Below are 115,343 nucleotides of genomic sequence, written 5' to 3' on the forward strand. Positions count from 1 at the left end.
GTAAAGAATATTGAAGATGATAACTGGACGAAGAATTATAGTTATTACGATACCAAAGGAAGAGTAATAGGAACCCATTCCATCAATCATTTGGGAGGGTATACCAAAACAGAATCCAAGTTGGATTTTGCAGGAGTACCACAATCGGTCTATACTTACCATGTAAGAAAATCAGGAGAGACTGGAGTTTCTATAAAAGAACGATTTGTTTATGATTATGGAAACAGACTCAAGGAACACTATCATCAGGTAGATAGCAACCCTGAACAATTATTATCCAAAAACAGCTATAATGAGTTATCACAACTGGTTAATAAAGAAGTTGGAAATAACTTGCAGAGTATTGATTATGCCTACAATATCCGTGGCTGGATGACAGGTATTAACCCCGCTCAAATGCCATTGTCAGATCTGGGCGGAAAACTATTCGCATACAAAATCAAATACAACCAGAAAGAAGGAATTGAAAACCCTGATCCGACTCAGTTTGCAGGAAAAAATGTAAAAGCCAGATACAATGGAAATATAGCAGAAGTAGATTGGAGAGCCGTAACAAGCATAGGAGAAAATCCTTCAGTTACTCCCAAAAGATATGGATATGCATATGATAGTCTGAACAGGCTTACAGCAGCTTATTATCAAAATCCTACCAATGCTTACAGTAAAGAAAATATAGAATCTTTGACCTATGATTTAAACGGAAATATTATCAATCTTTACAGAACTTCTTTATTTAATACTGGAACCAATACAGCCACTGTTATTGATAATCTTACCTATGCCTACTCTGGAAATCAGGTGACTTCTATAAATGATACTTCTAATAATTCTACAGGATATGAAGGTGGAGGAAGAGCAATCAGCTATGATGTAAATGGGAATATGAAAGATATGAAGGATAAACGTATTCAAAGTACCCATTATAATTATTTAAATTTACCCAACAGCTTTACCTTTGGCCCTGAATTTAATACCAGCAGTCTTTACCGTGCAGATGGGGTGAAATTACGCAAAAGAAATGTAGAAATAACAGATGGTATTAATGGAACAGTAACCAATACAACAAATGTAGATTATTTAGATGGATTTCAGTACAGCCATACGGATATTCAGGGCGGAGGCGATCCTGGAGGAGGAGGTCCCATTGATTTTTCCATGTCTCCTATGAGAAAAGCGATGGAAATAGAGGCCTATTCTATAGAAGAAAGAAGAACTTTAGCTAAAACATTAGAATTAAAGTTTTTCCCAACAGCAGAAGGTTTTTATGATTATGAAAAAGATCAGTATATTTACCAATACAAGGATCACCTTGGAAATGCAAGAATAAGTTTCGGAAGAAACGGAATAGGCGCTATTGAGATAACAGATGCTAATGATTATTATCCATTTGGGATGAATCATTTGAAGACAGGTAATGCATTTTTTGGTAAGGGTAGTTATAAGAACTATAAGTACAACGGGAAGGAATTGCAAGAGACAGGAATGTATGATTATGGGGCGAGGTTTTATATGCCGGATCTGGGTAGATGGGGTGTGGTGGATCCGTTGGCGGAAACTTCGAGAAGATGGAGCACTTACACCTACGCCTACAATAACCCGATTAGATTTATTGACCCAGATGGAATGCAAAATAAAGATATAACATTTGGAAAAAATATTTCTATTGAGACTCAAAATAAAATTGTAAGTGATTTAGAGAAAGAAACGGGGCTTAAATTATCAGTTGGTGATAATGGAAAATTAAGTTATACAGAATCCTCTGATGCAGGTGGAAGTAAAACAGCTCGTGACATGATAAAAGGTGCAATTGATAATCATAGGACTGATTATCAAATTAATTCAGATAATACAAGAGGGTCATCTATACAAGAAATTCAAGGTAGAGGAGAAACAATTGATGGAAAGGCTGGCTATACACAAGTTTTCGACTTAAATATAAATACTAATCAAATAGATGGTTTTATAAATGGTGCTAGTCAGTCTTTAAATCCCTTGACTATGGGATATGGAATGACCACTTTGCATGAAGTAAGTCATAAATATAATAATTTAATAGATGGATTTGTTGGAGATGACGGAAAAGAATATTCTGCAACATCTATATATGGCATGCAAGGTGATAACGAAAAAAAAGTCATTAATGTAATTAGAACTGAATTAGATAATTCGAAAGGATTTAAACTGCCATTCGGTCAACGAAAATCTTATTCTCCAATGGATTCAGGTGGTACTAATTTTAGTGCATTTAGTAGTGAGGCGTATTCTAAAGGGCCATTGAATGTTGATCCTAAGAAAGATTTATATATTAAAACTCCTAGAAAATAACAAACTTAATAAAAGATATAAAATGAAAACTTATCAAGTACTTGTATATTGTATAACTCTTGTTGCTTTTATCAGCTGTAGTTCCCAATCAAAAACAATGTATAGTGAAGCGTATGTGTTTGTAAGTAAGGATTTTATCAGTAAAGATGTTTCAATGAAAGAATTTGGAAAAGATGTTTCAGGGTTATATATTTATGATTTAATCTATCCCTATCCTTTAGATAAAAATGATCCTAACAATTTTTATAAGAACATTTTATCAGAGAAAGATGAAATAAAACCTTTAAGAAAGGATAAAGATCTTAAAGAGTTATCTAGTAAAAATAAGAATAGTAACTGGGAATTAAATACACAATTTAAAACTGTATTTAAAACTGTCGTACAATATCAAGGAATTCCAAATGGGCCATTAAATACTGCCATATTTTCTGAAATCCAAGATAATCAATTAAGAATTGATGTTGTTCCTTTTTTTCAAGGAAATCCCAAATATTGTGGATCAATTACCAAGTACTACTTTAAGTTTGATAAAACTAAAATTATAGAAAATAAAAAATGGACTGATCACTATGAATGTTGGTAATACAAAAGCTACCGATTGGTAGCTTTAATTATAAGTACAACGGCAAGGAGCTGCAAGAGACTGGTATGTACGATTATGGGGCGAGATTTTATATGCCGGATATTGGAAGATGGGGAGTGGTGGATCCGCTGGCGGAAATGTATCGTCGTCATACTACATATGCGTATGCTGTAAATAATCCTATTTATTTTATTGATCCAGATGGAATGCAAATTGATCCAGCAAGTCAAAAAGAATGGGATAGATTAAAAGGATCTGTTACTAAAACACGGGATGCATTACAAAATGATGTAGATAAAATAAATCAAAAAGCTAAAGATAAGGGATGGGATGCTAAAACTTTGACATCTAAGATGGGTGATAAATTAGATAGGCTTAATAATGTTAATCAATCCTTGTCTAGTATGTCTACATTAGAATCCAGTGACCAGATGTATAGCCTTAATAAAATGGAAGGAAATGACGGAGTTACTACGTATGACAAAAATACTGATGCTGTTGTGATAGGTTATGTGAATGATGCCAATTTTGTTCACGAAATGACACATGGTTATCAGTTTGAAACAGGAGATATTGCTTTTGATGTTGCAAGTGGAAATTCTTTAGCACAGGATTTAGATGATGAAGCTACAGCGTATAGAGCACAGGCTGCATTTGACCCCTCATCTTTTGGTGGAATTTCGGTAAATAAAGTCAATAATAATTTTCTTACAACTTTGTCAGATCAAAATGGTAATAAAGTATATGGAGTAGGAGGGACAGCTAAATCAGGCTTATTTGGAGTTACAATTAATTCTACTGTAGGGCAATTAAGATTAGCATACCCTCAAGCAAAAGAAGCTTTAAAGAATTTAGATCAAAGCATAAAATTGAGAGATTTTCAAGGTGTAAAATTTAAAGGAAAATAAAATGTTTAAAATACTATTATTACTATCTATGATGCTATTGTTTTCTTGTCATGCACAGACAAAAAAATATATATTAAGTGAAAATTATTCGTCTTTAGAGGAACCATCCGAATATAATCTTCAATTAAAATCTGATTCTACATTTGTGTATAAGATTGGATTTAAAGGAAGCTTAGTGGCAAAATGTAAAGGAAAGTGGACATACATAAAAAAAGCAGATTCTATTAGATTATATTGTGAAACAGAATCAGCTCTAGAAAGCTTAACAAATACTTACATGTCTGAACGAATAAATTCCTTTAAGATTATGAAGAAAGGTAAGGTTTTACGAAATAAAAAAATAATTCTAAAATCTAAATAAGATAGAAACTCTGCTCATTGAGCAGAGTTTCTATAATTATAAGTACAACGGCAAGGAGCTGCAAGAGACTGGTATGTACGATTATGGGGCGAGATTTTATATGCCTGATTTGGGAAGATGGGGAGTTGTAGATCCAAAGGGAGCTGAGTTTCCAGGTTGGTCACCATATAGTTATAGTCTTAATAATCCTATTCGATTTATTGATCCTGATGGAATGGCGCCAAATGATATTGTATTTATTAATAATCGAGGTGTAGAAGTCCATCGTATTAAAAGTGACACTCAATTTAAAACATATATACAAGAATCTACAAATGCAAGTAATAACGCTGCTCAAAGTACTGCAGGCTGGAAGTCAGTTCCTATGCCTAATATAATTCAACATAGACCACAGTCTAATGAAGATGTATCTGGTGCAGCTTATCAGGAAAACGACTATCAAATTGCAGCAAGAACAGGCTATTTTAATCAGGCTAAAAATTCTGGACAATTAAATTTAGTAACTGAAGGAGGGAATTCTATTCCGACTGAAGCTACAAAGGGAATTCCTGACTTAGACCCTACTTTAGTTAAAGCTGTTACAGTTCAAGAATCGAATGCGGGTACAACAGGTATTACAGATATTATGCAGGCTAATGTTCCTGGAGATTGGTCTAAGATGAAAAGCAGTTACCAATTAACTAAAGGTGAAAAAACAAGCGAAACAAACTCTTTGTATGCGGGAACCAGAGTATTAGCTACAAAAGGATTTAAAGGGGGAGTTTCAGTTGATTCAAAAACAGGAAAAGCTACCTATAAATTTCAAGGATGGGCAAAAGCTGTAGAAGCATATAATGGTGGTGGAACAGCAGGTTATCAAAAAAGTGTCTTACAAATGCAACAAGAATCTAAAAAACCTAAACCCTCAGATTATTAAAATATGAAAAGATTTTTTTTGAGTTTAATTGTAATTTTATTTACGAGTTGTAATAAGTCAGATTTACAGCAGAATAGTAAAAATAAAGTTATTGAAACCAAGTTGGACTATTATGAACGTTGTAGAATATTAGTGTTAGAACAAAATACTCTTAATCAAGATTTTGGATTTACAAAAAAAGGAAAAGAAATTGATGAACAAGTAGTCACATATTTGGGGAATATCATCACCTCTAAAAAAGATACTCTAAAAATTTTAAACTCTGTTCATTACACAGGTGTTTATGATGACTCGAAGAGAGGAAGTGGACAAGTGTATATTTATACTGTACATAATAAGCTTTTAGGCTTTTATAATTTAGGTTCTGCAGATGCAGTACCTAGCAATATTGAGAATAAAGAGTTGATTTTTAAATACAACAATGAGAGTTGTAATCAAACTACCAAAATAAGTTTGAAAGATAGTATTCCAAGACAAATATTTATACAATGTACAAAAGAAGGCGGAGATATATATAATTTAGAAACTGCTTATAACTAAACTAAAGCCAACTCAAATTGAGTTGGCTTTGTTGTTTTATAAAATGCTTTGCAATTTAGTTTGCTTAAGGAACGCATCCAGAAGAGCGAAGACATGTTGTCTATCGTTCTCTTTTAGTTTTTGTATATCTAAAATTTTAGCGACAATATTTTTATCTAGTAGAATATCCGTAGACCCTACGAGATAATCCAGAGACACTTCCAAGGCTTCTGCCAGCTGCGTGGCCATCTCAATAGATGGTTTTACTTCCTCACGTTCATATCTACCCGCTCAAATGCCATTGTCAGATCTGGGTGGAAAACTATTCGCATACAAAATCAAATACAACCAGAAAGAAGGAATTGAAAACCCTGATCCGACTCAGTTTGCAGGAAAAAATGTAAAAGCCAGATACAATGGAAATATAGCAGAAGTAGATTGGAGAGCCGTGGAATCTCTTGGAGCCATTCCATTACCAACTCCCAAAAGATATGGATATGCATATGATAGTTTGAACCGATTGACCGCAGGATACTATCAGAATCCTACTAATGCGTGGAGTAAGGAAAATACAGAGTCTATAGACTATGACCTTAATGGAAATATTTTGAAGATGTACAGAACAGGCATCCTTGAAAATAATAATATTGCAACAGTTATAGATAAACTTGATTACATGTATGAAGGTAATAAGCTTACAAATGTTCATGATGGTTATAATAATCCTTCAGGGTATGAAGGGGGAGGGAACACCATAAGCTATGACCCAAATGGAAATATGACAAATATGCAGGATAAAGGAATTACTTCTATAGCTTATAACTTTCTCAATCTTCCTGATAAAATTAATATGTTACAATCCGGAGTAGGTATTTCTTATTTATATAGTTCTAATGGTACAAAACTTCAGAAGGTAAAATCAACTTTTGAATGCGGTATTATAGATTGTTACGGTATTAATGCCATTTCAGATTATTTAGACGGATTTCAGTATACAAGTACTACTACAAGCCGGGATAATGGTGGTGGTATTGAGCTATTATCAAAAAGTAGAGAAATGTCTAAAGCGATGGAAATTCAGGCTTATACCCTTACTGATATAATATCTCCTATTGATCCCGGAATTCACCCGCCTATTGATGGCGGAGTAATAATAGAAGGATTGAAAGATGCCAACTTATCTTTTTTCCCAACAGCAGAAGGATATTACGATTATAAAAAAGATCAGTATATTTACCAATACAGGGATCACCTTGGAAATGTAAGACTAAGTTTCGGAAGAAACAGCGCAGGCACTCTTGAAATCACAGATGCCAATGATTATTATCCATTTGGGATGAATCATTTGAAATCGGGTAATGCATTTTTTGGTAAGGGTAGTTATAAAAACTATAAGTACAACGGCAAGGAGCTTCAGGAGACTGGGATGTATGATTATGGTGCGAGATTCTATATGCCAGATTTGGGAAGATGGGGAGTTGTCGACCCGCTGGCAGAACAATATAGAAGATGGTCACCATACAACTATGCTGTTAATAACCCAATAAGATTTATTGATCCTGACGGTCGCGGTGTCAATGATATTATAATAGTTGGTTCAAATGGTAAATCTAAAGAAGCAATTAAAACATTAAGACAAACTGCTGCTGGAAGAGCTATTTGGGATAAATACAGTAAATCTAAAACCGTAGATATTTATATAACCGTAGGTTCAATACCTACAAAAGATGCGGCAGCGGCAGAAACTTTATATGGTATCCAAAATACTACAATGATTACAGGAGGAAAAATTAAGGCTAATGAAAAATCTGAAAGTTCTGAATTTAAAGCATTTAATGGAGTGGATATTTCAAAAAGTAAAGGGAAGGATGTTGCCTTAATTTTATTAAATTCTAATCCAGATAATGGTGCATTTGGCACAACAGAGAAAGCAGCTGCCGCCAAAGCAGCTAGAGCAGGAGGAGAAGATAAAGTAGTATATGATAATGCTGAATCAATTTATCATGAAATAAAATCTCATGTTGACTTAAACAAAAGCAAAGATCAACATGGTGATTACGGTTCAGATCATGCAGGAGTACTGAGAGAAGATTTTAATCCAAAAAAAGGATCTCCAGCTGAAAAAATACAAACACAATTAAAGGAATTATATGAAAAAAATAAATCAACTGATATTAAATAAATTATTAGTACTGTTTTTCTTTTTTTTATTTGTTTTTTCTTTTTCTCAACAGAAAAAGATTAATTATATAATAATTAAAGACTCAAATGAACAACCATTAAAAAAAGATACTATTGTTTATTATTTTTCAATAAACAAGGCAAAGCATATCTTTATTAAGAAAACGAAACTTTATCAATTTACTTTTTCTAATGATAGCACCGAAGTTAATGGTTACTTGAATATTAAAAAGGATAAAATAATTTTTTCAGAAAATAAGAAGACAATTAAATCGATAGAATTCTTTAAAAACTTAAATCAATGTAATATACAATACTTCGGAAAATTCGGAGATGATATTTGTTTGATATTTAAAGGAGAAGGAAAATTTGAAGTAATTCAAAAAGGATTAATACCTAGCCATAAACTTTATGTATCAAAAATCTATTGGAAGATGGGTCATGAATATCCTGATAAGATTTACTTCAAAGAAAAAGGTTCTTCAAAAGAATTTATTGCACTTGCGGAACCAAATTAAACAAAGTACGATACAAAACATTTATCATTATAAGTACAACGGCAAGGAGCTGCAAGAGACTGGTATGTACGATTATGGGGAGAGATTTTATATGCCGGATATTGGAAGATGGGGAGTAGTGGACCCGCTGGCGGAGAAAATGACAAGACATAGCCCGTATAATTATGTATTCAATAATCCTGTAATGCATATTGATCCAGATGGCAAGGAACCAGATGTTCCTGGAGGACCTAAGCCAAGATTTTTAGCTGTATTCTATCATGGAGGGCCTACTGGTGACGGTAAAATAAGAAGTAATACCAAAGATGCCGGAGGAGCTGGTACTAGATATAATGCTACGGCTTCTTATGCTAGATCATTGGGTATGGATTTTAAAGGAGCTATGATATCACCTGCATTAACACAAGGTGTAGGGGTTGAAACGGGAAAAGAATTTTTAGAAAAAAATTACCAAAAGGGAGATGTAGTTCTAGTATATGGTTATAGCTATGGTGGAGATAATGCCGTAAGTTTGGCTGAGGAAGTATCTAATGTTCCAATTGATACTATGATAATTGTTGATAGCTCGGATGGACCATTGAGAGGCTCAACTGTAAATACTTCTATTTCAGATAATGTGAATTCAGCATATGTTTTTTATCAAGAAAATAACTCTGGCGCATCAAGTTCATCAAGGGCTTCGGGCTCTTCTTCTGGTTCATCTAGCAATAGTAGTAATAGGAGTGATAGTGGGAGTAGTAATTCTCCAGGTTCAAGAGGATACAGACATACTTCTGAAGGAAAAGCAAAAGTTACAAATATAAAACTTAGTGGGACAAATTTAACACATGGGAATATCCAAACAAAAGCAGGTACTCATATTCAAACAGCAATAAATAAAAGATTAGATGAAGCAAACAATAGGTAAATTATTAATAATAGCCCTTGTTATAGTAAGTTTAGCAAGTGTATATTTTTTCATTTATTACTATAGTAGTCAAGATGTAAATGATGTAAAGGTTGAAGGCTACGTTTTAGATTCTAGTAATTCTCGACCTTTGAGAGATGTTAAAGTGACAGTCGTAAATGATAGATATGAAAGTAATAATGGACATAAAAATTATGATGAATATTTAGGCCAAGATAAAATACAATTAAAGACTGATGATAAGGGATATTATTCTACTATTTTGAAAAAGAGTGCTTATGTATATATATATATAGAAAAAGATGGGTATAAATCTATTGAAGAAAAAGGACAACATGCACAAAAATTAATTGTTTTTAAAACTAATATGGATAGATTAAAGTAGGTTTGATGTTGAGAGTATTGGCATATAATAATTGTCTAATGTTCTCTGCTCACCTCGGTAATAAACAAATCTTTTCATATGACAGTATTTAAAAAAATAGTTATATCTACTAATACAGGTATTACCTTGGAAATGCAAGAATAAGTTTCGGAAGAAATAGCGCAGGTGCTCTTGAAATTACGGATGCCAATTATTATTATCCATTTGGGATGAATCATTTGAAATCGGGTAATGCATTTTTTGGTAAGGATAGTTATAAAAACTACAAGTACAACGGCAAGGAGCTTCAAGAGACGGGAATGTATGATTATGGGGCGAGAATGTATATGCCTGACTTAGGAAGATGGGGAGTGGTGGATCCATTGGCAGAGAAACATCCTAATATGTCTCCATTTAGATACAGTTTTAATAATCCAATAAATGCAATAGATCCAACAGGAATGTTAGAAGGCTGGGTTGAAGAAGAATTAAATGGTCAGAAATCTTATACATATGATGCTAATGTAAATACTGTATCAGAAGCAAAAGCAGCTGGCTACAATAATGCTTCTGCAGTTTATGAAAATGCTACTGTTTCAAGAGGTTCAACTTTAGGAATGGGTGGGTACAGTTATTCCTTAAATACTGATGGTTCGGTAACTAACAATTCCGATGGTTCAGGTATAAACAATACTTTTGTTACAGGTGCAGGAACAACAATTAATGCTCCATCTGGTACATTTATGAGTGAACAAAAATTAGATTTAACTGAAAAATGGGCTAATTCAAGTAATTTCTTTGCAAAATTTTCATACGGAATTGCTAATAATGCTTACGTTACCGCACAAATGTTTGATGGAGGACTTATGGAAAGATCTGAATGGTCAAACCCTTTAGGAGGAAATTATGGAAATTTGGATGGTACACCTAATTACCAACAAGCGGATGCTTTAGTGAATACAGTAGCTACAGCCGCTCCTTATGCAAGAGGAGCTAAAGCTGTAAATTCTCTTATGCCTGAAGGAATGAGTGTTCTGAGCAGATTTGGTTCTGCGACCGGTACAAGAGGCGTGATAAATAATACTTTAAATAAGGGTGTGGATTATGTGAATGGTACAGTCGGAAAAGGGATGATAACACGACCAGTTGTTACAGGTGCTGTAAATGCTGCAAAACCAGATAGTCCTATTCGGAATTGGTTGCATAAAAATGTAGGCTATAGACCTCAATTTAATTAATAAGTAGTATTATGATTTTATTAGAAATAATTTTTGGAAGTATAATTACTCAATTTTTAGGATTGAATACGAGATATTATTTTTTTAAAATTTTTAATAAGAATTTGAAAAAAGAAGATTTTGAGAATAACCAGGAAGATATAGGTGCTAGTTTTTCTCAAGGATTTTACAATTTTTTTATCGGACTTATAGTTTTTTTCTTTTATCTTTTGGAATAGTGTATTTATTAGATGTATTTCATCTTTTATAAATTGATTTGCCCCGCTGGTGCGAGCGTCTCGCTCGTGCCAACAAATAAAAAAAACCACTGCTATTTTAGCAGTGGTTTTTGTATTGTTCTGTTTTGTATTAGAAAACAGAACAATATTTTAATAATATATTCTCCCAATACAAAAATCATCTTGGAAATGTAAAGGTAAGCTCGGTTTGCGCTGTTTTTTTAGAGTTTAGATCTGAGCGATCGCCTCTTTCTTCACAATAAAGCCTGACATCAGTCAGGCTTATCTTTTAAATGCATTTTTCATCATTATAAATTCTGCAAGGTCCATTTTCGCGGTATTGGCAAGTTCCGCTTGGACAGCTTTGTCCCGGTTGTGGAACCCATCCGCCGGAGATTGTTTTTAAATCAGTCTTTGTTAGTTTTTTTAGATTTTTCATACGTTTAATTTGTTTTTGGTTACTCTACTCTGTAAGCTTTTCGAGGTCCGCTTGTAACGAATTTATTAAAAAAGTTTAAATAAAATCACTATCTGTAGAAAAAAGATAGTGATTTAAAAAAAATGATGATACGGGAGAAGTAAAATCTCAAAGACAGATTTCGATAAGGTTTTGGATGTAATTTTTGCTGTTGAATGTGTGCATAAAAGGTAATTCTTCGCATCAATACCTAATAAAAAGGAAAGGGTGAAAATCATAAAACCAGAATTTTCATCTCTCACTGAAAAACCGTATTTTTGTACATCTAAAAAGTAAAAGAACGAATGAATTCCTACAAAAATCCATTGGAAGAGCGCTATTCCAGTGAAGAAATGTTGTTTAATTTCTCACATAATAACAAATTCCGTACCTGGAGAAAACTTTGGATCGCTTTAGCAGAGATCGAAAAAGACTTAGGGCTAGAAATTACAGACGAGCAAATCGCTGAATTAAAAGCTAATGCTGAAAATATCGATTTCGATAAAGCAGCAGAATACGAAAAGAAATTCCGTCATGATGTAATGGCTCACGTTCACACCTATGGAGATGTGGCGCCTTCAGCAAAAGGAATTATTCACTTGGGAGCAACTTCAGCTTTTGTAGGAGATAATACAGACTTAATTCAGATCCGTGACGGACTTTTAATCCTGAAGAAGAAGTTGGTAAATGTAATGAAGAACTTAGCCGATTTTGCGATTCAGTACAAAGACCTTCCAACATTAGGATTTACACACTTCCAACCTGCACAGTTAACTACCGTAGGAAAAAGAGCAACCCTTTGGTTACAGAGTTTAGTTCTTGATATTGAAGAATTAGATTTCTTCCTTGAAACCCTTCGTTTCAGAGGAGTAAAAGGAACTACAGGAACTGCTGCAAGTTTCCTTGAACTGTTCAACGGAGATTATTCTAAAGTAAAACACTTAGATAAAGAACTTTCAAAAAGATTCGGATTCGAAAAAGTATTCGGAGTTTCAGGACAGACTTACGACAGAAAAATTGATGCTAAAGTAGTAGCATTATTAGGAAATATCGCTCAATCTGCTCACAAATTCACCAACGATTTACGTTTACTTCAAAACCTTAAGGAAATTGAAGAACCATTCGAGAAAAACCAGATCGGTTCATCCGCAATGGCTTACAAGCGTAACCCAATGAGAAGTGAAAGAATCGGAGCATTGGCAAAATATGTAATGTCTTTAACGACGAGTTCTGCAATGGTAGCATCTACACAATGGTTCGAAAGAACATTAGATGACTCTGCCAACAAGAGATTAACTATTCCTCAGGCGTTCTTAGCAGTAGATGCAATTCTATTGATCTGGAACAATATCATGAATGGAATCGTGGTATATCCAAACAGAATCAACAAGCATATTGAAGAAGAACTTCCTTTCATGGCAACAGAATACATTATCATGGAAGAAGTGAAAGCAGGTGGTGACCGTCAGGAAATTCACGAAGTAATCAGAGTTCATTCTATGGAAGCTTCCAAGAAAGTGAAGGAAGAAGGAAAAGAAAATGACCTGATCGAAAGGATCTTAAATGATGATTCTTTAAAGTTAGATAAATCGAAATTAAAAGAAGTTTTAGATCCGAAGAACTTTATTGGGTTCGCACCGATTCAGACAGAAGAATTTGTCAAGAACGAAGTGCAGCCGATTATAGACCAGAATAAAGATTTGATAGGATTAGAAGCTGATCTTAAAGTATAAAACAATATGCAGCCTTTTGGGCTGCATTTTTTATTTTAAACCCAACCATGAACAAAGTCCTTTTACTCATTGCAATGATTCCCATACTTGCTTTTTCCCAGGAGAAAGAAGTTTTAAGATATTTTACTTCCAAAGACAATTTAGTGGGGGTGAAGAATCAAAAGGGAGAAATCATTATTCCTGCACAATTTAAAATTTACTCAGATCTTAAAGACGGAGAAGTCGTAGATGGAGAAACCGTTCTTTTTGATGGGGAGAAAAAAGGCGAGAAACCTAAGAAAAATACCTGGGGATATGTTTATGACAGAAAAGGAAACTTTCTTTACACTCCGTTTCTGTATGACAACGGCCCTGATTATTTTGTAGAAGGATTGAGACGTTTTGTGAAAAACGGAAAGATAGGTTTTGTTGATAGGAACGGAAAAGTAGTGATTGAACCCCAACATGACTTTGTTGACCATTTTACGTATGGATACGCTTCATTTTGTGATGGATGTAAAAGGAATGAGGATGACGGGTATATAAAAGTACCCGGTGAGAAATGGGGAATGATGAATGTTAAAGGAGAAATAGTTCAACCAATTACCAAATATTCTGATAAGGATGTGAAAATCGTTGGAAAATACTATCCATATCCTTTTCAATATAGCGAAAAAGAGAAAAATATTCTTCAGTTTTTTGATCAACAAAATAAGCTGCTGTCAGATCTTTATTATGTAAATCAATACAATAAAATTCCTGAAAAAGAAAAGAGATTGTATTTTGAAATGGTAGAAAGGCCAAAAGAAAATTTCCCTTATTATCAAGTAAATACTTATGATTATACAAAGCATGATTTGGGAATGCTCTATCGCTTTAAATTTCTGGTTTCAGAAGATGCTAAGACAGTTTATACAATAAAATCATATAACGAACAACAAGTTCCTTTTGAAGATTGGCTGAAAAATGAAATAAAAGAAGCAAAACAATATCAAAAAGAACATCCTGATAACCCGAATAAATTCAAAGATAACCAGAATTAAACCTCATGAGAAAAAATCTACTCCTATGTATTTTTGCCTTGGCATTTGTGAAAAACCATGCACAAAGTGATAAAACAGTATACTCAATCATAGATGCAGCAGCTCAGAAAGTGGCTAAAGACTCCAAAGCATATTCTGTGTCTGTTGGCCTTATCAAAGACGGGAAAGTTTATACTAAGCATTTTGGTGAAATAGACAAAGGAAAAGGAAATAAAGCAGATAATAATACTTATTTTGCGATTGCTTCCGTTACCAAGCTTTTTACAGGGCAACTATTGGCTCAGGCTGTGTTGGAGGGGAAGATAAGTCTAGATGATGATGTACGTAAATATCTGAAAGAATCTTATCCAAACTTAGAATATAATGGAGTTCCGATAAAAGTCAGGAATCTGATTTCTTATGAAACAGCGTTGCCTAGAAATCTTCCCAACGATGATGAATTAAGAAAAAATATGACAGATGAGACCCCTTTTCTTTACGAAAAGCTCAACGAAGGATATACAAAAGAAGATTTTAAAAAAGATCTGGGCACTGTGAAATTAAGCATGGAGCCGGGAAAAGAATATAAATACAGTAATTTAAGTCTGGAGTTGGCCGGGCTTATACTCGAAAATATTTACGGAAAAAGCTATGAAACCCTTTTGAAGGAAAATATCTTTTCAAAAAATGGGATGAATCATACCAAACTGGAACTCGGAAAAGATGAAGCTCAGGCCAATGGATATCATGACAATTTTCGTCTGATGCCCGTTTCAAAAAGTCTTTTATGGGGATCCGGAGGTTCAAAAACCGAATCTACAATGGGGGATATGGTAAAATTTTTAAAAGAAGAACTTGATCCAAAAAATAAAATAGTACAGGAATCTCAAAGAAACATTAGCAATAGCAAAGAAGATTGGTATGGATATTTTTGGGATAAATATTGGATTACTGAACATGGTAAAAGAGGATTTAAACATGGTGGGTCCTATGGAATAAACAGCTTGTTTACCGTATTTCCGGAGCTGAATATCGGAATCTGTATAATCGTGAACATCAATGGACCTGAAACATTTACCGCACTTTATAATGGGACGAGCAGTTTAGTAACCGATCTTATTCCAACTTCAGATAAAAAGCAGGTGTATGGGTATTCCGTAAAGGGAGATAAAATCGTTTTTTCTTACACCCATCCGAAAAACCTGAACGGAAACCTTATCAATACCGTTGCTGTAGCAGGAAGTTTCAATAATTGGGAACCTGAAAATAAAGAATATCAGATGGTAAAAAAGGATAAAAACCTTTATGAATTGGAGGTTCCTGTCTCTCAATTTGAAAAAGGAAAGCCCTATTCTTTTAAATTTGTATTGAATAAAGAAGAATGGATTGGAGCTTCTAAAAATGCATCCAATAATGATGGGACCAAAGATAATAATCTGGCATTCGTATTATAAGAAAAAGATTGAGCTTAAAGAAAGTAAAAAGAGTAAATTTGTACTCAATAAAATAGGATGTATCATAACATCTAAAAGAGCAGCCAATGGAGAGGAAACAAAGGATAACAATAAGGGAGTGCTACTCTGAACTCAGAAAAGTAAAAAGAAAAATAAATCTAATATTAAAATCTGACATCTAATGTCTAATAACAAAAGAATTTTCGTAGAAAAAAGAGGAATTTTCGATGTTGAAAGTCCAAAAATTTTTGATGAAGTAAAAGCAGTTGTTCCGGCAATTCAAAGTGTGAAAGTCTACAATGTGTATGATATTTTCAATTTGAATAACGGGGAATTCGAAAAAGTAGTAAACAATACTTTCGTAGATCCTGTTACTGATATTTTACATACAGAAAACCCTGCAAAAAGCATCCATTTCGGGATGGAGTTCCTGCCTGGTCAGTATGATCAGAGAGCAGATTCTGCACAACAGTGTATCGCTTTATTAACAGAGAATGAAAAGTCAAAAGTAAGAAGTGGAAAGTTAATCGAATTTGTAGGAGTATCAGAAGCTGATTTGGTGAAAATCAAAGACCTTTTGATTAATAAAGTAGAATCTCAGGAAAAAGACTTATCTGTATTGGATATTCCTGCTGATGAAACACCTTCAAAAGTAATCATCCACGAAAACTTCATCAATTTCAATGATGCTGAACTTGAAAATTTCTATAATAATCACGGCTTTGCATTAGGATTAGATGACTTGAAATTTATTCAGGAGTACTTTAAAACTGAAGAAAGAAACCCTACAGAAACAGAACTGAAAGTATTAGATACGTACTGGAGCGATCACTGTCGTCACACGACTTTCGAAACAGAATTGTCAGACATTCAGTTTGAAGGAAAATTCAAACAGACATTGGATACTATTTTCAATGACTATATCGAAAAAAGAAAATTCTTAGGCCGTGAATTAAAGCCTATTTCCTTAATGGATTTAGCTACAGTTTGTGGTAAATATTTCCATAAAACAGGAAATCTGGACAACCTTGTGATTTCTGATGAGATCAATGCATGTACCATCCAGATTGAAGCAGAATACGATGGGAAGAAAGAACCTTGGTATTTATTATTCAAAAACGAAACACACAACCACCCAACAGAAATTGAACCTTTCGGAGGTGCTTCTACTTGTTTAGGTGGAGCTATCAGAGATCCTTTATCCGGAAGATCGTTTGTGTTTCAAGCGATGAGATTAACTGGTGCTGCAGACGTTTTAGAATCTGTAGATAAAACATTACCAGGGAAATTACCTCAAAAAACAATCACTAAACAGGCTGCAAACGGATATTCATCTTACGGTAACCAGATTGGTCTTGCTACCACTATGGTTTCTGAAATCTATGACGAAGGTTACAAAGCCAAAAGAATGGAAGTAGGTTTCGTTACAGGAGCCGTTCCTGTAGATTGGGTAAGACGTGAAAAACCGGCTAATGGTGATTCTATCATTATTTTAGGAGGAGCAACAGGCCGTGATGGAGTTGGAGGAGCAAGCGGAAGTTCAAAAGAACAGGACGAAACTTCTATCCACACCATGAGTTCTGAAGTTCAGAAAGGAAATGCGGTAGAAGAACGTAAGATCCAAAGACTATTCAGAAACCCTGAACTGACAAGATTAATCAAAAAGTCTAATGACTTTGGAGCAGGAGGTGTTTCTGTAGCGATTGGTGAAATTGCAGACTCTCTGGAAGTAAACCTTGATGTATTACCATTAAAATACGAAGGATTAAACGGAACAGAACTGGCTATCTCCGAATCTCAGGAAAGAATGGCGGTTGTGGTAGATCCGAAAGACAAAGAAAAGTTCATCAAGTTCTGTGAAGCTGAAAATATTGTAGCGGTAGAAGTCGCAAAAGTAACAGATTCAGGAAGAATGCAGATGTTCTGGAAAGGAGATAAAATTGTTGACCTTTCAAGAGCATTCCTTGATACGAATGGATGTTCAAAATCTCAGGAGGTAAAAATCAACCACCTTGAAGATGTAAAAGTAGAAAATAAAGCATTCAACGAAGAAAACTTCGTGAATACCTTAAAAGATAAAAATGTAGCTTCCCAAAAAGGACTATTGGAAATGTTTGACTCTTCTGTAGGAGGAACAACCGTTGCCATGCCTTTAGGTGGAAAATACCAACAAACCCTAATGGAAGGAAGTGTGCAGACACTACCGATCTTAGGAGCAAAAGATATCAAAACCGTTTCCTTGGCAAGCTGGGGATTCGATGCTGAAATCTCAAAACAAAACTCATTATTGGGAGCATCTTATGCCGTAGTAGAAAGTGTGGCGAAGATTGTTGCAATGGGAGGTGATTATAAAAATATCAGATTAAGCTTCCAGGAATATTTCGAAAAGCTTGGCCAGTCTCCTGAAAAATGGGGTAAGCCATTAGCTTCTCTTTTAGGAGCTTATGATGCACAGATCAACCTTGGATTAGCAGCTATCGGTGGTAAAGATTCCATGAGTGGAACATATCAGGATCTGAATGTTCCGCCAACCTTGATTTCTTTTGCATGTGCAAACGGAGACAAACAAAATATCATTTCTCCAGAGTTTAAAGCGGCTGGAAACAAAGTATATTTCTTCAATCACATCGCTCAGGAAAACGGTCTTCCAAACTATGATGCTTTAAAAGGAATTTATGAGTTCATCTTTGAAAACATCAAGTCAGGAAAAATCGTTTCTGTAAAAACAGTAAAAGACGGTGGGGTAGCAGTAGCATTAGCAAAAATGAGTTTCGGAAACAGATTGGGAGCTGAAATTAACGCTGATGAAAATACTTTATTAGCTAAAAATATCGGTAGCTTAATCATCGAAGCTAAAGAAGAGCTAAACAATGTGTCTTTACAGTTAATCGGAGAAGTAAAAGATTCAGACGTTTTAAAGGTTAACAATCTCGAAACCCGTATCACGGATCTCGAAGCAGCTTATACTGGAACATTCGAAAACCTTTTCCCAACAGTAGAAAAAGAAAAAATGACGGTTGAAATTGATGAAAAATCAAACTCAATCAATCCAAGAAATATCATGATCAAAAAACACGGAATTGCACAGCCTAAAGTATTTGCTCCGGTATTCCCAGGAACCAACTGTGAGTATGATACCTTAAATGCATTCCAGAAAGAAGGAGCTGTAGTAAGCAGTCTGCCTTTAATCAATATCAGTCACCAATTATTGGATGAAAGTATTGATGCATGGGTAGAAGAGATCAGAACTTCTCAGATCTTAGCCTTCTCAGGAGGTTTCTCCGCAGGTGATGAGCCGGATGGTTCTGCAAAATTCATTGTCAACGTTTTAAAGAACGAAAAAATGAGAAATGCAGTTCACGAATTATTAGACAGAGATGGTATGATTATCGGGATCTGTAACGGATTCCAGGCTCTAGTGAAATCAGGACTATTACCTTACGGAAGAATCAAGGATTTGGATGAAAACTCTCCTACATTAGCTCACAACGCCATCAGAAGACATATCTCTCAGATGGTTACTGTAAAAGTAGTGAATGATGAAAGTCCATGGTTAAAAGGAATGAAAGGCCAGACTTTCACTATTCCAATTTCACACGGAGAAGGTCGTTTCATGGCTTCAGAAGAAGAAATCAAGAAGTTATATGAAAATGGACAGATTGCAACGCAGTACATCGATTTTGATGGAAATATTGCTCACGGAATGCCATTCAATCCTAACAACTCATTATTCGGAATTGAAGGTGTTACCAGCCCATGTGGAAAAATCTACGGAAGAATGGGACACCCCGAAAGATTTACGGACGGTCTCATGAGAAATATACCAACCGCGAATTATCACAATATATTCAAAAACGGTGTTGAATACTTCAAATAACAATACAAGAAAAATGATCGTCATCCATGGCGGTCATTTTTCGTCTTTAGACGGTTTCTATGAAGAAGTTTCTAAAGTTTTAATGAGAGACACAGATTGGAAAGTAGGAACCTTAGATGGCTTTGATGACATTCTTTACGGCGGCTTCGGAGTCTTTGAAAACAAAGAGGAAATTGAAATCATTTGGAAAGAATCACAAAAATCACAGGAAGATTTAGGGCTTAAAGCAACCCAGGAATTCTACGAAAACAAAATCAAACAAGGGAAGCCTTTCAATAGAGAACTCATCCAACAAAAGCTAAATGATTTAACAGAAGGAAAAGGACAAACATTGTTTGAAATTCTGGTAGAAATTATAGAATCACACACCAATATTACCCTGACCTTGAGTTGATGGATAATAAGTAATGGGTAATGAGTGGAAAATTTACACTAGTAATACTTATCTTTTTTCAAAGCTTTCCAGCCAGCTTCATCCAATCAACTTGTTGATTTCACCTTTGCTTCCTAAAATCTACGGAATCATAATAAAAACTTTGCGTCAACAAAAAATTATAAAAAAATTAGGTTCATCAAAAATGAGTTTAGGGTATTGCTTGTGTAAAAATTACTTCGGTTATTCCCTTAACTCTTCTTAATCACTTAAAACCTTAATGGTTCAAAACTCTTTTCAATCCAATTTTACATTAAAAAATCTCTCGCAGATTAACCAGATTCAGCAGATTTTATTTTACTTTGAAAAATATTTTTATTCAGGTATTAAAGGATTAAAATCAAACAACAAAAGAATTAATTGAATGAAGAAAATAGTGTATGGGCTGTTCTTTGGGGACAGTATAACATATGGAGAATATGACGGTGTTTTTGGAGGCTGGGTAGATATTTTAAAAAGATATGCCCTGCAAAGATTCCATGAAGGAAATGGTGATGAACTGATTTTATTCAATTTAGGAATCGGAGGCGAAACAACAGAAGGTTTATTGAAGCGAATGCCTGTAGAATTAAATGCAAGAAATTCAGCAGATGGAAATTTGGTTTTCATAAGCTACGGAGCCAACGATCTTGCCATTAAAGAAGGAGTACAGGTAGTGAATCCTGAACAATTTAAAGATAATATCATCAAGGCAGTTCAGAATGCGAAAGAGTTCTCTAACGATATTTACCTGGTAAGTATTCTTCCTATTGCACAAAATATAGATGGAGTAGTGGTAGGCTCAGGAAAGCTAAGGTCAAATGAAGAGGTGATTGCTTATAATGAAATTCTTAAGAGTATTGCAGCAGATTACTCTTTGGGGTATATCGATTTTCACTCAGCATTGGTAGACGATAAAGAAGTTCTGCTTTCCGCAGACGGAGTTCACCCCAACGAGAAAGGCTATGGAATGATGGCCGAAATTGCAATTCCAATCATTGAAAAATATTTATAATGCCTTATTTATTTTCTTACGGAACCTTACAGAAAGAACAGGTTCAACTCGAAACATTCGGACGGATCTTACAGGGTGGAAAAGATAGTCTATTAGGATACAAACTGAATATGCTTGAGATTACCGATCCGGAAGTTCTAAGAAAAAGCGGCCAGAAATATCATCCCGTTTTGGAGTTCTCCGGAAATCCTGATGATGAAATAGAAGGGATGTTGTTTGAAGTAACAGATTCGGAAATCCTTCAGGCAGACGAATATGAAGTAGATGATTATAAAAGAATAGAAACTGTTTTTAAATCCGGAAATAAAGGATTTATTTATATAGGAAAATAAACCTGTTAAATTTATCTATACTGAGTGAATTTTATTTAGTAGTTTTAAAACGCAAAAAAATAAAATTACTATGAAAAATTTAAAAAAAATTAAAAGACAAGAGTTAAAAACTGTAAAAGGAGGAGGAGTAAACCCACCTAGGATTATTTATCCAACAGACGAAAATGGAAACTGCAGTACTTCACCCTATTATTACTATTGCCCAAAATATGATGGGTGTATGACAGGAGAAGCATGGGATGCCTATTGCCCATTATAAGATGACAATAACCTAAAGAACAAAACGTTTCTGAAAATCAAATATTTTTCAGAAACGTTTTTTGTTTAAAATCCAATATCATCAATAGAAACAGGCTTTAGCCCGTTTTATATTTTAGCCCTATTCCATTGGCTTTAGCCAAAACATAAAAATCAATTAGTAATGTATACCCTCAATTATCATCTATCAATCATCATTTATTTAAAATCCCTCTCCTGACAAACAGTTGTCACAACTCCTCTTTATCTTTGGTCTACAATAAAAAAATCAAGAAATGAATAATGTGAAAATTGAACCTTTTAAAGTAATCGGAATTGCAGTAAGAACAACCAATGAGAATGAACAGGCAGCAAAAGATATTCCGGTATTATGGGAGAATTTTATGAAAGAAAATGTACATGAAAACATCCCTGACAAAATAGACAATACCGTTTATTCTATCTATACAGATTATGAAAAAGACCATACAAAGCCTTATACTACACTGTTAGGATGCAAAGTAGAAAGTCTTGATAATATTCCGGAGGGAATGATTGGGAAATCTTTTGATGGCGGAGATTACGTGAAATTTACAACAAAGGGAAACCTTGCAGAAGGTTTGGTAATCAACGAATGGTTTAAAATCTGGAACATGGATTTAGGAAGAACTTTCACCGCTGATTTTGAAATGTATGGAGAAAAAGCACAAAACCCTTCTGATGCAGAAGTAGATATTTTGATTGCTGTAAATTAAAAGCTTAAAAAAGCAAAAACCACCTAATCTAACAAAATATTCAGTTGAAGATGTGATATTCCCCTCCGCTGGAGGGGTGTCAAATCAAAGATTTGACGGGGTGGTTAAAAAATATACTTCCAATACACAAGAACTCCAATAATAGCAGAAACCCCAGCAATAAGCACAACAGCTCCGGCTGCAATATCCTTAATAAAGCCAATTCTTTTATCAAAATTAGGCTGAACGATATCACATATCTTTTCGATAGCTGTATTGAAAATTTCAGCACTCAAAACAGCTACAGAAGCCATAAGAATAAGAGCTGCATCAATAGAGGTCAGCTTTAAATAAAAAATAAGGAATAGGTTAATGAAGAAGGCCAAAAGCTCAATCTGAAAATTTCTTTCTGTTTTTACCATAACAAAAACACCCCGGAAAGCATTCAGAAAACTTTTATGGAGAGGAGGTTTTTGCATGTTTATTCTACTTTTTTTAACAAAGATAGCCTTTGTATTTTGATTGTTGCCGTTATTCTGCTATATTTGAAATAAGAAGATTAAAATATATTCAGTAGCCAATATTTTGATACAAAAATATACTGCTATGGAAACCAGAACGTAATATCGGGTCTGAAACCCCATTGACGATATTTGTTAAAAACTCGTCAGGAATATTCTTTTCTTTGTTGTATGTATTTATTATATTTGTAGAAACTTATTTTATAAATCTATGAAATTTATTATTTCAAGTGGTGAACTGCAGAAGGCGTTGCAAACTGTAAGTGGCGTAATATCAAGCTCTCAATCGAGACCGATTTTAGAAAACTATCTTTTTGAATTAGACGGAAATAATGTTACCATTACAGCATCTGACGGCGAGACAACTCTTGTAACTTCTCTGGAAGTAAAGTCTGATGACTCAGGTAAATTTGCTGTTCCTGCTAAAATTTTTCAAGATTTTATCAAGACATATGGAGAACAGCCTTTAACATTTGTTGTAAAGGACAATGCAGAAGGAACTGGAAGCCAGCTTGAGATTTTAGATGAAAAAGATAATTTCGCAGTAGCATTAGATAATGCTGATGACTATCCTGAATTGCCAGAATTCGATGCTTCTCAAAGCGTAGTAATGCCGGCAGGTGTATTGTCTGAAGCTTTAACCAATACATTATTTGCCACCAGTAACGATTCACTTCGTCCGGTAATGACTGGAGTATTATTCCAGTTTGGAGAAAATGAAACCAATTTCGTTTCTACAGACTCTCACAGGCTTGTTGTTTACAAAAGAGCAGATCTGATGAATGCTGAACCAATGGAGTTTATCATGCCTAAAAAACCTTTGAATATCTTCAAAAATATTCTGGCAAGTTCAAATGAAGACGTGAAAATCGACTTCAATGAGAATATGGCTAAATTTACTTTCGGGAAGCATGTATGGATCTGTAGACTGATTGACGGTAAATATCCAAACTATACAGCGGTAATTCCTAAAGAAAACCCGAATGTATTAACCATCAACAGAAACCTTTTGTTAGGAGCAATCAAAAGAGCATCTATCATGTCTAATAAATCTACCAACCAGGTAAGATTTAAGCTTTCAGGAAATATTCTTCACCTTCATGCAGAAGATACAGAATATGCAAACAAAGCTGATATGCAGATCCCTTGTGACTACAACGGAGAAGATATCAATATCGGATTCAGCTCTAAATTCTTAACTGAGATGTTAACAATCTTAGGCTCTGATGATATCACAATGAAAATGTCTCAGCCAAACAGACCGGGAATTATTGAACCGCTTGATGGCCTTGAAGAAAACGAAAATATCTTAATGTTATCAATGCCGGTAATCGGATTGTAATATTAAAATAAAAATATTTACATAAAATATAAGAGGTTTTGTTTTTCAAAACCTCTTTTTTATATCATAAAACGAACCGTGAAAAAAATGCTTCTACTGGCAGTAGTATTGCAATCTGCTATTTTATTTTCCCAAAAAAACATCAAAGTATATCATGAAAAAAAAGGAGATACGCTAAGCCTTTATATCGATAATAAGGAAGTTTATCCCATGTCTTTAGTGTTTTCAGGATTTCCGGAGGTCGAAAATATGAGAACTCCAGAAACCTTTAAAGCGACACAGGTAATACCCGCCCAATCATCAAAGAATAAAATTACCTATTTCGTTATTGATGATAGAACAAAAGGATGGCGCGTCAAAAAGGTACCTGACTATATGATGTACATTGGAGATGTTACCCTAAAAAATTATGATAAAGAATATAAGTATGATCTGCCTTTTAAAAAAGGGAAATCTTTTAGTATCTATCAGGGGTACAATGGCAATTTTTCGCATCAAAATGAAAATTCTTTGGATTTTACCATGCCGGAAGGAACTGAGGTAGTTGCCGCAAGAGAAGGAATTGTAACAGATTTTATCAATACAAATAGTAAAGGATGTGCAACCAGAAATTGTATAGATCAAGCAAATTATATCACTATTTTGCATCCGGATGGAACATTTGCTCAATACTATCATTTAAAGCAAAATGGAGTTAAAGTGAATATTGGAGATCAGGTAAGAAAAGGAGATGTTATTGGACTTAGCGGAAATACAGGGTGGAGCAAAGGCCCACATTTACATTTTGTATGTTATCTTCCCAGAGTAGAAAAGGATAAGTACAGAGAGACTGTAAGAACCCTTTTCAAAACGGGGAATGGATCTAAAACTGAATATCTGGCAGAGAAAAAGACATATTCAAAAGAGTATTAAACATAGAGGAAAAGTTTTCAGAAAAATAATAACGTTCTTTGTATGATTCTACAACTCTCATTATGGAAGTGAAAATACAATCTTATCAGCCATCAGATTTTATTTCAGAATTTATTACTGAAAACTATATTGTGATGATATGGAAGGGGGTAGGAGTATTTTCCGTGGATGGAATCAACTATTCTTATAGTGGTTATAATATTCTGTTTCTTTCCCCTTATCAAAAACTGAAATTATCATCTGATTCAGAAGAAGATATGAATGTCCTTCTTTTTCACGGAGATTATTATTGCATTGAATACCATAAAGATGAAGTAGCCTGTAATGGACTTCTGTTCAATAATATTTATCTGAATCCCGGTATAGAACTTTCAAAAGAGAACTATGAGTACATCCTGGAACTTTTTAATCATATAAAAAGAGAAGAAAAAGAGAATCATCAGTTTTCACAATCTATTATTAAAACTTACATTCAGCTGATTCTTGCCCTCTGTAGCAAGCAGAAAAGCGGGCTTGAAAATAACTATGTCATCAATGAAAAACTGCCCAATAAAAATGCGGTGGAATTTCAAAAATTGCTGGAAGGCAACTTTAAAAAAGAAAAAGAGCTTTCATTTTATAGTGACAAACTCAATATAACGAATAATACTTTAAGCAAACTGGTCAAAAAAGAATTTGGTAAAACACCTAGTCAGTTAATGAATGAGAGAATCATTCTGGAGTCTAAAAAATTGCTTCATTTAACGTATCGTTCCATCAAAGAAATCGCTTCAGAATTAGGATTTGATGACGAATTCTATTTCAGCAGGTATTTCAAAAAATCAGTAGGCTGTTCTCCGAAACAATACCGGGACAAAGTAGGGATTTCTGTAGTGGCAAAAATGTCCATGTAATGTCCTGAAATATCTATGTTAGGGCTGTAGGCATGTGAATACCTTTGTTAAAAAGTAAATCATATGCAAAACAGTAATTTATACAGTCGGTTATTAAGATTAGATGGCTACTTCTTCAATTTTATGAGAATATCAATATTTGTGGTCATGGCCTGGATTGGTGGACTTAAAGCCTTTCAATACGAAGCTGAAGGAATTGTTCCATTTGTTGCCAATAGTCCCTTCATGAGTTTTTTCTATAAAAATGCAGGAAATAAAGTGTTCAATGAAGACCATAAGCTGGTTTCGGAATATACACGCTATAAAAACCCTGAAGGAAAGGTCATCAAGAAAAATATCGGGTGGCACACGGAAAACGGAACCTATATATTCTCTTATGGATTGGGGACCATGATTATCGGAATTGGAATCTTAGTATTGTTAGGAATTTGGTTTCCTAAAGTCGGAGCATTAGGTGGAGCGTTAACGTTTCTCATGTCATTAGTTACCTTATCTTTTATGGTGACCACTCCTGAAGTATATGTTCCTAACCTTGGCGGTGATTATCCAACACCTCAATACGGATTTCCTTATCTTTCAGGAGCGGGGCGTCTTGTGTTGAAAGATATTATGATGATGGCTGGCGGACTTGTTTTATTTTCCGATAGTCTGAAGAAAGTTTTACAGCCATCTGTATAACTATTTTAGATTGGTTACCAAAGCTTTAGGAAGCAGCAGAGTATAGATGTATTTACTCCGTCTTCAAAAGAGAAAAGAATGAAAATTAATTCTCTTAAAATCGCTCTGAAATTTCTGTATTTCTCAAAAAAACACGACATTTGTACTGCGAAAAACCGACTCATTAACTGAACGGAATTTCAAATAAAAGTTTCAAAAATAGTGCAGATGAGACCTTACGTTTCGTTTGACGAATTAAACAAGTAGATAGATAAGCAAATGAAAATATCAAACAACTGGCTGAAAGACTTTGTAAAAACGGAATTGAAAACTGAAAGAATCGGTGAGTTCCTAACAGACATTGGTCTTGAAGTTGAAGGGATAGATAAATTCGAAAGTGTAAAAGGTAGTCTGGAAGGAATTGTTGTAGGTAAAGTGTTAACCTGCGAAAAACATCCGAATGCTGATAAACTGAAGAAAACAACAGTAGACGTTGGAAACGGGAAAGTACTGAATATCGTTTGTGGTGCTCCCAATGTAGAAGCAGGACAAACTGTACCTGTAGCAGTTGTCGGAACAAAAATCTATGATAAAACCGGAAACTTTTTTGAAATTAAAGAAGCAAAAATAAGAGGTGAGGTTTCTCAGGGAATGATCTGTGCAGAAGACGAATTAGGTCTTAGCGAAGATCATGGCGGAATTATGGTTTTAGACGAAACCAAATATGAAGTAGGGAAAAATTTTGCAGACTATTTTGAATTAACGAATGACGAGGTTATTGAAATTGGTTTAACACCCAACAGAACAGATGCAATGTCTCACTACGGTGTGGCAAGAGATCTGCATGCTTTTCTTTCTACCAACCAACAGAAGTCTCAATTTAATAAAGTAGCTTCTGAATCTTTAAATAATGAAGGTTCTCACGATTTCAAGCTTGAAATTGAAGATGCAGAGCTTTGCCCAAGATATATTGGAGCGGTGATTGAAGATGTAAAAGTTGCAGAATCTCCAAGCTGGTTAAAAGACAGATTAAAAGCAATCGGATTAAGCCCAATTAACAATATTGTAGACATTACTAACTATATTCTTCATGGATACGGGCAGCCGCTTCACGCATTTGATGCAGATAAAATTGCAGACAAAAAAGTGAAAGTAGGGGTTGTAAAACCGGGAACAAAATTCACTACTTTGGATGGAGTAGAGAGAACGCTGAACGGTACTGAGATCATGATTAAAGATGGTAAGGATACTCCAATGTGTATTGCCGGAGTTTTCGGTGGTGAAAATTCAGGAGTGTCTGAAACTACAAAAACAATATTCCTTGAAAGTGCTTACTTCAATCCGGTAGCGGTAAGAAAAGGAGCAAAAGTTCACAGTTTAAATACGGATGCTTCTTTCAGATTTGAAAGAGGGGTAGATCCGAACCTTACCAGAACAGCGATTACTCACGCTATTAAAATGATTCAGGAAATTGCTGAAGGAAAATTGGTAGGGGAGCTTTTAGAAGAATATCCTAAGAAAATAGAAGATAACTATGTGATTTTAAGATTCTCTAAGATTGAACAGATTTTAGGAACAAAAATTCACAGAGAAAAAGTAAAAGAGATTCTGAAGGCATTGGAAATTCAGGTTTTAAATGAAATCCCTAACGGTTTTGAGATCTCAGTTCCTGCTTACAGAGCAGACGTAACAAGAGAAATTGACGTTATTGAAGAGATTTTAAGAATCTACGGATACAATAAGATTGATGCTCCACAAAAGATTTCGTTTACACCAGTTAAACTAAGTGCAAACGATCAGGATGAATTGGAGAACAACTGGGCGCGAGCGTTGCAGAACCTTGGTTTCCATGAAGTAATGAACAACTCATTAACTTCTGTAAAAGATGAAACAGATGCTGTAAAACTATTGAACCCTTTAAGTGGTGATCTTGCATTCATGAGAAAGTCTTTATTGGAAGGACTTCTTCAGAATACTGTTTACAATATCAACAGAAAGAATGAAGACATCAAATTCTTCGAATTAGGAAAAATCTACCACAAAAGAGATAAATACGAAGAAAGAAAACAGCTGGCTATTATCGTTTCAGGAAGAGATGTTGCTGAAAACTGGTTACAGCCTAAATCTGCAGTAAGCTTCTACAACCTTAAGGCTTATGTAAAAGTTTTATTGGAAAGATTAGCAGTAAACTATAAAGAAGTAGCTTTAACTGACGAAAGATTCTCTGATGCATTAGCGTATGAAGCAGATGGTAAAGTCTTGGTAAGAATCGGGAAAGTGGCTCCGGCATTATTGAAGGATTTTGATATCGATCAGGATTGTTTCTATGCTGAAATCGAAATTGAATTAGCTCAGGAATTACGTTCTAAAAACGAATTGAAGTTTAAAGATATTCCGAAATTCAACAAGATCAGAAGAGACTTAGCTCTATTAATTGATAAGAATATTAACTATCAGGAGTTATATCAAACGGCAAAGAAAAACAAATCTCCGTTCATTAAGAGCATCAACCTATTCGATGTATATGAAGGGAAAAACCTTCCGGAAGGTAAGAAGTCTTATGCAATGAGCTTCGAGCTGTTAAACGAAGAAAAAACACTGGAAGAAAAGGAAATCACAGAAGTAATGGATTCCTTAATTAAATCTTTCCAGAAAGAATTCAACGCAGAGTTAAGATCTTAATTTAAAAGATTATAGAAATATATAAAAACGGGCTTTAAAAAGCCCGTTTTTTGTTTATAATAGGGATTCAATGATTGGGATGAAGCATAAACATGACTACAAATTTATCACTTCGTAGGATCTCAACATACTTGATAGATACAATTGGAATTTAGATTCCTACGGAATGACAAGGACACTGTAGATCTTACTGTAATTTTAAGAAATCTGCTTCATCTGCAAAATCCACGAGATATTTTTTTAGATTAGAAAACCGCGAAGATGCATAGTTTTTTTAGAGTTATGTATTATTTATTCGTGCATTCGTGGCAATTATAAAAGCATATTTTAGCAGTATACAATTTTATCGGAGATAAAATCTTTGCGCCTTAAAAACAGCAGTGTTATGAACTACTTGGCGCCTTTACGATTTCCAACTTTTAACCTATTACGTGGCATTTCAAAAGTGAGATTGCTTCATTTCGCTCGCAATGACAGTTGTGGTATTTGTGAAATTATTTGTGATCTTTGTGTTTAAAATAAAGTCAAAATATCAACTGTTAAAGAATAATAAAATTTACCGCAGTCCGTTTAAATAATATAAAATCCGTAAATTTGGGTTAATTCAAATAGTAAAAAATGAAAAATCTTTTTTTAAGTATATGTACAGCAGCAGTATTGGTATCATGTGGAACCATGACAAGCCCGTCTGCTTCTAAAGTAGGAAAAGCTCAGCCGGCTCTTGCCAATACAAAGTGGATATTGGCTGATAACGTAAAAGGCAAAATCCCAACATTAAATATTGAAGGAGAAAAAATTAATGGAAATGCAGGGTGCAACAACTATTTTGGAACGGCTACCGTAGATCCTTCTACCGGAGGTTTTTCTGCAGGACAAATGGGTTCTACAAAGATGATGTGTAATAATATCGGAGTAGAGCAGAACTTTATGGATATGATGGGGAAAGCTAATAAATATGTAATTTCAGGAACTACCCTGGAGCTTTATAAAGACAATCTTTTATTATTGAAATTCAATAAATCAGAATAAAAATAAAAGGAACTCAATTTGAGTTCCTTTTTTATGATTTAGATTGTTATTAATCTTCCTCTTCTTCGTCGTACTTAGCCAACTCTTCATCGCACCATTTGAAAGCTGCTTCCACTACTTTTGTAGCTTCATCTGCCATAGTTTCTTCATCATCTCCTTCAAGATCATCTAACCACTCAACTTCCTCTTCCTCAACGTTTAGGATAAATCTTGGATATTCTGTATGAACTACGAATAGATCTTCTGGAAATTCCGAATTATCTGCTAATAAAAACTTTGGTAATTTCATTTTTTTAATGTTTTAACTTTGAATCAAAGATAATAAAATTATTGATATTTATTCTTGTCGATCTTAACTTTTTGTAAAACTTTATAGCGTGTTAATGTTGTTTTTTGTAAAGTATCCTGAGGCTTGATGGTGATGGTTACCTGAGGATTTACAGTACTAATTAGCTCAGCTACTTGCACTTTTTCCAAATCCTTTTCCTCAATAATAAAAAACTTTAGCGGTACTGTATCTAAATTTTCCGATTTTAAAAATGTTGTGATTGTTTTTCTATTTTCAAGATAGTTTCCTTTTGAAAGCCATGTAAACAGCATTCCGGACATCAGGCTTAAAACACCGATGATATAAACTTTAGTATTGAATATTTCAAATAGTTTTTTAAAATAAACCAACCATAAAGGAAAACTGAATGCAGCTATTAATCTATAATCTATAGGCGTTAGAGAATAGAAATACTGTATAAAATAAGAACAGATAATTCCTGACACTCCTATGAAAACATAAAAGAATTCAGCATCTGAAAGCTTTTGTTTAACAAAAAGAAAAATCATGAAAAGAATATTCAAAAGACCAATTCCGTAAATTCCATAATTGATAATTCCCCCTGCAGGATTCGCCATGTGAATAAAGGGATTAAATGCAGTACACAATCCCTGGAATAATTCCACCAATAATTCCGGAGTAGTATGAAGACCCATTTCTAAAAAGTCTTTTACATAGTCTTTATTAAAATAATCGATGAATAAAAACTTATACAATACAACGAAAGCCATTGCTATAGTGGCTGAAATAATAAATGCAGGTCCGTATTTTCTCCTCCAGAAGATAAGTCCGTACAGTCCTGTACCTCCAATGATGAAAAGCGCACTATATCTTATATTATACAGGATAATTAAAGATAAAGAAAGGTAAAAAACAGCTTTCAGACCTTCTAATTTTCTGTCAATAATAAGAGCTGAGGTATATAGAAAAAGAAATACAAAAGGTAAAATAAGCACCTCACTCATGGTAAAGGCAAAAATGGAAATAATACTGAATAAGCTGCATACCACAATAGATTCTCTGAAATAGAATTTCTTTTTCCAGGCGAATACAATAATAAACAGACAGCCAAGAATGCCTATTAGTTTACTGCTCCAGAATTCATCAAAACCAAAGTAAGTAAAGAATTTTATGGCGGCAGGATAGCCTAAAGGAGTGGTTGTATTATCAATAACAGGCAATCCATGGGCGAATCTCATAAAGCGGATAGAGTCCGGATTTACCCTTCCTTTTTCATTCAGTAAAAAACGAAAAATGGTCATCACTAAAGTAATGATGACCAATATTATTTGAATGTTTTTTTCTTTAATTTTCATCAAAGCTGTAGTTATTTAGTATAATAGGGGTTTAGATCCCAAATTTATAACTTATAACCCACAACTCATAATCTGAGAAATTATTTTAAAAACATTTTTGAAACTTTTTCAGCTTTTTTGCTTTCAGAGTAATCATAGAAACCTTCTCCTGATTTTACCCCTAGTTTTCCAGCCATTACCATGTTTACAAGCAATGGATTTGGTGCGTATTTAGGGTTTTTAAATCCATCATACATAACGTTCAGGATGGCAAGGCATACATCAAGACCAATGAAATCTGCCAATTGGAGAGGTCCCATTGGATGAGCCATTCCCAATTTCATTACCGTATCAATTTCCTCTACACCGGCAACACCATTATAAAGAGTTTCGATAGATTCATTAATCATTGGCATTAAGATTCTGTTAGCTACGAAACCTGGATAATCGTTCACTTCTACCGGAACTTTTCCTAAGGTCTTACTCATTTCATAAATAGCACTGAAAGTCTCTTTAGAAGTAGAATATCCTTTGATGATCTCTACCAGTTTCATAATAGGAACCGGGTTCATAAAATGCATTCCGATCACTTTGTCTGCTCTTTTGGTAGCCGCAGCAATTTTCGTAATAGAAATAGAAGAAGTATTGGTTGCAAGGATACAGTCTGCAGGAGCTAATTCATCCATCTGACCAAAGATCTTTAATTTAAGATCAAGATTTTCAGTAGCTGCTTCTACGATAAGATCAGCTGCTCCTACTGCCTCATTAAGTGCTGTAAAAGTAGTGATGTTTCCTAAAGTTTCAGCTTTTTGCTCTTCTGTAAGGTTTCCCTTTGCAATGATTCTGTCAAGGTTAGTAGTAATGGTTTTCAATCCTCTGTCTAAAGCATCCTGAGATACATCTACAAGATTTACTTTAAAACCGCTTTGTGCGAAAGTATGTGCAATACCATTTCCCATGGTTCCTGCGCCGATAACTACAATGTTTTTGATCATTTTTCCTTTATTTTTTATAGATAGTTAAATTTTTTGCATTCATAAGATCCTCCTGATGAGCGATATCCGCTGGATCAAAATTTATATTTCCGATGTTTTGCGACTTTTTGCTATTATTCTGATTGGAAACTGAAGCCGTAAGTCCGCGTACAAGGCGTTTTCTTTGATTGACTGTTAGAAAATCAGTCCCTATGTATAATTCAAATTCACCCTCTCTGCCCATTCCTTTTTGCATAAGGATTTCCATACTTCTTATCTGATTTTTTCTTTTGAATTCTTTCAGATAGCTGATGGAAGGTTTTTCAGAAGCCGGACCACAACATACACTGGTATAGCTAATCTTTAAATAGTTTTGATTCTTCTGTGAAAAGAAGAATGCGGAGCAAAATAAAGCAGCTGCTAATAGTATCTTTTTCATAATGACGAATTCAGAGAATCTATCAGATTCTCCGCGCTAAAATTAAGCTTAATATTTTATTTATTAAAATTATCCCAGACCGCTTTGGAAATATTTGAAATTATTTTGCAGTTTTCAGCTTCTGATTCCTTAGAATTACTTACATAAACAGCAATAGCGTAATGCTTTCCATTAGGAAGAGTGATGATTCCCATATCGTTTTCGGCAATCGTAAGAATGTTGTCTTTTATACCGGAAGATCCTGTTTTATGGGCTGCAGGAGTTCCTTTAGGTAATTGTTCAATAATTTTATTGGTTCCGGTTTTAGTTCCCAGCATAGTCTTCATCAAATAATCTGTAGATTTTTTTGAAAGTAGTTTGCCGTCATAAAACTGTTTCAAGAGCTGTACAGTAGAATGGGTCGTGGTATAATTTTCATACAGAGAATCCCATCCGCTAAGGGCCATTCCACGTTCACTATGTTTAATCTGAAAGTCTTTTATACCTTTAGAATTCATAAACTTCTGCACAGCCTGGGTTCCTCCCACAAGTTCTATCAGGATATCACAAAGGTTATTATCGCTTAATGCGACTGTATAATCTATGACCTCACTTAAAGGGATCTCGATATTTCCTTCAGGATATTTTTTCTTGAAGGGAGACCAGGTATTATAAAGTTCAGATTTTTTAATAAAAACTTTTTGATCTAATGAAAGTTTTCCTTTATCTACAAGATCCAGCGCAGCGCAGGCAATATGAAATTTAAAAACACTCATCATGGCCAGTTTTTTATCTCCGTTTTGGCTGTATTTAAAATTATTTTCAAAGCCCAGAACAGAAACTCCTACTGTAGCTTGTTTCCCTTTCGTAATGGAATTTATTTTTTGTTCCAATGATGATTTTTGTGCTGATGCAAATGCCGATATTAAAAGGAAAATTGTGGTTATTTTTTTCATAAAGACAGATTAAAAAGAAATCCCTTTTAAAGAATAAAAGGGATCTGCAATGTAAGGTAATTCTTGCTATTTTATTTCAAAATAATTCAGATTTACACCCTCATTTTCAAAGATGACTCTGATTTTATTTTCTCCTTTCTTTAGCGGGATATCTTTCGTAGAAACAGTTGCCCAGTTTTCATTTTTACCAGTAGCCTGCAACGAAATATTGGCTAATAGTTTCCCTGAAGAATCTTCAGTAAGACCACTTATTTTGCGGGGAGTCCATTATACGTATGTAAAACGAAGTTTTTCAATTGTTTATTGAATTGTTATTCAAATATATTGTTTTTTTGTTTTGAAACTGACTTTTTATTGATAAATCGGTCTATTTTATAGTTGAAATTATACTTGTAATCAATAAAAAATGCTATCTCATAACCATTTTGTGGTTATTGAGATAGCATTATTGCTATTGCCGTTCATAAAAACAGCGTATTTTTATTTTTGGCTGATAAGCTTCATAATTTCCAGAGCAACTTTCAACGCTTCGGTCCCATCTTCAAGAGAAACTTCTACATTTTTATCGCCTGTAATGGCATCAGCAAAAGAGTTTAATTCATCAAGAATTGCATTGTTAGGCTGAATATTTGGATATTCAAACAAGATCTGGTTTTTCTCTCCTTCAGCATTTTCAATAATCATATCGAATGGAGTAGGGCTTTCAGGAGCATCTTTCATTCTGATAACTTCTGCTTTTTTCTCAAGGAAATCCACGGAAATATAAGCGTCTTTCTGGAAGAACCTGCTCTTTCTCATGGCTTTCATAGAAATTCTCGAAGTCGTAAGATTAGCCACACATCCGTTTTCAAATTCTATTCTGGCATTGGCAATATCCGGAGTTTTGCTTACTACACAAACACCACTTGCATGAATGTTCTTCACTTTAGATTTAGCGATGCTTAATAAAATATCAAGATCATGAATCATAAGATCTAATACCACAGAAACATCGGTACCACGTGGGTTGAATTCTGCCAGCCTATGGATTTCGATGAACATGGGAGTGCTGATGTATTCCTTAGTGGCAATAAAAGCTGGGTTGTATCTCTCAACGTGTCCTACCTGTGCTTTGATTCCTTTTTCCTGGCATAAACGAAGGATTTCTTCTGCCTGTTCCAGAGTTTGGGTAACCGGTTTTTCAATAAAGAAATGAAGTCCTTTTGCGATAGCTTTTAATGCATAATCATAATGATAGACTGTCGGAGTGACAATGTCCAGCATATCAATCTGCTCAAGCAATTCATCGAAATTTTCAAAATATTTATATCCGAATTCGGCTTCTAATTTTTTTCCGTTTTCAACATCTTTATCGTGAAATCCTACAAACTCATATCTATCTGACTGATTAAGAAGTTTTAAGTGGATCTTTCCCAAGTGTCCGGCACCTACCAAACCTGCTTTTAACATAGCTGTATTAAATTTCTGTAAATATAGTGAATGTATGGTATAAAAATACATGACTTTTCACTTGATATTTTTGCTTGACAAGCATTGATGGATATAGCTTTTATCAATTAAAAGAATTGTATTAAATTCGCAATCTATAAAATTATCAACTATGAAAAAAATATATTTCACCTTATCTATAGTAGGGTTATTGGCTACAGGATGCTCAGGCTCTGGAGATAATATTGCTACTGAAGTACACAATAATCCACCCCCACAACCTAAGTGTGAGACTCCTACAAGTTTAAGTTTTAAACCGTTATATAATATTTTCTCATGGAGCAGTAATAGCGGCCAGGGAACAGGCTTTTTTGAAGTACAGTATGGAGAACAGGGCTTTACTTTAGGAAGTGGTACTGTAGCTGAAGTAAACAATACCTCATACAGTCTTCCATTATTTACAGGGAAGAAATATGATTTATATGTAAGAAAAAACTGTGGAACAGCAGATGGAAAAAGTAACTGGGCAGGCCCTATTACCATTCTTTCTGAAAATACTACCGCTTGTGTAAAACCAGAATATGTACATTATACCACATCCACTTCTTCTGTTTATGATCCTACTTTTTCAGCGACAGTTTCCTGGGATAGTGATGGACTTTCCGTATATGAAGTATATCTAGGTACGAGTGGTACACCACCAGCACCAGGGAATGGTGATCCAATTAATCAAGGTCAGATGGCTGTATTCCCAAACTTAAATAAGACAATTTCATATATGTTCTATGTCAGAAAAAGATGCGCAAATAATACCTATACCGATGTCACTTCACAGGTTGTAAAATGGAATTAATATCTAAAATAGAAGCTGTCAGTTTTTTGACAGCTTTATTTTTTGTGGATAAATCTTTAGTCTGATGTCTGAAATCTAAAATCTAATTTCTTACTTTTGTCATATGCAGGATTCGTTTGTACATAAAGGAAAAAGAAAGAATTTAGTAGAATATCTCAGATACAGAATCGGGATTTCGGATGAAAATGTACTTTCGGCAATGAATGATATTCCGAGACACCTTTTCATTGAAAGTATTTTTGAAGACTTTGCCTACGAAGACAGGGCTTTCCCTATCCTGGCACATCAAACCATTTCACACCCTTCCACTGTAGCGGAACAGTCTGAGCTGTTACAGGTGAAAGCAGGTGAAAAAGTACTGGAGATCGGGACCGGATGCGGATATCAGACTGCCGTTCTAATAGCGATGAAAGCTCATGTTTATACGGTAGAAAGACAGAAGGACTTATTTGATTTTTCTAAAAATAAGCTGAGAGAACTTCATTTATATCCGAAATTTCAAAGTTTTGGAGATGGGTTTGCCGGATTGCCCACTTTTGCTCCTTTCGATAAAATTATTGTAACCTGTGGAGCAGGAACCTTACCTATAGAATTACTAAAGCAGTTGAGAGTAGGCGGAATCATGGTAATCCCATTAGGACCCACAGACGAACAGTTTCTATATAGATTTACAAAAGTAGGTCCTACAGAATTTGAAAAGGAAGAATTTGGAGCATATAAATTTGTTCCGATGTTGGGAAATACAAACCAATAATCCAGATTTTTGTAAATTTAGGAATAAAGAAAAAAATAATCAAACCACGGAATTGGTAGACGAGCTGGTCTCAAACACCAGTTCCTAGTTTAGCCACGAATGCACTAATAAAAAATTCGTGCATTCGTGGCTAAATTATTTAATCCCCCCAAAATAATAATGAAAGTCTTTATCAATAAAAGAATTCCAGAGATAGGAATCAATAGGTTACTGGAAGCAGGATTACAGATTGTTTTTCCTGAAAATGAAAGTCTTACATATGAAGAATGGTTGGAGTATTGTCAAAATGCAGATATTATTTTAAATGTTGGTGGTGATTTTAAATATGATAAAGTATTTTTCGATGCTTGTCCTAATATAAAGGCCATTGCGCTGTACTCTGTAGGTTTTGATCATGTAGATATTAAAGAAGCCACCCGGAGGAATATCCCAATTGGGAACACACCGGATGTATTGAGCAGAGCAACTTCTGATGTTGCCTTTTTACTGATGCAATCAGTAGCAAGGAGAGCAAGTTATAACTTTCAGAAGGTAATAGATGATAATTGGGGAGCTTTTGATCCCTTGCATGCTCTGGGGCAGGAACTTTATGGCAAAACATTAGGTGTCTTTGGACTGGGAAGAATTGGATTCCAGATGGCTGAAAAGTGTAAAAAAGCTTTTGATATGGAGATCATTTACCACAATCGTCATCAAAATGAAGAAGCTGAAAGAGAATTGGGGGGCACTTATGTTTCCTTTGATGAACTGGTTAGAAATTCAGATGTATTGAGTGTTCATGCCAATTTTACCCCTGAACATAAAGATCTTTTCAATGAATCTGTATTTGAAAAAATGAAGCCTAATTCGATTTTTATCAATACGGCAAGAGGTGGCTTCCATCAGGAAGAGGATTTGTACAATGCATTAACTGAAGGTAAGATCTGGGGCGCAGGTCTGGATGTAACCAATCCGGAGCCTATGTCTGCAGATAACCCTCTCTTAAAGTTATCAAATGTTTGTGTATTGCCGCATATTGGCTCCGCTACCATTGAAGCCAGAAATGGAATGGCAAGATTGGCTGCCGGAAATATTATAGCTTTTTCAAAAGGAGAAAAGATGCCCAATTGTGCAAATCCTGAAGTATATTCTGCCCAATCACCATAAGTTGGAATTATTTTTGTTCTTAATAGAGTAACCCTTAAAATCTAAATATCATGGCACCGGAAAACAATATTAATGAGCAGAACAGAAGGTTGGAACGTATGGACTATGATCCCAACGAAGATATATTCAAAAGAGAAAAACATATTTCGCTTGATGGAGACGGAAACCCAATATTTGATGAAGATATAGATGACGACAAAATAGACAAAGGTCTGGATATTCCCGGTGCTGAAGATGATGATGAGATGGAAAAAATAGGGGAAGAAGATGAAGAGAATAACTATTGGAGCCTCAGTGATAATGAGGATGACCATGAAGAGGAAAATGATGATGTTTTAACGTAGATTCTACCTATATAAAATAATTGCCTTGCTGATTTTCAGTGAGGTTTTTTATTTTTGAAATGATAACCGGATCTTGTAAGAAGAAATTCCCCTCCTCTGGAGGGGTGGATTCAAAAATTATTCAATTTTTGAAGACGGGGTGGTTCCATAATGCTGAATAATAAAATCTTCCAATTCTTTCATTACTATCCCAAGATTATTCTTTACATCAAAATCAGCGATCTTAAAAACCAATAATCCTAACGATTCCAAATATTCCTGTCTTATATCATCGTAAATTTGTTTTTCATCATGGCTTGAACCATCAATTTCAACTATGAGGCCTAACGTTTTCACATAAAAATCAACAATATAATTTCCAATAATTCTTTGTCTGTCAAAATCAATTTTATGAAATTTTTTTGCCCGGACTTTTTTCCAAAAGATTACTTCTCCTAGTATTCGGGCCTTTCGTTTTTCTTTCAGCAATATTTTTAATAGAGGGTTGTAGGGTAGATTTTCTACAAAGTTCCTGTAAATGGGAATCCCATTAATGTTTGTGATTATTTCTTTCATTTATGTGTTTTTATTTTAACCACCCCGTCTTCCAAAATTCCTTGAATTTTGAAATCCACCCCTCCAGCGGAGGGGAATGTGAGTGTGTCTATTCAAATATAGTATTTAAAATAGGCTGTTGTTTAAATTTTCACAGGATTGATAATCAGCTTTTTCACCTATTCATTCTTTTACTCTTTGCTTTTCCTTTCTTTTGTTGCCTATATTTCATAATTTGAATATCTTTAAAACTTCAAACATTGTTTCAACATAGAACTTTAAATAGCAATATGACATTTCAAGAACAGATACAGCAGGGGATTCCTAATCAGCTGCCACAACCAAAACCATACGAGACGAATATCAACCATGCTCCAAAGCGTAAAGAAATTTTAGGTGAAGAAGAGAAAAAACTGGCGTTAAAGAATGCTTTGCGTTATTTTGATCCTCAGTTTCATGCCGAATTGATTCCTGAATTTAAGCAGGAACTGGAAGATTACGGAAGAATTTATATGTATCGTTTCCGTCCGGATTATGAGATGAAAGCGAGATCTATTGAAGATTATCCGGGAAAATCTGAGCAGGCAAAAGCCATTATGCTGATGATTCAAAATAATTTGGATTATGCCGTAGCTCAACACCCTCATGAATTGATTACTTATGGTGGAAATGGGGCCGTTTTTTCCAACTGGGCACAGTATCTGTTGACCATGAAATATCTGTCTGAAATGACCAATGAGCAGACTTTGGTGATGTATTCAGGACATCCGATGGGATTGTTCCCGTCTCATAAAGATGCACCAAGAGTAGTGGTAACCAACGGGATGATGATTCCCAACTATTCGAAGCCGGATGATTGGGAGAAATTCAATGCTCTTGGAGTAACGCAGTACGGACAAATGACTGCGGGAAGTTATATGTACATCGGCCCACAGGGAATTGTTCACGGAACTACGATTACTGCTTTAAACGCTTTCAGAAAAATTAATAAAGAGCCTCAAGGAGGTTTGTTTGTAACTTCCGGATTAGGAGGAATGAGTGGAGCACAACCAAAAGCTGGAAATATTGCCGGTTGTGTTACGGTATGTGCAGAAGTAAATCCAAAAATTACCAAAATCCGCCACGATCAGAAATGGGTGAATGAAATTTATGAAGATCTGGATGCATTGGTAAAAAGAGTAAGAGAAGCACAACAGAATAAAGAAACTGTTTCTTTAGCTTACCTTGGAAATATTGTGGATGTTTGGGAAAAATTTGACCAGGAAGATTTAAGAATTGATATCGGTTCAGATCAGACTTCTCTTCACAATCCTTGGGCAGGTGGATATTATCCGGTAGGACAGAGCTTTGAAGAATCCAATACAATGATGGCTGAAAACCCTGAATTATTCAAGGAAAAAGTTCAGGAGACTTTGAGAAGACATGCTGCAGCTATCAATAAACATACAGAAAAAGGAACGTATTTCTTCGATTATGGAAATGCTTTCTTACTAGAAGCATCAAGAGCTGGAGCCGATGTAATGGCAGATAATCCAACATTAGGAAGAGAATTCAAATATCCAAGCTATGTTCAGGATATTATGGGACCTATGTGTTTTGATTACGGTTTCGGACCATTCCGTTGGGTATGTGCAAGCGGAAAACCGGAAGATTTACAGAAAACCGATGATATTGCATGTGTCGTTTTAGAGGAAATGATTAAAAACTCTCCTGAAGAAATCCAACAGCAAATGAAGGATAATATTCAGTGGATCAAAGGAGCACGTGAAAATAAACTTGTGGTAGGTTCACAGGCAAGAATCCTGTATGCGGATGCGGAAGGAAGAATGAAAATTGCTGAAGCCTTCAATAAAGCGATTAAAAATGGTGAGATCGGACCTGTAGTATTGGGTAGAGATCATCATGATGTTTCAGGAACAGATTCTCCTTACAGAGAAACTTCCAATATCTATGACGGTTCAAGATTTACAGCAGATATGGCCATTCACAACGTGATTGGTGACAGTTTCCGTGGAGCAACCTGGGTTTCCATTCACAATGGTGGTGGAGTAGGCTGGGGAGAAGTAATCAACGGAGGTTTCGGAATGCTGCTGGATGGTAGTGAAGATGCCGACAGAAGATTAAAGTCTATGCTTTTCTGGGACGTTAACAACGGAATATCAAGAAGAAGCTGGGCAAGAAATGAAGGCGCTATTTTCGCCATTAAAAGAGCAATGGAAGTTGAGCCAAATTTAAAGGTTACCCTTCCCAACCTTGTAGATGAAAATTTACTGTAAATTATAAAGAATTCAGCATCGGCAATTATGAACAAAAAACTGTTTTCACACCTCAATGTAGAGGATAGTGATCCTGTTTGGGAAAAATTTGCTAAGGTTGAGTTTTCAAAGAAAAACATATTCTCGGACCATAAAGCCTATCTTCTTGAAGATGGGCTTGTCCGTAAATATTATATCAACAACACTTCAGACATCGATACTGAGGTCTGTGCAGAATTCTATTTTCCCGGTGATATTTTTACCGTTGGAAATAAGGGCTCTGAAGGTATTTATGAATCCATCAGCAGTGGTCTAGCCTGGGAAATTACTTTAGATGAAGTTAAGGAAATGTTCGCTGTAAACCCCGAGTGTCGTTTTGTACAAAACTACTACCTGAGCAGAAAACTGAATGCCGCTATGAAACGGGAAATGCTTCTGCTTAAAAACACGCCACAGGATCTTTACGAATATCTATTAGCTAGCAAGCCACATTATATTCAGAATATTCCTTTAAAATACCTGGCCTCCTATATTGGGATTACTCCTATTTCCTTAAGCAGAATCAGAAAGAGGATTACGTAGAGATTGGAAGCCCGAAGATGAAAATTATTAAGGTTATCATATGCTATATCAGACTTTTGATAGGAATTGGTATACTGTTTTTATAAACGCAAAGTTTCAATTTTAGATACGTATTATTTTTAGTGAGCAAAGAGTGAATCGATTTTTAATCGATTTGATGAAGCGTATTGTAGCCATCAGCTTAGTCAACGGCTTTGCCTTAATCTTAGCCTCCTTAGATTCTACAGTTTAATACATGAAATCTTTGCGTTAAAAAAAGATATGCACTGTTCATCAATGCAAAAAAAACTGTTAGAAATTACGGGATGACAATAAGCTTCCCTATTGATTCTCGCATCTTAATGAGAGTTATTATTCTGTTTTTTATAAACGCAAAGTTTTAATTTTAAATACGTATTATTTTTAGTGAGCAAAGAGTTTATCGATTTTCAATCGATTTGATGAAGCGTCCTGTAGCCATCAGCTTAGTCAGCGGGTTTGCCGTCATCTTTGCCTCCTTAGATTCTACAGTTTAATACATGAAATCTTTGCGTTAAAAAAAGATATGCACTGTTCATCAATGCAAAAAAAACTGTTAGAAATTACGGGATGACAATAAGCTTCCCTATTGATTCTCTGATCTTAATGAGAGTTATTATTCTATTTTTTATAAACGCAAAGTTTTAATTTTAAATACATATTATTTTTAGTGAGCAAAGAGTGAATCGATTTTTAATCGATTTGATGAAGCGTACTGTAGCCATCAGCTTAGTCAACGGCTTTGCCGTCATCTTTGCCTCCTTAGATTCTACAGTTTAATACATGAAATCTTTGCGTCAAAAAAAGATACGCACTGTTCATCAATGCAAAAAAACTGTTAAAATTTACGGGATGACAATAAGCTTCTCTATTGATTCTCGCATCTTAATAAGAGTTATTATTCTGTTTTTTATAAACGCAAAGTTTTAATTTTAAATACGTATTATTTTTAGTAAGCAAAGAGTGAATCGATTTTTAATCGATTTGATGAAGCGTACTGTAGCCATCAGCTTAGTCAACGGCTTTGCCGTCATCTTTGCCTCCTTAGATTCTACAGTTTAATACATGAAATCTTTGCGTCAAAAAAAGATATGCACTGTTCATCAATGCAAAAAAACTGTTAAAATTTACGGGATGACAATAAGCTTCTCTATTGATTCTCGCATCTTAATGAGAGTTATTATTCTGTTTTTTATAAACGCAAAGTTTTAATTTTAAATACGTATTATTTTTAGTGAGCAAAGAGTTTATCGATTTTCAATCGATTTGATGAAGCGTCCTGTAGCCATTAGCTTAGTCAGCGGCTTTGCCGTCATCTTTGCCTCCTTAGAATTTGCGGCTTAATAAATAAATCTTTGCGTTGAAAAATAATATACATTATTCATCAATTCAAAAGACTACCAGAAATTGCAGGACGATAATGAACTTCCATCTTCGCTCTTCCATCTCCCAGCTCTCATTAATTAACTTTTGTTTATTGCCTTGCTCTCTGTAAGTCTTTTCCTTTGTGAAAAAAGAAATTATGGAAATACAAAAATTAAACTGGGCTGGAATAAAGCTGATTTCCAACGGAAAAACTATTTTGATAGATGCAGCAGAGGACTTTTCCTATTACAAACCCGTTCTGGGCGATGCTGTAGAGCAAGTGATGAAGTTTTCAGATCAGGTACAGGCAGATTATATCCTGTTTACGCATTTACATTTAGATCATTTTGATAAAGGTGTTATCAAAAAATGTCTGAAAAGGGATGGAAAAGTGATTGTGTATTCAGAACTGGAACCCTTGGTGAGAAAGCATGTGGAAGATGTTGAAATGATAGTATTAAATCTGGATGAAACCTTCACTGAAAATGAGATTACTTTTAAACCTGTATTTGCAATGGATGGAGTGGGAGAAATTCAGTCTTCATGGATTGTGGATGATGCTACCACAAAGATCTTCCATGGTGGAGATACTATCTGGCATAACCAATTCTGGAAGCTTGGGAAAGAAAATAAAGACATAGATTATGCCTTTTTACCCGTGAATGGAGTCGTCGTAAACTTTGAAATTATTGGCTTGGAATACAGTCCGGTTCCGGCTTCTCTTAATTTGAAAGAAGCTTTTGCAGCTGCACATCTTTTACATGCTAAAAAGCTGGTTCCGATACATTATGGATTGTTTGCTCATGAGAAATGCTATATTCCTCAATTGTTTGATGAGAATGATTTGAAAAGAGTTTCTGATGAGGTGGGGCAGAAGTATGTGATTCTTGAAGATGGGAAAATGTTGATGGAATCTTAGATTTTATTGGAATCGAAGAGGTGTAAATTTTTCTCGCAGATCTTTTCCTCAAACATCTGTATAATTTGCATAATCTGTGAGAGATAGAATATGGAGTGTTTTAATGTATTTGTATTTTGTTGGAAATCGCAAGGACGCAAAGGTTTTGATTCTTATAATATTTTTAAGATGTAAGAATACTTCGACTCTGTTCCTGATAAGATTTTCAGCAGGTAATACGTTATTATTTCCCCGCAGATTTCACAGATTTTTTAATATTAATCTGCTTAATCTGCCCCCATCTGCGAGAGAACATTGAGATTGCTTCACTTTCGGTTCGCAATAACAGTGGTAGTGTTGAAATTTTATCGGAGATAAAATCTTTGCGCCTTAAAAAGTATATTTTAAATATTATTTTGCGCCTTAGCGTTTATCCCAACTACGATACAAAAAACTCAGCAAATCGCTGAGTTTTTTTTACCTGTTAAGATAAAGTTTATTATTTTTGAAGCTCATACCCATTACAAAAGCACATTATTTATGATGAATAAACTTTTTTTCATTTTCACTATTCTATCTATAATACAGGTTCGTTATACCTGTGGTGTTAAAGACCCTCCTCCTCCAAGCAGCAAAGATTTAGCTTATGTGGACAATACAGGTGAAGTTCCGTATGGCCATCAATTCTTCAACAAAGAGCAATTGGAAAGGTATGCAGGTGAACAAAGATATGGGTATTATGACACAAAAGATTTAGACTTTCTCTCAAATAGAGGGTATATCCTGATCGTTTTAGAAAGATACGACGAAGCGATAGAACTGTTTAAAGAAATAGATTCTATACAGCCCGGCAGATATTCTACCTATTCCAATATGGGAACAGCCTTTGAAATGGCAGGAAATAATACGGAAGCTCTTCAGTGGATTAAGAAAGCTTTAAAGGCAGACCCAAAAGGACGCCAATCTTCTGAATGGATTCATATTAATATTCTGAAAGCCCGTATAAAAGGAGATCGTAATGTCTCTTCTATGCAGCTTATTGGGCAAGATTTTGGAAATGAAGAATCTCCAAAGTCAGACCTTACGCCAAACGAACTGAAGACTCTCAGAACACAGATTTATAATCAATTGAATGAAAGAATGTCTTTGATAAAACCTAAAGACAAAGTAGTAGCGCAGCTTCTGTTTGATCTGGGAAATGTTACTTTTTTAGAGGGAAAGAAAAAAGATGCAATGGAAGAGTATCAGCTGTCAAAAGAATATGGCTTTGATGATCCTATTTTGAATAAAAGACTACATTTATACCCTTCGGATCTATCTAAAGTGGATGGGAAAGAAGCAATTCACGCAGCAGATACCAAAGAATTCCGCTGGATGGTAATTGGTCTTTCTTTAGCTGCACTTTTGATGTCCGTACTGATCATTTTTATTTTCAGGAAGAAAGTTGCTTTATTGCTAAAATAAAGTTTTTAATTTGCTTGTCTTTTTTGTTGGAAAAACGCCAAGGCGCAAGGCTTTTTTAGCGTTATGTATATTTAAGGCGCAAGAAAATCTAAGATTTTTACAGGTATTACATTGAGATTGTAAGCCACTAATACACAAGTACAGTCATTCGTGCATTAGTGGCTAATCTAAAAGCAGTGTTCAATTGTATCGGAGATAAAATCCTTGCGCCTTCCAACCTTTTTTATCAATAAAGCATCTTTATAGTAAAAGACCTTATGAAAATTACTATTCCAAAACCCTGTCATGAAAACTGGGACAACATGTCTCATGATGAAAAAGGAAAATTCTGCTCCGTTTGCTCAAAAACAGTTCATGATTTTACCAGCTTGTCAGATGAAGAACTTATCAATAGTTTTAATGTAAATAATGATATTTGTGGAAGATTTCGGGAAGATCAGCTAGGTGTTAATCTGAACTTTTCATTAACGAATAAACTGGCATTAGGACTATTGGTCGTGGGTGGTTTTACTGCTACTGTAAATGCTCAGGAAATAAAACCGGGAGATGCAAAGATTTCGGAGAAGGTAAGAGGAGTGAACATGAGTGTCATATCCACTGATCCTTTCAACAGAAATCCATCTGTAAGAATTGGAGCACCTGCTTCAATGCCAGCAGAAAAACCTTTGGTTTTACTGGATGGTAAAAAGGTTTCTATAGAAGAATTACGTACAATAAAGCCGGAGATTATTGAAACTGTCAATAGTTTTTCTGCGAAAGAAGCTGTAGAAAAGTATGGTGGAAAAGGTAAAAATGGTGTAATAGTGATTACCACAAAAAAGAAGCATTGAAAAAATATAAAGCGAAATACCATCAGCAACAATTTGTTATGGTTGATGAAAAACATGCTGAGGTAGGCAGAATCGTAGAAGTAAGAAGGTTATTTTTCTTAAGGCACTACATTATTCTGAATTCCAGAAGTTATGATATCAAAAATGTAGGTTTTTTAAAAAATGATGTGGAACTTTTTAACGGTAAAGATGTAGTCTATTTTACAGACCTTGCTAAAGAAAGGATTATTAAGTCCGGCCAAAACCTAGGAATATATTATTTTAAATTGAAGAGTATACATCAATTATTTGAAGAAGGAAAACTGTTGATAGAACTTAAGAAAGAGAAAGTAAAATCAAAAGAACCTGTTTTCCATATTGAAGCTGATGATACTGCAGACGATTTATTAATCCTGTTGTTTTTACATTATTCTACCAAAGAATTTAACGGTATAGGAGGTGATGATTGATATAAAAAAATAAACCTCTGGTAACTTTCCAGAGGTTTATTTATAATGATAAAAATTAGTTTAGTTTTTCACAGCCTGAATAGCCGCTGCATAATTAGGCTCTTGAGAAATATCCGGTACCTGCTCTTCATAAACAATCGTTCCTGAAGGGTCGATTACCACAACAGCTCTGCTGAGAAGCCCTTTCATGGAAGATTCTACCATTTCTACCCCATAATTCCATCCGAAATCTGAACGGAAGTCCGAAAGCATCACAACATTGTTGATTCCTTCAGCGCCACAAAATCTTTTTTGAGCAAAAGGTAGATCTTTGGAAATACAAAGGACTACTGTATTAGGAAGGTTTCCTGCCTCCTCATTGAAATGATGAACAGACGCTGAACAAACTCCCGTATCTACACTTGGAAAGATATTAAGGATCACATATCGTCCTTTATAAGCATCCAGGCTCTGATCATTCATATTAACATCCGTAAGAGTAAATTTAGGTGCCGGCTTGTTTACCTCCGGTAATTTGGAATAAGTACGTACAGGTGTTCCTTTTAACAAAACAGTATTGGTAGCTTTGGATTTTTGAGCAAACCCCATTGCTGAGAAAAAGAATAACGCACTGAAAACTATTTTTGAAAACATTGAAAATTTATTTTTAAACAAAAATATTGTTTTTTTCAGTTGGCTGGATTAATTTTCATTCAAATAGCTCTTAAATAGAGCAAATCTATTGAATCATTATTCTGAAAATCATTTTTTACGTCTACCTTTATTCTTCAAAACTTCAGATTCAAATTATTAAATACTAACAATATGAGTTCAGCAAACAATGCATCATTTCACGATATTTTTAAAAACGAAAACGAAATCCCCGAAGAATATAAAGTACCCATCATTCATCAGAAAGTCTATCTTCTGAATGGTGAACTGGTAGAATGGAAAGGAGAAACTCAGAATATTTATTCTCCCGTTTGTATCCCTACAGAAAATGGTTTAGAAAGAAAGTTGTTGGGCAGTATCCCGAATATCGGACCCGAAGAAGCCATGGAGGTTCTTGAAGCCTGTGTAAAAGCTTATGATAATGGTCTTGGTGAATGGCCAACAATGTCCGTAGAAGGAAGAATTAAATGCATGCAGAAGTTTGTGTATTTGATGATCCAGCAGCGCGATTTGATTATAAAGCTGCTGATGTGGGAAATCGGGAAAACGCTGGCAGATTCTACTAAGGAATTTGACCGTACCGTAGATTATATTAACCAAACTATTGATGCTTTAAAAGATCTTGACAGAGAATCTTCCCGTTTCCAACAAGCGGAAGGAACCATTGCACAGATCAGAAGAGCTCCATTGGGCGTAGTTTTAAGCATGGGTCCATTCAATTATCCTTTGAATGAGATCTTTACGACACTGATTCCTGCTTTAATTATGGGAAATACGATTTTATTTAAGCTGCCTAAACATGGAGTATTAGCTCATTATCCTTTACTGAATGCCTTTAAAGAAGCTTTTCCAAAAGGAACAGTGAACACTTTATATGGTAAAGGCTCAGAAATTATCACCCCAATTATGGAAAGTGGAAAAGTGAATGTATTGGCGTTTATCGGTTCCAGTAAAGTAGCCAATGGATTGAAGAAATTACATCCTAAAGTGAACCGTTTAAGAGCAATTCTGAGTTTGGATGCTAAAAACGCTGCTATCGTTACTAAAAATGCCAATCTTGATGTGGCTGTAAGCGAATGTATTCTGGGAGCACTTTCATTTAACGGACAACGTTGTACTGCTTTAAAACTGATTTTTGTTCAGAAAGAAATTGCAGCTGAGTTTACAGCGAAGTTAAGTGAAGCCGTTTCTGCTCTCAAAGCTGGTTTGCCATGGGAAAAAGACGTGAAAGTAACTCCGCTTCCGGAAGTAAATAAACCGCCTTATCTGAAAGAATGTATTGATGATGCCATACAGAAAGGTGCTGTTGTTTTAAATAAAGACGGTGGCTATACAGAAGAATCTTTTGTTTTTCCAGCAGTAGTTTATCCTGTAAACAGTGATATGAAACTGTATCATGAAGAACAGTTTGGCCCAGTAATTCCTGTAGTTCCGTTTGAAGATATTGAAGAACCTATCGAATATCAGGTGAATGCTTCCCATGGAATGCAGGTAAGTATTTTCAGTGAAGATCCACAGGAAGTATCAAAGCTGATTGATCCTTTTGTAAACCTGGTAAGCCGCGTCAATATCAATTGTCAGGCACAGCGTGGTCCGGATGTATTTCCTTTTACAGGAAGAAAAGACAGTGCAGAAGGTACACTTTCTGTTTTTGATGCTCTGCGTTCATTCTCCATAAGATCTCTGGTAGCTGCAAAACTTACAGATTCTAATAAAGAATTACTCAATACCATTGTAAGGGAACATGATTCCAACTTTTTAAGCACAGACTATATTTTTTAGTGCTAATCCCTTACTGTATTTAACATAAAATAAAAATCCTTAATAAACGCCTTTGTTTTTTAAGGATTTTTTAACTTAATGGCTGGAATTAGAATATTTTGTGTTATAACAGGGTGCCATTTTTTATAAAGTGTTGCCTCAAGGATTAGTGTATAAATCATGTCTTCATCGGAACAAGAATTTTTAGAAAAAATTGAAAAGCACAAAGGGGTAATTTTCAAGATTTCTAAAATGTACATGGATAATAAGGACGATCAAAATGACCTCTATCAGGAGATCATTTATCAGGCGTGGAAATCTTACGGAGATTTTCAACGACGGAGTGATTTCTCAACATGGCTTTACAGAACTGCACTTAACACAGCGATTGTTTTCCTGCGAAGTGAAAAAAAACGTAGTTTTATACAAAACCAGAACATTGACGGATTAAGTGCTCAGCAGGAACCCTATAACGATACCGATGACCAGAATATGAAGTTGATGTATGAAGCAATTCATCAACTGAGTCCTATTGATAAAGCATTAATATTTTTCTTTTTGGAAGATTATCCGGGTAGGGAAATTGCCCATCAATTAGGCATTACAGAAGTTAATGCAAGGGTAAAGCTCAAAAGAGCGAAGACCAAATTAAAGGAGATCGTTGCCAAACAGAAAACAGGTTCAATTTAAAAGATAAAAGAATGGAGTTAGAAAACTTTAAAGAACTTTGGAATAAAGATACAGGGCAGGAACCACCTGAAATTTCCCTGGAAAAACAACGTGAGATTCACTCTCCGCTCCAGATGCTGAAAATTAATATGAAAACTGAATTTTGGCTGATGGTTGTTACTTTACCATTGCTTTTAACCAGTTTTCCCTTTGCTTCCACAGATTCCAATATCAGAACCATATCAACATTTGTCACCATTCTGACGATTGCTTTTATGACTTATTTTTATTCCCGTTTTCTTAAACTGTATACACTGCTTCAAAAGAACAGTATTAATACCAATTACGACCTGTTTAATCTTAAAACCCAACTTTTAATATCAAAAGAAATCTACATTTCATACTACATTTCCTATATTCCTCTTGCTTTTCTTTTATCGCTTATCAAGATCAATTTTCATTTTGATATGGAATATAATCTTTCCATTTTCGGAATAAGTTTTCTGATTACTTTACTCTTACTATGCTTTATCATAAAATATTGGATTTATTATATGTACGGAAGATACATTGATGATGTGGTGTATCTGATAGATGAATTGAACGAGGTAGACCTAAAACCGAGAACGGAGAAAAAGAAAACATGGTTTGAAAGGTCTCAGAAGTATTTTATGAATAAATTTGGGATCAGAGGAAATATACTGAATACGGTGATATGGTATGTGTCGGTCTATATTTTTATCATTCTATTTTTGACACTTGTTCTTTTGATCATCATCATAGCGGGTGCAAAACTTGATATTCTTGATATCGGATCATTGCAAAGAGCTTTAAATAAAATGAACTAGAGGCTGGCTGTCTTCTATAAATTGTTTATCTTTAAAAAATTGAGCTGTTAAAAGGATATCAGATGGGTGAGTTTAAAAATCAAATGTATCGTATAGAAGAGTTTCTGGAACTTGTGAAGAATAAACAGGACAGAAAGGAATCTTATGATCCGGAATACAATTACGCAGTCTATTCATCAAAAGATGAATTTGAACCTGAAATGAAAGTTTTTATCGGAGATCCCTTAGATATAGGAGAGAGCGATAACGAAATCTTACCTGATTTTGTATACCACAATAAGCTTAACTACATGTGTTCTGATGAAAATATACAGGACGTGGTGGATCTTGCTTTCGGTCAGTATGCTGATATTACTTTTTCTCAGCTTATCACTGCCCTGAATCACTACCTTGAAAAAGATGACTTTTTAGACTTCAAATGAAGCAGCACTAAATATTGACACAAATACCCTGATATGGAAAAATATCAGGGTATTGTTTTATGTAACATTTTTGTTTTTTTATCTACTAACTGTCCAGATAATTATTACAATTAGAAACACATCTATTTTTTTTTGAATAAAGTACTATTCTAAAATAGTAAAAACTAAAAAACACACGATGATAAACCTGACAGTATTTTTCAGTCGGGTTCTTTTATTTTTTTTCATTATTTCTGTAACATTTTTTTTTAATGAGAACTAACTTTATAGAGTAACAAGCTATGACCTCATTAGAGCAAGAGTTTATCCATCAGATTGAAAAGCATAAAGGAATCATTTTTAAGATTTCTAAAATGTATATGTCTGAAAAAGATGACCGTGATGATCTTTTCCAGGAAATAACCTTTCAGTTATGGAAGGCATATCCAAATTTTAGGGGTGAAAGTGAGTTTTCAACCTGGTTGTACAGAATTGCTTTAAATACAGCGATTGTCTTCCTTAAAAACCAAAAAAGAAGAAGTTTTATCGGGAATGAAGATTTTTCTAACCATGTCATTGCCCAAGAAGATTATGATGATGATAAAGAAGAGCGTATGGCCAAAATGTATAAAGCTATTTACTTACTTAATCCCATTGACAAAGCTTTTATATTTTATTATCTGGAAGACTTTTCAGGAAAGCAGATCGCCGAACAGATGGGAATCTCCGAGGGAAATGTAAGAGTAAAAATGAACCGGGCCAAAAATAAACTGAAAGATATCTTGAACCAACATACCATTAATCAACATTAAATCAGAAATCCAATGAATATAGATGAATTGAAAAATACCTGGAATGAAGATATTGCAGATGAAACCCCTGAAATAAATATAGAACAAAGAAATACAATACATCTTCCCCTTGAAAAAGTACGCAAAAACATGCGTATGGAATTTTGGTGGGTTGTGGGAATCTTCATTTTTGCCTTTATGGTTTGTTCTGTCTGTAAGCCCTTTAAACTTCAACTGTATATTACCGTTTTGGTCGCTTCAATGCTTATTGTTACTATTTTCTTTTACAGTAAGTTTTTCAGACTGTATAACGAGATCAGCAATACAGAACTTAAAACCAGTGATTCGCTGAAAGATCTTGTGACTCAACTGAATTTAAATAAACAGTATTATTTATCTTACTATATCAGTTTCGCCCCATTTATAGTATGTGAAATCCTTATTGTGCTTGAGTTTATACCCTGGCCACAACCCTTAAGTGAGCTGAAGATAGCCCTCATCCTGATTGGTAGTGTTATCGGAGGTTTGTTTTTATTATTTTTTAGCGGTAAGTTCTGGTTCCATCGTTATTATGGAAGATACATTGATCATATAGAATCTCTTTTAAAAGAATTGAAGAGATAAGTTAAACAGTATTGGCGGGCTGAAAGCCCGCCGATACCTATCTATATTGATAAAGTGATTTAAAATCAAATTAAAAGTAACGAAAAATTAAAGAGTCCGGTTTTTCAATCTCAAATTAATTTTTCTCCGCTTTTTCCTTTCCAATTTCATTCCTTATCCAGTCCAGCTGCGGATCCTTTTTATGGATAATATCCTGCAAACTTTCTTTAATCTCTACATCAGGAACAACCCCTTTCTTAGTATCTGAAAAATCAATATTCGGCTGTACCAAAAGAAGCCCGATTGGAAATCTTATCTCAGAATTCGGAAGTTTCTGATAAGAGTAAAAGCCCGCTACGGTTCCGTCATTGGCACCTCCGGTTTCTTCCCCTACAAGAGTGGCTCTTTTATCATTCTTAAGCTTTGCTGTAATAATAGAAGACGCAGAAAAGCTTCCGCCATTAATTAACACAAAAACTTTACCATGAAAAGCTCCTTTATTGGATTTTGTAGGTTTGTCAGCTTTCATTTTGTAGAAAATTTTTCCATCTTTTTTATAAGTACTGAAAGCTTGAGCAAAAAAGTAACTCGGATAAGAGATACTTTTAATGGCGTAATCCAATGGGGAGCTTTTCCTGAAATAATTTGTTCTTAACGGAATAGCCCTAGAAGTAACCTGAGATGGTTTTATCAGAGTAAAAGGTTTATCCGTAAGATAAGAATAAAGATTATTAATCTCATAGAGAGAACCTCCATAATTATTACGGACATCTATGATGAGATACTCTGCCTTTGCATTTTTAATCTTCGCAAATGTTTTTTTATAGAACTCATCCGAATATTCCCGTGAAAAGCTCTTCACCTTGATATATGCAACGGTACTGTCTTTATCCAGAAATTTAAAACTTCTGTTATAAGAATTGCTGGCTGCAACATAATCATTCAGCTTTTTTTCCTGGGTACGTTTATTCATTTCCTTATCCTTTTCAAGATCTGTATCAGATTTTGATTCTCTGCTTAAAGTATAAGTATGTTTTTCGCCTTTATAAAGGGTTTCCATAGTAGCCTTGTCTGCAAGTCCGTTTTCTGCAGTATAATAATTAAAGAACAGATCCTTTAAAAAATAAGGCTGAAAAGTAGTATTGTAGCCATCACTGCTGATAAGGTTTCTATATTTTTTGATATAATCTGAAACTGGAATATTGTTGATAGACAGGATTTCAGTTCCCGGTTCAATATTTTCAATAGAATCCCTGTTTTCTGTAATATACATCTGATCACCGGAAATATAATATCCAAACCTGCTGAATAATCCCTTTTTTTGTTCTAAAGTTTTGATTTCCTTTTTGGTGAATTTTTTTCTGGGAATTCTTAGCGAAAGATGCCCTTCCCGGATTCCTGCAATCACGGGTTGAAGCTTAAAATAAAATTGAAGGGGAGTAAGCGGCTCATTAATTGTTTGCTTAAGGCTATCAAACTTAAGATCCAATTCCTGCTTGGGAATATACCAATACAGCTGTGGGTGCATCTGCTGAAGTTTTGCATAAGCGAAATCCACATCCTCCTTAAGCTGCTCCGGGGGAATACAAGAAGCCCGCTGTTCATTGTGCTTCTTAATAGATGCACATGAGGAAAGCATGGCCAGAGTAAATATTACCGAGTATTTTTTCAATAGATCTTTGAGTTTTTTTAAGCCGCTAAAATAGAGAGTTTAAAATTAATCATCACTTAAATGAATAATAAATTTTCTGAAACACATGATAAATTTAGTTAAAAAATTGCACTCAAATACATGTTATTTTTATCTAAGATGAAAAGTTGGTACCTTTGATGTTTATTTTTCACAAATGATGTATTGGATTCTTGCGGTTGTGATTTTATTGACAGCAACCTATTTTATAGTGATAAACGGAGCCGCATTCGGAGCTGTTCCCAAAGGAAAACGATTAGATCGTATCAGACAGTCGAAGCTTTACAGAAACAAACAGTTTCAGAATATCAGTCATACACCATCCCTTGCTGAAGGGTATAAAATGTGGAAAGTTACTTATGATTTCTTTTTAGGTAAAAAACATCCATTGTTAAAACCTTTAAAGAAAATTCCTTCTATTCATACGGATCTGAAAAGTCTGGATAAAAATACAGATGTTTTTATATGGTTGGGGCATTCATCTTATTATTTGCAAACAGATGGTGTTTCATTTTTAATTGATCCTGTATTAAGTCTATATGGTTCGCCTTTCAAATACTTTAACAAAGCTTTCAAAGGATCTGATATTTTTAAGCCTGAAGATATTCCGAACCTTGATTATCTTGTAATTACCCACGATCATTTTGACCATCTGGATTATCCTACCGTTAAATCCATTAAAAGCCGTACCGGAATGGCTATTGTTCCATTAGGAGTAGGAGCACATCTGGAACGATGGGGATATACGGAGAAACAACTCATTGAAGAAGAATGGGGAACAGAAGTAGAATTGAAAAATAATATAAAGTTAACCTTTACACCAGCCAGACATTTTTCCGGCAGAAGACTAAAACAGAACGATACGCTTTGGACTTCCTATGTGCTGGAAACTCCTACAAAGAAAATTTTTCTTGGTGGTGACAGCGGCTATGATTCTCACTTTAAAATGATAGGAGAGAAATATGGACCTTTTGACTATGCTATCCTTGAAAACGGGCAATATGGTGAAGCGTGGAGATATATCCATACTTTACCCGAAGATACTATTCAGGCGGCCATTGATATAGATGCCAGACATATTATTCCGGTGCACGCTGCTAAATTTGCACTGGCGCTTCATCCATGGAATGAGCCCTTGCAAAAAATAACCAGTTTAGGTAAAGAAAAAAGATTAGATATCCTGACTCCGAAGATCGGAGAGGTATTAGATCTGAATTTTGATAATCAGATGTTTACAGCTTGGTGGGAAGGCTGATTAAGCATGCCAAATATCTTTATATCTTACGGGATGATTTTCAAATTGTTGACGTACAAAGTCACATTCCGGATCTACAAGCAAATCTTTTTCTTCTGCATAGCGAACCAATTCATCCAGCAGTAACTTGGCATAGCCTTTACCTTCACGCTCTTCGTCAAGCTTGGTATAATATACAATAAGAAGTCTTCCGTCAACCTCTATGGACATATAGCCAGCTTTTTTCTCATCAATAAACAACTGCAGTTCATCCTGATATGGAGATACCATAAATTTTATATTTTCCATAATTACTGAGATTTGGTTGATAAAATAATAATATTGAGAACTCCCGAAAGCATTCTCTTCCTTAAAATTACAAAATTATTTAACATGAAATAATAGTTTTTGAGAATCTTAACGAATTTTATAAGAAGATTAGATAAAAGATAAAAGATAAAAGATAAAAGATAAAAGATAAAAGATAAAAGATCTTTTCGTTAAACAACTATTGCGTTTTTGCATATCCACACGAATATCAACATTAATAGGGGTGGGCTTTAGCCCAGCCTTTTTATTAAACGTCAATTATCCGTACAACATCCATATCAATAGGAGCGGGCTTTAATCCGCTCTCACCATAAATATCCATTCATCTGGCTTTAGCCAAAACCTAAAATTGCAGATGTAATATATAATCCCATGGCTTGATATTTAAGCAAGAAACCTGTATCTCGCTTCTCTGTTTAATAATATATACAACTTGTTTACCAGCAATTAATAATCACGAAAATCATTAATATTTATAAATTATTTAAAAGATAATCAGTTATTTATAATTTTCATTAACAAATATTGGGAATTACAATCAATAATTGGCACTTTAATTGACTATCTCATCATGTTTAATTTAAAAGAGGAATGAAATGAAAAAGTTATTGCTAACCGCATTTTTGGTTGGGACGTTCAGTATGAGCTATGCCCAATCAGATTATTATAATGATTATAGAAGAAGTATTTCAGATATCAACTGGCAGACAGTGGTTGCAGATCTGCTGCTTTCCACAACACAAGCCAATCAGGTGTATGCACTAAATGACAGATACCGTAATTATGATTCTTGGAATAGAGTCTATGTCGTAGAGCCGGGAAGATGGAGAGGAGACCGATATTCGGAATTGGAGAGAATTCTTGGTAGAGAAAAATATATTGTTTTTAAAAAGAAATATTATAGAGGAGAGAACCCTGTTATTGTATACGGGAAAAAAAATGATTATAAAAAATACCGTAAAGAGCAGGAAAAATACTATAAAGAAAGATCCAAATATTACAAAAAACAAAATAAACACAACCATGGACACCATGGTGACTGGGATTAACCATTATCAATTTTTATATATATTCACTATTGAAATGGCTGGCATTCGTGCTGGTCATTTTTTGTTATGAATGATATAGTTGGTAAACATCTATATACATATCTACATCAATAAGAATGAGCTTTGGCCCGTTCAAATAAATAAAAGACTCATCACTCAGCTTTAGTCAAAACTTAAAGATTCTACAGCTTATTTGATATCCCAAATAGACATTAATAAGGTTTATACAGTCAAATAGTTTATATAAAACATCATTAAATATTAACGAACAACAGAGCTTCCATCCTCCATCTTCCTACTTCCTACCTATTAATTAATTCTCAATTTAAATAAGTATACATCTTAATTTGTTTGAATTTTATAACTTTGAGATATGGAATCCAACGAATCAATACAAGGTTTTTATGAACGAAATGCTCCCGGCTTGGGACTTCTGTGTTTAGGAGCAAACAAAATGGGGCACTTTAATGTGTTTTCGCGTGATCATTGTTCTCTGTTATCACCCTACAGCAGAAGAGATTATTATAAGATTTCATTGATTATAGGAAAAGGTAAGCTTCATTATGCAGACAAATGGATCTATGTAGACCGTCCTGCATTGTTGTTTTCCAATCCTATTGTTCCTTATTCCTGGGAAGCAGATGATGATGATCAGAAAGGCTGGTTCTGTCTTTTTACAGAATCATTTCTACAGAATGGAAGTCGTTTAGGAAATCTTCAGGATTCACCATTGTTTAAAATTGGGGGAACTCCGGTTTTCTTTTTGGATGAAGATCAGCAGAAAATACTTTCGGATCTGTATATCAGAATGATGACGGAAATTGAGTCGGATTATGTTCACAAGTATGATATGTTGAGAGCCTATCTCCATCTGATGATTCATGAAACCATGAGAATGCATCCGGCAGAAACGTTTGAGCCTTATCAGAATGCATCCCAAAGAGTAGCATCCTTATTTATGGAGCTGCTGGAAAGACAGTTTCCGATTGACAGCCCTGAAGCTTTTTTTAAGTTAAAAACACCCAATGATTACGCTCAAAGCCTATCTATTCATGTCAACTCTTTAAATCGTTCTGTAAAAGAGATTACAGGAAAGACTACCAGTCAGCAGATTACAGCAAGAGTGATACAGGAAGCAAATGCCTTATTAACCCATACAGACTGGAATATTGCTGAAATAGCCTACGGATTGGGCTTTGAAGAACCTGCATATTTTACCAACTATTTTAAAAAACAGACTGGAGTAGCTCCCAATGCCCTAAGAACAAACCTTGTTTGATTTTTATAATTCTTAGTTTGAATTCTATATCGCACGTGGCTGTTTCATGTTCTAATTTTGTCCTATAAATTTAAAACCAAAACCATTATGAAATTTAAAAAATTAGGAAATACCAGTGAACAACTTTCTGCTATTGGATTAGGCTGTATGGGGATGAGCTTTGCTTATGGCCCGTCAGATGAACAGGAAAGTATCAGTACTTTGCACAAAGCATTAGATTTAGGCGTTAACTTTTGGGATACAGCAGATATGTATGCTAATGGAGAAAACGAAAAGTTAATTTCTAAAGTGTTAGTCCCGAACAGAGATAAAATTTTTATAGCTACTAAATTCGGATTCAGGTTTAAAGGGGGTGTTGCTAGTCATAGTGGTGCTCCGGGAACTTATTTTGATGGCTCTCCGGAATGGATCAGAGAAGCGGTGGACTTGAGCCTTCAAAGGTTAAAAATAGATACCATAGATCTGTATTATGCACATAGAGTTGACCCAAATGTTCCAATAGAAGAAACTGTAGGCGCTATGGCAGAGTTGGTGAAAGCAGGTAAAGTGAAATATTTAGGATTATCTGAAGCTTCTGCAGAATCTATTAGAAAGGCTAATAAAATTCATCCAATTGCTGCTTTACAGTCAGAGTATTCTATCCTTACTAAAGATGTTGAAAATGAGATACTGCCAACCATCAGAGAATTAGGAATTTCATTGGTTCCCTATTCACCACTGGCAAGAGGTCTTTTTGCTAATATCAATGAAGTACAGAATCTTGGTGATGATGATTTCAGAAAGTCATTACCTCGTTATCAGCAGGAATATCTTGAAAATAACACAAAATTGGCTAATGAAATCAATGAGTTTGCAGCTTCCAAAGGGGTAAAAGGAACTCAGCTGGCATTAGCATGGGTATTGAACCAAGGAGATGATATTATCCCAATTCCTGGAACTAAACGTATCAAATATCTGGAAGAAAATGTTGCTGCAGCTAATATTGAGCTATCGCAGTCAGATTTGGATACCATTGATGCCATTCTGAAAAAATATCCTAATGTAGGAGAAAGATATAATGAAGGTTCAATGAAATTGGTTAATAATTAACGACTATACTTACACTGAGTTTCTGAATGGCAGAAACTCAGTTTTTCTATACAATACATGACATTTACTGACGTAATCCATTTCTAGAGATGTTATTGTAGTAATGTTAAAATACTATTTAAACTATGAATAGAAGAGAATTATTAAAGAATGGTCTGCTCGCAGGAACATTAAGTTTTATCCCTTTTTCCAATGTATTTGCAGAAACAAAAACAATCCCTAAAAAAACAGAAGATGATCTCTCCGGTTTTAAAAAGATTAAACTGGGAGAATTAGATTTGTTTATTCTAACAGATGGCTATATTCATGAAGAGAACCTAAATTCATTTTCTCCAAGAGGAAATATTTCTGAATTGAAAGCAATTCTTAAAGACAACTTCCGGGCTGATAATTATATTGATATGGCTGTTAATATCCTGCTTGTTAAAACAAAAGAAAAACTAATCCTGATGGATACAGGTATGGGGGTTTTTGCTGATGAAAGAACCGGATTTTTATTAAAAAGTCTTCAGAAAGCAGGGTTTTCAGCAAACGATGTTACGGATGTTTTGCTCTCTCATGCCCATCCGGATCATATCGGTGGAGTAGTAGATAAGCAGAATAAACTTGTTTTTCCCAATGCATCTGTTTTTATTTCAAAAATAGAACATGATTTTTGGATGAATGCTTCCATTAAAGATTTTAATAACAGCGCTTTGAAAGCGCATCCCGAAATGCTTAACAAGATCATTCCAGCTCTTCAGAATATATTGAAAGCTATTCATCCAAAGTTGAAATTTTATGATTTGGACAAGACACTGTATAATCATTTCAATTTTCAGTTAGCTCCAGGACATACTCCTGGTTTAACTGTTACTACAATATCATCAGGGAAGGAAAAGCTTATCTATATTGCTGATCTTATTCACTCAGATGTTATTCTTTTCCCTCATCCTGATTGGGGATTTTCAGGAGATACAGATTTGGATATTGCTACTGCTTCCAGAAAGAAGTTTCTTAAACAGCTGGCAGATACAAAAATCAGGGCATTTTCTTCTCATTTACCATGGCCGGGGTTGGGCTTTACAAAGATAAAGGCTCCAGAATTCGAATGGATTCCTGAGAGTTTTATGAATTAAGACAGGAGATTTAAGGTGCCCGAGAATAGGAAAGTATCCACCATAATTAGTAAAGTGTAAAGAAGGAATCTAATACTTTTATTGATCTCTATTCGTAAAGAAGCAGTGATATTCCCCTCCTCTGGAGGGGTGTCAGATTGAAAATCTGACCGGGTGGTTAACTGATGGCTGTTAAAATATTTAATAAGAGCGGGCTTTAGCCCGCTCTCACTATAAAAATCATTCATCCGGCTTTAGCCAAAACCTATTTTAGCGAAGGCAGCTCAAAGGTTTCAAAATACCATTTGTCATTCTTAGCCTGTTGAAGAATCTCTAAAAATTATACTTCAAATTGAATCCGGTAAAAAAATACGCCTTACTGGATCCGGGATTAACATCTGTATAAATAGCCGGATTGTTATATTGGTTATCCTTATCAGTATCATTGATGCTGTTTCCGTAGAAAAGGAAGGTGTAATTGATTTGACTGGTAAGATTATTGCCAGCTACAAAAACATCCAGATCCCATTGATTGAAACTGTGTTTATAACCGATCTTGGAGTTTAAAAGTCCAAAGCTTTTCACCTTATTGCTATTGGTGAAGTCTGTGTAAACACTTCCCATATAATTATAGGTATTCTGCCAGTATAAACCGATGCTGGTATCAAAATCTAAGCCTACAGATACCTTTGTTTTAGGAACACCTACCACATTGGCTTTATCTCCGGTTTCTTTAAAATAAGTTGAATATTTAAAATCATTATAAGTATAGCTTACAAAAGGCTGAATTCTTGAAATGAATAAGTTTTTAGGTTTGTAAGAATAGCCTACACTCATCTCCAGTCCTTTATTTTTTTGTTCTCCAGTATTCGCCCAATATGTATAAGGTGTTTGTTCCGGATTAGACATTCTTCCGCCTAATTGAGTAAGTTTATCTTTAATATTGATACTGAATAATGAAAACTGATAATCTATTGAAGTATCATCTATCAGTCCCTGAACACTGAAATCCCACATTTTTGCTTTTTCTGCAACAAGGTTATCATTTGTCACATTCAGGCCGGTGATGAAAGCAGTAACAGAAGTAGGAGCGTTATATCCTTCACTGTAACTAAGGTTGAAGATCTGGTTATTCCAGGTTTTCTGCAAAGCAAAATGAGGACTTGCCACTGCGCTGAACTTCTTATCAAACGATAAATCTTTATTGTAAAGATCTTTACCATTAACAACAAACAAGCCCGGAAGTGCTAAGAGGTCCTTTCTTTTATAGCTAAGTTGGTTGATGCTTACTCCTGCTAGGAACATTAGGTCCCAAGGTTTATAAGTGATTTTCTCAACTGCAAAATAGTTGGATTGATTGTTGGTGTTATTAAAGTATGAACCATCGTATAAAGGCCTTAAGACAGGTTCTTCTGTGATTTTTACACTTTTATAGCGATAATTGGTAATGGTAGATTGAGATTGCTGGATTTCAACCCCAAATTCCGTCTGGCTTTTGAAATACTCCCACTCCTTATTAAATTCAAATACGGATCTTAGACCATAATTAGAAAAAGATGAGGTTTCATTAGCTCCGGCAGCAATTCTTTCCCCTGTTGTACCTGTATAGAAAACGGTGGTGTTATTTTTGAAATTGGGAGTAATCTTCCAGATATGTCCGATTCCTACCCTTGAAGTAACAAATTTTGTTTTCGCCCCACGTCTGATGTAGGCAAAGTTTCCATTATCAATCCCATTATAATAATCATCATAGGAAATCTGGCCGGAAACCTGTTCCAATGAATTACCATGAGAAGCCAATAATGTTATCTTCTGACTGGAATTAAGCTTAAACTCTCCATTGATATTATAAAAGTTTTTAATACTTTTTCCATGAGGACGATATCCGTCACTTCCAATATGTCCATAGTTGGCTGTAATGGAATGATTATCTCCCACACTTGTTGCAGAAGTAGAACTTTGAAATAATCCGAAAGAACCAGTCATAAACTGTTCTGAAACAGAATTTCCTTTTTTACTTTCCGGCTGCATATACAACCGTACAGCACCTCCGGCACCTCCGCCGTATAATGTTGCCGCAGGACCCTTAATAACTTCTATACGATTGACCAGTCCGAAATTGACATCATCCAACACCGTAACACCATCAGCTCCGGTAAGCGGAATATTGTTGAGATACATTTTGATCCCCCAGTTGTTAAATTTTTGATCATTTCCATAGCCTCGGATGACAATTCTTTGTCCACCCAGCTGGGTTCTTTTTTCTACCTGAACTCCCGCCATAGTATTAAGGCTTTGTTCTATAAAGGCAGGATTATTACGATTGATTTCATACTCAGAAATGATTTCTGTAGATTGTGCGTGTTTTTTAAATTCTTCCCTTTCTTTTATAACTTTTGATCTTGCATGGATAGCCACTTCATCAATATGATTTTCATTTTCCTGGGCATTAGCAAAAGCGATGGTTGATAAAGAAAGAGCAAGGATGTAGATTTTTTTCATTAAGACAGTCTGTTTTTTACAAACATATTGAAAAAATGGGAAATCTGAAATGAGTATTGTTTTATTTTTAATATTTAGATGGAGTATTGATAATTCGATCTGCGTATTGACGAATTCTATTTAAAATGATTTGATTTTTATTTGAGTTATCCTAAAATAAGAGTGAATAGTTGTGATGCTATTTTTAATGTTTATACAGTATTTTAGGGATTCTTAATTTAGGTGGGACCTTTCAATAAAAAAGCCTCTCACGGGGTGAGAGGCTTTTATTTATTTATTTATTTAATATTTCCACTATTACATTCACAGGTGGATCTAAATAGTAATTGTTGATCGCATAAGCATTTGTTGAACTTAAAGAAACAATCTTATTTCCATAGCTAAATACTTTAAAAGGATATCTTTCGGTACTGATTGAATTGACTTTTGCATAACTGTTTAGATTATAAAGTTCAATACTTTTTTTATCAGTTCCGGCAATGATATTGTTGGTGTCAAAATCAAAGCTTGTTAATCCTGAATTTCCTCTAGGAAGATTTCCTGTAAAAACTAAATTACTATCGTATATAGCACCTTCTATAGCTGTTAAGAATCCATTCCCTCCTGGCAAAGCTTCAAATATTTTATGATTTAAAGGATGATCACCATGGTATTTATCTTCAAATCTATTGACAAATGTTCCATCTGCATTATAATTAAAGCGAACTAGATTAGTTGGGCTTATACCTGTCGTAATATAAAAGAAGCTTGAATTAGTGTTGGCTACCTTTTTTATTCTTCCAAATTGATAGTTTCCATTTGTTGATACTAATTGTTTAGTTGCTCTGTCGAAACATTTTAAGGATACATTGGAAATGTCTCCTGTTGTTCCATACAACTTGTCATTAGCCAATACAACACTTGTAACATTGTTTCCAAAGTTAATCTGGTCTTTCAATGATAAATCACTTGTATTGTAGATATACACCCATCCGTCATTTCTTGGTACATATAATTCCTTTTGTCCTCCAAAAGTACCAAGGAAAGGATAACCTAATGTAGCTCCAGTAGAAATTTCTTTTACAACAGAGCCTGAGGTCACATCATACTTCATGATGTTTCCATTGTCTCCAAATATAAACATATTTCCATTGTCTGAATCAAACAAGGCATCTGTAGGCCGGATATTAAGTAATTTAATACCCGGTCTTTTATAGGTGACAATATTACTCTTTACACTTTGCCCATTAGTGGTATATCCGGTTATTTGATAATCCAGATAAGAAGTATATGGAATATTGTTATCAATTTTTACAAATGTATTTCCTACTTCCTGGTTTAATGATCCTTGGGTTCCATTTTCAGAAGTTTTTCTTGAAAATTGAAAACTTTGGTACGTATTTTTACCAGTGGTAGTCCATTCCAGTTTTAATGTGTTTTCATCAACCACCACTACTTCCTTTAGAATTATTTTTTCTTCCGGTGTAACTGGCTGTGGTATGATGATAACTTCATCAGAATTGCTTGAACATGAAATAAATAAAGTGAATAAGAAAGATAAAAATCCTATTTTTTTGATATACATATTCTTAAATTCCGTCAATGATTTCATTTAAAACAGTGCTAGGTCTCATTGCTGCGTATGTTTTATACGTATCAGTCTTGTAGTAACCTTCAATATTTTGAGGCTTACCTTGAGCACCAATTAATTCAGCATTAATTACTTCTTCATTTTCCTGCATTGCAGCCGCAATTGGAGCAAACTGAGCTGCTAGTTCAGCATCAACAGTTTGGTTAGCTAAAGCTTCAGCCCAATACATTGCTAAATAGAAGTGAGAACCTCTGTTGTCAATCTGACCTACTTTTCTTGCAGGAGATTTATCGGTAGCTAAGAATTTAGCGTTAGCTTCATCCAGTGCATCCGCTAAAACCTGAGATTTTGTATTCCCTTGAGTTTGTGCTAAATGCTCTAAAGATGCCTGTAATGCTAAGAATTCACCTAGAGAATCCCATCTTAAATATCCTTCTTCAAGGAACTGCTCAATGTGTTTTGGAGCGGAACCTCCGGCACCAGTTTCAAATAAACCACCACCATTCATCAATGGAACAATAGAAAGCATTTTAGCAGAAGTACCAAGTTCAAGGATTGGGAAAAGGTCAGTTAAGTAATCTCTCAATACGTTTCCTGAAACAGAAATAGTATCCTTACCTTCTCTTGCTCTCTTAAGCGTTTCAGTCATAGCATCTTTTACATCAAGAATTCTGATGTCAAGACCTGTTGTGTCATGATCTGCAAGATATTTTTCTACTTTTTTAATGATTTCTCTGTCGTGAGCTCTTCCTTTATCTAACCAGAAAATAGCCGGAGTATCAGAAAGTCTTGCTCTGTTTACTGCTAATTTTACCCAGTCTTGGATAGGAGCATCTTTAGTTTGGCACATTCTGAAGATATCTCCATTTTCTACTTTCTGAGAAAGAAGAACATTTCCAGCCTCATCCTGAACTTCTACAGTTCCTTCAGCAGACAATTGGAAAGTTTTATCGTGAGAACCATATTCCTCAGCTTTTTGAGCCATTAAACCAACGTTTGGAACAGATCCCATTGTTGTTGGGTCTAATTTCCCATGCGCTTTCATATCGTCAATTACAGACTGATAGAAGCCAGCATAAGAACGGTCTGGAATGATGCAAACTGTATCTTCTTCGTTTCCGTCTTTGTTCCACATTTTACCTCCACCTCTTACAAGAGCAGCCATAGATGCGTCAACAATGATGTCAGAAGGAACGTGGAAGTTAGTAATTCCTTTGTCAGAATTTACCATAGCCACTCTTGGTCCTTCAGCCAATGCTTTTTCAATATCAGCTTTAATGTCAGCTTCCTGAGCATTTCCTTTGATTTTTTCAAAAAGATCAGCAAGACCGTTATTTGGGTTAATATCTAAAGACTTGAAAGTCTCAGCATATTTAGAGAATACATCTTTAAAGAAAGTTTCTACGATAGCCCCGAAAATAATAGGGTCAGAGATTTTCATCATTGTAGCTTTAAGGTGAGCAGAAAGAAGTACATTTTTCTTTTTAGCTTCCTCAATAGCCTCCTGAACGAATACTTTCAAAGCATTAACGTTCATTACAGAAGAATCAATTACTTCACCAGCCTGAAGACCTGCAAAGTCTTTCAATACTGTTTCTCCTTCATTTCCTTTGAATACGATTCTATATTTTGTTGCGTTTTCTAACGTTGTAGAGTTTTCTGTTCCGTAGAAGTCACCATTATTCATGTGAGCTACGTCAGTTTTGCTGTCAGAAGCCCAATCACCCATTCTGTGAGGATTTGCTTTTGCATAGTTTTTAACAGCTTTTGGAGCACGTCTGTCAGAGTTTCCTTCTCTTAATACAGGGTTTACAGCACTTCCTAAAACCTTTGCATATTTAGTTTTAATAGCTTTCTCTTCATCATTCTTAGGCTCTGCAGGATAATTAGGTACCGCGAAACCTTTTCCTTGTAATTCAGCAATAGCTGCATCCAATTGAGGAACAGAAGCAGAAATGTTTGGTAATTTGATAATGTTAGCATCCGGTTGAGTGGCCAATTCTCCTAATTCTGCCAAAGCATCACCAATTTTCTGGTCATCCTTTAAAAACTCAGGGAAGTTAGCTAAGATTCTGCCTGCCAGGGAAATATCCGGAACAGCGATCTCGATGTTTGCTGATTTAGTGAAAGCTTTTACAATAGGTAAAAACGAGTGAGTAGCCAGCATTGGTGCTTCATCCGTTAATGTGTAGTAAATTTTTGATTTTTCTGACATTATACTGTTATTTATTATTTGAAATTAAAGTCCCACAAATTTACTAAATATGATTGTTTTTTTAGAAGATTTTTAAATAAAAAAAGAAGCAGAAAGCTTCTTTTTGATTTTTATATCCGAACAATTGTATATTCTCTGTTCCTTTAAAATTGATATTAAATTCAACTTTGAAGTTTTTAAGAGAGGAAGTTGGGTTGGGAATTGCATAAAAAACTGATGGCCAGTCTAAAGTGTTTTTATTTTCACTTTAAGATTAATTTAACCTTATATTAGATAGAAAAATTTTCTATTTTGATTAAATTTGAAAAACTAAAAAAATAAATATTATGTCAACGACAATCACTTTAAAAGGAAACGAAGTACACACAATAGGAACATTACCAGCCGTAGGAACCATGGTTAAAGATTTTGCATTGGTTGATTCAGGACTAAATGTGAAGACTCTTGAGACTTTTGACGGAAAAAAGAAAGTATTCAATATTTTCCCAAGTATTGATACACCTACTTGTGCAGCTTCTAGCAGAAAATTCAATGAAGAAGCTTCAAAATTGGATAATACTGTTGTAATCAATGTTTCTAAAGATCTTCCGTTTGCATTAGGAAGATTCTGTGCTGCAGAAGGATTAGATAAAGTTGAAACCCTTTCAGACTTCAGAAGCAGCTTTGGTGATGATTATGAGGTAACTATTACAGATTCTCCATTGAAAGGTTTATTAAGCCGTGCGGTAATTGTTACAGATGAAAACAATAAAGTGGTTTACACTGAACAAGTTTCAGAAATTGCTAACGAACCTAACTATGATGCAGCATTAGCGGCATTGAACAAATAGTAGAAATAATATTTGTAAAAGTCTTGTGAAACTGATTTGCAAGGCTTTTTTTGAATCCAAAAAACACAATATATGATGTCAGAACATTACGAAAAATATGGAGAACTCTTTCAGGTAGATCAGGAGCATTTTGATGAATTTTATAGCCTTCTTAAAGATACTAGGCTTTTAAAATCAAACTTTTTCTTAAAACAAGGTGACAAGTGTAAGTATCTTGGTTTTATTAAAAAAGGAACGATAAGGAGCTTTTATATCAATGACCAGGGTAGAGAAATCAACTTTGGATTCTATTTTGAAAATGAGTTTTTTACAGATTATGAAAGCATACTTTGTGATACTGTATCCAAGATGAATATTCAGGCATTGGAAAATTGTGAGATTTTACTGTTGAGTAAAGAACAGCTTCAGGCATTATATCAGAAAGAAGCGTATTGGCAGAAATTTGGCAGGGTAATGAGTGAGAAAATTTATCTGGATGCCAAAAAAAGAATTGATGACCTATTATGTCTTTCTCCAGAAAAAAGGTATTTAAACCTTCTAAACAAACAGCCACTTCTCTTTCAGAAAATAGCACAGAAACATATTGCAAGTTATCTGGGAGTCACAGAACAATCATTGAGCAGAATACGGAGCAGGATTGTAAATTAACTTAAGTTAACGTCCAACGGTATTTTAGATTGTAGATTTACATTACTAAACTTTAATATTTAACATCATGGAACAAAAAGATTTAACCATTATTTTGGTACACGGAGCTTGGGGAGACGGATCCCACTGGCAATACGTTATCCCTTCTTTAGTAAAAGCTGGGTATAAAGTAAGAAGCGTTCAGAATCCTCTTACGTCACTGCAGGATGATATTGATAAAACAAAAGATCTTATTGATGCCCAAGAAGGGAAAGTCCTTTTAGTAGGGCATTCTTATGGTGGGGCAGTTATTTCAGGAGCCGGAAACCATGACAAAGTAGCTGGGTTGGTTTATATTGCCGCTTTTGCGCCTGATGCCGGTGATAGTTTAGGAGCTCTTTTAGGAAGAAGAGAATCTCCGGGTGGAGCAAGTATTTATCCTGATAATAAAGGCTTTTTATGGATCAAATATGATGAGTTTAAATCCGCTTTCTGTCAGGATCTTGATGATGAAAAAGCGTTGGTAATGGCATTATCACAAAAGCCGATCCATGGACAGTGTTTCGGAGATGCAGCAGGAGAACCGGCATGGAAAACAAAACCAAGTTGGTATCAGATTTCATCGAATGACCATATGATTCCGGCTGAAACGGAAAAAGAAATGGCAGAACGTATGCAGCCTAAAAAAATCATTACATTGGATGCTGGGCATGCTTCATTAGCTTCACATCCTGAAGAAGTTACGCAATTGATTTTAGAGGCAGCATCTTCTCTATAAAATATAAATTAATCATAAATACATATAAAGCTCTGGAAAATTTTAAGTATTTTCACAGAGCTTTTTTTATGAATAAAGATCAAAATGGTAAAAAGAATCGTAGCCAATATAAAAACGAGTGATCTTACAAAAGGGAATCACTTTTATCAGGATATTTTAGAACTTGATGTATTGATGGATCATGGCTGGATTAAAACCCTCGGAACTGATGAAGAAGCAAAAGTACAGATCAGCTTTGCAGAACAGGGCGGAAATAATACCGAAGTTCCGGATTTATCCATTGAAGTAGATAATGTGGATGAAATCTATGATAAAATGAGGCAGGCCGGCTTTGAAATTACCTATGAAATCACCAATGAAGATTGGGGGGTAAGAAGGTTTTTTGTGAAAGACCCATTCGGAAAAGTAATTAATATTTTATCCCATCAATAAATAAAAGTATAGAATTTTATTCAATAGGATCGGACTATAATCCTGAGCGTAGTCGAAGGAAGCCCGCTTTCATAAAAAACAAACCATGGTCTGGCTTTAGCCAAAACTTAAAAATAATCCCCCAAAAACCTTAATCATATTATGAAAGCAGAACAAATTATTCCTGTCCTCAGAATTTTTGATTATCAAAAAATGCTGGAGTTTTATATTGACTGGCTAGGCTTTGAAATTATCTGGGAACATCGCTTTGAAGAAAATATGCCTGCTTATATAGAAGTTAAAAAAGACACTATCATTCTTCATTTGAGTGAACATCATGGAGATGCAAGTCCCGGAAGCAGTATTTTTATCTGGGGTGAAGGTGTTGCGGAATATCATAAAGAACTCATTGATAAAAACTACAAATACAACCGACCGGGACTTGAAAAGACCTTTTATGATGCCATTTCTTTCACCGTAAATGATCCGTTTGGAAATAAAATTATTTTCAATGAAAAATTTGATGCAGAAAAGCATAGAATTTTAAAGTTCGATTTGGTTGATTAATACCATTCATTCAATTTATATAATTTTTTCATATTATGTTTTCAACAATACACCAGGAATTTGAACCTCCTGAGGAACTTAGAGACAGCATAAAGTGCTTTTGGTATAACAGAAAGGACTTCGGAGAATTATCATCAAGTTTTGAAGTACTGCCTGATGGTTATGCTGAAATTATTTTCCATTTTGGAAGTGGGTGTAGTATATCCCATCAGGGAAATCTGGAAAAATTGCCATCTCCATTTATGATGGGATTACTCAATCAGCCTGCTGTTTTTCATACCCAAGGCCAGTTGGAGATTATTGGAATCAGATGTTTTCCCTGGGTTGTTTTTGATCTATTAGGGTTATCATCAAATAAAAGTGAAAATGGGGTGTATCTGTTTGAGCATCCCGTTGCAAAACTTCAGACTGGCTTGAAAGAGCTGATTCTTGAAGGTAAAATAGACAATGCAATAATTAAGGTACAACAATATTTTCTGAATATGCGATCACAGGTAGCCGTTGAAAGTATGTTATGTAAGGCTGGACTGGCGATGAAAAAAACAAATGGAGCTATCCCTGTACATCAGGTCGCAGAGGCTGCTCATACAACAGTGCGTACATTAGAAAGAAAATTCAAACAATCTTCTGGGTATACTGTTAAAGATGTAGCAGGTCTTATGCGTTTTGAACAGGTAAGGAATCATCTCTGGTTATATCCAGATTCCAATATTGCGGGATTGGCACAGGAATTTGGTTATGCTGATCAGTCCCATTTAAGCAGAGAGTTTAAACGGTATACGGGAGCTACACCTGCTGGATTTGCTAAAGAAGCAAGAAAAAGAAAGCAAACGTTGAACAATGATTTTGTCGCATTTATACAAGCATGGTCAATTGGTATTCATCAAATTTGTAGAGGAATTAATCACTACAGATTATGATAGTAAAAGATAAAAAAATAGCCATTATCGGAGCCGGGCCAGCTGGGTTAACAATGGCAGTTTTACTTCAGCAGAAAGGTGCGGATGTAACGGTTTATGAAAGAGATAAAAATGAAGATACAAGAGTTTGGGGAGGTACATTGGATCTTCATCAAGACTCAGGGCAAAAAGTAATGGCACGGGCAGGATTGCTTGAAAAATATTACGCTGCTGCGCGTCCTATGGGAATCAATATTGTTGATGATCAAGGCAATGTATTATTTACCAAAAAAATCACTCCTGAAAATCAATATGACAATCCTGAAATCAACAGAAACCATTTAAGAAAAATGCTGCTGGATAGACTGGCAGCTCACACCGTAATCTGGGACAGAAATTTTACCAGTATGGAGGAATGTAATGGTCAATGGGTATTACATTTTGAACATAAACCCAACAGTATTGCAGACCTGGTTATTGGGGCCAATGGCGGAATGTCTAAAGTAAGAAAATATGTAACGGAAACTGAGGTAGAAGAAACTGGAGCTTTTATTATCCAAGGAGATATTCCTCAGCCTGAAATACACTGCCCGGAATTTTATCAATGGTGTGATGGGAAAAGACTTATGGCAGCCTATCAGGGGAATTTATTAGTGGTGAATCCCTATAACAATGGAGTGCTCACCTATGGTGTGATATTCAGAAAACCTGATGCATGGATTTTGGGTAGTATTTCTGATTTTCAGAATACAGATTGGGTAATTCAGTTCCTTTCCATGAGATTTTCTAAATGGAATGACCGCTATCAACAACTGTTTCATTCAACTTCCTTTTTTGTCGGATTACCAACGAGGATAATCCCATTAGATAATCCTTGGAAACAAGACCGTATTTTACCGGTAACACTTATCGGAGATGCAGCACATGTAATGCCGCCTTTTGCAGGGCAGGGAGTCAATACAGGATTGATGGATGCATTAATTTTATCAGATAATCTGACAGATGGAAACTATGATACAATAGAAGAAGCGATCGCTGATTATGAGCAAAAAATGTTGATTTATGCAAAAGAAGCACAAATGCAGTCAGGTAAAAATGAAATAGAAATGTGTGATCCTGCCTTTTCATTTACAAAACTCATTAAGTAACAGGCTGTTTTGATGTTTTCATTACTGTGAGCCCAATCATTAAAATTTAAGATTAATAATGCTACCTTTACGTTTTAAAAATATAAATGAAGCGTTCAGGAACAGCAGATCTACCTCTTCACTATGGAAAAGTACCACCATGGCTGTACGAACGTATGTCTATTCTTGGGCTTTCTATTGTTGAAGCAATTCTGACGGATTATGGTAAAGATGAGGTACTCCGAAGGCTGGCTGATCCGTTTTGGTTTCAAAGTTTTGGAGCCGTTATGGGTATGGACTGGCATTCTTCGGGAATAACCACTTCAGTAATGGGTGCTTTGAAACGTTCTATTAATCCCAATTCTCAATCACTGGGATTGTATATTTGTGGTGGAAAAGGAAAGTTTTCCAGAGAAACGCCGTCAGAACTTATTCAAATTGCTGAAAAAACTGGTCTCAACGGAAATGAGCTGGTAAGAGCCAGTAAGCTATCTGCCAAAGTGGATAATACAGCCATTCAGGATGGATATCAATTGTACCTGCATAATTTTATTCTGTCAGACAATGGAAATTGGAGTGTTATTCAGCAAGGAATGCACGATTCCGATGGTACAGCAAGACGTTATCACTGGCATTCTGAAAATATAACTTCATTTGTAGAAGAGCCTCATACCGGAATTAATGGGATTTCAAGAGGTCGTATTCTGAATCTTACCGATACCGAGGCAGCAGAAAACCGAAAAGGAATTCTGGATATTTCCCACACGGATTCTATAGACGTTATGAAAGATTTTTCAAGATTAATCCTTCCTGCCCATCATGACGTTCAGGCTTCCGATGTTGATCTTAAGCGTTTGGGTGCCCTTTTGTATATGACTCGTGAACAGCAGCCTCAGAATTTTGAGGATTTATTGATGCTGGAGGGAGTTGGACCTAGAACGATGCAGTCTTTAGCATTGGTGAGTGAGGTTATTCACGGAGCCCCGTCAAGATTTACCGATCCTGCAAGGTTTTCTTTTGCTCATGGAGGAAAAGACGGACATCCATTCCCAGTCCCAATTAATGTATACGATGAAAGCATCAGTATTCTCAGAAAAGGAATAGAAAAATCAAAATTGGGAAACTCAGACAAACTGAATACTTTACATAAACTTCATCAGATCGTAGCCAAAGCTGAAAAAGATTTCACTCCGGATTTTGATATTCAGGAAGTCATTGAAGAAGAACGTCAGAATTCATGGCGCTTTGGAGGAAAAACAGTTATGGGTGATGCTCAAAAGCCGGCTCCTCCAAAACCTATCCAGCTATCTTTATTTTAATAGAAAAATATAAACCCTCCCGTATTAAAATACAGACAATACTAACTTCCCAAATCTTAATTTTACTTAAATAAATACAAATATCTGTATAACCATTCCCCTCCACTGGAGGGGTGTCAAATCAAAGATTTGACGGGGTGGTTGACTCCCATAATCAAACTTCTGTTTAATTATTTACTTTTGTTAAGTTCTCATAAATTCAGTGAAATATATAGTATTGATTCATAATTAAATCATTTTGTTTAATAATAATTACCTTTAATCCAATTAAAAATTTTATTTTTAAAGTCTTAAAAAAATGACCAAATGACTCACAAATCCCTCGAAATATGTTACGATTTTCCGTTTTTTCTTCAGGAAGAACTTGATGAAATATTTCAGGCCCATGAAAAAAAGACCTTTCAGAAAGGAGATTTTATTCTTGAAGAAGGTAAAATGGCCAACGAATACTATATTCTGGATAGCGGACTGGCTCGTTCATTTGTCAATGATTTTAACGGAAATGAAGTGACAACCCATTTTTTCGTAGAGAATGAGGTGATTATTGAAGTCTTATCCATGTTTCAAAGGATTCCGACACAGGAAAATATTGTGTGTATCACGGATTGTGAATGCTGGAAGCTGGATTACGATACTTTTCAGGAGTTATTTCATAAAATTCCTAATCTTAGAGAATGGGGAAGAGCGTGGATGTCTAAAGAGCTTTTCGATTATAAGCAAAGGTCCGTAGAAATGTTCACTTTATCCGCTACCAGAAGATATCTGAACTTGCTGGAGCAGAAATCTAAAGTCATACAATTTGCTCCATTAAAACAGATTGCTTCTTATCTTGGAGTAACAGACACTTCGCTGAGCAGAATCCGTAAAGAATTAGTCTCTCATCCCAAGAAAATTTAAATCTTGCCCTATGGCAAGTAGATTTTCATCACACCTTGGTAATTTTGGTTAAAAGTTTAACGCCAAATTTATACAAAATGAAAATCAATCAGATTTATATCAATTTACCAGTAAAAGACGTACAGAAAACCAGAGAATTCTGGACAACGCTTGGTTTTTCTATTAACGAGCAGTTTTCGGACGATAAAGCAGTGTGTGTAGTGATGAAAGAAGATCATATCTACACCATGTTTCTGAAAGAAGAGTTTTTCCAAACCTTTACCAACAGACCTTTTGCCAAGGGAGATACAACACAGGTACTTCTTGCCATTGGGGTAGAAAGTAGAGAACAGGTAGATGAGATGGTAAAAACAGCCATTGAAAATGGAGGTTCTAAATACAGCGAGCCTATGGACCACGGTTGGATGTATCAAAGTGCTTTTGCTGATTTAAACGGACATCAGTGGGAAGTAATGTATGCAGATGCTTCCCAGATCCCTACAGAATAATTCATCACTTATCAATATCACCTCAAAAATATGGAAACAAAATCAAACGAGATAGAATTGGTGAAAAACCAGGTCTCCAGTACCATTAAGATTGTGACACTGAATACCGAAGGTATTACCCACGAAGAATCAATGATCTTTCCTAATAACGAAGCCAATTGCATGAACTGGGTTCTGGGGCATTTGATTTATATCAGAAACCCATTATTGAATATTCTGGGTGAAGAATCCGTTTGGGACAGTGAAAAATTCTCATGCTACAATAGAGGAGAAATTGCCTGGGATAGAAAAGATGAATTGATCAATTTTGAAGACCTTAAAGCATATCTCCAACAATCTCAGGGTAAGTTGGAAGCAAAGCTGGATACTCTTGAACATTTTAAAACAGAAAATATTAATGATATTTCAACCCTTTGTCTTCACGAAATTTATCATGCAGGACAATTGGGCTATCTCCGCAGAATCCTGGGAAAACCAGGAGCCATAAAATAGGCTATTAAATATAAAGATCTGCCTAATCCGCAAAATCAGCGAGAGAAAAAATATTTACGTCTTTGCGCTTTCCAACCTCTAACACTTTAAAAATAAAATAATGAATACACCAAAATCAAAAAAAATGGAGCTCATTATTCCGGCTTATAGAATGCACACCCAAAGTTTTGTAAACGTTTTGGATGGCATTTCGGAAGAAGACGCCTTGAAAAGAATTGAAAACAAAACCAATCATATTGTTTGGATGACAGGAAACTTTGTGAATATGCGTTATGGTCTTGGCTGGGTATTAGGCCTTCAAGAGCAGGATCCTAATAATGACCTGTTCTTTCAGGGGAAAGCATTGGATGAAAGTTATGCATATCCAACATTAGCTGACTTGAAGAAAAACTTTCATGATATTTCTTCAAAAGTATACCAGAAGTTGTTTGAAGTTACAGACGAAGAATTGGATGAGATCTTCGAAATAGGGATGAATATTCCTTTCATTAAAGAAACCAAACTCAATTTTGTCGGAATGTGCATTGGCCGTGAAGACTATCTCAGTGGGCAAATCGGTTTGATGCGAAGAATTTTAGACTATCCGGGAATGAAATATGATGTGGATGAAAACCTTACCTATTAATCATGAACCCAATAGAAAAAGGCTATAAACGAGTTAACGGAATTCAGTTGTATTATGAGATCTATGGTTCCGGAAAACCTCTGGTTTTAATTCATGGAGGAGGTTCTTCTATTCTGTATGACTATAAAGAGGTTATTGAAAGATTGGAAAACAAGTTTCAGCTCATTGGAATAGATCTTCAGAATCACGGACTAAGTGAGCACCGGGATATTCCTGAAACATTTGAACAGGATGCTGATGATGTAGCAGGTCTTTTAGCAGAACTTAATATTCATAAAGCTTCATTCTGGGGATTCAGTAATGGTGGAAATACAGTAATGCAGATAGCACACCGTCATCCTAGGATTGTAGAAAAGCTGGTGGTGGCTTCGGCATTTTATAAAAGAGAAGGCATGATGGATGGCTTTTTCGAAATGATGGACGAAGCTACTTTTGAATCTATGCCTGAACCTCTCAAAATTAATTTTCTAAACATCAATCCTGACTTTTCTAAGCTGGAAAATCTCTTTGATAAGGATAGTAAAAGAATGCAAACCTTTGTGGATTGGGATGATGAAGTACTGAGTTCCATCCAATCACTAACCCTGTTCATCAGTGGAGATAAGGATGTGATGAAACCTGAACATACCATAGCTATGTGGCGACTGGTAGAACACTCTCAGTTAATGATCCTTCCTGCTACCCATGGAGCGTATATGATGGCTGATTTTGATGGCAGCCTCAATGAAAATTTAATCAACTTTACGACTAAAGAAGTAGAAACATTTTTAAACAAATAAAGTAGCAGATTACATTCAATTTTTTCACATCAGGACTCTGGTGTCATTTGTGAAATCATTCGTGTCATTTGTGTTTCAATAAAACAATACGTAACATTTTAAAATTAAAAATCATGGCAAAATTAAATCCGTACCTAAATTTTGATGGAACAGCTGAAAAAGCTTTCAATTTTTACAAATCAGTTTTTGGAGGTGAATTCGTAGGCGAAGTTCATAAAATGGGAAATGCTCCCGGTACTGAAAATCTTTCTGAGGAAGAGAAAAATAGAGTAATGCATATTGCGCTACCCATTGGAGGAGACCTTTTAATGGCTTCAGATATTGTTCCTAGTTTTGGACAAAAATTAAATGTAGGAAACAATAATTATGTTTCTATTTTCCCGGATTCAAGAGAAGAAGCGGATAGACTTTTCAAAGGTCTTTCTGAAGGTGGGAATGTAGAAATGCCAATTGAAGACCAGTTTTGGGGTGATTATTTTGGAAGCTTTCAAGATAAATATGGTGTTCATTGGATGGTAAACTATAATGAAGAATACGGGAAATAATCTTATATTTAACTAATTATAAAAAAGAGATGCTCGTTTTCGGGCAGCTCTTTTATTCAATAAAAAATTAAACTATGGACCCAATTAAAATAGACATTACCATTTTAGCACCGGTAGAAAAAGTATGGAATTACTTCAACGAACCCAAACACATTACCAGATGGAATTTTGCCCATGAAAGCTGGCATTGTCCCAGTTCTGAAAACGATCTGAAGGTAGGTGGGAAATTTAAAAACAAAATGGAAGCAAAAGATAAAAGCTTCGCATTTGATTTTGAAGGCGTGTATGATGAAGTAATCCCTCATGAACTTATAAAATATCATATGGAAGATGGCCGTAAAGTAGAAGTAATCTTTGATAAGATTGATGAGAATACTACAAAAGTGATTGAAGTTTTCGATCCGGAGAAACAAAATTCTGTGGAAATGCAGAGAGAGGGCTGGTATGCTATTCTCAATAATTTCCATAAGTATGTTGAGAATCATTAAAAACATTTTTTGTCGCCATGATCAATTTAGTTATCATGTCAAAGAGTTTGAATTCCATTTATGCTTTTAGCTATGATCCTGAGGAGGATTTTCTTCTTGGAGTGATTGCAGTGCCTGCAAGAAAAGCCCTGAAGAAAGAAAAAATAGATTCTTTGGAAAAACTGTCGGATTACTCTGAAAAGGAGATCTTACAATTACATGGTTTCGGAAAAAATACAGTGATGAAGCTGAAAGATTATATGAAGGAGCATCAGATGTGTTTTAAAGAAGCATAAAAGTAAAAAGACTTGATTTTTTATCGTGTCGTTGCAAATAGATGAATATAATTCTTTTTGAAGGCAATGACATTATATTTCTTTTGTTTTATGTTGGTCTTCACTAAAGAAGATTTTCTTGCCATATAGCTTAAGTATTGTCTTCAATCCGCGAGACAAAAATCAAATGTGGTTATTGTCATTCTGAATGCAGCAAAGCGCAATGAAGAATCTCAAGATAGAAAAATCTCTCGCAAATCTCACAGATCTCGCAGATTTTTACCCTCAATAATCTGCCTAATCAGCTCAATCCGCGAGACAAAAAACAAAACATGGTCTTTGTCATTCTGAATACAAACTAAAGGTTTGCGAACGCAGTTCAGAAGCGTAATAAAGAATATCAACATAAAAAATCTTACAGAATCTACAGTTTCTACAGATTTTATGAATAAATTGCCTATAAAATCAACCTTAAAAATTTAAACTTATGAATAACGATATTTTCCCATGTCTTTGGTACGACGAAGACGCCAAGCCATCTGCAGAATTCTACTGTAAGGTGTTTGGTGGTGAAATTACTGCAGATACACCAGTTGTAATGAACATCGATTTATTTGGACAAAGATTAATGCTTCTTAATGGAGGACCTCAGTTCAAAAAGAATGCTTCTATTTCGTTTATGGTCATCTGTGAAACGGAAGATGAGGTTCAAAAATATTGGGATCAGCTTTTGGAAGGAGGAATGGCTCTCATGGAGCTGGGCTCTTATTCATGGAGTAAAAAATATGGTTGGGTTCAGGATAAATATGGAGTGACGTGGCAATTGTTTTTAGGCGAAAAGCCACAAGAGCAGAAAATAGTTCCAACTTTGATGTTTATTCATGAAAATAATGGAAAAGCCAAAGAAGCGATGGAGCTTTACACTCAAACTTTCCCTCATTCAAGCATTGGAAACATACTGAAATATGGTGATGGAAGTGAAGGACATCCTATCCCGGAGCCAGCGGAAAATGTTCAGCATGCCAATTTTATAATTGATGGGTACTCATTATTCTGTATGGATAATTCTTACGATCATCAGTTTGATTTTAATGAAGGAATATCGATGGTAATAATGACAGATGACCAGCAACAAACTGATAGGTATTGGAATACACTTACTTCAAACGGTGGCAGAGAAAGTATGTGTGGCTGGTTAAAAGATAAATACGGCTTAAGCTGGCAGATTGTACCTAAAAGATTGATTCAGCTGATGAATGATCCTAATCAGGAGAAAGCTTATCAAGTGGTACAAGCCATGATGAAAATGCAGAAAATTATTATTCAGGACTTAGAAGACGCATATAATTCTTAAGGTTATTTTACCTTTGAAATAAAATATAGATAGCATGGAACAATTATCATACGAAATAGAAATTAATGCAGAACCTGAAAAAGTATGGAGTGTCCTTTGGAGTGATATTACTTACAGACAATGGACTACCGCTTTTACAGAAGGTTCTTTTTATGAAGGAGCATTAGAAGAGAATAGCATCGTAAAGTTTTTAGACCCTAAAAACAATGGGATGTACAGCAGGGTTATAAAAGTGATTCCCAATCAGGAAATAACATTTCTGCATTTAGGAGAAATTTATGATGGAATTGAAGTCGCTCAGGAATGGGGTGATGCAACAGAAGCTTACTTCCTGGAAGAAAATGATGAAGGAACATTATTAAAAGTAGTTATTAATACTCCGGCAGAGTTTAAATCTTTTTTTGAAGAAAAATTTCCTAAAGCAATGAATATTGTTAAACATCTTTCGGAAAACCAGCTGTAAAGAAGTCTTTATTTGAAAACAACCAATCACAAAAAATTAAAATATGGAAACCCTATCGTACGAAACAATAATAGATGCTCCTTTACAGAAGGTATGGGACATTCTCTGGGGACCTGAGACTTATGGTCAATGGACACAATACTTTGGTGCAGGATCTTCTGTCATGAAGTCCGACTGGCAGGTAGGTGGGAAAACCTATTTCCTGAATGAAAAAGGTGATGGAATGGTTTCTACCATAGACAGTCTTGATGAACCTAAACAAATTGTTTTTAAACATTTGGGAATGACAGAGAATGGAGTAGAAGACACACAAAGCAAAGAAGTCATGGAATGGAGTGGCTGCTTTGAAAAATATTTTCTTATTGATCTTGATGGAAAGACAAAACTTCACACAGAAGTTCAGGTAGAAAAAGAATGGCGGGATCATATGAATACAGGATTTACAAAAGGATTGATGGTCGTGAAGAGTCTTGCAGAAGGCGTTAGTTTCAGTGCCGTGTAAAAGAGTTTGAATTTCAAGATTTAATGTTTAAAGTTGCCGGTTCGCAACGTAAGTCCTCTTATCTCAATTCTCTTAATCTCTTAACCTCTTGTCTCAATTCAAAAAAATATGAAACTATTAGTCATTCTCTTCGGTACATTTATTTTAGCTTTGCTGGGAACTATGGTATTTCAGGGAAAAGCGGATCTTATATTTTCAGGAAACCTTGGTATGGCCATTTTTATAATATTTACAGGATTTTCTCATTTTAAATTTCAGAAAGGAATGGCCATGATGATTCCCGATTTTGTTCCTGCTAAAATGTTTTGGGTGTATTGCACCGGATTTTTAGAAATTGCTGCTGGAATAGGCCTTATGATTCCAGCGATTCGTGAAATAATAGCCATTTTACTGATTATATTTTATGTTTTGGTTTTTATAGCCAATATCAATTCATCCCAAAAGAAAATAAATATTTTTAAAGCGGATTACACAGGCCCTGGAATGCAATATCTTTACTCTCAAAGAATTCCCATGCAGATTATTTTAATAGCATGGACCTGGTATTTCGGAATCTATTTACATTAAAACATACAAGCAGCTCTTAGGGCTGCTTTTTTATTTAAAAAATTATTCAAAATAAATGTTAATTACTGTAACGTTTTAGGTTTTGAATTGTCTTATCTATAAAGAAACTGATTTTTTATTGATTGAAATATTGAATTGGGGACTCTGTTTTTTTAACTTTAAAAACGTAAGTTATGAATCTAAATTCCAAAATTTTCGGTACAGCTTATATTGTACTTTCTGCTATTATGATCAACGCACAAAATTCTGCAGGTAAACTTCCGGGAGATCCAACACTTCCGTCTACCAAAGCCAATCTTGAGAAACTGGTATCCTATGATAAGGGAAGTTTCAAATATAAAGTAGAAGATTATTTTGCAAGACCCAAAGCTTCTGCATTTAAAATCTCTCCTGATGGAAAATACCTTTCTTATAAGGAAAAAGATAAAGACAGCAAAAACCATGTATATGTTAAAGAGCTCAATACAGGGAAAATTACCAAAGCCATTGTTGAAAAAGATGATCTGATAAAAGCTTATGGCTGGTTGAATAAAAGTCGTTTGTTCTATACTCAGGATAAAGGAGGAAATGAGAATATCCACTTATATGCTGCGGATGTAGACGGAACAAATCTTAAGGATTTAACACCATTTGACGGAATTACATTAAGCGATATTATTCCGATAAAAGATACTGATTTCGTTGTGGTTACAATGAACAAAAACAATAAACAGATTTTCGAACCCTATAAAATCAATTTTGTAACGGGAGAAATGACTCAGTTATTTGAAAATAAAGATGTCAATAGTCCTATTGATGGATATATTTTTGATAAAGATGGTAATTTAAGAGGCTATAATATTCTTGAAAACGGATTGACCACTAAAACCTATTACAAAGATTTGCAAACGGGGAAATTCAATCTTCTGAAATCTGCAGACTGGTCAGACACTTTCAGTATTATTAGGTTTAATGATAACGCTAAGAATAAAGATGAAGCGTATGTAGTGACCAATCTGGATAGTGATAAAACCAGAATTGTTTTGTATGATCTGAAGAAAAATGCTGTTATCAAAGAAGTATATGCTAATCCTGTGTTTGATGTAAGCTCCATAAGTGTAGCAGGGAAGAACAGAAATTATGAACTGGACTATATCAGCTATGAAGGTTTAAAAGGAGAAACAGTTCCGGTAAGTAAATTTTATAAAGAAATTGATGATCAATTAAAAGCCCAGTTTGGGGATAAAGAATTTGGTATTGTTTCATCAGATGATAATAATGATAAACTGTTGGTAGTGGTGGGAAGCGACAAATCATATGGAACCTACTATGAATATGATACCAAAACAAAACAGACAAAGCTTCTTTATAATCTGATGCCACAGCTGAAAGAAGAAGATATGGCTGAAATGAGACCTATTGAATTTAAAAGCAGAGATGGATTAACGATTCGTGGATATATTACACTCCCTAAAGCAGCATTGGAAGGGAAAAAAGTTCCTTTGATTGTAAATCCTCACGGTGGTCCACAGGGAATCAGAGATCATTGGGGATTCAATCCGGAAACTCAATTGTTTGCCAGCAGAGGATATGCAACGCTTCAGGTGAATTTCAGGATTTCAGGCGGTTATGGAAAAGAATTCCAAAAAGCCGGATATAAGCAGATTGGAAGAAAAGCCATGGATGATGTAGAAGATGGAGTAAAATATGCGATCAGCCAAGGTTGGATAGACAAAGATAAAATAGCCATTTATGGAGGAAGTCATGGTGGTTATGCTACTTTGATGGGCTTAATTAAAACTCCAGATCTATATGCTTGTGGAGTAGATTACGTAGGAGTATCCAATATTTTCACTTTCTTTTCTTCCTTCCCGGAATACTGGAAGCCTTACAAAGAAATGGTAAAACAAATCTGGTATGATCTGGATAATCCCGAAGAAGCTAAAATTGCTAAAGAAGTATCTCCGGTGTTTCAGATTGATAAAATCAAGAAACCATTATTTGTGGTACAGGGAGCTAATGACCCTAGAGTAAATATCAATGAATCTGACCAGATTGTAAAAGCAATGCGTGCAAAAGGGTTTGAAGTTCCATACATGGTAAAATATGATGAAGGACACGGGTTTGGAAAAGAACCTAACAGAATCGAATTGTATAAATCAATGTTAGGATTCTTTGCTGAGAATTTTAATAAAAAATAAACAGGCAATTTTTATAATTTTGGAAACGGAGGATATGATATCTTCCGTTTCTTTTTTGTCATTGCGAGCGAAGCGATCTCTATAAAAATTAAATGTTGAGGTTGGAAAATGCAAAGGTGCAAAGAGGATTGACAGCCTGTGTGTTTTAAGGCGCAAAGATTTTATCTGTGATAAAATTTGTTTTTCCATAGGTAAATGAATTACTAATGGTTTTTGTCATTCAGAGCGCAACGGAGTGAAGCGTGGAATCTAAATTTCTCTTGCAGATAACGCAGATATTTAACTTCATAAGTTATTGTTTCTTCCACAGATGAATGGAAGTCATAACCTAGTTTTGTCATTCAGAGCACAGACAGGAAGTCTGCTAATAAGGTTCAGAAATGAAGCGTGAAATCTCATCATCCATAATCTTAATCAATATCATTCATCATTTATCACTCATCATCCATAATTTAAAACTCCGATAAATAAAAGAAAAACTGAAATTCCGGAAAAATATTTTAAATTTATTAAAGTAAAACTAAAAGGATAGCCGTCATAGAAGTATGGAGGTTGTCGAAAAAATAACAATGCCACAGAAGGATAAAGAAAGCATCATCTCACAGACCGTTTCCAATTACGGAGGAAAGCTGATGTCTTATATTCGTCCCAAAGTGAAAAACACGGAGGATGCAGAAGATATTCTGCAGGAAGTGTGGTATCAGTTCAGCAGTCTTACCAATCTTTCCGAAATTGTGAATGTTGGTGGGTGGCTGTACAGGGTAACGGCGAATAAAATTACAGACCGTTATCGTAAAAAGAAAACAGAAAATCTTGAAGATTTCGTCTATGAAGACGAAGACGGAAGCTTTTCCATCAAAGATATTTTATTGATGGACGAAAGTGCAGGCCCTGAAGTGAAGATGTTTCAGGATGAAATCTGGAAAAAACTGTTTGAAGCACTTGATGAACTTCCCGAAAAACAAAGGCTGGTCTACGTAGAAAACGAACTCAACGACAAAACCCTCCAGGAGATCGCCGATGAACAGGGAGAAAACATCAAGACCATCATCAGTAGAAAAAACTATGCTGTGAAGCATTTGAGAAACAGATTGAGAAGATTATACGAAGATTTAAAAAGTTAGAAAAAGAAATTATGAATTATAAACACAAAAAAGGCTGGATTTTTTTATTGTTATGTCCACCATTAATCCTCCTAGCCGTTACCTGGATTGTAATGTCGCTTTGGAATTGTCTGCTTCCGGAAATTTTAGGAGTAAAATCCATTACATTCTGGCAGGCGATGGGAATCCTGATCTTAAGTAAAATTCTTTTCGGAGGTTTTCATTTTGGAAAAGGAATGAGAGATTTCAAAGAACGAAAAATGAGGGAGAAAATGGAAGGGTTATCGCCTGAAGAGAAAGAAAAATTTAAAGAAGCCTGGAGAAATAGATGTTCCGGCGGATTCTTCAACAGAAATAACGAATAATTTAAAAATTTTAAAGAAGTAGTAAAGTAAAATTAAAATTCATTCGTCTCTATAAAAAACAAGAAGTAGTAAAATTTAAAATTTTGAAAAAATGAAAAATTCAGCATTAAAAGGAGCTCTTGGAGCATTAGCCGTAGTAGGTGTAGCCTTAATCGCTAAAAAAGCAGCACAAAGAAAAAGATTTATCAGAGGTATTTTTGATGAATACGGAATCAAAGAAAAATCCCCTTTCGGATTAGCCGATAAGATAAGAGAAATGAATGATGAGGAATATCAGGAACTGAAAGGTAAATTCAAAAAAGAATTCAGTTCAAGATGCTGCAAAAAGGATAATACCTGTGAAGCATAAAAAGTAAAATACTAAATTGAAATTGTTTAATTCGGGCTCGGGAAGCTTTGCTTCCCGAGCCCGAATTTTTTATTTTACATCTTCCAGCAGAAGAGTGATACTCTGGATGTATAGAAAATCTGATTATTAAATACTAAATTTGTTTTTCTGTTTAAAATGAACATTATAATGGCTTCAAAAAATATTTTTATTACCATATTTACTGTTTTGTCTCTCATTATGTACGGACAGAAATCTGAATTAAAGCAGAAACAATACATTTTCTTCCTGCATAATAAATTCATGGAAGACCATACGCTTGATGAAGCACATCCTAAATATGGTATTGTGGAGTATGAAAAAGTTCTTCATCAGTTGAAGGATAGCAGCAGTATTATTCTTTTTGAAAAGAGGAAGCCCAATACTGATCCGGCTGCATATGCTTTAAAAATAAAGAAACAGATTGCCCGTCTGATAAAAAAAGGGATTAAAGCTGAAAATATTGCAGTTGTTGGAACATCTCAAGGTGGCTATATTGCACAATATATTTCCTATTATCTAAAGAATCCGGAGTTGAAATTTGTTTTTATTGGGGCTAGTTTTAAAGATGATTCTTTGGAAAAAGATCCGGATTTCAAGCTGTATGGGAAAATACTTTCCATTACAGAAAAATCAGATGATGGTCATGTTCCTCTATCTCAGGAACAACGATTCATCAGATCGAATATAAAAAATTTTAAAGAGATTGAACTTAATACAGGATTGAATCATGGATTTTTATTCAAAGCTCTTGATGCATGGATAATTCCTACAAAAGAATGGATTTATGGTAAATAAATGAAGAAGTCTATGATCCAACCCCAAACTCATAGTATGAATCCATCTATTTAATTTTTGCCACGAATGCACGAATCCTTTTATTCGTGCATTCGTGGCAATTTAAAGATATATTTTAGCAATGTTCAATTGTTAGCAGATAAAATCCTAGCGCCTTACAAACATTCAGTTTGCTAATACTCTTTGCGTCCTTGCGTTATTCCAACAATTATATCAGGATTTTAAAATAGATGATTAGAACTTATTAATTACAGCTAATACAAAGCAAAAAAGAAAAATAAATCCTTATTTTTGTATTGCTCAATGAAAGACTACTACTATTTTCTCGGCATATCTCAGGATGCTTCAGACGAAGACATCAAAAAAGCATATCGAAAGCTTTCCCTAAAGTATCACCCCGACAAAAATGATAATGATGATTTTTTTGCAGACCGTTTTCGTGAAATTCAGGAAGCATATGAAACATTGAGTGATTCTGCAAGAAGAAAAAGCTATGACCGGAACTTAGAAAGCCATCAGAGAAGTTTCAGATATAATATTCCGCCTGCTATAAAGACTTTTACAGCCAATAAAATTCACGCAAAAAAAGGAGAGGAGATTATCATCAGCTGGCAGACAAGCAATGCTGATGTGGTGAAGGTTCTGCCTTTTGGACTTGAAAAACCTTATGGAGAAAGGGTCTTTAAGATCACAGAATTTAAAGACGGGAAGTTTCAGTTATTGCTTCATGCAACAAATTCGTTATTGCATAAAACCGTAGTGCAAGGGATTACGATCACTGAGGTTTTTGAAAATGATACTGAAAAATTCAAAAATACGGTGGATGAAATGTTTAAGCCACAACCCAGTACTGCAGTGAACAAAACGGGGCAGCCTAAAATTGTTATGCTGTTTTGGGGAGTTATTATTCTGGCGGTTGCCTTATACTTCCTGATTAAGGAATTGTTTTAAGCCATTTTTTTCCTTCCCGGGCACTTCTTACATCTTTTCCCTTTCTTGAATTTCTTGCAGCAGGATTTCTTTTCACAGAACATCTCTTCATTATTGAATGCAAACACAGGAGCCAAAGGCGGAACTTTAAATGGGACAATCATATTCATGTTGCAAATATATTAATTTAGAATAAATATAATTAATAAAATTTCATAAAATTCTTTAAACCTGATGAATAGCTATTTTTATTCTGATTTATAATATCAGATTCCGTGAAAGTAGGCGTGGAACAGAAGGAATATTTAGCAGATTTAAAGGCTGAAGATTGTTTTTTTTATTAAACTGTAAATTACATAAAGCATAGCCTCTGACAAATTTCATGATATTCTTACAAAAACAATAAAGTTGATGAATAAGTACTGTTTGTATTTCCTGATTACTCTCATTCAATTTGAGTTTTCTTGCTTATTGAATCGATTTTTAATGATTATTCGACTATTTTATTAATAAGGAATAGGTGAAATTGTTGATTATTATTTATAAAATTAATATAATTAGTGTTTAAAATAAATAAAACCTTTACGGTCGATTGGTAAAAGCGAATTGTATTATGATAACTGAACTTAATAGTGAATTATCAATGGATTTAGACTGTTGTACAATCGTGTAAAAAATTGTAATTTTACCCATCTTTTTACAAACAAAATCTAATAAATAAAAATGAATACAGAACAGTTTGTGAGCCGTCACATTTCCCTAAATGAAGCCGATAAACAGGCGATGTTGGAAAAACTTGGCGTTTCTAGTATTGAAGAGTTAATTTCTCAGACCATTCCTTCTTCTATCCGTTTAGAAAAAGATCTTGAGATCTCAGATGCACTTTCGGAGTACGAAATGCTAAACCATTCTAAGGAGCTGGCATCAAAAAATACCGATTATACAAGTTATATTGGTTTCGGATACCACAATACACTTTTACCATCAGCAATTCAGAGAAATATCTTTGAAAATCCAAGCTGGTATACTGCATATACTCCGTATCAGGCTGAAATTGCACAAGGAAGATTAGAAGCTCTTCTTAATTTCCAGACTGTAGTATGTGATCTTACAGGTTTTGGTCTTGCTAATGCTTCTTTGTTGGATGAATCTACTGCGGCAGCTGAAGCAATGCACATGTTCTTCAACAACAGAACTAAAGATCAGAAGAAAGGTGAAGCTAATAAATTCTTTATCTCTGACCTTGTATTGCCTCAAACAATCTCTGTATTGAAAACTAAGGCAGAAGGATTAGGAATCGAAGTGGTTGTAGGAGACCACAAGACCCATGCATTTGATGCATCTTATTATGGGGTGTTATTACAATATCCTGGTAAAAACGGAATTGTTCTGGATTATACGGAGAACATCGTAGACTATAAAAAATTAGACCTTCAGGTAGCTGTAGCTTGTGATCCAATGGCATTGGTGAAATTGAAATCACCGGCTGAAATGGGTGCTGACTGTGCCGTAGGTACTTCACAAAGATTTGGTATTCCATTAGGATATGGAGGTCCTCACGCAGCATTCTTTGCTTGTAGAGAAGAATATAAAAGAGATATTCCTGGAAGAATCATTGGTGTTTCTCAGGATATGTATGGAAAACGCGCATTAAGAATGGCGTTACAGACAAGAGAACAGCATATCAAGAGAGAGAAGGCAACTTCTAACATCTGTACTGCTCAGGTTCTTTTAGCGGTAATGGCTGGGATGTATGCTGTGTACCATGGTCCAAAAGGATTAAACTATATTGCTGACCAAATTCACTTTAAAGCAAATGCTTTGAAAGGAGGTCTTGCTGCATTAGGATATCAGGTAGTAGAAGAGCCAATCTTCGATACCGTGAAAATTACAATGACTGAAGATGAGAAAGCAAGATTAGTAAGATTGATGCTTGATCACAGACTTAACCTTAACTACTTCACAGAAGGTGTGGTAAGTATTGCAATTAACGAAAGTACTACATTAGAGAAATTAAACTATCTGATGGCTTCTTTCGCTCAGTTCAAAGACAAGCAGACTTTCAAATTAGAAATTAAAGAAGGATACAGTATTCCTGAAGAAAACCTTAGAAAGGACGAAATTCTTACAGAAGCAGTATTCAACAAATACCATACGGAAACTGAATTGATGCGTTATATCAAGCGTCTTGAGAGAAAAGATTTATCATTGACGCATTCAATGATTTCTTTAGGATCTTGTACGATGAAATTAAATGCTGCTACTCAAATGCTTCCACTTTCATGGGCAGATTGGGGGAGTGTACACCCATTTGTACCGGTAGATCAGGCTGGAGGATATCAGCAGATGATTGCAGAACTTGAAAAAGATCTTGCTGAAATCACTGGTTTCGCTGGAACTTCATTACAACCAAACTCTGGAGCTCAGGGAGAATATGCAGGATTAATGGTTATCAGAGAATACCATATCTCAAGAGGAGATCACCACAGAAATGTAGTATTGATTCCTCAGTCTGCACACGGAACTAATCCAGCTTCTGCTGCCATGGCAGGAATGAAAATCGTAGTCGTTAAAAACCTTGAAAATGGGGAAATCGATTTCGAAGATCTTAAAGCTAAAACAGAATTACATTCAGCAAACTTATCTGCTGTAATGATTACATATCCGTCTACTTACGGATTCTTTGATGCAAACATCAAGGAAATTACAAACCTAATCCACGAGCACGGAGGACAGGTGTACATGGATGGTGCCAACATGAACGCTCAGGTAGGATTTACAAGTCCAGGAAACATTGGAGCAGACGTTTGTCACCTTAACCTTCACAAAACTTTTGCAATTCCTCACGGAGGTGGAGGTCCTGGAGTAGGTCCAATTTGTGTTGCTAAGCACTTGGTACCATTCCTTCCTTCCAATGCGAACATTAAAATCGGAACTAAAGAAGCTATCGACGGTATTTCTGCAGCACCTTACGGTTCAGGATTGATCCTAAACATTTCTTATGCTTACATCAAAATGTTAGGAACAGACGGATTGAAAAAAGCTACAGGACATGCGATCATGAATGCTAACTACCTTAAAGTAATTTTAGCTGAGCATTTCCCAATTTTATATTCAAACGAAAACGGAAGAGTTGCTCACGAATGTATCGTAGATTTCCGTCAGTTCAAATCTTTAGGAATTGAAGTAGCTGATGTGGCGAAGAGATTAATGGACTATGGATTCCATGCTCCTACAGTTTCTTTCCCAGTGGCAGGAACGTTGATGATTGAGCCTACAGAATCTGAAAGCAAATCTGAAATTGATCGTTTTGCAGAAGCTTTAATCTCTATCAAACACGAAATTGATGAGATTGCTAACGGACAGGCTGATCAGGCAAACAATGTATTGAAAAACGCTCCTCACACAGAACAATTGGTAATCTCTGATTCTTGGGATAAACCATACAGCAGAGAAAAGGCAGCTTATCCGCTAGAGTGGGTAAGAGACCACAAATTCTTCGCTTCTGTATCAAGAGTAGATGAAGCTTACGGAGACAGAAACTTAGTATGTACTTGTGAGCCAATTGAAGCTTATATGTAATTAGAATTTTTTCTAGATATAACAAATCCCTTTCAGTAATGAGAGGGATTTTTGTTTTTATCGTCATTGCGAGCAAAGCGAAGCCATCTCAAAACTGAATGCTTTTCTGCAATTTTATCTATGACCAAACTAAATATAAAAAGCCTCCCAAAAATTGAGAGGCTCTTTGTGTTATATTTATTTTGTTATCTTCTCTTATAGCTGTAAGCCACCAAAATGGCTACTCCCATAGTAAGAACGGTGATCATTGAAATGGTTTCAATGGAGATTCCACTTTTCATCTGTGTGTTTTCTTTTTCACATGAATAAAAGAATAATACTGTCAATAGTAGACAGCCCGATAGTAATTTTCTAATCATAATTGCATTTGTTTGGTTATTAATGTTTTATAATCAAAAAGTATACCGATTTTGTGGACTAAATAAAAAGATGTTTTAAAGAAGGTTAATTGACACTAAGAATCTTTATTTTTCTTCATTCCAATAATAGCTATCCGGGTAGATTCTTGCTCCAAATACAGCGGTTCCGACGCGTACAATGGTGGCACCTTCTTCTATGGCAGTTTCAAGATCTCCGCTCATGCCCATAGAAAGTTCGTTCATTTCTACGTTGGGGATATTTTCTCGGATGATTTCCTGTTGGAGTTTTTTAAGAATTTTAAAGCATAGTCTTACCTTTTCTGTTTCTGCACTGAACAGTCCAATGGTCATTAAACCTTTGATTCGTAATGTAGAGAATTCTGAAACTTTTCTGGTTAGTTCAATAGCTTCATTGGGATTTATTCCAAACTTACTTTCTTCATTGGAAGTATTTACCTGAATCAAAACCTCAAGGGTTTTATTTTCAGCAGAAAGCCTTTGATGAAGTTTCTCTGCCAGTTCTAAACGATCTAATGATTGTAGACAGGTGACATCGTATTTCAGAATATCTTTGATTTTATTGGTTTGAAGGTGCCCAATAAAGTGATTATTATGAAGAGTTTCCTTCAGGTCTTCATATTTCTCCTTCAGCTCCTGAACTTTATTTTCTGCAATTAAGGTCTGTCCGTTTTCCAGAGCGATTTTAATACGTTCTGCAGGAACCGTTTTAGTGGCCAGCAAAAGTTTAACTTCATCAGAATTTCTTCCCGCTTTTTCACAGGCATTTTGGATTCTGGTATTGATGACTTTCAGGTTGTGAAGGATGTCTTCTTTCATGATTGAATGGTTTCTTTGGCTTCCAGCTTCTGAATCAAAGCTGTTTTTACCACTGTTAAAGCATGGTCTTTAGCTTCTGCAAAAGAAATGGAGTACTTCCTTTCAATAGTCCTCATATCTTCCGGAAACCCACTAAGAAGAGTGTCATAGAAAGTATCCAGAAACTCATTAGAAGGCATTTCGTAATTGATTCTAAGCTGAAAACGTCTCAGCAGAGCAGTATCAATAATCTCCGGATGATTGGTAGCACACAGTAACAGTGCATTTTCCGGATAATAATCAATAAGTTGGAGTAATGTGTTTACCAGCCTTCTCATTTCACCAACATCCTTATCATCACTTCCTCTTGCTTTTCCAATCTGATCCAGTTCATCAAGGAATAGAACTGATCTTTCCCTTGCAGCTTTATCAAATATCATTTTAATATTCTGAGAAGTTTCACCGATTCTGGAGGAAACAATATTGCTTAAATTGAGAATGATAATGTTTTTTCCAAGAGCATTGGCAATGGCTTTTGCCGTCATTGTTTTTCCACATCCTGAGCTTCCCTGAAGAAGGATCTTATGATTCACCGGAAGTCCATATTCCTGAAGTTCCTTGCTGTAAGTATGCTCCTTAATAAGCTGTACAAGCTGATCTCTGTTGTTTTTATTAAGAAATACATCGTTAAGGACTACTTGTTCTTTATCCTGAATAATAAGATTGTACAGATTCATAATGACTATTAATGGTTCTTGAATCTAACAAAGATAAGGCTTTATTGAATGTCGTAAAGCATCCTGATTGATAATAACCAGCTAGGCCAGAAGAGAAAATTAAAGAGTACAATGTAGATGAGATAGTAGAGAAGGATAATGAGTATAGTGGTATTTTGCACTAACGGGAATGAAATTTGACGCAAAGTTTTTATGACTATGACGTTGTATTTATAAGTCAGCAAAGACGGAATCAATGAATTGATTCTTTCTAAGGACTGCATGTTCATATAGCTTCTTCAGCGGCGAAACCGCCATCTTAGCATCCTAAAGTAAAGTGCCAGAATGATTAGAACTTTGCGTTTGAAAAAAATAAGAATCTAATTTTTTAAGGAAGAAATTCATATCTACTTGACTGGCTGTAAATTTTGTAGATAATCCTTTATTGACATCTTAAAAGGTACATAAACAAAAATAAATCCGAACTAATGCTCGGATTTATCATTTGGATATTAAAATTTGTTATGAAACTAAGATCTTTTTGTTTATGTTTTTGGGCCCTTTTACCGCATTGGTAAAAGAGCAATCTGATTTCTCAGAGTAAAAACATAAAACAATATAATTAGTATAGTTTTGCTATAGGCTTATTTATTTTAATGATTAGTTTCTTTCTCTTCTTACTGTCATGAAATATGATGAGAATACTACTAAACATGTTGCGATACCGATATAAGTTACCATTTTGTATTATTTTTAATTATTTGACTTTTTTTTATCAATCTTTCAATTGCAATATTACAGCTTTCAAATCACGTGCCAAAGCAAATCACTATGATGTATATCAGTGTGTTATAGGGGTTTTATTTAAATTTTAAGAAATTTTTTGTTTACATTTTGTTAATGTATTATTGTGAATTTATTAATACATTTATTGTTCTGTCTTTAAAAAAATGTAAAAATGTTAACCGTTTGCAGACTTATATATTGGACTTGATAAAACAAACAATAAATAATGCTTTGCATAACACTGTCGTGGAATGATAGATTGAGGGGTGAATTTTCAGCGTGAATTTAATTTCTATGTTAAGAAAATTTATTTTTATCGCTGATTTTTGCGTTGAATTTTTTCGTCAGTTGTCAAATTCTATGACATTCTTGTTATGTCAGAATTAAAAATTCATGTCTTCTTTGTCAGTTTTATTAGGGTAAAAAAAAGAAACACAGAAGTTATGGAGAAACTTTTTAGGAACAGGGTAGAGGTTTTATTATTTTTGCATAAATAATACTTTATGGGACGCAGTTATCTTTTTTTGGCTTTGGCTATTGTATTTGAAATCATAGCCACAACCTTTCTGAAAAAATCAGAAGAGTTTTCTAAGCTGTGGCCCTCTGTTGTTACGATAATAGGGTATGCCTTCGCCTTCTATTTTTTAAGTCTGAGCCTTCGTCAGATTCCTGTTGGAATTACCTATGCCATCTGGTCTGGAGTGGGAATCGTTTTCATTACTATAATTGGAGTAGTAGCATTCAAGCAGGTTCCGGATCTGCCTGCCATTATCGGAATCGCACTCATTATTATCGGAGTCATTGTAATTAATGTGTTTTCAAAGATGGGTACCCATTAATATCCGGTGACAGTATTTAAAGCCATTTATCAATTATCGTTCATCTCCATTATTTCAACGGTATTACTCATTTTAACCTCCTTATATCAGACTGGAAGAACTGAAACAGAAAAATGCGATCATAAAAAATCTCCAGACTGTTTTCGATAATAAAGTCTGTGTGAGGAGTGTTGTTGGTTACCGTTTCTTCTTCCACAAATACAAACCAAAGCTCAGCCAGTTCATATCTTCTTTTAAACTCTTCGGAAGTATTGCAGTCTATGAAAGATGAATGTTTCAGATTGTAAAACAGAATTCCTTTTTTTACTCCGTTTTGTTCTATAATATTAATAGGATGTTGGATGTAGTTGAGGATTTTGATATTCGGATCAAAACATTCTATAAAATGATGAAGATCGATGAGTTGTATTACCTTTTCTTCCTGTTGGGATTCTGTCATATAAAAACATTCTGATGTGATTTCTTCCGTTAATTCCTTAAAAACTGCTAATTCCATATACATTAATTAATCGCTGCAAAGAAAGATAGAATACCGTTGCATAAATTTGTTTTTATACAAAACCGCCTGTATTTTATACGAAATCCGATCAGATACAGGAGATGTAATTGGTATAATAAAATCTGGGTTTCGTATAATATTATAGGCATAAGCTGAGGGATTACCTATTTTTGTATCAATATAGTAATACAAGAATATGAAATACAGACTATGGCATTTTAAAGAGACCCTTGCAATGGACTTCCTGGTGGAAGAACGTTACAAATATGCCAGACATCTGTTGTTTCTTATCTCCTTTTTCCTTTGGCTGTATAGTGCAAGGTTTTGGCAGTCATTTTCAGGAATACATCAGTTGTATGTGCTGGTCTTTGTATACTCAATACTGATTACCATGATTTATATTAATATTTATATTCTGGTACCGAGACTTTTCTTTACAACAAGATATATTGCCTATTTAGTACTTCTTATCCTCATGGGAGTTATAGGGATTAATATTATAGGATTTGGTTTCAGATCTGTTTTTGCCGATTTCAGAGTTGGAAATATTCCCAGAGAGACTGAAAAAGGGAGTGTTTATGAAGGTGTATTGATGTGTATTCCTATTATTTTTACCACTACCACCGTCAAGCTGTTACAGAAATGGATTAAGGATAATCAAAGAATCAATGAGTTGAGTAATCTGACCATGCAGATGGAACTGAACGAACTTAGGAATCAGATCAACCCTCATTTTCTTTTCAATATGTTAAATAATGTAAAAGCGCTCATCAGAACAGATCCGGCAAAAGCTTCTGTGGTGATTGTCAAGCTTTCAGAGTTTCTCAGATATCAGCTTTATGAAAACAGTGGCGAAAATACATTGCTAACCTCAGAAATTGATTTTCTATCCAATTTCTTAAACCTTGAAAAAATCAGACGTGAAAATTTTACTTTTGATATTCAGACAGAGGCCGAGAAAAGGACGATTAACACAGCCTTTATTCCTCCAAACCTGTTTACCACTTTTGTGGAAAATGCAGTAAAGCACAGTGTTGATATCAGTGGAAAAGAATCTTATGTGAACATAAATATAAGTATTGAAGGTCAGAATCTTTATTTTAAGTGTGTCAATTCCCGAAATCCGGACTATCTTATTACAGATAAGAAGAACAGCGGACTTGGGCTTGCCAATATTACCAGAAGACTAGAACTTCTTTATAATGATACTTTTGATTTGAAAATAAACTCAGAAAACGAAAAATATACCGTCTATTTAAAAATTCCTGTATGATGAATTGTATTATAGTTGATGATGAACCTTTAGCAAGAGCAGAAATGCGTTCGTTGATTAGCGAAACGTCAAAGATTGATATTCTGGGTGAATTTTCCAATGCTCCTTCCGCACTGGATTTTCTGAAAGATAATGATGTAGATCTTATTTTTCTTGATATCGAAATGCCCATGGTGACAGGGTTGGAATTTGCAGAAATGCTTCCCAAAAAATCTCTGATTATCTTTACTACAGCTTATTCACAATATGCTTTGAAAAGTTATGAACTGGAAGCAGTAGACTATCTTTTAAAACCAATTGATCCGCAAAGGCTTGAAAAAGCGATTAATAAAGCCATTTTATATACCGAACTCTTATCTAATGATACTATAAAGAATACGATAGAATCCAACACTGCCGATTTTTTATTCATTAAAGCAGACCGAAGATTTTATAAGATCAGCTTCTCGGATATTAAATTTATAGAAGGTCTAAAAGATTATGTTGTGATTCATACCAGACAGCAAAAGCTTATTACAGCAATGAACCTGAAGACAATTCATCAGAAAGTTTCAGGAGATCATTTTATCAGAGTCAGTAAATCGTATGTGGTGAATGCAGACTATATCGATTCATTTGATAACCATAATATATACATTGAAGAGGCAGAAATTCCTATTGGGGAAGTCTATAAAGCTGAGTTCTTTACAAAATATACAGATGGACTTTTAGGAACAGACTAGTTTTTATGAGTAATGAGTAATGAGTGATGAATGATGAATGATAGAGTTGTTAAACATCTATTATCCATACGCATGTCAACATCAATAGGAGTGGGCTATAATCCTGAGCTTAGTCGAAGGAAGCTCCCGCTCAAAACAAATAAATAACAATTCATCCGGCTTTAGCCGAAACTTAAGAGTAAGCGCTAATACATTCATTTGTTCTTCCACACAACCCGAATAATATATTTTTGAATATATAAGGTTGAATGCATAAAGATAATGGAAGAGTTTGTTTTTTTAAGAATATTTATGGTAACTGTTCCACCAGCTCCAGTCTTTTTACAATGCTTTCCCTTACCAGTATAGTTCCGGGAGATAAAACAGCATTGGCTCCAATTTTTGAATCATCACCAACCAGCGATCCAAACTTCTGGATTCCTGTTTTAATAATTTCAGCATTGAAAAGCACTGATATTTCCTTGTCTTTTCTTTCATTGTAGTGATTGGCACAGATAGATCCTGCTTCAAAATTCACTCTGCTCCCAATGATGCTATTCCCAATATAATTAAAATGGGCAACAGCTGTTTCTTCGAAAATCATGCTTTGTTTAATTTCACTTCCCGGGCCAATTTTCACATTCTTTCCAATATAAACAGGGCCTCTTATATAAGCATTGGCTCCAATAAAAGCACCTTCATCAATAATTATTCTGCCTTTAAAAGTAACATTCTGCTCCACAATAGCTGTTGGGTGAATGGTACATGATTCTGTGGTCACAAAATCAGCAGTTACATTTTCTAATTGATCCTTCAGTATATTGTCGAGATTGTCAATAGCTTCCCATGGCTGAATGGTTTTGTCGGAAATAAAAGAAGAAAATGAGTTGATGAAATGGCTGATATTAATCATTGGTGAAACATATTTTAAATTCAAATATATACAAAATGCTGACGCTGATAAATATTTTTAGGAACAGATGATAAGTTTTTAATGAATGTTTATAGTTGTTAAACATCTAATGTCCATTTGCATATCAATATCAATAGGAGTGGGCTATAATCCTGAGCTTAGTCGAAGGAAGCTACCGCTCAAAATAAATAAGCTCAAAATTCATCCGGCTTTAGCCAAAACCTAGAATGAAGATCTATTTATTACATTTGTCATTCTGTAGAATCGCAATAACATATTTTAAAAGTATAGATTCTTACAGAATGACAAAACTTGTGAATATCTTTATTGTTTTTGTCCCACAAAACGGATCACAGAACCTGTCCCATTGTGAAATAAACCTTCCTGAAGCTCAATTTCTACCTCTTGAAGTTCTATAATGGAGTAGTTGGGAAAATCTGCTTTAATTTCTTCTATGGAAAATAAGGATTCTATATCTCTCGGGCCACCTACTTTTTCATTTTTCGTGACATAATCAAGATGCTTTTTACTGAAAGCTTCGAAAATAACAAATCCATCTTTGCGAAGATATTGATCCAGCATTTGGTGTATGGATGACTTAATGTCTCCCGGAAAATGAGCATAAATAAGGGCAATAACATCAAATTGCTGTTCATGATAGTCTAATGCCGGAAGTTCACCAACTTGATAATCGATGGTTACATTGTTCTGTTCAGCCAATTGTAAAGCTTTTTGTCTGCCTTGTTCACTAATGTCAAAAGAGGATGCTTTCCAGCCCTGTAAAGCCGCATAAATAGAATTTCTTCCTTCCCCGTCAGCAGGAAACAGAATGGTGCCGGGATTTAATTTTTTGAGCTGTTCTTCAAGATAATTATTGGGGGCTGTTCCATATACAAACTCTTCTTGGGTATACCTTTCATTCCATTTGTCAAGCCATGCGCTGTCTTTCATTTTTATAGTTTTATTTTTATCAAATGTAGGATGTTTTTACCTGTATTAACTAACGGAAAAAACTCTGATGGTAATAGATTTTTTGAATGATAATGTCTGTCTAAGAAATATCTAAATACTATTCCATACAATTAAAATTTGGAGTAATTTTGAAAAATGATGAATTTAAACCAGATTTTCACCAATCAACGTACAGGAAACAATCCAAATACTAAAGCTTCAAGAACTGATTTTCAAAGGGATTTCGACAGAATTATCTTCTCTTCTGCATTCAGAAGACTGCAAAATAAAACCCAGGTTTTCCCCCTTCCCGGAAGTGTTTTTGTGCACAACAGGCTAACACATTCTCTGGAAGTATCATCTGTGGGAAGAAGTTTAGGAAGTATTATTGGTGAATTTATTGCTGAGGACTATAAAAATGAACTTACTGAAGATTCAAAGAATTTTTATTTATATAATTTAGGAAATGTAATTGCTGCGGCATGCCTTTGTCATGATGTCGGAAATCCGGCTTTCGGACATTCAGGAGAAGATGCTATTGCAAGTTATTTTGAAAGAAACGAAAAAGATCTGAAGTCCAAATTCAATGAAAAAGAATGGGCAGATCTGGTTAATTTTGAAGGAAATGCCAATGCAATCAGAGTATTGGCACAGCAACAGCAGGGAAAAGATGCCGGAGGAATTCAGCTTACCTTTTCTACCTTGGCGAGTATTGCAAAATATCCGTGTGAAGCCGTAGCTAAGAAAAAAGGAATCATCCACCGTAAGAAATTCGGATTTTTCCAGAATGAAAAAGAGATCTTCCTTGAAATTGCAAAAGGAACCCAACTTATTTCCGAAAGCGAAGAACCGCATATCTTTAAAAGACACCCTTTTGTATGGCTGGTAGAAGCTGCCGATGACATCTGTTACAATATTATTGATATGGAGGATGCCCACAGATTGGGAATTGTATCCACAGCAGATTGTAAGAATCTATTTTTCGAATTAGTAAAATCTGAAACTGACGATGTCAAAAGAATTGAGACAAAGTTAAGTTCTATCTCTAATGAAAACGAGCAAATTTCTTACTTAAGAGCGAAAGTAATCAATGCTTTGATCAATAAGTCGCTTGAGATGTATAAATCTAACTTTGAAACAATTCTTGAGGGAAATCTTGATAACGGGTTACTTGATATCTATAAAAAAGAAAACAATGCTTTACAGGATATAGAATCATTCTCTATTGAAAAGATTTACAACCATAAAGCTGTTGTAGAAATTGAAAATGCAGGATACAATGTAATGTACGAGTTATTGGATCATTTCATTCCTTCTATTATGAAACCGGAAGAGGAGAGAAAATCTTATGATAAAAAAGCGCTGAAATTACTGCCAAGACAGTTTGTCTATGAAAACGGAACAGATTACCAGAAAGTGTTGGGAATCATAGATTTCGTTTCCGGAATGACAGATAATTATGCTACAGACCTTTATAGAAAAATTAAAGGAATTGAGATCGGAATGACGGTATAATCCTAAAGGCTGGACGTTGCTTTTCAGATCTCAATAACTTCCAGCCTCAAGCTTCTTTACGTATAAATTCTCCCTAAGTTTAAATATTATTTCTATCTTTATAAGAATCAATATTAAAAACTAAACTATGGGTATTTTTCTGGCTCCCGTTATTATTTTCGGGCTTATTATTTTATTTGCATCGTTTTTTGTGGTTAAACAGGAGACGGCTGCAATCATTGAACGTTTTGGAAAATTCCAGGGAGTTAAGCATTCAGGGCTTCATTTGAAGCTGCCTATTATAGATCAGATTGCGAAAAGGTTAAACCTTAGAATTCAGCAGCTGGATGTAATGATTGATACTAAAACATTGGATAATGTATTCATCAAGATGAAGATTTCCGTTCAGTATCAGGTCATCAGAAACCAGGTAGGAGATGCCTATTACCGTCTGGAAAATCCGGAAAATCAGATTACCTCTTTTGTATTTGACGTAGTGCGTGCTGAAGTTCCTAAAATGAAACTGGATGATGTTTTTGTAAGAAAAGACGATATTGCAGTAGCTGTAAAAAGTGAGCTTCAGGAAGCAATGAACAGCTACGGATATGATATTATCAAGGCTTTGGTAACAGATATTGATCCGGATGAGCAGGTAAAACATGCCATGAACAGAATCAACGCTGCAGAAAGAGAAAAAACAGCTGCAGAATATGAATCCGAAGCACAAAGAATAAGAATTGTAGCCGTTGCTAAAGCAGAAGCTGAATCTAAAAAACTACAAGGGCAAGGGATTGCCGACCAAAGAAGAGAAATAGCCAAAGGACTTGAAGAATCAGTAAGAATGCTGAACAATGTAGAAATCAATTCCCACGAAGCATCAGCTCTTATTGTTGTGACTCAGCATTATGATACCTTACATTCCGTAGGAGCAAGTAACAGAAGTAATCTTGTCCTTCTTCCCAACTCTCCAACAGCAGCCAGCAGTATGCTGAATGACCTTGTGGTAGCAATGACAACAGCTAATACTGTAGGAGAAGCAAGCAAAGGAAAGTACCCTGAACCTCCAAAAAATGAGACGGGATATTAATGAGAAAGGGAGTAGGGATGTTCTGGTAGTAAAAAGAGGAAATAAAAATCTTTTAATTAGTTTATAAGCCTATTGGAGGTATATCGTTCTGATATAACTTCCAGCTCTCAGCCATAAAAATAAAAAGCTTCAGAAATTTCTGAAGCTTTTTTATTTTATTTCTTTGTTTTAGAAACCTGTTCTACCAATGTATATTTTATTGAAGAAGCATCTGCCGGTGGATTAGCGATTTTCTCTGTTTTAACTTTTAAAACATATTCGTAACCCGGTTCGTAAGTGAACCCTTCAATATTGCTGTAGAAATTACTCCAGTTTTCAGAAGCATTTTCTTTTACCTGTAGGCACTTCATGCGACCTGCTCCTGCAGAACAGTCTACCGTTTGTGCTCCTACGATAAGTGTTTTTTCACCAGCTGATGCAGTCTCTTTTTTCGTTTTAGAAACTTGCTTTACCAATGTATATTTAATGGAAGAAGCATCTGCCGGTGGATTAGCGATTTTTTCTGTTTTTACCTTTAAAACATATTCATACCCTGGTTCATAAGTAAATCCTTCGATGTTTGTGTAAAAATTTGTCCAGTCTTCTGAAGCCTTTTCTTTTACCTGCAAACATTTCATAGGAGCTACTCCTGTACAGTCTGCTGTTTGTGGTCCTACGATGAACGTTTTTTCATCTCCAGCGGCTACTCCAGCTGTTGTTGTACACTGCGTCATTGCGAATAATGCTAATGCGGGCGCTGCCCCTTTTAGAATTGTTGCTATACTTTTCATAAACTTGATTTTGAAACCATACCTCGCAATTACCATGCCGAAATTTTCTGGAATTAGCGGATTTCCGGTATTGTTTTTTAGTTTTTTAATCATTTAATTTGAGGGCTCCAATAAACGAAGTCAGGGAAAATAATATATTTTAATATAATGAAATTTAGGTCGGAAATATTGGAGATCAGAAAATTATAGACAGAAAAAAGACCCCCAATTTATGACTAAACTTAAGCGGTAAGATTGAGGTTTTTAGAGTTTATATTTTGAAAGAAAAAAGAATTTGAATTGATGAAAAAATTGTTAGTATTAATTTCTACGATCTCTATAATGGGTAATGCATGGGGACAAAAAGTAGATAATGCGCTGCAGGGCTATTTTGAAGAACAGGGAAATGAGACCTTTTATAAAAGTTTCAATTTTGATGGAAATGGTAAAATAGTGGACGGTTTTAAAAGCAGCTATTACTTTACCAGAAATGACAGCTTAATCGTTATTCCGGATAAAGATGTATTTGTTTTTAAAATTAAAAAAGATAAGCTAATCGGTATTTCAGACTGGGTTAAAAACGGAGTCTGGATTCGAAAAAAAGACAGTACGGAAGTCAATAACAGGGTAAATCCTGTAGAAGCTCAGAAAAGGGCGGTTTTATTGGCAGGATATTATGATAAGACGAAAAATATGTCAGGGTTGGATGCGCTGTTTTCAAATGCAAATGATTACACCAGGATTAGTGAAGACTTTTGTAATCAAGGATTAGCTAAGGCTTGTCTGAATGCATTTGGGTTGAAAATGATGGAATATACTCCCGGCTTTTTTGGAGATCATGAAAAAATCAAAGAGAAAAAGCTGAAGCCCCATCCGGAATTGATAGAACTTTCTCAAAAAATGATCAATCTAGGTGAAACAGAAGGGTATAATATTCTTGGAGCTTATTACCATCTCTTGGGACTTCGTGAAAAAGCTTTTGAAACCTGGAAAGAAGGTGAGAAGCATGGTGATCCGGCCTCTATGTTGTCTATGGGATTAATTGAAGTGGGTGAAGAGATGGATAAAGCTCCTAAAAGCCCCAGTATTAAAAAGAAAAAGAAAAAATAATGAAGAGACTGCTGTTTTCTTCTGCTGTGGTTTTTAGTGTTTTTGCAAGTGCACAGAAGCTTAAGAGAGAAGATGTTATAGGATTTTGGAAGTTAAAAGAATCCGGATTTTATGAAGGGAAAAAGAAGATAGTTAAAGACTTTGACAATTGCCGGCTGATGCGTAACTATGCTATACGAGAAGATAGTTTTGCGGTGTATAACTATATAGGAGGGAAAGTGGGAGATTGCCTACCATCGGAGCCAAGACTTTCTTTCTGGAAGATCATAGACAATAGGATTCAGTTTTATGTGGATGACAAAAATATTCTGGAGGAGGTTGTTGTTACTCTAAATAAAGATAAAACGATGACTTTCTCAAGCTATATTCCTGTTCCGGTTAAAGATAAAGACCTAGAGCTGGAAAAGATATTGAATACCATTCATTATAATATTGTAGAATCTGTATATTAAGATGGGGCTATGAATTACGTTACGGTTATTTATCTTCTGAATTTGCTGGTATATGGCGTTTATTTCTTTGGGAAAAGTGGAAGTGAGGTAGATATTAGTCCTGTAAATTATATAATTTCTATGATAATGTCACTTCTTTTAATCTTGGGAGGATATTTTAATGCAAAGAAAAACAAGACTTACAGATCTGTCCTTTGGATGTTTTTTGTAAATATTCTATTCTTTACCATGTCAGGATTGTTTGATCAGTTTGGAAATAATTTTAATCTTTTTTCAACCGTTGGCAATGACAGTTTTATCTTTACTTTGGCTTTAATAGTATATAATGGTTACTTGTTTCCGTTAATTGTGATGCTGGATAAAAGTGGCTTTGCGCTCGTACTACCAGTATTATTATCCTTTATTCTTCCATCTTTAGGGTATTGGATTGGAAAAATAATTGTGTCGAAAAATTCAGATTCCCCTGAAGAAAATTAACCTATATCAGGTCGGTCTTTATAAAAAAGGTGGTATGATTTATACAGTATTCTGTCATTCTGACGAAGGAAGAATCTCATTGAGAACAGAGATTCTTCCTTCGTCAGAATGACATGTCACATAAATAGTGATGGGTTAGTATAAACCCAATATATTTATTCTATTTCAAGGCAATAACAATAGTTAAGATAAAAATATCATTCACACTTAAAGCGAAGCTCATCTTAATAGCCTTATCATCTTAATTCCTCTTAATGGTTTAAAAATAATAATATTTGGAAATCAGAATTAGGAATGTTATTAAGGTTTTTGTACCGGACTATTCGTTTCTCTAAATTTTTGTTTTCCAATTAATAATTCAAAGAAAAGCTTAAAATCTGAGATCAGTGACCACAATGGATATTTAAAGGTGGCAGGCTTATTTCTTTCGATAACGGCATGACTAAACCATGCAAATCCGTATCCTACAATCGGAATATACCATAGAAATCTTTCCTTTCCTGAACTGATAACATATCCTATCACAAAAAATATAAATAGTGTACCGATAAAGTGGAAGATTCGGGTTCCTGTTTTACTGTGTTCCGTAAGATAAAACTGATAAAACTCTCTGTATGTTTTAATTCTTTCAGACATAGTGTATTAGTTTATTGTTTCTGTCAGATTTATAGCAATAATGCTGCCGATTTTACAATAAGGAATAAAAAAGAAAAAGGCAAAATAGCTTATCCTGCCATTTTGCCTTTTTTAATATTTTATATATTGCTTTTAAGCTTTATTCAGTTTACTGTTTTTGTAACCGTATCCAAAGTAGATCACTAATCCTATAATAAACCACATTCCAAACCAGAACCAGTTCTCATGGCTCATTCCGGTAAGAAGGTATAAACAAGAGCTTAATCCTATTAATGGGATAAGAGAAAGATTCTTTATAAAAGCAACCCCACATAAGATCAGATTGATCAGAATAAAAAAGAAAATAGAGGCTCTGAACTCTCCGTCCTTAGGATCGCTCCAATTCATTAGCGTTTGGAAAAACTCAGGTTGCCAATAGTAGAAAGCAATCAGTCCACCGATGAAAATAACCGGGAAAATAATTTTACCGTTGATATAAGGAAGGTGGAATCTACCTTTTATTTTTTCTTTGGCAGGAAGTGTCAAAACTCCGGCACAAACCAAAACAAATGCAAAGATCGTTCCGATACTGGTAAAGTCAAGAATAAAGGTTTTATCTGTAAATAAGATAGGTATTCCTACTACAATCCCCGTAACAATAGTTGCAAAAGACGGCGTTTTATATTTGGGGTGAATGGTAAGGAACTTCTGAGGCATCAATCCATCACGGCTCATCGCATACCAGATTCTTGGCTGTCCCATCTGGAAAACTAATAGTACAGTAGTGATCGCAACAATGGCCACAAAAGAAACCACAAGTTCCATCCATGCTACATTGGCATTTGTTTTCTCAAAAATGAATGAAAGCGGGTCTCCCACACCATCAAATTTTCTGTAATCTACCATTCCCGTTAATACAAGAGTAAGGGCAATATAGATCACTGTACACAATACCAGAGAGATAATCATCCCTTTTGGCAAGGTCTTTTGAGGGTCTTTTGTTTCTTCAGAAAGTACACTTAAAGCATCAAAACCAATATAGGCAAAGAAAACTCCTGAAACAGCACTCATGACTCCCGTAAAACCATTAGGCATAAAAGATGGGGTTCCTGTTGCAGGACTTATTGGTGTCCAGTTGTCTATATTAACATAAGCAAAACCAACTAAGATTACTAATATAATTACTCCTAGTTTTAAAATAACCAATGAGTTGTTGAAGTTTTTACTTTCTTTAACACCTACATAACAAAGCCATGTAATTAACCCGTTGATGACCAAAGCAGGAACATCCACGATAAATTTAAGACTTCCAATCAGTGGAGCAGTATTCCATGCGTTGATTAATTCCTTATTTTCTGAACCGTTCCGGATAGCTTTGCTGGCTTCCGTATAGCTGCAGGTCAGGTAATCCGGAATATGCATTCCGATACGGCCTAAAAAGCTGGTGAAATAATCAGACCATGAAAAGGCGACATAAATATTTCCGAAAGAATATTCCATAATCAAAGCCCAGCCGATGATCCAGGCAATTAATTCCCCGAAACTGGCATAAGCGTATGTATAGGCTGATCCTGCTGTCGGAATTCTGCTGGCAAATTCAGCATAACATAAAGCGGTAAAACCACAGGCAAAGCCGCAAATCAAATAGAGAAGGATCACTCCCGGGCCACCTCTGAAAACGGCTTCTCCCAAACTGCTGAAACTTCCTGCTCCTATAATTGCCGCAATACCAAAAAATACGATGTCCCATACACCTAAAACTCTTAAAAGTCCTGTTGAAGTATCTGTATCCGAATAGACTTTCCTTCTAAAAAGTTGACTCATTCAATAAACTATATTTGATTTGAAAAAAACAAATGTAATGATTTTTTATTTTGATGTTAACAGTCGTTAAGAACATTTAGATAAAAATACTTAACGAAAAGCCTTTAGTCTTTATAAACAGGTATTTCCACATAGCTGTTATTATACCATTTTATCATCATTGGTTCTCCTGCATCCTTTATCGTTTCATCACTTACATCTTTGCCTGTTCCGTAATTGAGCTGCCAGGATGGAGTTTTGTTAACGCCCACTAATAAAAGCAATCTGCTTCCCTTTTCTATCTTTTTACTCATGATGTAAGCATTTTTTATGGGAATTTGTTCAATGGTGTTGGGAGTAAGAAGTTGGCGTACCTCATTATTCTTAACATAGCTGGCTCTTGCAATGTGAGAAGATAACAAAAAAAGTTTCCCATCCGGTTTAATCTGGTAGAGATAGGTATTGGTATCCACATCTTTTTTATTGATGGAAAGAGTAAACATTCCGGAAAAATTTCCACTGAGGATAATATCTTTATCCAAAACTTCACTTTCGAAATAAATAGAATTGGTGGTTTTAATACTGTCTTCTTTGCTCACGGAATAATAAGTGTCTTTATCATTTCTGTTTTTAAAATCAACAGTAAGTGGTGTAAAACTTTGTTGCGTAGGTTTATTAAAAACAGAAGAATTATTATTACCATTTTGAAAATAAAACTTAAGACTGGAAGTGTGTATTTGATCCAGATTAGGAGCATGTTTCCAGGTATTGGTATTCATTACCTGAAAATTTACCTTGTCTTTCAAAATCTCAGGTTTCTTACCATTTTTAAGAATATAATCAAACCAGGAAAAAGCAAGATCATCAATACTGATTCTGGCAGCCGGATCTATAGGGTTTCCTTCCACATAAGTAAATCCAAAGCTTTGTGCCCCGCCATGATTATAAGGCCCTATTACCAGATAATGGTCTGCGTTTTTGTTGTATTTTAAATGTTCTTTGTAATAATATAATGCTCCAATCTGGTCATCATCATAGTATCCGGTGGTGGTAAGAATAGGGATGTTGATTTTAGCAAATTCCTCTTTATAAGGAACCATCTTCTGCCAGTATTGGTCATAACCCGGATGATCCAGCCATCTCTGGAATATTTTGCTGGGTTTACCACTGATAGTATCCAAAGCTCTGAATGATTTCCCACTTTTATACCAAGCGGTATTGATAGAGTCCCATTTTGCAGCATTACTGAAGTCTGCTTCATCGGTATATTTATTATTGGTAACATACTGAATCCATTGCAGCATATAGTTTACGAATACATTATTCTGAGCAGGATAATCAATTCCGATTCCTACGGAAACTTGCGGCACAATGGTTTTTAAAGCAGGATGCAGGTTTTTCACAGCAGCCCATTGACTGAATCCTACATAACTTCCCCCAATCATTCCCACTTTTCCATTACTCCAGGGTTGTTTGCTTACCCAGTCTATCACTTCATAAAGATCCTGTGATTCATGCTCAAAAGGATTATTCTCATCATTACTGTTTCTTTTACCTCTGGTATTCACCACGGCTCCTACATAATTGTAAACAGCAGCTCTTTTTCCGAAAAAATGATCAATTTCCCCGGCATAAATATTACTGGTAAGGATAACCGGAAGAGGCAATTTGTTCTCTTTTTTCCTGATGATGGTTATGGTAAGGGTGTTTCCATTCTTGGTTGTAAGGTCTCTCGTTTCTGCAATGAATTTTTCCTTATCCTTTAAAGCTAAAAGTTGCATAATCTTAGGATGGATGCTGGAATACGTCTTATAATTCAAATAAGCTTTACATAATGCCAGCGCCGAAGGATAATCTATACTGTCTTTTCCTTTTTGTTTATCAAGTGCTTTTTTCAATAGCTTCCTGAAATTATTTACATCACCATAAACAGCAAGACCAACTCTTGGAAGCAAATGTTCATCAAGACTTTCATATTTTTTATTAAATGCTTCCTGAAGAGCTTTTCGAAATGATGTTTTGGTTGTTGTTTCTGTTACTTTGGCCATACTGTAAACTTCGTATCCCATAGATTTGTATCCGGCCATATTATGGTCAGCAAACTGATTACGATGCTCAGCGAGAGTAGCAATAGATTTTTTGTACTCTTTAGCTACAATCTGCATCCGAAAAAGAGCATCCGAAAAATCCACATCGTTTTTAGGTTTGTACTTCACAGTCTGAAGGTTAGAGATCACTTGTGCTGCCAATGTAGGCATCTGTTTTTCCAAAGTAAGGGAGTCGTTGACAGCCGTTTTCGGAAAATAAAATTTTTGAGCCTGTATGAGGTTCACAAAAATTAATGCTAAAAGTATCTTAAAATTCATATTGTAGTGTGTTTATGGTATGTTTTTAGCTGCTGTTGAGAAAGTATCAGTTCAAAATGTATTTTTGATAATTGATTGCTAAAATTGTTTGCATTTTTATCAGACTAAATTAATAATTTTTATCATGCAATAGTGAAATATTTTTTACTGTTGTGAATTCACTGCTTTACAGGATTAAGTCTGCTAAAACTTGCTTAAACAATAAGTTTTTAATATTTTCGTTAACTTATTTAGACTAATTTTCTTATATCAAGAAGAATGAAATCAAAAAAAATACTTTTAGCGGCTGCGGTCATCTATTTCGGAATTTCCGATGCTCAACAGTCCCAATATTTTACACAGAAAGAAAATTATAGATTCAATCTAGCTGAAAATCTTTATCAGACTAAAATATACAACGCCTCCCAATACGAATACGCAAGACAATATTTCTACAATCAGAATTTGTCCCGTTCAAAGAAGGAGGCGGCTCAGTTTTTTGATAATGTGATTGGCGTGATTCTTCAGAAAAATCATGCTGAAGAAGGGTTGACTGCTTTCATGAAAGAATATCCTAATTCTGCTTATTTTGCTCAGGCTAATCTTCCTTTGGCAGATTATTACTTGGCGAAAAAAGATTTTGACAAAGCATTGGAAACTTTGAAAAAAGTAAACCAATATCAGCTTTCAAAAGAGGAGAATACCCAGTATATTATGAAGTTGGGGTATGCTAAGTTTATGATGGGAGATTCTAAAGGAGCTACGGATGCTTTGGAAGAAGCCTATAAAACAGCAGACCAGTCTCAAAAAGGAAATATAGCCTATATGCTTGGCCACCTGTATTACAGCAATGGGCAAAACGATAAGGCTTTCCAGTATTTTGATTCTGTAAAAGATCAGGATAAATTCTCAAAACTGGTACGTCCGTATTATGTACAGATGTATTACAATGATAAGAACTATGATAAAGCGATCTCTGAAGGGAATGCTTTATTAAACGAAAATATTTCAGAATCTTATAAAGCAGAAGTACACAAGATCATCGGAGAGAGTTATTTCATGAAAGGTGATTATAATTCAGCATATCCTCATTTGAAAGATTATCTGAATGTACAGCAGAATCCATCTGAAAACGATCTTTATGAGATGGGATTTGTAGCTGCTCAGCTGAAAAAATATGATGAAGCGGTTTCTTATTACAACCAACTTGTTAACAGTAACTCAGCATTAGCTCAGAATGCTTATTATCAATTAGGAAATGCTTATTTAGCGGTTGATAAAAAGCAGGAAGCCCTTTCTGCATTCCGTTCTTCTTACCAGATGGATTATGATGCGAAAGTGAAAAAGCTGGCACACGAACAGTATGCTAAACTGGGATATGATATTGGAAACCCGTTTGAAAACCCTTCTACCGTTCTTCAAAGTTATATCAATGATAACCAGAATGCTTCCAATGCTTCGGAAATGAGATCACTATTGGTGAAATCATACCTGTATTCCGGAAACTATAAAGAAACGCTGAATGCTATTGACAGATTACAGGGCTCAACGCCTGAAATCAATAAAGTAGATCAGGAAGTTTCTTATTTATTGGGAACAGAAGAGTTCAATAAAGGAAACTATGACGAAGCAGAGAAATATTTCTTAAGAAGCTTAGGTTTTAATATCAATAAAGAATTTAACAGCAGAGCTTTATATTGGTTAGCTCAGGTATATTACCAGAAAGGAAATTACCCGTCTGCCATTGTTCGTTATGAAAAGCTTCTGAACGAAAACTTCCCTGAAAAGCAGCAGTTGCCTTATGATCTGGGATATGCTTATTTTAAAGCTAAGAAATTCGATCAGGCTGCTACCTACTTTAAGCAATATCTGGCCAATCCTAAACCTGAATTTAAAAATGATGCAGAACTTCGTCTGGCAGATATTCACTATGCGAATAATGACCTGAATGAAGCAATAGCCATCTATGATAAAAATGCAGATGCTACAGATTACACGGTATATCAAAAAGCGATGGCTTTAGGATTTAAAGGGGATACTCAGGCGAAGATTACCAATCTGAAAAACTTATTATCGAAATATCCGGATTCTGAATATTATGATGATGCTCAATATGAAATAGGAACGGCTTACGCGGCTCAGGATGATTTTGCCAATTCCAATGATTATTTTGGAAAGGTTATTAAAACGTCTTCAGACAAAGATTTAATTGCAAATGCTTCTATTTACAGAGCACAGAATTATATTGATCAAAACCAGAATGATAAAGCACTTTCTGAACTGAAATCGTTGGGAGAGCAGTATAAAAATACAGCGTATGCTCAGAAGATTGTTCAGGCAGCAAAACCAATTTTCACGAAAAATGGAGATGTTTCAGGTTACGAAAGCTTTGCGAGAACTATAGGAGTGAATGTTGATGCTTCAGAAATTGATGAAATCAACCTATCTACCGGAAAACAGAATTTTGCGAAGAAAGACTACAAAAATGCCATTTCTTATTATGAGAAATATCTGACGCAGAATCCAACAGGAGAAGGTCTTTATCAGGCTAAATATGAATTGGGAGAAAGTTATTATCAAACTAACAATACAACAAAAGCTTTACTTGTTTTACAAGAGGTAGCAGGTGTTCAGAATGATTATCAGGATGATGCTCAAACCCGTTTAGCACAGATCTTCATTGCACAGGGGAATACGGCTGAAGCTAAGAAATATTTGGAAGGCATTAAAAATTCATCCAATATCAGCATTAAAAACTATGCGAATGTTGAATTGATGAAGCTGTATGCAGATGAGAAGAATTTCTCTGAAGCAGAAAAATTAGCTAATGCAGTCATTGCTAATTCTAAAAACTCTGCAGCAGTTATTGAAACAGCGAAGGTGATCAAGGCTAGAAGTCTGATGAATTCAGGAAAAGATAAAGATGCTCAAACAGCTTATATTTCTCTTGAAAAATCATCCAACACTTCGGTAGCAGCAGAAGCATTGTATGCGAAAGCTTATTATCAGAATAAAGGAAAAGCATTCAAATCTTCCAATGAAACCATCTTCAAACTTGCCAACAATTATGCCTCTGAAGAATATTGGGGGGCAAGAGCCTTGGTAATGATGGCCAAAAACTATATTGGCTTGAAAGATAATTATCAGGCAAGTTATACATGTGACCAGATTATTGCGAACTATAAGAGCTTCCCGGACATTGTAGCAGAAGCGAAAGAAGTTAAAAAGCAGATTAAAAAGTAAAAATGTAGTATCCTATTCATGTAAAGAGTTATTGATACGATTGGCATGGATACATAAATACAAGAAGTAGTAATGAACAGAAAAATTCAATTATTATCCATCATATTTTTAGGGGTTTCGCAGTTCGCGTTTTCCCAGATCAAGGAGGAGAAACTGGTTCTTAACAAAAAGAGAGAGCCGGAAGTGAAGAAGATCGAGAAAAAGAAGACTTCCGTGGAAACCATTAAAAACTACCCGCCGGAAGAGAAATCCCAGAATCCTGTAAGATATACCATTACAGACGTTCCTGCGGTTTCAGACTTCAAGACTTCTACCATTCAGGGAGAGGATGTGGCTCCGAAATTTGACGGAACAGCTCAGAATAACTACGTTCAGTTTGGAATGGGGAATTATGGGAAGATTCTGTTGGATGGAAATATCTCTAAAACCCTTGAAAATAAGTTTGAAGTGGGAGCAGACGTTCATTTGCTTTCTACAAACGGTCTTAAAAACGATTACGATTGGAAATCCAAGCAGACTTCTGCAACGATAGGTGCTTTCCTTAACTCTTATGGAGATAAAGGGAAATTCAATATCAATGCTGAATATGGATTGAATAATTATAACTATTACGGAATCTATGCATTGGCACCAGCTGCTGATGTTGATCTGAAGCAGAAAGTCAATCAGTTCAAAGTAAATGGTTACTATGATTTCTATTCTAACGAAATTTTGAATGATGTAAGAGTAAAATCATCATTCCTGAAAGATCATTTCGATGCTCAGGAAAATCAGGTTTCAATTTTAGCGAACTTCTCTAAACACGCTGTTGAACTTGGAAAATCAGGAATCAATCTGAATGCTGATTTGGGAGTAGGACTAGAAGCTGTGAAAACAGATTTTGAAATGGTAGATAAAAACTCTTCCAACTTCTTCAATACGAATTTAACTCCAAAAGTAACCTTTAGAAAAGGAGAGTCGTATTTGATGGTGGGATCAGGGTTTTCTTTCCTGAATGCTAAGAATTCAAACAGATTGATGGATCAGGTGAAGAACAATAAGACGTATTGGTTTCCGCAAGCTGAGTTCCAGGTGGCTGCTGCCAAAGAATTTAAATTCTACGGTGGGGTAGATGGTGGTCTTAAGCTTAACACTTACGGAGATTTGCTTCAGGAAAACCCTTACGCACTTTCTGACCAGTATTTAAAGCCTACAGAAACGAAATACCACTTTTATGTAGGATTAAGAGGAGATATTGATGAAACGTTGAAATATGATATCTCAGCAGGTTTCGGAAAAATGAAAGACATTATGTTCTTTAAAGCGAACAGCCTTTTTGATAATAATTACACCCTTAACCGTGCTGCTTATGATTATGCAAATACATTCTCTGCCATTTATGATGATGGAAATGTAAGCGATATCAAAGGTAGCGTACAGTATTTCCCATTAGAAAACTTAATGATCGACGGGGAAGTGAGGTTTACAAAGTATAATTTGAAGAACTACGACAATATCTACAACGTTCCATTAGTGAATGCTAGTATTGGTGCTAAATATACGATGCTTGACAAGAAATTATTGCTAGGTTTCAAAGGGATTTTTGCCAGCGACAGAACAACAAATTCTTTTTCAATCGAAGGAATTGCAGATGCTTCAGCTCCTAATGGAATGATTTACCGTTCATTAGAAAATACGAACGATAAAGTTGGTGGTTATGCAGATTTAAATCTTTCTGCAGAGTATAAAATTCACAAAAATTTCAGTATTTTCGCACTCGGAAATAACCTTCTAAGCTCAAAATATCAGACCTACAAGGCTTATAAAGTCTTAGGTCCACAGATTCTGGGTGGTGTGAAGATTACCTTCTAGCATGTAAGTAATGAGTAACTAATAATAAACTATATTTGCATACTTATTATTAGTTACTTATTACTCATTAAAATGGCTTCGTAGTTCAACTGGATAGAATATCGGATTTCGGCTCCGAGGGTTGGGGGTTCGAACCCCTCCGAAGTCACAAAGCTCCTTTTTTTGGGAGCTTTTTTTGTATAATACCCTGACATCCCTTCCATTTTAATATTTTACTCCAAAGTACCATAAAAAGTTCTATAGAACTTTTTTATCTGCTTGAATTTGATTAAACCTCCTGATCTGACTTTAGCTATTGAATCAATCCCAAACATAGAAAATAATTCAACATATGGGGAAAATACCTATGTTTTTTTGATTGATTTTACTTATTATTGTATCGTAAAAACACAGATCCAAATGATAATTTATTATACAAAAGAAGGACAATCCCTTGTTGACCTTTGTCATGAGGTACAGCTTGAAAACCCTGAGTATTTAAGGGATTATCATCATCAAAATTGCTCTTTGTCAGAACGATTTAAGGATGATCTTACTCCGGGAATGAAACTTTATATTCCATCATCACGGGAAATCCTTGAGATTAACAAAAAAATCAGAGACAATAATCAAAGTTTCTATGATTTTCCAGCTAACGGAAGATTTCCCTTTGACTTTAAACATTGGGAGGGAAATTATCAAATTACACAGACTACCTATTCCGATGATACAATCCTTGCAAAGTATGAAAACAAAGTAAGATTAGATCTTGAAGGAACTAAAAATAGATATTACCATTTTCTCTTTTCAGCATTTGATTTCAAAAAAAATGAGGATGCTTCAGATACCAAAGTGGATACTCTTGCAAAAATGTGTATGGAGACTATCTACCCAATTCAATATATTATAGATACTGATGGAAAACTTATTGATATAGTAGTGACAAAGAAAACAGAAGATATTCTCTCTGAGTTAGACTCCATAAAGAACTTTTTTCCAGATCAATATTCCTCTGATTATATTCAAAAAATGAAAAGCATTGTAGAAAGCCCCGAAATTATCTTACAGAAGTTTAAGAATACTTTATTTAACTCTTTTATGTTTGGTACATTTTACAGAACTCAATTAGGAAATTGGGTTACTTCAAATGTTTACTATGATTTTTGTCCCTGGATTTTTGATGCTCAATCAATACAGTTTGAATTTCAAAACATATTATTATCCAAAGATATTGTAGATGATAAAAGAGTAAAGATTCAGCAAAAAGGTATCTCTATTGATAGTCGAAACCTGGAATACTTACATTTTACAGATTCCAAGTTTGATGAGAAAACGGATATAGGAAAGAAACCTATAGATTGTGAACATTTAGCAGAATATCTTTTTAACCGAGAAAATTTATCATTGTATAAAATTGAAGCAAGATTTCAATATTTTGGGCATGAAAATACCAGAAGAGAAGATTTTTTATTAGAAAGAATTACAGATAATTATTAGATTTGAAAAACACCTAAATCACAATACGATGTCAGAAAACACCTCCCCTCACAATGGTAAATATTTCGTGATCCAAAAAGGAAAAGCCCAGTGTAATCAAGGGAATCAGTTTCCTCAGTTCAAAGTAACCTCACACCAGAAACATTATTGGAATAATAAAGAAGGACAAGCAGATTATTTAGCGGTTACAGAAGATGATGTACAGTTTACTCCATCTGGTCCCAGTTTTGGACAATGCAAGCTGAAACCAAGTTCCGGTGGTTATTTGCCTTGTGCTTTTGCTCCTGCAGGAAAATGGCAGAAACCTTATGAGAAAGTAAAGGTCATGAACAAAAGTTGTATTACAGAACTTTCTGAATTGATGTGTGCAACAGGAGGAAAAATAACCATAAAAGAACATGGGCAAACTGCGGAGGTAACTCAACAGAATGTTAGGAATGCAGACCCAAAACAGC

General features: G+C 34.9%; 110 protein-coding genes, 1 tRNA gene and 2 pseudogenes (1 of these 113 running past the window's edge). 86 read left to right on the forward strand and 27 right to left on the reverse strand.

From position 1 onward, the window contains the following. The 5 genes and pseudogenes from BLS98_RS09100 to BLS98_RS09125 form a co-directional block, all read left to right on the forward strand. On the forward strand, positions 1-2,325 hold a 2,325-nt coding region (locus BLS98_RS09100; RefSeq protein WP_139166092.1), incomplete at its 5' end, for an RHS repeat-associated core domain-containing protein. 22 nt (positions 2,326-2,347) lie between these two features. Further along, on the forward strand, positions 2,348-2,908 hold the full coding sequence (locus BLS98_RS09105; protein ID WP_139166093.1) for a hypothetical protein: 561 nt from the start codon (positions 2,348-2,350) through the stop codon (positions 2,906-2,908). A gap of 20 nt (positions 2,909-2,928) precedes the next feature. Continuing rightward, positions 2,929-3,123 (forward strand): annotated as a pseudogene (locus BLS98_RS23795) (RHS repeat-associated core domain-containing protein); the annotation flags it as partial. 1,085 nt (positions 3,124-4,208) lie between these two features. Next, positions 4,209-4,394: pseudogene (locus BLS98_RS23755) on the forward strand (RHS repeat-associated core domain-containing protein); the annotation flags it as partial. Positions 4,395-5,096: 702 nt separating this feature from the next. Then, positions 5,097-5,633 (forward strand): hypothetical protein, encoded by a 537-nt coding sequence (locus BLS98_RS09125; RefSeq protein WP_089735767.1) that lies wholly within the window; start codon positions 5,097-5,099, stop codon positions 5,631-5,633. Positions 5,634-5,669: 36 nt separating this feature from the next. Here the strand turns inward: BLS98_RS09125 and BLS98_RS09130 are convergent, their stop codons facing one another. Continuing rightward, positions 5,670-5,861 (reverse strand): hypothetical protein, encoded by a 192-nt coding sequence (locus tag BLS98_RS09130; RefSeq protein WP_077415264.1) that lies wholly within the window; start codon positions 5,859-5,861, stop codon positions 5,670-5,672. 46 nt (positions 5,862-5,907) lie between these two features. Here BLS98_RS09130 and BLS98_RS23720 point away from each other — a divergent pair, with 46 nt between their 5' ends. From BLS98_RS23720 to BLS98_RS09155, 5 genes are all read left to right on the forward strand, one after another. Beyond that, on the forward strand, positions 5,908-7,794 hold the full coding sequence (locus BLS98_RS23720; RefSeq protein ID WP_317040628.1) for an RHS repeat-associated core domain-containing protein: 1,887 nt from the start codon (positions 5,908-5,910) through the stop codon (positions 7,792-7,794). After that, positions 7,763-8,311, forward strand: coding sequence for a hypothetical protein (locus tag BLS98_RS09140; RefSeq protein WP_089735769.1), 549 nt, complete (start codon positions 7,763-7,765; stop codon positions 8,309-8,311). Before BLS98_RS23720 ends, BLS98_RS09140 begins: the two co-directional genes overlap by 32 nt. Further along, entirely contained in the window at positions 8,235-9,218 is a 984-nt protein-coding gene (locus BLS98_RS23800; RefSeq protein ID WP_228425200.1) for an RHS repeat-associated core domain-containing protein, read from the forward strand. Before BLS98_RS09140 ends, BLS98_RS23800 begins: the two co-directional genes overlap by 77 nt. Next, positions 9,199-9,603 (forward strand): hypothetical protein, encoded by a 405-nt coding sequence (locus BLS98_RS09150; RefSeq protein ID WP_089735772.1) that lies wholly within the window; start codon positions 9,199-9,201, stop codon positions 9,601-9,603. The genes BLS98_RS23800 and BLS98_RS09150 overlap by 20 nt, the downstream gene beginning before the upstream one ends. Before the next feature lie 176 nt (positions 9,604-9,779). Continuing rightward, a complete protein-coding gene (locus BLS98_RS09155) occupies positions 9,780-10,820 on the forward strand; it encodes an RHS repeat-associated core domain-containing protein (RefSeq protein ID WP_262487351.1) in 1,041 nt (346 codons plus the stop codon). Between the two features lie 507 nt (positions 10,821-11,327). Here BLS98_RS09155 and BLS98_RS23045 read toward each other — a convergent pair. Further along, entirely contained in the window at positions 11,328-11,477 is a 150-nt protein-coding gene (locus BLS98_RS23045; protein WP_111994758.1) for a bacteriocin-like protein, read from the reverse strand. 323 nt (positions 11,478-11,800) lie between these two features. On the opposite strand from BLS98_RS23045, the gene purB reads away from it, so the two are divergent. The 9 genes from purB (at position 11,801) to BLS98_RS09205 (ending at position 22,311) form a co-directional block, all read left to right on the forward strand. Beyond that, positions 11,801-13,228 carry an adenylosuccinate lyase gene (gene purB / locus BLS98_RS09165; protein WP_047096071.1) on the forward strand — a complete coding sequence of 476 codons (1,428 nt, stop codon included), beginning with the start codon at positions 11,801-11,803 and terminating at the stop codon, positions 13,226-13,228. A 47-nt stretch (positions 13,229-13,275) separates the two neighbouring features. Further along, positions 13,276-14,250, forward strand: coding sequence for a WG repeat-containing protein (locus tag BLS98_RS09170; RefSeq protein WP_089735776.1), 975 nt, complete (start codon positions 13,276-13,278; stop codon positions 14,248-14,250). 5 nt (positions 14,251-14,255) lie between these two features. After that, entirely contained in the window at positions 14,256-15,683 is a 1,428-nt protein-coding gene (locus BLS98_RS09175; RefSeq protein ID WP_089735778.1) for a serine hydrolase, read from the forward strand. Between the two features lie 181 nt (positions 15,684-15,864). Continuing rightward, positions 15,865-19,560 carry a phosphoribosylformylglycinamidine synthase gene (locus BLS98_RS09180; RefSeq protein ID WP_089735780.1) on the forward strand — a complete coding sequence of 1,232 codons (3,696 nt, stop codon included), beginning with the start codon at positions 15,865-15,867 and terminating at the stop codon, positions 19,558-19,560. Next, positions 19,541-19,954 carry a barstar family protein gene (locus tag BLS98_RS09185; RefSeq protein WP_089736807.1) on the forward strand — a complete coding sequence of 138 codons (414 nt, stop codon included), beginning with the start codon at positions 19,541-19,543 and terminating at the stop codon, positions 19,952-19,954. Before BLS98_RS09180 ends, BLS98_RS09185 begins: the two co-directional genes overlap by 20 nt. Positions 19,955-20,357: 403 nt before the next feature. Continuing rightward, a complete protein-coding gene (locus BLS98_RS09190) occupies positions 20,358-20,987 on the forward strand; it encodes an SGNH/GDSL hydrolase family protein (RefSeq protein ID WP_089735782.1) in 630 nt (209 codons plus the stop codon). After that, entirely contained in the window at positions 20,987-21,319 is a 333-nt protein-coding gene (locus tag BLS98_RS09195; RefSeq protein WP_089735784.1) for a gamma-glutamylcyclotransferase family protein, read from the forward strand. Before BLS98_RS09190 ends, BLS98_RS09195 begins: the two co-directional genes overlap by 1 nt. A 70-nt stretch (positions 21,320-21,389) precedes the next feature. Further along, entirely contained in the window at positions 21,390-21,578 is a 189-nt protein-coding gene (locus tag BLS98_RS09200; protein ID WP_089735786.1) for a bacteriocin-like protein, read from the forward strand. A gap of 274 nt (positions 21,579-21,852) precedes the next feature. Then, the gene (locus BLS98_RS09205; protein WP_089735788.1) at positions 21,853-22,311 is read left to right on the forward strand and encodes a GyrI-like domain-containing protein; all 459 of its coding nucleotides are present in this window, start codon (positions 21,853-21,855) and stop codon (positions 22,309-22,311) included. A 104-nt stretch (positions 22,312-22,415) separates the two neighbouring features. Here BLS98_RS09205 and BLS98_RS09210 read toward each other — a convergent pair whose 3' ends face one another. After that, positions 22,416-22,769 carry a diacylglycerol kinase family protein gene (locus BLS98_RS09210; RefSeq protein WP_089735790.1) on the reverse strand — a complete coding sequence of 118 codons (354 nt, stop codon included), beginning with the start codon at positions 22,767-22,769 and terminating at the stop codon, positions 22,416-22,418. Between the two features lie 253 nt (positions 22,770-23,022). Here BLS98_RS09210 and dnaN point away from each other — a divergent pair, with 253 nt between their 5' ends. The 6 genes from dnaN to BLS98_RS09240 all read left to right on the forward strand — a co-directional run bounded on the left by dnaN (position 23,023) and on the right by BLS98_RS09240 (position 30,326). Continuing rightward, entirely contained in the window at positions 23,023-24,153 is a 1,131-nt protein-coding gene (gene dnaN / locus BLS98_RS09215; RefSeq protein ID WP_089735791.1) for a DNA polymerase III subunit beta, read from the forward strand. A gap of 87 nt (positions 24,154-24,240) precedes the next feature. Then, positions 24,241-25,065 carry a M23 family metallopeptidase gene (locus BLS98_RS09220; protein WP_228425196.1) on the forward strand — a complete coding sequence of 275 codons (825 nt, stop codon included), beginning with the start codon at positions 24,241-24,243 and terminating at the stop codon, positions 25,063-25,065. 62 nt (positions 25,066-25,127) lie between these two features. Continuing rightward, positions 25,128-25,958 carry an AraC family transcriptional regulator gene (locus BLS98_RS09225; RefSeq protein WP_089735795.1) on the forward strand — a complete coding sequence of 277 codons (831 nt, stop codon included), beginning with the start codon at positions 25,128-25,130 and terminating at the stop codon, positions 25,956-25,958. Positions 25,959-26,021: 63 nt separating this feature from the next. After that, a complete protein-coding gene (locus tag BLS98_RS09230) occupies positions 26,022-26,636 on the forward strand; it encodes a DUF417 family protein (RefSeq protein ID WP_089735797.1) in 615 nt (204 codons plus the stop codon). Between the two features lie 258 nt (positions 26,637-26,894). After that, the gene (gene pheT / locus BLS98_RS09235; protein ID WP_089735799.1) at positions 26,895-29,297 is read left to right on the forward strand and encodes a phenylalanine--tRNA ligase subunit beta; all 2,403 of its coding nucleotides are present in this window, start codon (positions 26,895-26,897) and stop codon (positions 29,295-29,297) included. 618 nt (positions 29,298-29,915) lie between these two features. Continuing rightward, positions 29,916-30,326, forward strand: a complete 411-nt coding sequence (locus BLS98_RS09240) for an META domain-containing protein (protein ID WP_089735801.1) — start codon at positions 29,916-29,918, stop codon at positions 30,324-30,326. A 49-nt stretch (positions 30,327-30,375) separates the two neighbouring features. Here BLS98_RS09240 and BLS98_RS09245 read toward each other — a convergent pair whose 3' ends face one another. From BLS98_RS09245 to BLS98_RS09275, 7 genes are all read right to left on the reverse strand, one after another. Continuing rightward, positions 30,376-30,615, reverse strand: a complete 240-nt coding sequence (locus BLS98_RS09245) for a hypothetical protein (RefSeq protein ID WP_002977986.1) — start codon at positions 30,613-30,615, stop codon at positions 30,376-30,378. 38 nt (positions 30,616-30,653) lie between these two features. After that, a complete protein-coding gene (locus BLS98_RS09250; protein ID WP_089735803.1) occupies positions 30,654-31,970 on the reverse strand; it encodes a hypothetical protein in 1,317 nt (438 codons plus the stop codon). 80 nt (positions 31,971-32,050) lie between these two features. Continuing rightward, positions 32,051-32,941: a 3-hydroxybutyryl-CoA dehydrogenase gene (locus tag BLS98_RS09255; RefSeq protein WP_181575096.1), complete on the reverse strand. Its 891-nt coding sequence runs from the start codon at positions 32,939-32,941 to the stop codon at positions 32,051-32,053. A 10-nt stretch (positions 32,942-32,951) separates the two neighbouring features. Further along, positions 32,952-33,362: a hypothetical protein gene (locus tag BLS98_RS09260; RefSeq protein ID WP_089735807.1), complete on the reverse strand. Its 411-nt coding sequence runs from the start codon at positions 33,360-33,362 to the stop codon at positions 32,952-32,954. 56 nt (positions 33,363-33,418) lie between these two features. Next, the gene (gene bla-A / locus BLS98_RS09265) at positions 33,419-34,297 is read right to left on the reverse strand and encodes a CGA/CIA family class A beta-lactamase (RefSeq protein ID WP_089735808.1); all 879 of its coding nucleotides are present in this window, start codon (positions 34,295-34,297) and stop codon (positions 33,419-33,421) included. 66 nt (positions 34,298-34,363) lie between these two features. Further along, positions 34,364-34,549 (reverse strand): carbohydrate-binding protein, encoded by a 186-nt coding sequence (locus BLS98_RS09270; protein WP_089735810.1) that lies wholly within the window; start codon positions 34,547-34,549, stop codon positions 34,364-34,366. Between the two features lie 228 nt (positions 34,550-34,777). Beyond that, entirely contained in the window at positions 34,778-35,746 is a 969-nt protein-coding gene (locus BLS98_RS09275) for a Gfo/Idh/MocA family protein (protein WP_089735812.1), read from the reverse strand. Positions 35,747-35,897: 151 nt separating this feature from the next. On the opposite strand from BLS98_RS09275, the gene BLS98_RS09280 reads away from it, so the two are divergent. From BLS98_RS09280 to BLS98_RS09295, 4 genes are all read left to right on the forward strand, one after another. After that, positions 35,898-36,578, forward strand: a complete 681-nt coding sequence (locus tag BLS98_RS09280; protein WP_089735813.1) for a hypothetical protein — start codon at positions 35,898-35,900, stop codon at positions 36,576-36,578. A gap of 103 nt (positions 36,579-36,681) precedes the next feature. Further along, a complete protein-coding gene (locus BLS98_RS09285) occupies positions 36,682-37,332 on the forward strand; it encodes a protein-L-isoaspartate(D-aspartate) O-methyltransferase (RefSeq protein WP_089735815.1) in 651 nt (216 codons plus the stop codon). Between the two features lie 159 nt (positions 37,333-37,491). Beyond that, a complete protein-coding gene (locus tag BLS98_RS09290; RefSeq protein WP_089735817.1) occupies positions 37,492-38,478 on the forward strand; it encodes a 2-hydroxyacid dehydrogenase in 987 nt (328 codons plus the stop codon). A 50-nt stretch (positions 38,479-38,528) separates the two neighbouring features. Further along, entirely contained in the window at positions 38,529-38,822 is a 294-nt protein-coding gene (locus BLS98_RS09295; RefSeq protein WP_089735819.1) for a hypothetical protein, read from the forward strand. A gap of 117 nt (positions 38,823-38,939) precedes the next feature. On the opposite strand, the gene BLS98_RS09300 is transcribed toward BLS98_RS09295, so the two are convergent. Further along, positions 38,940-39,377, reverse strand: coding sequence for an endonuclease domain-containing protein (locus BLS98_RS09300; RefSeq protein ID WP_089735821.1), 438 nt, complete (start codon positions 39,375-39,377; stop codon positions 38,940-38,942). A 269-nt stretch (positions 39,378-39,646) separates the two neighbouring features. Here BLS98_RS09300 and BLS98_RS09305 point away from each other — a divergent pair, with 269 nt between their 5' ends. The 6 genes from BLS98_RS09305 to BLS98_RS09330 all read left to right on the forward strand — a co-directional run bounded on the left by BLS98_RS09305 (position 39,647) and on the right by BLS98_RS09330 (position 47,217). After that, the gene (locus BLS98_RS09305; protein ID WP_089735823.1) at positions 39,647-41,632 is read left to right on the forward strand and encodes a urocanate hydratase; all 1,986 of its coding nucleotides are present in this window, start codon (positions 39,647-39,649) and stop codon (positions 41,630-41,632) included. A gap of 27 nt (positions 41,633-41,659) precedes the next feature. Next, positions 41,660-42,193, forward strand: a complete 534-nt coding sequence (locus BLS98_RS09310; RefSeq protein ID WP_089735826.1) for a Crp/Fnr family transcriptional regulator — start codon at positions 41,660-41,662, stop codon at positions 42,191-42,193. A 1,540-nt stretch (positions 42,194-43,733) separates the two neighbouring features. Next, positions 43,734-44,495, forward strand: a complete 762-nt coding sequence (locus BLS98_RS09315) for an MBL fold metallo-hydrolase (RefSeq protein ID WP_089735828.1) — start codon at positions 43,734-43,736, stop codon at positions 44,493-44,495. 519 nt (positions 44,496-45,014) lie between these two features. Further along, positions 45,015-45,938 (forward strand): tetratricopeptide repeat protein, encoded by a 924-nt coding sequence (locus BLS98_RS09320; RefSeq protein WP_089735831.1) that lies wholly within the window; start codon positions 45,015-45,017, stop codon positions 45,936-45,938. Positions 45,939-46,195: 257 nt separating this feature from the next. Beyond that, on the forward strand, positions 46,196-46,768 hold the full coding sequence (locus tag BLS98_RS09325; protein WP_089735833.1) for a hypothetical protein: 573 nt from the start codon (positions 46,196-46,198) through the stop codon (positions 46,766-46,768). Next, complete coding sequence (locus BLS98_RS09330; protein WP_139166094.1) at positions 46,765-47,217, forward strand: hypothetical protein; 453 nt, start codon at positions 46,765-46,767, stop codon at positions 47,215-47,217. Before BLS98_RS09325 ends, BLS98_RS09330 begins: the two co-directional genes overlap by 4 nt. A gap of 60 nt (positions 47,218-47,277) precedes the next feature. Here the strand turns inward: BLS98_RS09330 and tpx (BLS98_RS09335) are convergent, their stop codons facing one another. Next, entirely contained in the window at positions 47,278-47,850 is a 573-nt protein-coding gene (gene tpx / locus BLS98_RS09335; protein WP_089735837.1) for a thiol peroxidase, read from the reverse strand. A 171-nt stretch (positions 47,851-48,021) separates the two neighbouring features. Here tpx (BLS98_RS09335) and BLS98_RS09340 point away from each other — a divergent pair, with 171 nt between their 5' ends. The 6 genes from BLS98_RS09340 to BLS98_RS09365 all read left to right on the forward strand — a co-directional run bounded on the left by BLS98_RS09340 (position 48,022) and on the right by BLS98_RS09365 (position 52,962). Continuing rightward, positions 48,022-49,650: an NADP-dependent glyceraldehyde-3-phosphate dehydrogenase gene (locus tag BLS98_RS09340; RefSeq protein WP_089735839.1), complete on the forward strand. Its 1,629-nt coding sequence runs from the start codon at positions 48,022-48,024 to the stop codon at positions 49,648-49,650. 159 nt (positions 49,651-49,809) lie between these two features. Continuing rightward, positions 49,810-50,319, forward strand: a complete 510-nt coding sequence (locus tag BLS98_RS09345; protein ID WP_089735841.1) for an RNA polymerase sigma factor — start codon at positions 49,810-49,812, stop codon at positions 50,317-50,319. Positions 50,320-50,330: 11 nt separating this feature from the next. Continuing rightward, positions 50,331-51,146, forward strand: coding sequence for a hypothetical protein (locus BLS98_RS09350; protein WP_089735843.1), 816 nt, complete (start codon positions 50,331-50,333; stop codon positions 51,144-51,146). A gap of 62 nt (positions 51,147-51,208) precedes the next feature. After that, positions 51,209-51,568, forward strand: coding sequence for a DUF7716 domain-containing protein (locus tag BLS98_RS09355; protein ID WP_089735845.1), 360 nt, complete (start codon positions 51,209-51,211; stop codon positions 51,566-51,568). Positions 51,569-51,849: 281 nt separating this feature from the next. Next, positions 51,850-52,359: an RNA polymerase sigma factor gene (locus BLS98_RS09360; RefSeq protein ID WP_089735847.1), complete on the forward strand. Its 510-nt coding sequence runs from the start codon at positions 51,850-51,852 to the stop codon at positions 52,357-52,359. Between the two features lie 12 nt (positions 52,360-52,371). After that, a complete protein-coding gene (locus BLS98_RS09365) occupies positions 52,372-52,962 on the forward strand; it encodes a hypothetical protein (protein WP_089735849.1) in 591 nt (196 codons plus the stop codon). 115 nt (positions 52,963-53,077) lie between these two features. Here the strand turns inward: BLS98_RS09365 and BLS98_RS09370 are convergent, their stop codons facing one another. Further along, complete coding sequence (locus BLS98_RS09370) at positions 53,078-54,613, reverse strand: S41 family peptidase (protein WP_089735851.1); 1,536 nt, start codon at positions 54,611-54,613, stop codon at positions 53,078-53,080. 175 nt (positions 54,614-54,788) lie between these two features. On the opposite strand from BLS98_RS09370, the gene BLS98_RS09375 reads away from it, so the two are divergent. Continuing rightward, positions 54,789-55,886: an MBL fold metallo-hydrolase gene (locus BLS98_RS09375; protein WP_089735853.1), complete on the forward strand. Its 1,098-nt coding sequence runs from the start codon at positions 54,789-54,791 to the stop codon at positions 55,884-55,886. On the opposite strand, the gene BLS98_RS09380 is transcribed toward BLS98_RS09375, so the two are convergent. Next, positions 55,887-56,156 (reverse strand): GNAT family N-acetyltransferase, encoded by a 270-nt coding sequence (locus BLS98_RS09380; RefSeq protein ID WP_228425192.1) that lies wholly within the window; start codon positions 56,154-56,156, stop codon positions 55,887-55,889. It abuts the gene before it with no gap. Positions 56,157-56,791: 635 nt separating this feature from the next. Here BLS98_RS09380 and BLS98_RS09385 point away from each other — a divergent pair. The 4 genes from BLS98_RS09385 (at position 56,792) to BLS98_RS09400 (ending at position 60,730) form a co-directional block, all read left to right on the forward strand. Further along, complete coding sequence (locus BLS98_RS09385) at positions 56,792-57,244, forward strand: hypothetical protein (protein WP_089735855.1); 453 nt, start codon at positions 56,792-56,794, stop codon at positions 57,242-57,244. Between the two features lie 373 nt (positions 57,245-57,617). Next, positions 57,618-58,523 carry a helix-turn-helix domain-containing protein gene (locus BLS98_RS09390; protein ID WP_089735858.1) on the forward strand — a complete coding sequence of 302 codons (906 nt, stop codon included), beginning with the start codon at positions 57,618-57,620 and terminating at the stop codon, positions 58,521-58,523. A gap of 87 nt (positions 58,524-58,610) precedes the next feature. Beyond that, positions 58,611-59,612 carry an aldo/keto reductase gene (locus BLS98_RS09395; RefSeq protein WP_089735860.1) on the forward strand — a complete coding sequence of 334 codons (1,002 nt, stop codon included), beginning with the start codon at positions 58,611-58,613 and terminating at the stop codon, positions 59,610-59,612. Positions 59,613-59,737: 125 nt separating this feature from the next. Beyond that, a complete protein-coding gene (locus BLS98_RS09400) occupies positions 59,738-60,730 on the forward strand; it encodes an MBL fold metallo-hydrolase (RefSeq protein WP_089735862.1) in 993 nt (330 codons plus the stop codon). 312 nt (positions 60,731-61,042) lie between these two features. On the opposite strand, the gene BLS98_RS09410 is transcribed toward BLS98_RS09400, so the two are convergent. The 3 genes from BLS98_RS09410 to BLS98_RS09420 form a co-directional block, all read right to left on the reverse strand. After that, the gene (locus tag BLS98_RS09410) at positions 61,043-63,211 is read right to left on the reverse strand and encodes a TonB-dependent receptor (protein WP_089735866.1); all 2,169 of its coding nucleotides are present in this window, start codon (positions 63,209-63,211) and stop codon (positions 61,043-61,045) included. A 274-nt stretch (positions 63,212-63,485) separates the two neighbouring features. Further along, complete coding sequence (locus BLS98_RS09415) at positions 63,486-64,802, reverse strand: YncE family protein (protein WP_089735867.1); 1,317 nt, start codon at positions 64,800-64,802, stop codon at positions 63,486-63,488. Continuing rightward, on the reverse strand, positions 64,780-66,996 hold the full coding sequence (locus BLS98_RS09420) for an NADP-dependent isocitrate dehydrogenase (protein WP_089735869.1): 2,217 nt from the start codon (positions 66,994-66,996) through the stop codon (positions 64,780-64,782). Before BLS98_RS09420 ends, BLS98_RS09415 begins: the two co-directional genes overlap by 23 nt. Positions 66,997-67,322: 326 nt before the next feature. On the opposite strand from BLS98_RS09420, the gene tpx (BLS98_RS09425) reads away from it, so the two are divergent. The 26 genes from tpx (BLS98_RS09425) to BLS98_RS09550 all read left to right on the forward strand — a co-directional run bounded on the left by tpx (BLS98_RS09425) (position 67,323) and on the right by BLS98_RS09550 (position 86,772). Further along, positions 67,323-67,826: a thiol peroxidase gene (tpx, locus tag BLS98_RS09425; protein WP_089735871.1), complete on the forward strand. Its 504-nt coding sequence runs from the start codon at positions 67,323-67,325 to the stop codon at positions 67,824-67,826. Between the two features lie 72 nt (positions 67,827-67,898). Next, on the forward strand, positions 67,899-68,474 hold the full coding sequence (locus tag BLS98_RS09430) for a Crp/Fnr family transcriptional regulator (protein WP_089735873.1): 576 nt from the start codon (positions 67,899-67,901) through the stop codon (positions 68,472-68,474). Between the two features lie 67 nt (positions 68,475-68,541). Continuing rightward, positions 68,542-69,231 (forward strand): alpha/beta hydrolase, encoded by a 690-nt coding sequence (locus tag BLS98_RS09435; protein ID WP_089735875.1) that lies wholly within the window; start codon positions 68,542-68,544, stop codon positions 69,229-69,231. A gap of 84 nt (positions 69,232-69,315) precedes the next feature. Next, positions 69,316-69,663, forward strand: coding sequence for a VOC family protein (locus tag BLS98_RS09440; protein ID WP_089735877.1), 348 nt, complete (start codon positions 69,316-69,318; stop codon positions 69,661-69,663). A 141-nt stretch (positions 69,664-69,804) separates the two neighbouring features. Next, positions 69,805-70,209, forward strand: a complete 405-nt coding sequence (locus BLS98_RS09445) for a glyoxalase superfamily protein (RefSeq protein ID WP_089735879.1) — start codon at positions 69,805-69,807, stop codon at positions 70,207-70,209. 35 nt (positions 70,210-70,244) lie between these two features. Then, positions 70,245-71,129: a helix-turn-helix domain-containing protein gene (locus BLS98_RS09450; protein ID WP_089735881.1), complete on the forward strand. Its 885-nt coding sequence runs from the start codon at positions 70,245-70,247 to the stop codon at positions 71,127-71,129. Continuing rightward, on the forward strand, positions 71,126-72,256 hold the full coding sequence (locus tag BLS98_RS09455) for an FAD-dependent oxidoreductase (protein WP_089735884.1): 1,131 nt from the start codon (positions 71,126-71,128) through the stop codon (positions 72,254-72,256). The genes BLS98_RS09450 and BLS98_RS09455 overlap by 4 nt, the downstream gene beginning before the upstream one ends. An 86-nt stretch (positions 72,257-72,342) precedes the next feature. Then, positions 72,343-73,554: a DUF763 domain-containing protein gene (locus BLS98_RS09460; protein WP_089735886.1), complete on the forward strand. Its 1,212-nt coding sequence runs from the start codon at positions 72,343-72,345 to the stop codon at positions 73,552-73,554. 306 nt (positions 73,555-73,860) lie between these two features. Then, complete coding sequence (locus BLS98_RS09465; protein ID WP_089735888.1) at positions 73,861-74,451, forward strand: Crp/Fnr family transcriptional regulator; 591 nt, start codon at positions 73,861-73,863, stop codon at positions 74,449-74,451. 77 nt (positions 74,452-74,528) lie between these two features. Further along, complete coding sequence (locus tag BLS98_RS09470) at positions 74,529-74,939, forward strand: VOC family protein (protein ID WP_089735890.1); 411 nt, start codon at positions 74,529-74,531, stop codon at positions 74,937-74,939. A 30-nt stretch (positions 74,940-74,969) separates the two neighbouring features. After that, positions 74,970-75,431 carry a hypothetical protein gene (locus BLS98_RS09475; RefSeq protein WP_089735892.1) on the forward strand — a complete coding sequence of 154 codons (462 nt, stop codon included), beginning with the start codon at positions 74,970-74,972 and terminating at the stop codon, positions 75,429-75,431. A gap of 100 nt (positions 75,432-75,531) precedes the next feature. Then, complete coding sequence (locus BLS98_RS09480; protein ID WP_089735895.1) at positions 75,532-76,056, forward strand: hypothetical protein; 525 nt, start codon at positions 75,532-75,534, stop codon at positions 76,054-76,056. Between the two features lie 2 nt (positions 76,057-76,058). Further along, entirely contained in the window at positions 76,059-76,835 is a 777-nt protein-coding gene (locus tag BLS98_RS09485) for an alpha/beta fold hydrolase (protein WP_089735897.1), read from the forward strand. 113 nt (positions 76,836-76,948) lie between these two features. Continuing rightward, positions 76,949-77,380: a VOC family protein gene (locus BLS98_RS09490; protein WP_089735899.1), complete on the forward strand. Its 432-nt coding sequence runs from the start codon at positions 76,949-76,951 to the stop codon at positions 77,378-77,380. A gap of 74 nt (positions 77,381-77,454) precedes the next feature. Next, positions 77,455-77,868 carry an SRPBCC family protein gene (locus tag BLS98_RS09495; protein ID WP_089735901.1) on the forward strand — a complete coding sequence of 138 codons (414 nt, stop codon included), beginning with the start codon at positions 77,455-77,457 and terminating at the stop codon, positions 77,866-77,868. 35 nt (positions 77,869-77,903) lie between these two features. Beyond that, a complete protein-coding gene (locus BLS98_RS09500; protein WP_228425190.1) occupies positions 77,904-78,143 on the forward strand; it encodes a DNA-directed RNA polymerase subunit alpha C-terminal domain-containing protein in 240 nt (79 codons plus the stop codon). Between the two features lie 466 nt (positions 78,144-78,609). After that, entirely contained in the window at positions 78,610-79,476 is an 867-nt protein-coding gene (locus BLS98_RS09505) for a VOC family protein (protein ID WP_089735903.1), read from the forward strand. A 34-nt stretch (positions 79,477-79,510) separates the two neighbouring features. Then, a complete protein-coding gene (locus tag BLS98_RS09510) occupies positions 79,511-79,939 on the forward strand; it encodes an SRPBCC family protein (RefSeq protein WP_089735905.1) in 429 nt (142 codons plus the stop codon). 43 nt (positions 79,940-79,982) lie between these two features. After that, on the forward strand, positions 79,983-80,441 hold the full coding sequence (locus BLS98_RS09515; protein WP_089735907.1) for an SRPBCC family protein: 459 nt from the start codon (positions 79,983-79,985) through the stop codon (positions 80,439-80,441). A 108-nt stretch (positions 80,442-80,549) separates the two neighbouring features. Further along, the gene (locus tag BLS98_RS09520; RefSeq protein WP_089735909.1) at positions 80,550-81,008 is read left to right on the forward strand and encodes a DoxX family protein; all 459 of its coding nucleotides are present in this window, start codon (positions 80,550-80,552) and stop codon (positions 81,006-81,008) included. A 173-nt stretch (positions 81,009-81,181) separates the two neighbouring features. Further along, positions 81,182-83,188, forward strand: a complete 2,007-nt coding sequence (locus BLS98_RS09525) for a S9 family peptidase (protein ID WP_089735911.1) — start codon at positions 81,182-81,184, stop codon at positions 83,186-83,188. 569 nt (positions 83,189-83,757) lie between these two features. Beyond that, positions 83,758-84,312 carry an RNA polymerase sigma factor gene (locus BLS98_RS09530; RefSeq protein ID WP_228407645.1) on the forward strand — a complete coding sequence of 185 codons (555 nt, stop codon included), beginning with the start codon at positions 83,758-83,760 and terminating at the stop codon, positions 84,310-84,312. 11 nt (positions 84,313-84,323) lie between these two features. Continuing rightward, entirely contained in the window at positions 84,324-84,656 is a 333-nt protein-coding gene (locus BLS98_RS09535; RefSeq protein ID WP_089735913.1) for a hypothetical protein, read from the forward strand. Positions 84,657-84,747: 91 nt separating this feature from the next. Continuing rightward, positions 84,748-85,005 (forward strand): hypothetical protein, encoded by a 258-nt coding sequence (locus tag BLS98_RS09540; protein WP_089735915.1) that lies wholly within the window; start codon positions 84,748-84,750, stop codon positions 85,003-85,005. Positions 85,006-85,173: 168 nt separating this feature from the next. Beyond that, positions 85,174-85,821, forward strand: a complete 648-nt coding sequence (locus BLS98_RS09545) for a hypothetical protein (RefSeq protein WP_089735917.1) — start codon at positions 85,174-85,176, stop codon at positions 85,819-85,821. Positions 85,822-86,124: 303 nt separating this feature from the next. Continuing rightward, positions 86,125-86,772, forward strand: a complete 648-nt coding sequence (locus tag BLS98_RS09550) for a J domain-containing protein (RefSeq protein ID WP_089735919.1) — start codon at positions 86,125-86,127, stop codon at positions 86,770-86,772. On the opposite strand, the gene BLS98_RS23275 is transcribed toward BLS98_RS09550, so the two are convergent. Then, a complete protein-coding gene (locus BLS98_RS23275) occupies positions 86,769-86,921 on the reverse strand; it encodes a hypothetical protein (RefSeq protein WP_167356201.1) in 153 nt (50 codons plus the stop codon). The genes BLS98_RS09550 and BLS98_RS23275 overlap by 4 nt on opposite strands. A 553-nt stretch (positions 86,922-87,474) precedes the next feature. Here BLS98_RS23275 and gcvP point away from each other — a divergent pair. Next, on the forward strand, positions 87,475-90,333 hold the full coding sequence (gcvP, locus tag BLS98_RS09555) for an aminomethyl-transferring glycine dehydrogenase (RefSeq protein WP_089735921.1): 2,859 nt from the start codon (positions 87,475-87,477) through the stop codon (positions 90,331-90,333). 464 nt (positions 90,334-90,797) lie between these two features. On the opposite strand, the gene BLS98_RS09560 is transcribed toward gcvP, so the two are convergent. Continuing rightward, positions 90,798-91,529, reverse strand: a complete 732-nt coding sequence (locus tag BLS98_RS09560; protein ID WP_089735924.1) for a YggS family pyridoxal phosphate-dependent enzyme — start codon at positions 91,527-91,529, stop codon at positions 90,798-90,800. After that, positions 91,526-92,245 (reverse strand): AAA family ATPase, encoded by a 720-nt coding sequence (locus BLS98_RS09565; RefSeq protein WP_089735926.1) that lies wholly within the window; start codon positions 92,243-92,245, stop codon positions 91,526-91,528. The genes BLS98_RS09560 and BLS98_RS09565 overlap by 4 nt, the downstream gene beginning before the upstream one ends. A 1,268-nt stretch (positions 92,246-93,513) precedes the next feature. Between BLS98_RS09565 and BLS98_RS09570 the strand changes: the two genes are divergently transcribed. Continuing rightward, the gene (locus BLS98_RS09570; protein WP_089735928.1) at positions 93,514-93,849 is read left to right on the forward strand and encodes a DMT family transporter; all 336 of its coding nucleotides are present in this window, start codon (positions 93,514-93,516) and stop codon (positions 93,847-93,849) included. Positions 93,850-93,916: 67 nt separating this feature from the next. On the opposite strand, the gene BLS98_RS09575 is transcribed toward BLS98_RS09570, so the two are convergent. Beyond that, positions 93,917-94,345 (reverse strand): hypothetical protein, encoded by a 429-nt coding sequence (locus tag BLS98_RS09575; RefSeq protein ID WP_089735930.1) that lies wholly within the window; start codon positions 94,343-94,345, stop codon positions 93,917-93,919. 199 nt (positions 94,346-94,544) lie between these two features. On the opposite strand from BLS98_RS09575, the gene BLS98_RS09580 reads away from it, so the two are divergent. Together BLS98_RS09580 and BLS98_RS09585 are read left to right on the forward strand one after the other, a co-directional pair. Beyond that, the gene (locus BLS98_RS09580; protein WP_089735932.1) at positions 94,545-95,621 is read left to right on the forward strand and encodes a sensor histidine kinase; all 1,077 of its coding nucleotides are present in this window, start codon (positions 94,545-94,547) and stop codon (positions 95,619-95,621) included. Next, positions 95,621-96,343, forward strand: a complete 723-nt coding sequence (locus BLS98_RS09585; RefSeq protein ID WP_089735934.1) for a LytR/AlgR family response regulator transcription factor — start codon at positions 95,621-95,623, stop codon at positions 96,341-96,343. The genes BLS98_RS09580 and BLS98_RS09585 overlap by 1 nt, the downstream gene beginning before the upstream one ends. Positions 96,344-96,632: 289 nt before the next feature. On the opposite strand, the gene BLS98_RS09590 is transcribed toward BLS98_RS09585, so the two are convergent. Together BLS98_RS09590 and BLS98_RS09595 are read right to left on the reverse strand one after the other, a co-directional pair. After that, on the reverse strand, positions 96,633-97,235 hold the full coding sequence (locus tag BLS98_RS09590) for a DapH/DapD/GlmU-related protein (RefSeq protein ID WP_089735935.1): 603 nt from the start codon (positions 97,233-97,235) through the stop codon (positions 96,633-96,635). Positions 97,236-97,559: 324 nt separating this feature from the next. After that, positions 97,560-98,186, reverse strand: a complete 627-nt coding sequence (locus BLS98_RS09595) for a class I SAM-dependent methyltransferase (RefSeq protein ID WP_089735937.1) — start codon at positions 98,184-98,186, stop codon at positions 97,560-97,562. 159 nt (positions 98,187-98,345) lie between these two features. Here BLS98_RS09595 and BLS98_RS09600 point away from each other — a divergent pair, with 159 nt between their 5' ends. Both BLS98_RS09600 and BLS98_RS09605 read left to right on the forward strand, forming a co-directional pair. Continuing rightward, positions 98,346-99,701, forward strand: a complete 1,356-nt coding sequence (locus BLS98_RS09600; RefSeq protein ID WP_089736809.1) for a deoxyguanosinetriphosphate triphosphohydrolase — start codon at positions 98,346-98,348, stop codon at positions 99,699-99,701. Positions 99,702-99,828: 127 nt separating this feature from the next. Then, positions 99,829-100,767: an SPFH domain-containing protein gene (locus BLS98_RS09605; protein ID WP_089735939.1), complete on the forward strand. Its 939-nt coding sequence runs from the start codon at positions 99,829-99,831 to the stop codon at positions 100,765-100,767. A gap of 155 nt (positions 100,768-100,922) precedes the next feature. Here the strand turns inward: BLS98_RS09605 and BLS98_RS23575 are convergent, their stop codons facing one another. After that, positions 100,923-101,537: a DUF4377 domain-containing protein gene (locus tag BLS98_RS23575; RefSeq protein ID WP_228425188.1), complete on the reverse strand. Its 615-nt coding sequence runs from the start codon at positions 101,535-101,537 to the stop codon at positions 100,923-100,925. A gap of 282 nt (positions 101,538-101,819) precedes the next feature. On the opposite strand from BLS98_RS23575, the gene BLS98_RS09620 reads away from it, so the two are divergent. The 3 genes from BLS98_RS09620 to BLS98_RS09630 are packed head-to-tail and all read left to right on the forward strand — an operon-like array spanning position 101,820 to position 103,555. Then, positions 101,820-102,626, forward strand: a complete 807-nt coding sequence (locus tag BLS98_RS09620) for a hypothetical protein (protein ID WP_089735941.1) — start codon at positions 101,820-101,822, stop codon at positions 102,624-102,626. Further along, positions 102,626-103,078 carry a lipocalin-like domain-containing protein gene (locus BLS98_RS09625; RefSeq protein WP_089735943.1) on the forward strand — a complete coding sequence of 151 codons (453 nt, stop codon included), beginning with the start codon at positions 102,626-102,628 and terminating at the stop codon, positions 103,076-103,078. Before BLS98_RS09620 ends, BLS98_RS09625 begins: the two co-directional genes overlap by 1 nt. A gap of 9 nt (positions 103,079-103,087) precedes the next feature. After that, positions 103,088-103,555: a hypothetical protein gene (locus tag BLS98_RS09630; protein WP_089735945.1), complete on the forward strand. Its 468-nt coding sequence runs from the start codon at positions 103,088-103,090 to the stop codon at positions 103,553-103,555. Positions 103,556-103,855: 300 nt separating this feature from the next. Here the strand turns inward: BLS98_RS09630 and BLS98_RS09635 are convergent, their stop codons facing one another. From BLS98_RS09635 to BLS98_RS09645, 3 genes are all read right to left on the reverse strand, one after another. Next, positions 103,856-104,191: an Mpo1-like protein gene (locus tag BLS98_RS09635; RefSeq protein ID WP_089735947.1), complete on the reverse strand. Its 336-nt coding sequence runs from the start codon at positions 104,189-104,191 to the stop codon at positions 103,856-103,858. A gap of 132 nt (positions 104,192-104,323) precedes the next feature. Further along, complete coding sequence (locus BLS98_RS09640) at positions 104,324-105,994, reverse strand: APC family permease (RefSeq protein WP_089735949.1); 1,671 nt, start codon at positions 105,992-105,994, stop codon at positions 104,324-104,326. Positions 105,995-106,098: 104 nt separating this feature from the next. Further along, positions 106,099-108,339, reverse strand: coding sequence for a CocE/NonD family hydrolase (locus BLS98_RS09645; RefSeq protein ID WP_089735951.1), 2,241 nt, complete (start codon positions 108,337-108,339; stop codon positions 106,099-106,101). Between the two features lie 258 nt (positions 108,340-108,597). On the opposite strand from BLS98_RS09645, the gene BLS98_RS09650 reads away from it, so the two are divergent. The 5 genes from BLS98_RS09650 to BLS98_RS09670 form a co-directional block, all read left to right on the forward strand. After that, positions 108,598-111,561 carry a tetratricopeptide repeat protein gene (locus BLS98_RS09650; RefSeq protein WP_089735953.1) on the forward strand — a complete coding sequence of 988 codons (2,964 nt, stop codon included), beginning with the start codon at positions 108,598-108,600 and terminating at the stop codon, positions 111,559-111,561. A 72-nt stretch (positions 111,562-111,633) separates the two neighbouring features. Continuing rightward, positions 111,634-113,412 carry a TonB-dependent receptor gene (locus BLS98_RS09655; protein WP_089735956.1) on the forward strand — a complete coding sequence of 593 codons (1,779 nt, stop codon included), beginning with the start codon at positions 111,634-111,636 and terminating at the stop codon, positions 113,410-113,412. 74 nt (positions 113,413-113,486) lie between these two features. Next, positions 113,487-113,560: transfer RNA gene (locus BLS98_RS09660), tRNA-Arg, on the forward strand. A gap of 251 nt (positions 113,561-113,811) precedes the next feature. Next, positions 113,812-114,888, forward strand: coding sequence for a hypothetical protein (locus BLS98_RS09665; protein ID WP_139166095.1), 1,077 nt, complete (start codon positions 113,812-113,814; stop codon positions 114,886-114,888). 28 nt (positions 114,889-114,916) lie between these two features. Next, a protein-coding gene (locus tag BLS98_RS09670) for a DUF4280 domain-containing protein (protein WP_089735960.1) crosses the window boundary here: on the forward strand, positions 114,917-115,343 show its 5' portion. The gene runs 77 nt beyond the window's last position; 427 of the gene's 504 nt are visible here — the first part of the coding sequence; its start codon is at positions 114,917-114,919; its stop codon lies beyond the right edge, outside the window.

This window comes from Chryseobacterium jejuense, from assembly GCF_900100075.1.
Classification (GTDB): domain Bacteria; phylum Bacteroidota; class Bacteroidia; order Flavobacteriales; family Weeksellaceae; genus Chryseobacterium; species Chryseobacterium jejuense.

Bases quoted from the DNA above. Each gene is read 5' to 3' on its own strand.
- BLS98_RS09645 (WP_089735951.1), bottom strand. From the start codon at position 108,339: ATGAATTTTAAGATACTTTTAGCATTAATTTTTGTGAACCTCATACAG.
- BLS98_RS09415 (WP_089735867.1), bottom strand. From the start codon at position 64,802: ATGAAATCATTGACGGAATTTAAGAATATGTATATCAAAAAAATAGGA.
- BLS98_RS09380 (WP_228425192.1), bottom strand. From the start codon at position 56,156: ATGGTATCTCCATATCAGGATGAACTGCAGTTGTTTATTGATGAGAAA.
- BLS98_RS09325 (WP_089735833.1), top strand. From the start codon at position 46,196: ATGAAAATTACTATTCCAAAACCCTGTCATGAAAACTGGGACAACATG.
- BLS98_RS09625 (WP_089735943.1), top strand. From the start codon at position 102,626: ATGAAGAGACTGCTGTTTTCTTCTGCTGTGGTTTTTAGTGTTTTTGCA.
- BLS98_RS09540 (WP_089735915.1), top strand. From the start codon at position 84,748: ATGAAAAATTCAGCATTAAAAGGAGCTCTTGGAGCATTAGCCGTAGTA.
- BLS98_RS09505 (WP_089735903.1), top strand. From the start codon at position 78,610: ATGAATAACGATATTTTCCCATGTCTTTGGTACGACGAAGACGCCAAG.
- BLS98_RS09580 (WP_089735932.1), top strand. From the start codon at position 94,545: ATGAAATACAGACTATGGCATTTTAAAGAGACCCTTGCAATGGACTTC.
- BLS98_RS09650 (WP_089735953.1), top strand. From the start codon at position 108,598: ATGAAATCAAAAAAAATACTTTTAGCGGCTGCGGTCATCTATTTCGGA.
- BLS98_RS09395 (WP_089735860.1), top strand. From the start codon at position 58,611: ATGAAATTTAAAAAATTAGGAAATACCAGTGAACAACTTTCTGCTATT.
- BLS98_RS09455 (WP_089735884.1), top strand. From the start codon at position 71,126: ATGATAGTAAAAGATAAAAAAATAGCCATTATCGGAGCCGGGCCAGCT.
- BLS98_RS09490 (WP_089735899.1), top strand. From the start codon at position 76,949: ATGGCAAAATTAAATCCGTACCTAAATTTTGATGGAACAGCTGAAAAA.
- BLS98_RS23575 (WP_228425188.1), bottom strand. From the start codon at position 101,537: ATGAAAAGTATAGCAACAATTCTAAAAGGGGCAGCGCCCGCATTAGCA.
- BLS98_RS09630 (WP_089735945.1), top strand. From the start codon at position 103,088: ATGAATTACGTTACGGTTATTTATCTTCTGAATTTGCTGGTATATGGC.
- BLS98_RS09465 (WP_089735888.1), top strand. From the start codon at position 73,861: ATGACTCACAAATCCCTCGAAATATGTTACGATTTTCCGTTTTTTCTT.
- BLS98_RS09400 (WP_089735862.1), top strand. From the start codon at position 59,738: ATGAATAGAAGAGAATTATTAAAGAATGGTCTGCTCGCAGGAACATTA.
- BLS98_RS09240 (WP_089735801.1), top strand. From the start codon at position 29,916: ATGAAAAATCTTTTTTTAAGTATATGTACAGCAGCAGTATTGGTATCA.
- BLS98_RS09470 (WP_089735890.1), top strand. From the start codon at position 74,529: ATGAAAATCAATCAGATTTATATCAATTTACCAGTAAAAGACGTACAG.
- BLS98_RS09485 (WP_089735897.1), top strand. From the start codon at position 76,059: ATGAACCCAATAGAAAAAGGCTATAAACGAGTTAACGGAATTCAGTTG.
- dnaN (WP_089735791.1), top strand. From the start codon at position 23,023: ATGAAATTTATTATTTCAAGTGGTGAACTGCAGAAGGCGTTGCAAACT.
- pheT (WP_089735799.1), top strand. From the start codon at position 26,895: ATGAAAATATCAAACAACTGGCTGAAAGACTTTGTAAAAACGGAATTG.
- BLS98_RS09295 (WP_089735819.1), top strand. From the start codon at position 38,529: ATGGCACCGGAAAACAATATTAATGAGCAGAACAGAAGGTTGGAACGT.
- BLS98_RS09130 (WP_077415264.1), bottom strand. From the start codon at position 5,861: ATGGCCACGCAGCTGGCAGAAGCCTTGGAAGTGTCTCTGGATTATCTC.
- BLS98_RS09475 (WP_089735892.1), top strand. From the start codon at position 74,970: ATGGAAACAAAATCAAACGAGATAGAATTGGTGAAAAACCAGGTCTCC.
- tpx (WP_089735837.1), bottom strand. From the start codon at position 47,850: ATGTTTTCAAAAATAGTTTTCAGTGCGTTATTCTTTTTCTCAGCAATG.
- BLS98_RS09230 (WP_089735797.1), top strand. From the start codon at position 26,022: ATGCAAAACAGTAATTTATACAGTCGGTTATTAAGATTAGATGGCTAC.
- BLS98_RS09320 (WP_089735831.1), top strand. From the start codon at position 45,015: ATGATGAATAAACTTTTTTTCATTTTCACTATTCTATCTATAATACAG.
- BLS98_RS09385 (WP_089735855.1), top strand. From the start codon at position 56,792: ATGAAAAAGTTATTGCTAACCGCATTTTTGGTTGGGACGTTCAGTATG.
- BLS98_RS09410 (WP_089735866.1), bottom strand. From the start codon at position 63,211: ATGAAAAAAATCTACATCCTTGCTCTTTCTTTATCAACCATCGCTTTT.
- tpx (WP_089735871.1), top strand. From the start codon at position 67,323: ATGTCAACGACAATCACTTTAAAAGGAAACGAAGTACACACAATAGGA.
- BLS98_RS09125 (WP_089735767.1), top strand. From the start codon at position 5,097: ATGAAAAGATTTTTTTTGAGTTTAATTGTAATTTTATTTACGAGTTGT.
- BLS98_RS09340 (WP_089735839.1), top strand. From the start codon at position 48,022: ATGAGTTCAGCAAACAATGCATCATTTCACGATATTTTTAAAAACGAA.
- BLS98_RS09590 (WP_089735935.1), bottom strand. From the start codon at position 97,235: ATGATTAATATCAGCCATTTCATCAACTCATTTTCTTCTTTTATTTCC.
- BLS98_RS09520 (WP_089735909.1), top strand. From the start codon at position 80,550: ATGAAACTATTAGTCATTCTCTTCGGTACATTTATTTTAGCTTTGCTG.
- BLS98_RS09285 (WP_089735815.1), top strand. From the start codon at position 36,682: ATGCAGGATTCGTTTGTACATAAAGGAAAAAGAAAGAATTTAGTAGAA.
- BLS98_RS09210 (WP_089735790.1), bottom strand. From the start codon at position 22,769: ATGCAAAAACCTCCTCTCCATAAAAGTTTTCTGAATGCTTTCCGGGGT.
- BLS98_RS09365 (WP_089735849.1), top strand. From the start codon at position 52,372: ATGAATATAGATGAATTGAAAAATACCTGGAATGAAGATATTGCAGAT.
- BLS98_RS09545 (WP_089735917.1), top strand. From the start codon at position 85,174: ATGGCTTCAAAAAATATTTTTATTACCATATTTACTGTTTTGTCTCTC.
- BLS98_RS09655 (WP_089735956.1), top strand. From the start codon at position 111,634: ATGAACAGAAAAATTCAATTATTATCCATCATATTTTTAGGGGTTTCG.
- gcvP (WP_089735921.1), top strand. From the start codon at position 87,475: ATGAATACAGAACAGTTTGTGAGCCGTCACATTTCCCTAAATGAAGCC.
- BLS98_RS09275 (WP_089735812.1), bottom strand. From the start codon at position 35,746: ATGTTAAAAGCAGGTTTGGTAGGTGCCGGACACTTGGGAAAGATCCAC.
- BLS98_RS09280 (WP_089735813.1), top strand. From the start codon at position 35,898: ATGAAAAAAATATATTTCACCTTATCTATAGTAGGGTTATTGGCTACA.
- BLS98_RS09220 (WP_228425196.1), top strand. From the start codon at position 24,241: ATGCTTCTACTGGCAGTAGTATTGCAATCTGCTATTTTATTTTCCCAA.
- BLS98_RS09435 (WP_089735875.1), top strand. From the start codon at position 68,542: ATGGAACAAAAAGATTTAACCATTATTTTGGTACACGGAGCTTGGGGA.
- BLS98_RS09495 (WP_089735901.1), top strand. From the start codon at position 77,455: ATGGACCCAATTAAAATAGACATTACCATTTTAGCACCGGTAGAAAAA.
- BLS98_RS09510 (WP_089735905.1), top strand. From the start codon at position 79,511: ATGGAACAATTATCATACGAAATAGAAATTAATGCAGAACCTGAAAAA.
- BLS98_RS09305 (WP_089735823.1), top strand. From the start codon at position 39,647: ATGACATTTCAAGAACAGATACAGCAGGGGATTCCTAATCAGCTGCCA.
- BLS98_RS09575 (WP_089735930.1), bottom strand. From the start codon at position 94,345: ATGGAATTAGCAGTTTTTAAGGAATTAACGGAAGAAATCACATCAGAA.
- BLS98_RS09205 (WP_089735788.1), top strand. From the start codon at position 21,853: ATGAATAATGTGAAAATTGAACCTTTTAAAGTAATCGGAATTGCAGTA.
- BLS98_RS09170 (WP_089735776.1), top strand. From the start codon at position 13,276: ATGAACAAAGTCCTTTTACTCATTGCAATGATTCCCATACTTGCTTTT.
- BLS98_RS09550 (WP_089735919.1), top strand. From the start codon at position 86,125: ATGAAAGACTACTACTATTTTCTCGGCATATCTCAGGATGCTTCAGAC.
- BLS98_RS09350 (WP_089735843.1), top strand. From the start codon at position 50,331: ATGGAGTTAGAAAACTTTAAAGAACTTTGGAATAAAGATACAGGGCAG.
- BLS98_RS09140 (WP_089735769.1), top strand. From the start codon at position 7,763: ATGAAAAAAATAAATCAACTGATATTAAATAAATTATTAGTACTGTTT.
- BLS98_RS09300 (WP_089735821.1), bottom strand. From the start codon at position 39,377: ATGAAAGAAATAATCACAAACATTAATGGGATTCCCATTTACAGGAAC.
- BLS98_RS23275 (WP_167356201.1), bottom strand. From the start codon at position 86,921: ATGAATATGATTGTCCCATTTAAAGTTCCGCCTTTGGCTCCTGTGTTT.
- BLS98_RS09605 (WP_089735939.1), top strand. From the start codon at position 99,829: ATGGGTATTTTTCTGGCTCCCGTTATTATTTTCGGGCTTATTATTTTA.
- BLS98_RS09200 (WP_089735786.1), top strand. From the start codon at position 21,390: ATGAAAAATTTAAAAAAAATTAAAAGACAAGAGTTAAAAACTGTAAAA.
- BLS98_RS09440 (WP_089735877.1), top strand. From the start codon at position 69,316: ATGGTAAAAAGAATCGTAGCCAATATAAAAACGAGTGATCTTACAAAA.
- BLS98_RS09310 (WP_089735826.1), top strand. From the start codon at position 41,660: ATGAACAAAAAACTGTTTTCACACCTCAATGTAGAGGATAGTGATCCT.
- BLS98_RS09105 (WP_139166093.1), top strand. From the start codon at position 2,348: ATGAAAACTTATCAAGTACTTGTATATTGTATAACTCTTGTTGCTTTT.
- BLS98_RS09315 (WP_089735828.1), top strand. From the start codon at position 43,734: ATGGAAATACAAAAATTAAACTGGGCTGGAATAAAGCTGATTTCCAAC.
- BLS98_RS09150 (WP_089735772.1), top strand. From the start codon at position 9,199: ATGAAGCAAACAATAGGTAAATTATTAATAATAGCCCTTGTTATAGTA.
- BLS98_RS09445 (WP_089735879.1), top strand. From the start codon at position 69,805: ATGAAAGCAGAACAAATTATTCCTGTCCTCAGAATTTTTGATTATCAA.
- BLS98_RS09420 (WP_089735869.1), bottom strand. From the start codon at position 66,996: ATGTCAGAAAAATCAAAAATTTACTACACATTAACGGATGAAGCACCA.
- BLS98_RS09635 (WP_089735947.1), bottom strand. From the start codon at position 104,191: ATGTCTGAAAGAATTAAAACATACAGAGAGTTTTATCAGTTTTATCTT.
- BLS98_RS09565 (WP_089735926.1), bottom strand. From the start codon at position 92,245: ATGAATCTGTACAATCTTATTATTCAGGATAAAGAACAAGTAGTCCTT.
- BLS98_RS09195 (WP_089735784.1), top strand. From the start codon at position 20,987: ATGCCTTATTTATTTTCTTACGGAACCTTACAGAAAGAACAGGTTCAA.
- BLS98_RS09620 (WP_089735941.1), top strand. From the start codon at position 101,820: ATGAAAAAATTGTTAGTATTAATTTCTACGATCTCTATAATGGGTAAT.
- BLS98_RS09595 (WP_089735937.1), bottom strand. From the start codon at position 98,186: ATGAAAGACAGCGCATGGCTTGACAAATGGAATGAAAGGTATACCCAA.
- BLS98_RS09480 (WP_089735895.1), top strand. From the start codon at position 75,532: ATGAATACACCAAAATCAAAAAAAATGGAGCTCATTATTCCGGCTTAT.
- BLS98_RS09500 (WP_228425190.1), top strand. From the start codon at position 77,904: ATGTCAAAGAGTTTGAATTCCATTTATGCTTTTAGCTATGATCCTGAG.
- BLS98_RS09460 (WP_089735886.1), top strand. From the start codon at position 72,343: ATGAAGCGTTCAGGAACAGCAGATCTACCTCTTCACTATGGAAAAGTA.
- BLS98_RS09375 (WP_089735853.1), top strand. From the start codon at position 54,789: ATGATGTATTGGATTCTTGCGGTTGTGATTTTATTGACAGCAACCTAT.
- purB (WP_047096071.1), top strand. From the start codon at position 11,801: ATGAATTCCTACAAAAATCCATTGGAAGAGCGCTATTCCAGTGAAGAA.
- BLS98_RS09570 (WP_089735928.1), top strand. From the start codon at position 93,514: ATGGGACGCAGTTATCTTTTTTTGGCTTTGGCTATTGTATTTGAAATC.
- BLS98_RS23800 (WP_228425200.1), top strand. From the start codon at position 8,235: ATGAATATCCTGATAAGATTTACTTCAAAGAAAAAGGTTCTTCAAAAG.
- BLS98_RS09430 (WP_089735873.1), top strand. From the start codon at position 67,899: ATGATGTCAGAACATTACGAAAAATATGGAGAACTCTTTCAGGTAGAT.
- BLS98_RS09530 (WP_228407645.1), top strand. From the start codon at position 83,758: ATGCCACAGAAGGATAAAGAAAGCATCATCTCACAGACCGTTTCCAAT.
- BLS98_RS09640 (WP_089735949.1), bottom strand. From the start codon at position 105,994: ATGAGTCAACTTTTTAGAAGGAAAGTCTATTCGGATACAGATACTTCA.
- BLS98_RS09175 (WP_089735778.1), top strand. From the start codon at position 14,256: ATGAGAAAAAATCTACTCCTATGTATTTTTGCCTTGGCATTTGTGAAA.
- BLS98_RS09535 (WP_089735913.1), top strand. From the start codon at position 84,324: ATGAATTATAAACACAAAAAAGGCTGGATTTTTTTATTGTTATGTCCA.
- BLS98_RS09180 (WP_089735780.1), top strand. From the start codon at position 15,865: ATGTCTAATAACAAAAGAATTTTCGTAGAAAAAAGAGGAATTTTCGAT.
- BLS98_RS23720 (WP_317040628.1), top strand. From the start codon at position 5,908: ATGCCATTGTCAGATCTGGGTGGAAAACTATTCGCATACAAAATCAAA.
- bla-A (WP_089735808.1), bottom strand. From the start codon at position 34,297: ATGAAAAAAATAACCACAATTTTCCTTTTAATATCGGCATTTGCATCA.
- BLS98_RS09450 (WP_089735881.1), top strand. From the start codon at position 70,245: ATGTTTTCAACAATACACCAGGAATTTGAACCTCCTGAGGAACTTAGA.
- BLS98_RS09345 (WP_089735841.1), top strand. From the start codon at position 49,810: ATGTCTTCATCGGAACAAGAATTTTTAGAAAAAATTGAAAAGCACAAA.
- BLS98_RS09355 (WP_089735845.1), top strand. From the start codon at position 51,209: ATGGGTGAGTTTAAAAATCAAATGTATCGTATAGAAGAGTTTCTGGAA.
- BLS98_RS09390 (WP_089735858.1), top strand. From the start codon at position 57,618: ATGGAATCCAACGAATCAATACAAGGTTTTTATGAACGAAATGCTCCC.
- BLS98_RS09665 (WP_139166095.1), top strand. From the start codon at position 113,812: ATGATAATTTATTATACAAAAGAAGGACAATCCCTTGTTGACCTTTGT.
- BLS98_RS09515 (WP_089735907.1), top strand. From the start codon at position 79,983: ATGGAAACCCTATCGTACGAAACAATAATAGATGCTCCTTTACAGAAG.
- BLS98_RS09290 (WP_089735817.1), top strand. From the start codon at position 37,492: ATGAAAGTCTTTATCAATAAAAGAATTCCAGAGATAGGAATCAATAGG.
- BLS98_RS09190 (WP_089735782.1), top strand. From the start codon at position 20,358: ATGAAGAAAATAGTGTATGGGCTGTTCTTTGGGGACAGTATAACATAT.
- BLS98_RS09560 (WP_089735924.1), bottom strand. From the start codon at position 91,529: ATGAAAGAAGACATCCTTCACAACCTGAAAGTCATCAATACCAGAATC.
- BLS98_RS09585 (WP_089735934.1), top strand. From the start codon at position 95,621: ATGAATTGTATTATAGTTGATGATGAACCTTTAGCAAGAGCAGAAATG.
- BLS98_RS09245 (WP_002977986.1), bottom strand. From the start codon at position 30,615: ATGAAATTACCAAAGTTTTTATTAGCAGATAATTCGGAATTTCCAGAA.
- BLS98_RS09600 (WP_089736809.1), top strand. From the start codon at position 98,346: ATGAATTTAAACCAGATTTTCACCAATCAACGTACAGGAAACAATCCA.
- BLS98_RS09360 (WP_089735847.1), top strand. From the start codon at position 51,850: ATGACCTCATTAGAGCAAGAGTTTATCCATCAGATTGAAAAGCATAAA.
- BLS98_RS09250 (WP_089735803.1), bottom strand. From the start codon at position 31,970: ATGAAAATTAAAGAAAAAAACATTCAAATAATATTGGTCATCATTACT.
- BLS98_RS09260 (WP_089735807.1), bottom strand. From the start codon at position 33,362: ATGAAAAAGATACTATTAGCAGCTGCTTTATTTTGCTCCGCATTCTTC.
- BLS98_RS09225 (WP_089735795.1), top strand. From the start codon at position 25,128: ATGGAAGTGAAAATACAATCTTATCAGCCATCAGATTTTATTTCAGAA.
- BLS98_RS23045 (WP_111994758.1), bottom strand. From the start codon at position 11,477: ATGAAAAATCTAAAAAAACTAACAAAGACTGATTTAAAAACAATCTCC.
- BLS98_RS09525 (WP_089735911.1), top strand. From the start codon at position 81,182: ATGAATCTAAATTCCAAAATTTTCGGTACAGCTTATATTGTACTTTCT.